The following is a 115,343-nucleotide window of genomic DNA, read 5'->3' as shown; positions in this document are numbered from 1 at the left end:
ATTCAGGCCAAAAAAAACGCGCTCACTTTTCAGTCAGCGCGTTTTTTGTGCCCGAATCTGACGCCCGCGGTATCAGTACAGGAAGGTCGCAGTGCCGGTGGAGATCAGCTCCTGCTTCTCGTTGTACAGCGCCATGCGGGTTACCACCAACTTGTTGCCCACCCGCAGTATCGAACCCTCGCAGACAAACTCCTCCCCACGGCCGGGCTTGAGGTAGTCCACACGCATATCGACGGTACCCAGGCGAGTGAGCCGCTGAACTTTTTCTTCCCAGTCAATGGCACCACCCATGCGCTGGTACGCTGCCACCATCGCAGTAAAACCTCCAACCGTATCCAGCGCCGTCGCGATCACACCGCCGTGCAGGATATTGTGGAAGTGATTTCCGATCAGCTTGGGCGTGCGCTCGAACTTCGCAGACAAGGTCTGCTCGGCAAAATTGAAATCGTGCAACTTGAGTCCAATTTCACGAACAAAGGGCACCTGCTCGAAGATGCCCTCCATCAGTTTGCGAAATTCGTCCGCTGAGGGCTCGGTCACAGGCGCATTACCCGATTGAGACCGTCCAGTGCGGCACTGCGATACGCTTCCGCCATGGTTGGATAGTTAAAGGTGGTGTTGACGAAGAAGTCGATGCTGTTGTTCGGCGCCGGCTGCTTCATGATGGCCTGGCCGATGTGCACGATTTCTGCCGCCTCTGCACCGAAGCAGTGGATGCCGAGAATTTCGTGAGTTTCGATATGGAACAGGATCTTCAGCATGCCCACACGCTCGCCGGAAATCTGTGCACGTGCGGTGTGTTTGAACAGAGCGCGCCCTACTTCGTATGGCACCTTGGCACTGGTCAGTTCCGATTCAGTTTTACCGACGGAAGAAATTTCCGGCAGCGTATAAATACCGGTGGGCGCGTCTTCAATGACACGGTGGCCACGGCCAACAATCGCGGCAGCTACCGCGCGGCCCTGATCGTAGGATGCCGATGCCAGGCTCGGCCAGCCAATCACGTCGCCCACCGCAAAAATATTTTCCACCGAGGTGCAGTAATGCTCGTCTACCGCGAGCTGGCCGCGGTGGTTGGCTTCCAGACCCACGCTCTCCAGCCCAAGGCTCGAGGTGTTGCCGGAACGGCCGTTGCACCACAGCAGAGCATCCGCTGAAATCCGCTTACCGGATTGCATTTCCATCACCACGCCGCGATCACTGCCGGTTACCTTGGCGTACTCTTCCCGGTGGCGAACGGTGACGCCCATATCACGCAGGTGGTAACTGAGCGCGTCGGAGATTTCGTCGTCGAGGAATTCCAGCAGGTGCTCACGGCTGTTGATCAGGTCAACCTTGATACCGAGCGCGGCAAAAATGGAGGCGTACTCGCACCCGATAACACCGGCACCGTAAATGATAATGGCCTGCGGGGTATGCTCCATATCCAGGATGGTGTCACTGTCGTAGACCCTCGGGTGGTCAAAGTCTACGTCCGCCGGCCGATAGGGGCGAGAGCCGGTGGCCACGACAAATTTTTCCGCGGTAATAATTTCCTTGGCACCATCTGCCAACTGCACTTCCACCCGGTTGGCATCGAGAAACTTGGCATCACCGATGATCAGATCTACGCGATTGCGTGCGTAAAAACTGGTATGCATCTCCACCTGGTGATTAATGACCTTGTTCACCGTGCGCATAACCTGCGGAAAGGTCAGGCGACGGGGTTCACCCAGTGCCCGGAATACGCTTTGCGTGTTGTAGCGCATCAGCTGCTTGACCGAATGACGCAGCGCTTTGGAAGGAATGGTGCCCTTGTGGGTACAGTTGCCGCCGACGGCAACGCTGCGCTCAATTACTGCCGAGCGCAAACCTTTTTTGGCGGCGCTCATGGCCGCAGCTTCTCCAGCGGGGCCGGAGCCAATCACTACCAGATCGTATTTGGAATCTGCCATTGAAGTACTGTCTTGGTTTTAATTTACGTTTGCTATCGGGAGCACTGCCGGCCGGCAGTACTCTTCTCCATCCGAATATGTGTGCGCGTATTGATTTTGCCGCTCCCGCTGACCGGCTGCTTACTTGTCCTGCTCGCCCTTCACGGTTGCATCGTAGGCGAGGTCCGCTGCCACAGTCTTAGCCAGCTCGGCCTGGCGTTGACGCTCCTGCTCTTTTTCGCACTCGTCGTCATCACCACCGCAAATATCGCAGTCTTTCTTCATGCCGATCTTGTTCAGTCCACCACAAGAACCTTTGAGCGGCTTGTTCTGGACGATGGCACCCAGTGCCATGCCAGTAATGACCAACAGTACAACAATGAACGCAAGAATATAAATAGTCACGGTTACCTCCCCTGACTTTCAGCCTGATTTGCTAGATAGGGCGCAAAAGCGCTGCTCGCGCGCTCTTCAAACCCGGAATCGGTTTTTACCAGCAGAAAAACCGCCAATTGCTGCTCTTCTGCCAATTTTAACGCAGCCTCCGCACCCATCACATTGAGCGCGGTGGCGTAGCCGTCTGCCATGGCACAGGTGTCCGCGATCACGGTCACCGAAGCAAGCCGGTGCTCTACCGGTCTGCCGGTGCGCGGATCAATGGTGTGCGCGTAGCGTTTGCCATCCCGCTCGTAGTAGTTGCGGTAATCACCGGAGGTCGCAATGCCCTTGCCCGCCACCTGGATCGGCTTCTGAACCACCTGCCCTGCAGATGGCCGCTCGATACCGATCCGCCAGGTCTGCCCGGCGGGATTGACCCCCGCAGTGCGCAGCTCGCCACCGACTTCCACCAGGAAGTTATCAATTCCCTGCTGGAGCAGCAGATCCGCCACGCGATCTACTCCATGGCCCTTAGCAATGGCCGACAGATCGATCTGAACCGGGCGACTACGACTGAGCTGCTGGCCCTTGAGAGTCAGCGCATCGGAGCCGATCTCCGCGCGCAGCGCATCAATTTCTTGTGCTGCCGGTATCGTTTCAGGTTCGGGCTGTGGTCCAAAGCCCCACAGGTTAACCAGTGGGCCAACCGTGACATCAAAAGCGCCACCGCTGTTGCGATAGATCTCCAGCGCCTGCCCGACCACCAATGCCAGATTGGGCGACAGTGCCACCGGCTGTGATACCGGGCCGCCGTTAAAGCGCATCAGTTCAGAATCAGGAATGTAGGTGGACATCTCCTGATTCACTGCTGCCAGCTCGGCATCGATCATGGACTGCAATTCTGCCCGAGCCAGCCCGGTGGGTGCATCCACCACAGTGACGTGGTAGGCGGTGCCCATGGTGGGGCCGGTGAGCTTCCAGACAGACTTTTCCTGGCTACAGCCGGACAGCGCAAAAAGGAAGACGATCAGTAACGCAGCCGAGGCACGGAGCGGAAAGCCGGAATGCACAAACAAAAACAGGGCCGAATACATCGGCCCTGCTTTCGTGGATGTGTTGTCACTTCCAATCATGGGTGATCAGCCACCGAAGTCGTCGAGCAGGATGTTTTCATCCTCAACGCCCAGGTTCTTCAGCATGTTAATCACTGCCGCGTTCATCATAGGCGGCCCACACATGTAGTACTCACAGTCTTCCGGCGCCGGGTGGTCCTTCAGATAGTTTTCGTACACCACGTTGTGGATGAAGCCTGTGTAGCCTTCCCAATTGTCTTCCGGCTGCGGATCCGACAGGGCAATGTGCCACTTGAAGTTGTCGAATTCGTCCTGCAGGCCGTTGTAGTCATCTTCGTAGAACATCTCGCGCAGGGAGCGCGCGCCGTACCAGAAGCTGATCTTACGGGTAGAGTGCAGACGCTTCAGCTGGTCGAAGATGTGGGAACGCATCGGCGCCATACCGGCACCACCACCGATAAAGACCATTTCGTTGTCGGTTTCCTTGGCGAAGAACTCACCGAAAGGACCGTACACACGCATTTTGTCGCCCGGCTTCAGATTGAAGACGTAAGAAGACATCTGGCCCGGCGGAATACCTTCGGTGCGCGGCGGCGGAGTCGCGATACGGATGTTGAACTTAACAACGCCCTTCTCTTCCGGGTAATTCGCCATGGAGTAGGCGCGAACCACTGGCTCGGTGACCTTGGACTCCAGGTTAAAGAAGCCGAAGTGCTCCCAGTCGCCACGGTACTCTTCTTCGATATCGAAATCGGAGAACTTAACGTGGTGGGCCGGCGCTTCCAGCTGAACGTAACCGCCTGCGCGGAAATCTACGTTCTCGCCTTCCGGCAGCTTCAGGGTCAGCTCTTTAATGAAGGTAGCCACGTTCGGGTTGGATTCCACAGTGCACTCCCACTGCTTCACACCAAACACTTCTTCCGGCACTTCAATTTTCATGTCCTGCTTAACAGCAACCTGACAGGAAAGGCGCTTGCCTTCTTTGGCTTCACGGGGGGTGAAGTGCTGCGCTTCGGTGGGCAGCATATCGCCACCACCCTCTTCCACCACACAGATACACTGTGCGCAGGAACCACCACCACCACAGGCAGAAGCCAGGAACAGGTTGTTGGCAGCCAGAGTCTGCAGCAGTTTGCCACCAGCAGGCACGGTAAGGGTCTTCTCACCGTTTACCACAATGTTGACGTCACCAGTGTTCACCAGTCGCGAGCGGGCAGCCAGAATGATGGCAACCAGCGCGATCACGATCACGGTGAACATGCCGACGCCGAAATAAATATCCGTTAATTCCATGTTATTCAACCTCCCCGCTTAAATGTCGATGCCGCCGAAGGACATGAAGCCCAGCGACATAAGACCAACGGTAATGAAGGTGATACCCAGGCCTTTCAGGCCGTTCGGTACGTCGCTGTACTTCATGCGCTCGCGGATACCCGCCAGAGCAGCAATCGCCAGCGCCCAGCCGAGACCGGCACCGAAGCCGTAGGCAACACTTTCACCAAAATTGTATTCGCGCTCCACCATGAACAGAGACGCACCCATGATGGCGCAGTTCACGGTAATCAGCGGCAGGAATACACCCAGAGCGTTGTAGAGCGCCGGTACGTATTTATCCAGGAACATTTCCAGGATCTGTACCAGTGCCGCAATTACGCCGATGTAAGACAGCAGACCGAGGAAGCTCAGGTCCACTTCCGGATAACCGGCCCAGGCCAGTGCACCGTCTTTCAGCAGGTAGGTGTAAATCAAGTTGTTAACGGGAACGGTGATGGTCAGTACTACGATTACCGCAACACCGAGACCAATCGCCGCTTCGACCTTCTTGGATACCGCGAGGAAGGTACACATCCCCAGGAAGAAGGCCAGCGCCATGTTTTCTACGAAAACGGCGCGGATGATGAGAGATATAAAATGTTCCATCGATCAGGCCTCCTGTTGCGCCAACGGCATTTTTGAGTTGGGCGCAATCTTGAACTCGTCCTCTTCCACCTGATCCGGTTTCCAGGCGCGAATTGCCCAGATGAACAGACCAATCAGGAAGAAGGCACTCGGCGGCAGCAGCAGCATGCCGTTCGGTACGTACCAGCCACCGTTGTTCACGGTTTGCAGGATTTCCACACCGAACAGTTTGCCCGCACCAAAGAGTTCACGGATAAATGCGAGGCCGATCAGGATCACACTGTAGCCCAGGCCATTACCGATACCATCGAAGAAGCTGTCCTTGGGACCATGCTTCATGGCAAAGGCTTCCGCGCGACCCATCACGATACAGTTGGTGATAATCAGACCAACGAATACGGACAGTTGCTTGGAGATATCGTAGGCGTAGGCCTTCAACACCTGGTCTACCAGAATTACCAGAGAGGCAATCACGGTCATCTGCACGATGATCCGGATGCTGTTTGGAATCTGCTTGCGGATCAGGGAGACCGCGGTGTTGGAGAAAGCCACCACCGTGGTCAGTGCGATACACATTACCAGCGTCACTTGCAGCGAGCTGGTTACCGCCAGTGCGGAACAGATACCGAGGATCTGCAGTGCAATGGGGTTATTGTTGAATACCGGCTCCAGCAGAGTATCTTTTAATTTCATGCTCATGCTTATGCCTCCCCTGCTTTAAGGTTTTTCAGGAAGGGACCGTAACCGTCAGCGCCAAGCCAGAACTTGACCAGGTTATCGACACCTTTACTGGTCAGGGTCGCACCGGACAGACCGTCGACTTTGTGTTCGGCGTTCGGGCTATTGGGATCTACACTGCCTTTCACAACCGTCAGGTCAACACTGCCGTCAGCGTCGTAGACTTCTTTCCCTTCCCACTGGGATTTCCAGCGCGGGTTGTCCACTTCACCACCCAGCCCCGGTGTTTCCTTGTGCTCGTAGAAACCCAGACCGGCAACGGTGTTCAGGTCTTTTTCCAGAGCGAGGAAGCCGTACAGCTGACCCCACAGGCCGTAACCGCGAACCGGCAGAATGATGCGCTGCATTTCACCGTTCTCTTCCACCAGGTACACCTCTTTGATGTTCTCACGGCGGATGATTTTTGCGGTGTCCTGATCCGCCGGCAGCTTTTCACTGGCGCTGGCGATTTTGGAGGCAGCGCGACCGCTGCCACCTGCCGGCGCTTCGTCAGTGAACTTGCCAGTGCGCAGATCCACGTACTTGATGGTAACGTTGTCGAAGGCTTCTTCGATCGCCTTGCGACTGGTCTGATCCGGCTCGATCAGGCCACCGGCCAGCAGTACGTTCTTCTTCATGTCCAACGCGGCGTTGGCTTCCTGCGTGGGCTTGAGCATCACCGCCGCGGTGGAGACCACCACGGAACAGACGATACACAGTACCAGCGCAACAATCAGAGTACCTTTAACTGAATCTTTATTAGCCACGTGCCAACCTCCGTTTGATATGGGACTGCACAACGAAGTGGTCAAACAGCGGCGCGAACAGGTTGGCGAACAGGATCGCCAGCATCATGCCTTCCGGGAATGCCGGGTTCACCACGCGGATCAATACACACATCACGCCGATGAGAATGCCGTACCACCAGCGACCAGCATCGGTCATGGCGGCGGATACCGGATCGGTGGTCATGAAGATCAGACCGAAGGCGAAGCCGCCCACCACCAGGTGCCAGTACCAGGGCACACCGAACATCGGGTTGGTTTCAGAACCGATGAAGTTGAACATGGTGGCGGTGGCCATCATGCCCAGCAGGGTACCGGCAACGATACGCCAGCTGGCGATCTTCATACCGATCAGGATCGCGCCTGCAATTAGCATTGCCAGGGTGGAGGTCTCACCGATAGAGCCGTGCATGTTGCCCAGGAACGCGTCCAGCCAGGTCAGTTGACCGGTAGGTACGCCCACGGCACCGTTCTGGATGCCTTCGCTCGCCAGGACAGACAGCGCAGTGGCGCCGGTGTAGCCGTCAACGGCAGTCCACACGGTGTCACCAGACATGGCCGCCGGATAGGCGAAGAACAGGAAAGCACGACCGGTCAGTGCTGGGTTGAGGAAGTTTTTGCCGGTACCACCGAACACTTCCTTACCGATCACTACACCGAAGCTGATACCCATCGCCACCATCCACAGGGGCAAGTCCGGCGGACAGGTCAGTGCGAACAGGATGGAGGTAACGAAGAAGCCTTCGTTCACTTCGTGACCGCGAACCGCTGCGAACAGCACCTCCCAGATACCACCGACGACGAAGGTCACCGCGTAGATGGGCAGGAAGTACATGGCGCCGTGGATCAGGTTATCCCAGGCACTGTTGGCATCGTAACCGGACAGAGCGCCGATGATGGCGTGGCGCCATCCGCTCAGATCCACATTTTCCATGCCCGCAATGATGGTGTTGGCCTGGAAGCCCACATTCCACATACCGTAGAACATCGGGATCATGGCGCAGGCCCACACGGTAATCATGATGCGCTTCAGGTCGATACCGTCGCGCACATGTGCGGTGGCCTTGGTGCGGTCCGCAGGCTGAAAGAGACCGGTGTCGATCGCTTCGTACAGCGCGTAGAACTTTTCGTATTTGCCGCCCTTATGGAAATGCGGCTCCATGGAGTCGAGTAGTTTACGCAACATCCTTAACCCTCCTTCTCAATACGGGTGAGGTTGTCCCGCAAAATGGAGCCGAAGTCGTACTTGCCCGGGCACACAAAGGTGCACAGCGCCAGATCTTCTTCGTCCAGTTCGAGAGCACCCAGCTGCTGGGCAACCTGGGTATCACCAACCGCCAGTGCGCGCAGCAGCTGAGTCGGCAGGATATCCAGTGGCATAACACGCTCGTAGGTGCCGATTGGCATCATCGCGCGTTCAGAGCCATTGGTGCTGGTAGTGAAGTTGAACAGCTTGCTCTTCATCAGGCGGCTGATATAGATCGGCAGCACGGAGAAGCGATTCGCACCAGGGGTGAAGTAATGCAGCATCGGGCGCTCGCGGCCCTCTTCCAGCACGCTCACCTGGTTGTGGTAACGACCTAGGTAGCTCAGTGCACCGTTGGCGGTACGACCGCCGAATACGGAGCCGGAGATTACACGGTTGTCACTGCCTTCGGTCTCACCCGCGACCAGCGCTGTCAGATCCGCGCCCAGACGAGTGCGCAGCAGACGCGGCTTGGTCACCCGCGGGCCACCCAGGGCAACCACCCGGTCGGTGTACAGCTTGCCGGTTTCGAACAGCTTGCCCACGGCAATCACGTCCTGGTAACCGATGGACCATACCTGGCGACCGGGCTTGACCGGGTGCAGGTAGTGAATATGGGTACCGGACAGGCCAGCAGGGTGCGGGCCAGCAAAGGCTTCGCGCTGAATGCTGGCGGCACTCGGAACCGGGATATCCGCATCCGGCGCGGTGCAGACAAAGGTCTTGTCGGCCAGCTTGGACAGGATCTCAACACCCTGGGCAAACGCATCGCGCTGCTCGGCGATGACCACAACCGGGTCAGCCGCCAGCGGGTTGGTGTCCATGGCATTGATGAAGAGCGCAGAAGGCTGGGCGTCGAGGGCCGGCACCTTGCTGAATGGGCGGGTACGCAGGGCAGTCCAGAGGCCGGACTCCACCAGGTTTACGCGTACCTGCTCTGCGGTCAGGGTGGCGAGCTGGTCAGCGCTGTAGCTGGCAAACTGCTCGGCTTCGTCCCCTTCCACTTCGATCACGACGGACTGCAGTACACGGCGTACGCCGCGGTTGACTGCAACCACACGGCCGGCGGCCGGGGCGGTGTAGCGAACACCGTCTGTCTTCTTATCAGTGAACAGCAATTGTCCGAGTTTGACGCTATCCCCTTCCGCAACTGCCATGGTGGGCTTCATCCCGTTGTAATCGGGACCGATCACCGCAACAGTCTTGGCTGCAGGGCCATCATAGATGACCTGCTCGGGCGCGCCGGATATGGGTAAATCCAATCCCCGACGGATCTTTCTCATACGCCTGTGCCTAGTTCTAAGTTGGTAGATTTAGTAGGTTTTAAAAATTTCTGGGCCTTTTGGGCCCGGAAGAAAAGGAAACCCGGAGCGGGGGCTTAAGCCTTGGAGAGCCTGACACAAGCCTCGAGGTGTACCGCAAAAAGAGCAGCCACACATCGACGGCCACTGGTCCCGGCGCGTCTGGCCGGTCGGCACCTATCAGGTATGTAAGAAAAAGTCACTCACAGCCGGGATGCAAAGATCCGCTATTGCCTTCGCAACCCGCAATCTTTGCGCAAGAATTCCCGGCGCACAGCAGCCCCGCAAAATCGCGCGCATTATAAGGATGGGACCGGGGGTTTACCAGAGCAGATAGGGCCAAATAGCCCCAAGATGAGGAATTTTTTGCTGAAAAAACAACGACTTTAGTTGGAGGCGCCACCACTGGCCGGACCACCAGCGGTGGCGCGGGAATAATCTGCCTGGCCAGCGGCCCTGCCGATTACCCCCACTGATGCGGATTGCCCGCTCAGTCCTTCTTCGGGAACAACTCGTAGCGGACCCCTGCCATATCCTCAAGACAGCGTACGACCTGACAGCTGTAGCCGAACTCGTTGTCGTACCAGCAGTAGAGTACCGCGCTGTCACCATCTACGATGGTGGCAATGGAGTCGAATACACAGGCGCGACGGGAGCCCACGAAATCGCTGGACACCACTTCCGGGGAGTTGGTGAAGTCAATCTGCTGGCGCAGCGGCGAGTGCAGCGCCACATCGCGCATGTAGTCGTTCAGCTCTTCCTTGGTGGTTTCCTTGCCCAGGCGCAGATTCAGGATCGCCATGGACACGTTCGGGGTCGGCACGCGGATGGCGTTGCCCGTGAGCTTTCCTTTCAGCTCCGGCAGCGCCTTGGATACTGCCTTGGCGGCCCCGGTCTCAGTCAGCACCATGTTCAGCGCCGCAGAACGGCCACGGCGCTCGCCTTTGTGGTAGTTGTCGATCAGGTTCTGGTCGTTGGTGTAGGCGTGCACGGTTTCCACGTGACCATGCTCAACACCGTACTTGTCCATCATCGCCTTCAGCACCGGCACGATGGCGTTGGTGGTACAGGACGCAGCGGACAGAATCTTGTCGTCCGCGGTGATATCGCCGTTGTTGATACCGTATACGATGTTCTTCAGGTCGCCCTTGCCCGGCGCGGTCAGCAGCACCTTGCCGGCACCCTTGCTCTCCAGGTGCTGGGAGAGACCTTCTTCATCGCGCCACACGCCGGTACTGTCAACGATCAGGGCATTGTTGATGCCGTGCTGGGTGTAATCCACTTCCTGGGGGGAGTTGGCGTAGATCACCTTCACTTCGTTGCCGTTGCAGATCAGAGTGCTGGTCTCTTCGTCGACGCGAATGGTGCCATTGAAGGCGCCGTGTACCGAGTCGCGACGCAGCAAGGACGCGCGCTTGACCAGATCGTTGTCGGCCTTACCTTTGCGCAACACGATGGCGCGCAAACGCAGCACATCGCCACTACCGGCCTTCTCAATCAGCAGACGCGCTACCAGGCGGCCGATGCGGCCGAAACCATAGATCACGACGTCCTGAGACTGCGGCAGCGGCTTGCCAGCGCCGGAGGCGTCAGACAGCTCGTCGCGCACAAAGTCTTCGATGGACAGCCCGCGCTGATCGCGCATGTATTTGTTGGTGAGGGTTCCCAGGTCGATATGTACCGGGCCCAGCTCCAGCTTGCAGATGGCCTCCAGAACCGGATAGGTCTCAAACTCAGACAGCTCGTTCTCTTCCACCTGGCGCACAAAGCGATGCGCCTTCATGATGCTGAGCACGGAGCGGTTCACCAGGTTTTGGCCGTACATATAAATGCCGACGTTGCTTTCCCGGTTGAGCTTGCCAATCATCGGAATCATGGATTCCGCCAGCGCTTCACGCGCTTTCCAGTCCTTGAAAAAGTCAGCGGGCTTCGGTCGCTTCTGAGTCACAGTCAGACACCTCTGCAAAGTAAAAATTGGGGCTTGCCAGGGTCGGAGAATTTCACCGAACGTATCACCAAGGATGGCTCAAAATTCTGCCTCCAACCGGAAGGCGGGCGAATTATGTGTATTCACCAGAGGCCGCGCAACAGGGCAAAAAACAGCCTAAAAACTGTAGTTAAACTACATTTCCCGCCAGGGAAAACGCTGCTTTCAATCGCGCTGGATGAACACCCGACCAGGCACCCGTTCCAAGCTGCCGAACCCGAAACCTGCAACGGTCACGGTTCACCGCTACAATACGCCCCCTCCCCGGCCAGCAGTGGTCAGAAAGCACGGAATTATAAGGAAAGATGAGTCAGCTCCCCCCTTTGTCCCCACCCGCATTTCGCAACCAGAATGACCGACAATTCTGGGGTCAACTGCACGGCGCCAGCGCCGCACTGGCCATCCTGAACGCCGCACGTGCCAGCACTGCGCCTACCCTGCTGATTGCTCGCAACAGCCAGGAAGCGCACCAACTTGAGGTGCAGCTGAAATTTTTTAACAAGCCGCGGCGAGATGGGGATGCCGACGGCACCGGCGAAGGGCTGAACATTTTCCAGTTCCCGGACTGGGAAATTCTGCCCTACGACACCTTCTCACCACACCAGGACATCATCTCGGACCGGTTGGCCACGCTCTACCAATTGCCGCAGATGGGCAGCGGCATAGTCATCGTGCCGATCAGCACCCTGCTCCACCGGCTAGCCCCCAAAGACTATGTCGCAGGGAATGCACTGATCCTCAGGGAGGGACAGAAATTCGATCTGGACGCCCAGCGCAAACTGCTGGAACAGGCGGGTTACCACTGCGTGGATACGGTGTACGAACACGGCGAATTCGCAGTGCGCGGCTCGCTGATGGATATCTTCCCCATGGGCAGCAACCTGCCCTACCGCATCGATCTGTTCGATGACGAAATCGAATCCTTGCGCACCTTCGATCCGGAAGATCAGCGCACCGTGGACAAGGTTGAACAGATTCACCTGCTGCCCGCGCGGGAATTCCCCATGCACAAGCCGGCGCTGGCGAAATTCCTCGAGCGCTGGCACGGACAGTTCGATTGCGACCCGGGCCCGGTTTCCATTTACCAGGACATCAGCGCCGGAATCGCCCCGGCGGGTATCGAATATTATCTTCCGCTATTTTTTGACAAGTGCGCGAGCCTGTTCGATTACCTCCCGGACAACAGTCAGGTATTCATTCAGGGCGACCTGCAACAGCCGGTGGAGTCCTTCTGGCGGGAAGCGGAAAACCGCTACCAGAGTCGCCGTGGCGATCTGACCCGACCAATTCTGGAGCCGCGTCAGGTACTGCTGAATATCGATGAATTCTACGGTGCACTGAAAAGCCTGCCGCGCGCCTTTTTCTCCAACGAGTCGCTGCCGGAGGCGGAAGGCAACTACAACTTTGCCACCACAAAGCCACCGAGCCTGCCGGTGGACGGAAAATCCGAGCAACCGCTGAAAGCGCTCGAAGCGTATTTAATGGAATACAAAGGCCGCGTGCTGTTCTGTGCGGAAAGCGGCGGTCGCCGCGAGGCCTTGCTGGAGCTGTTACACGGTATTCGACTGAAGCCAAAAACCATTCGCTGCTGGCAGGACTTCCTCGACAGCGACGATCGATTTGCGATTACCGTTTCCCCCATCGACCAGGGCATGCTGCTGGCCGGTCCGGACCTGAACCTGATCGCAGAGCCGCAACTTTTCGGCGACCGGGTGCTGCAGCAACGCCGCCGGCGCAAGGCGAAAGAAGACGCGGACAACGCGGTCAAAAACCTGGCAGAACTGCGTATCGGCGCACCGGTGGTGCATATCGATCACGGCGTGGGCCGCTATAAAGGACTGCAAAGCCTGGATATTGACGGCCAGCAGGCAGAATTCCTGACACTCGAGTACGGCGACGGCGCCAAGCTGTATGTGCCAGTCGCCAGCCTGCACCTGATCAGCCGCTACTCCGGCGCCGACGAAGAGCTGGCCCCACTGCACAAACTGGGCAGCGAAACCTGGCAGAAAGCCAAACGCAAGGCCGCGGAAAAAGTCCGCGATGCCGCCGCCGAGCTGCTGGATATTTACGCGCGCCGCGAAGCCCGTGTCGGGCACGCCTTTGGCGACCCGGGCTTGGCGTACCGGGAATTCGCCTCCGGCTTCCCATTTGAGGAAACCCCGGACCAGCAGCTGGCCATCGAAGCGGTGGTCGGCGATATGCTGTCCGACAAGCCCATGGACAGACTGGTGTGTGGCGACGTGGGCTTCGGTAAAACCGAAGTCGCCATGCGCGCCGCTTTTGTCGCCGCCCACGGTGGCAAACAGGTCGCGATGCTGGTGCCCACCACCCTGCTCGCGCAGCAACACTTCCAGTCCCTGCAGGATCGCTTTGCGGATTGGCCGCTCGGTATTGAGGTGATCTCCCGCTTCCGCAGCAATAAGGAAGTGGAAGCGATCAAGGAGCGCATTGCGGAAGGCAAGGTCGACATCCTGGTCGGCACCCATAAGTTGCTGCAGAGCGACCTCAAATTTAAAAACCTGGGCCTGCTGATTATCGACGAGGAACACCGCTTCGGTGTGCGCCAGAAAGAAAAGCTGAAGAGCCTGCGCTCCGAGGTGGATATCCTCAACCTTACCGCCACCCCGATTCCGCGCACCCTGAATATGGCCATGGCCGGCATCCGCGACCTGTCCGTGATCGCCACACCGCCAGCGCGGCGCCTGTCGGTGAAGACCTTTGTGCGCGAGCGCGACGACGCACTGATCAAAGAGGCGATCCTGCGGGAAATCCTGCGCGGCGGTCAGGTGTACTTCCTGCACAACGAGGTGAAAAGCATCGAGCGCATCGCGCGGGAGCTCCAGGAACTGGTGCCGGAAGCCCGTATCGGTATCGGCCACGGCCAGATGCGCGAGCGCGAGCTGGAACAGGTGATGAGCGACTTCTACCACAAGCGCTTCAACGTGCTGGTGTGCACCACCATCATCGAGACCGGTATCGACATCCCCACCGCCAATACGATTCTGATCGAACGCGCGGACAAGTTCGGCCTGGCCCAGCTGCACCAGCTGCGCGGCCGGGTGGGCCGCTCCCATCACCAGGCTTATGCCTACCTGCTGACCCCCAACAAGCGCGCCATGACCGGCGATGCGGTCAAGCGCCTGGAGGCCATCAGCGAGGCCCAGGATCTGGGGGCGGGCTTCACCCTGGCCACCCACGACCTCGAAATTCGCGGCGCCGGCGAGCTGCTGGGCGAAGAACAGAGCGGCCAGATCCAGAGCGTCGGCTTCAACCTGTATATGGAAATGCTCGACCACGCGGTGAAAGCGATCCGCGAGGGCCGCACGCCGAATATCGACGAGCCGCTGGAATCCCCCGCCGTGGATGTGAACCTGCGCGTGCCGGCACTGATACCGGACGACTACCTGCCGGATGTACACAGCCGTCTGATCATGTACAAGCGCATCGCCAACGCCGAAGACAAAGACGCGCTCAAGGAGCTGCAGGTGGAAATGATCGACCGCTTTGGCCTGCTGCCGGAACCAGTCAAACATCTGTTCCGCATCACCGAGATCAAGCTGAACGCCAACAAGATGGGGATCCGCAAGCTGGAGGCCTCCGCCACCGGTGGACGCATCGAGTTTGCCGACAACGCCAATGTGGACCCGCTGACCCTGGTGAAGCTGGTGCAGACCCGCCCCACCACCTACCGGTTACAAGGGGCCAACCAGCTCAACTTTGTCCTCGACGAGAGCGGCCCGGAGCAGCGTCTGCAGCAGGTCAACGACGTGTTGCAACAGCTGTCTCAATAGCGGCACCGGCGGCAGATCCCGCCGCCAAAGGGTGCTAACATGGTTGAATTATTCGCCAGCGCCAGCCTCTGGCAACACCATAAAAGCGGTTTAGAACAAACGCGGTATCGATAATGACCACTTTCAAGACCACGGTCGCCCAGCGACTGACCCGTTCCATTAAAGTGAAGGCGGCAACTGCGGTCACCTGCCTTGCGGCCAGCCTCCCCCTGATCGTTGGCGCTAGCGGCACCCAGGCTGCCGGCTACGCTGGCACCCAGTTTGAGATCGAGCTGGTGGTGTTTTCGCGCACCGACGGTATGAACACCTCCCGGGAGACCTGGCCGACAAACCCAGCGCTCTCTTATGACCGAAAGTGGGTAGACTTCAACACTCCGTCCACCGGAGACCCCATGGCGCCGGTATTGCAGCCAGCAGCCAATCAGCTGGGCAATAAGGTGGCAGCCCTGAGCCGGGATCGCGCCTACAACGTCCTGTTTCACAAGACCTGGCGCCAGATTCTTCAAACCGAACGCAATGCGCCGGCGGTAGTCATCAGCGGCGGCGAAGTCAGCGGCGATCATCACCAGCTGGAGGGCAGTGTCACACTCAGCGTATCGCGCTACCTACATCTGAGCACTGATCTGTGGCTGAGCGAGTGGGCGGATCAAGCGGGGAATGGCGGCCAGTGGAATCCAGCAACGGGGAGCAGCTTTCCATCCGGTGTCGAAAGCGCCCCCGCTGGCATCGCGGTACCCGCGCGCCCACGCGCCCCGGTTGCGCAACAGGCGGACACAATGAACGAAGAGCCCATGGGACTGACGTCAGCTGCCAACCAGGGCAACGCACCGAACAGCTACAGCGACACCGCCAGCGGCGGCTTCAGCATCAGCGCAGATCGTGCGGTGTTTCACAGCGAGAGTGGAGAAATCGACGGTATTGGCGCTCCCGCCTTGCCGATGGAGAAAATCGCGAAACGCGTAGCGGTACTGCAGGAAGAGCGCCGCCTGCGCAGCGGTGAACTGCACTATATTGACCACCCCATGCTCGGGGTGTTGATCGAGGTGCGGACGGTGACGCCTTCCCCGGAAGAAGACATCGAACCAACCGGACTCGTCGACTAACCTGGAATTACCGCTCCAGCCGGGGCCGGATTCGCGCACAAAAAAGCCCACGGAATAGCAGTACATCCTGCTACCCTGTGGGCTTTTTTATTGAGGTTGGCGCCAGCGTCGAAGATTCAGCGCACTGCCGACGGCCAACCTAAACGAGGTCGCGAATTACTCGCAGGGAACCACGTCTTCTGCCAGCAGGCCCTTGTCGCCCTGCTGCATCTCAAATTCTACCGACTGCCCTTCGTTCAGGGTCTTGTAGCCGTCGCCGCGGATGCTGCGGTAGTGAACAAAAATATCTTCCGCACCTTCTGAACAGGTGATAAATCCATAACCCCGGGCATTGTTAAACCACTTCACGGTACCCGTAACGCGATCACTCATTAAGCCAACCTCATTTATTGTTATTGCGTTCGCCCCGGTTGCGGGCGACTCGCCTACCCCAATTGCGGTGGCCGTGCCGATAAAACCAAACCTTTAGAGAGAAAGATCTGGAGGCCGGCCACTGTCTCGAAGCACCCATCCGACATGTCGAACAAGTCGTTACCGATTCTTAGATAAAACTGCGCCACTGTCTAGGTTTGCACGTGAAATTAATGTTACTTCCCACCTACAATGCGCAACATATCACCAATTCAGTAACGAAAGTGCCACACTTTTTGACTTTTCATGCTCTAAAGCCCCAAATCTCGAACAAGCCCAGACGCACAAACCTGACATTCGTTGCGCCCCTCTCCGCTCGAAACTCGGGGCATCGAGCATCGATCAAATGACGGCACTCAAGCACTCAGCGGACTGGAGGGTTCGGCACGCCGATCGCCCAACGCCAACTCTGGTATATCCGCGATATGCAAGGTCGACGTTGGGAAGGCACAGGAGGCCCCCTGATCTTCGACAATCTTCAGGATCTTCAGCAACACATCCTGTTTGATTTCGTGATAACGCACCCAATCCGTGGTCTTGGTAAAGGTGTAAATAAAGAAATCCAGTGACGAGGGCGCAAATGAATTGAAGTTTACGATCAGCGTCTGATTGGTATCGATCTCCGGGTGCTGCTCCAGCATCGCCCGCACTTCTTTCACGATGGGCGCCATCCGTTGCGCATCGTCGTAGCGAATACCGATGGTTTCGTAAATCCGGCGGTTCAGCATACGCGACGGATTCTCCACCGAGATCTGGGTAAACACACCGTTGGGGATATACAAGGGGCGCTTGTCGAAAGTACGAATTCGGGTCAGGCGCCAGCCAATATCTTCAACCGTCCCTTCGATTTCCTTATCCGGCGACCTTACCCAATCCCCCACTTTGAACGGGCGATCCAGATAGATCATCAGCCCGCCAAAGAAATTCGCAAGCAAGTCTTTGGCGGCAAAACCGATTGCCAGGCCACCGATGCCGCCCATGGCCAGTATCCCGCTGAGGTTGTACCCGAGCCGTTCCATGACGACCATGCCCGCAGTAATCATGATGGAGGCCCGCACCAGCTTGCCTATGGCACGCACAGTGGTTGTGTCGACGGGCTTACGCGCGTAGCGCGGATCTGCGAGATTCTGCTCAACCTCTTTCGCAAAACGCAGCGCAAACCAGGTAACCACCACGACAAAGCCTATCGCTCTGGGTTTGCCATCCAGCCAGAGCAGGAGTTCTGCCCCGGTCGCGTCACCGGCACGGGCAGCGGCAAACGATAGCCCCAGCAACCAGACCAGGATTGACGCGGGCGGGTTGATCGAATTGACCAGCGCATCATCCCAGGGGTTGACGGTTCGCTCCGCGCGCTCGCGCAGCCGGTTAACAAACAGTCCCAGAACCCAGGACGCAGTAGCCGTGATTAATACGACGACAAATATTTCGGCAATCCAGAAACGATCATCCCCCACCAGAGAGCGCAAAAACGCTGTAACTGACTCCACAAACAACTCCATTAGTTACTGAAATTTATTGCTGTACAAACAAACGTGCGCACCATTTTTAACAAATAAGGCACGGTATTTACATCCAGGAGGCCAGCCACTGCCGGGTTTTCTGCCAGCGCTCACTCTTTTCCAGTGCCCCCCAGGATTGAATTTCCCCGCGGCCGCGCATCCGCTCCAGGCGCTTGCTGGACGCAGGATCCGGTGTAAACCCTTCCAAAGCCTCCAGCACCTCAATGGCACCTGCACGATTATTACAGACCACGCCCATATCGCACCCTGCCGCCATGGCAGCGTGAATACGTTCCCGGTAGCCGCCTGCAGCGCCCGCGCCCTCCATGGTCAAATCGTCACTGAAAATAACGCCATCAAATTTGAGGCGCTTGCGCAGAATCTCCTGCAGCCAGAACCGGGAAAAACCCACCGGATTTTCATCCACCTGAGCAAAACGAATATGCGCCGGCATCACGGCCTCCAGCTCACCGGCCGCAATACTCTCGCTAAATGGTATGCAATCGGAAGACAGCACCTCCTCCAGGGGGCGCTGATCCACGGGCAACTCTTCATGACTGTCTTCGAGCACCTGCCCATGCCCCGGGAAGTGCTTGCCGGTCGTGGCCATGCCCGCGTCGTGCATACCCGCCATAAACGGGCGCGCCTTCTCGGCAAGCTTCAGTGGATCCCGGGCAAAGCTGCGATCGCCGACAATACGGCAGAAGTCGTCGTCCGCATCCAGCACTGGCGCGAAACTGAAGTCGATGCCAACCGCCAGCAACTCCGCGGCCAGCAACCAGCCCACATCTTCCAGTTGCTGTTTATCGGCCCGGGCACTAAGCGCCTGCATTGAGGGAATTCGGGTGAAAGAATCGCGAAAGCGCTGCACCCGGCCCCCTTCCTGATCTACCGCCAGCAGGATTTCAGGACGAAGGGCGCGAATCTCTGCAATCAGTGCCTCCAGCTGTGGCCGGCTTTCGAAATTCCGCGCAAAGAAAATCAGTCCGCCCACTTGGGGATGACGCAGCAGCGTGCGCTCTTCCTCGGTGAGGGTGTGCCCTTCGACATCAATCATTACCGGGCCAATCGGGGTAGACATCCGCATGAACTCCACATTGAATTTAATCGACGTCGCCGGCGTTGTTTCCCGGCATGGGCGCAGTGAGCATGGCTACGGCCGCGGGCGCCAGGCGCGCCAGGGTCTCCTCGAGACTGCTCTGGGCGCCAAAATCTTCCCGAAGGATAGCTTCAATGGCGTCAAAGCTCGAAAGAGAAAAGACCGTAGCGCCAAGCATGAAGTAGAGACGCCAGTAGAAGGTCACCGGGTCAACGTGCGGCAGAGCCGCCGCCAACTGCCCCGCAAAGCGCCGGTAGCTGTCACCGTAGCGGGATACGATAAAACGCCGCAAGTGCCCCTGGGACTGGGTATACGCCAGACCGAGCAATCGCATAAAGCGTTTCGGGTCGCGCCCCTGACTGGCCAGACCGGCCAGCGCCACCCGGTACAGGCTTTGCAGCAGATCATCCAGTTGCAGTGGCTCACCAGCCCCCGCCCTGCGCGCAAGCTCCTGATCGAGAATGGCCGTAAAAGGTGTAAGGAACCGCTCGAAAACAGCCTGAATCAGTTCTTTTTTAGAACCGAAATGGTAGTTCACCGCTGCCAGGTTCACCCCGGCGGTACTGGTGATGGTACGCAGGGAGGTCTCGGTAAAGCCCCGCTCCGCGAACAGGACTTCAGCGGCGTCCAGAATACGATGGACTGTGTCTGACTGACTCATGCCGATTTCACACCAATTCAAACCAACAATTTAAACGCTTGTTTTACCGCGAGACTAGCACAGTCCGCCGACGATGAAACCTGCGCAAGCCATTCTCCACCCCGCGGGAGTACCAAGCTTGCGTCCACCACATTAGAACGAGTGTACAAGTTCTGAAAGCGCCGGGATGGAACTGAAGGCGAAGACAACAAAGCAGTAAAAGAGGAGGAGCACGCCATGGCACGAATCGCTCCGGAAATTGGCAGTTGGTTTGAAAATTTTGATACTGGCGACCTGTTTGAAGTGGTTGCGGTTGACCATCCCGCCCGCACGATCGAAATTCAGTATGTGGACGGCAGCCTGGACGAAATCGAGTTCCAGAACTGGCCGTCGCTACCAGTGATTGGCGCCGCCGCTCCGGAAGACGCCAATGCAGGTTATGGCACCTTTGCCGACGAAATGCAGGATGAGGAAGACGCAGGCTACCGCAGCCCGATCTTTTCTCCCGCGCAAAGCGCCATTGACCGGCTTGAAGGAGATTCGTTTCCGGGTACTGACGAGGGCTACTGACGGATCGCTCCGGCCAGTGCCCGCCGTCATCGTGCTGCGAGTCAACCGCAACCCCGCAATCGGGCAATGATTGCGCGCCCCTGAAATCTGTATATAATCACAGCAACTGTATATAAATACAGACAACAGGAAGGCGCCCATGACAAACCTCACTGCACGCCAGGCTCAGGTACTGGAACTGATCAAATCCTATCTGGATGATACGGGCTACCCGCCCACCCGAGCCGAAATTGCCCAGGAGCTGGGCTTCCGCTCACCCAATGCCGCGGAAGAACATCTGAAAGCCTTGGCCCGCAAAGGCGCGATTGAAATGGTCGCTGGCGCTTCCCGCGGTATTCGAATTCCCGACTACAACAGTGGTTTACCCATTGTTGGCCGCGTTGCCGCCGGCAACCCGATTCTGGCGGAAGAAAATATCGAAGAGTACTGCGAAATTCCCGCGGAATTTTTTCACCCACCCGCGGACTACCTGTTGCGCGTACACGGCATGAGCATGAAAGATGCGGGTATTCTCGACGGCGATTTACTGGCCGTGCAGCGCACTGACAATATTCGCAATGGGCAGATCGTTGTTGCGCGCATCGAGGACGAAGTCACCGTGAAGCGCTTCAAACGTCGCGGCAATCAGGCCACCGTGCAGCTGCTGCCGGAGAATCAGGACTTTGATGTGATCGAAGTGGACATGCGGGACCGCAGCTTTGCCATTGAAGGTTTGGCGGTGGGCGTGATTCGGCAGAACCCGATTTGACAATGGCGGTTCGGAGCGACAAGCCCGCAGGTTTTCTGGATCCCGGCCTTCGCCGGGATGACAAGTCGCCAAACATCCCGTGTCTCGCACTTCGAACATAAAAAAACAGGGCTTTTGCCCTGTTTTTTTATGTCTGCGAATTAACCACAGAATGTTCAGTGAATCGTGTGCTCGGCCAGATCCACCTCTTCTTCCTCAAACGGCTCCGGCTCCATCTCGTTGATGTCCTGTACCGCTTCGATCCCCGCCTCCAGCATGGCACGGGCCACCGCCACCTTGTGCTCGCGCAGGAAATGCTGGCTCTCGTCCGAGAAATGAATACGCACCAGCGGTTCTCCCTTGTGACCAGCGCGTCGCAACGCTACATCACCATTGGACAACTCGATGATTTCGTAAGTCTCGGTAGACATTCACTTCTCCACAAACCGCGTAATTTGGAGCCAGTGTACCACACCCTACCACTCCTGACTGTGGGCCCTCTGGCGCTGGATCAGCTCGAAAAGGGACTGGTACCACTGCTGCACCCGCTCACGGGTGAGAGGCTGGTCAGGGGCCTCGGCCGCGCTATCCAGTTGGCGTACCGGGATGATGGACTGGACGGTGGCAGCAGGTTTGGAGGGCGCCGCCTGCGCAGCAGAACCGGTAGAGCCAGAGCTTACTGAACCAGAGGCGCTCAGTACCCACAATTTACGCCAGGCTGCGAAGAGCCCCGCAAACCAGCTATCGGGGTTTTCTGCGAGACTGACCAGCTCATTGGCTTCACCACTGAATTTGCCACGCTGGGACACCAGGGACGCCAGCGCCTGCGCTGTTTCCGGCTCAGCACCGGCCGCAAAACCCAACTGCATCTGATGCCCCTGCTCCGCCAGAAACGCACGGTAACCACGCCACAACTGCAGCACCGCCGCTTCCAGCAGGGAGGACTCCAGCAACGGCGTATTGCCCGCTTCCGCGCTGGATTGCAGCAGCAGCTGGGCCTTACGCAGCGCCGAAGCGACGGTACCGGTATAGGGATTACTCAAACTGCATACCTCTGGGATTCTGGATCCCGGCCTTCGCCGGGATGACGGATAGGTCTGGATCCCGTTACCGGATCAAGTCCGGCACAGGCTCTTCGCCGGGATGACGGGTCGGCAGGTCTCCGACCAATTACTTGGCCGGGGATTTTTTTGGAGCAGCCTTTTTCTTGGCTGGCGCCTTCTTGGCAGCCGCTTTTTTGGCCGGGGCCTTTTTCGCGGCAGCTTTTTTCTTCGCCGGAGCCTTTTTAGCCGGCGCTTCTACCTGCCACTTGCCATCGCGATAGAACGCCTTCCAACCGGTCGCCTTGCCCTCTTCCTCACTCTGGACATACTGCTCCTGAGTTTTACGGCTGAAGCGCACAACCGTATCACGGCCCTCGTTGTCCTCGGTGGGAGCAGAGAACAGGAAGCTGTACTTGGGATCGATTTCGTCCTTGTGCGGCAGCAGCTCCTTGATCAGGGGTGCGCGGGTTTCGCGATTTTTCGGGAACTGACTGGCAGCCAAAAACAGACCGGAGGCGCCGTCGCGGAGAATATAGGTATCATCCACTTTCTCGCAGGCCAGCTCCGGCATGGGTACCGGATCCATTTTGGGCGGTGCCGGCTGGCCACTCTTCAGCAGCTTGCGGGTGTTCTTGCAGGTTTCGCTGGTACAACCAAAGTACTTGCCGAAACGGCCGGACTTTAACTGCATATCCGCGCCACACTTGTCGCACTCGATGACCGGGCCATCGTAGCCCTTGATCTTGAAGGTGCCCTTCTCTACCTCGAAGCCACTACAGTCCGGGTTATTACCGCAGATATGCAACTTGCGCTGCTCATCCACCAGGTAGTTATCCATGGCGGTGCCGCATTTCGGGCAGCGGCGCTTGTCTCGCAGCTGGCGAGTTTCCGCATCTTCGTCTTTTTCCGCATCTACCGCTTCTTCACCGGACACCAGATTCATGGTGTTGGTGCAGCGCTCCTTGGGCGGCAGTGCATAACCGGAACAGCCGAGGAACACACCGGTGGAGCCGGTGCGGATCTGCATATGCCTGCCGCAGGTACCGCACTCGATATCCGTATCCGTCGGCGCATTGCGACGCATACCGCCTTCTTTATCCTGTGCCACCTCGAGACGCTTGCTGAAGTCGGAATAGAATTCGTTCAACAGGTCTTTCCAGCCCTTTTTACCTTCCGCCACGGTATCCAGAGATTCCTCGAGGCTCGCGGTAAAACCGTAATCCATCAGGTCGGTGAAGCTTTCGCTCAGGCGGTCGGTAACGATATCGCCCATTTTTTCCGCGTAAAAACGGCGGTTCTCCAGGCGCACGTAGCCGCGATCCTGAATGGTGGAGATGATCGATGCATAGGTGGAAGGACGGCCGATACCGCGTTTTTCCAGCTCTTTTACCAGTGCCGCTTCACTGAAGCGCGCCGGTGGCTTGGTGAAATGCTGTTTCGGATCCAGCTGTTTCAGGTTCAGTTTTTCACCGACCTTGATGTCCGGCAACACCAGATCTTCGTCTTTCTTGCTCTGCACCGGCGCGACTTTCAGGAAGCCGTCAAAGCGGATTACGCGGCCGCGGGTACGCAGTTCGAAGTCACCGGCGGTAACCACAACAGACGTAGAAGTGAACTGGGCCGGCGTCATCTGACAGGCCACAAACTGCTGCCAGATCAGGGTGTACAGACGCTCGGCATCGCGCTCCATACCGGACAGCATATTCGGTTTTACCCGCACATCGGAAGGTCGAATCGCTTCGTGCGCTTCCTGAGCGCCCTCTTTGCTGCTGTAGCGGTTGGGGTTTTCCGGCAGGTATTTATCGCCGTAATTCTCACCAATAAATTCGCGCACAGAAGATACGGCTTCGGCGCTCAGATTGGTGGAATCGGTACGCATATAGGTGATGTAACCCGCTTCATACAAGCGCTGGGCCATCATCATGGTTTTTTTCACGCTGAAGCTGAGGCGATTGCTCGCGGCCTGCTGCAACGTGGAGGTAATATAAGGTGCGCTGGGCTTGGAGCTGGTGGGCTTGTCGTCCCGGGCGCTCACGGTGAAGTCGCTGGACTGCAGCGCCTTCAGCGCCGCCATGGCCTGTTCTTCGTTGGTGGGCTTGAAGGCCTCACCGGCCTGCTTTTTCACTTCCAGGCGCAGGGCGTCTGACTTGGCCGTTTGCGTATCGGCAAACAGGGTCCAGTATTCTTCCGGAATAAACGCGCGGATTTCCCGCTCGCGCTCTACTACCAGCTTTACCGCAACAGATTGCACGCGGCCGGCGGAAAGACCGCGGGCAACTTTCTCCCACAACAACGGGGAAACCATGTAGCCCACGATGCGGTCGAGGAAACGGCGCGCCTGCTGCGCGTTGACCCGGTCGATATCCAGGGGGCCCGGATCCTGGAACGCCTCCTGAATGGCGGATTTGGTAATTTCGTTAAACACCACGCGGCGGTAGCGCTGCTCGTCGCCACCAATGGCTTCCCGCAAGTGCCAGGCAATCGCCTCTCCCTCGCGGTCCAAGTCCGTCGCGAGGTAAACGTGGTCGGCGTTGGCGGCCAACTTGCGCAGCTCGTCCACCACCTTTTCTTTACCTGGCAGAATCTCGTAGTGCGCTTCCCAGTTGTGATCCGGGTCGATACCCATGCGCTTGATTAGCTGCTCACGGCTTTTCTTGCGCTTGTAGACCTCTTTGTCTTCGGGCGACAGCTTGCGGGTTTCTGCGGCCCGGCGCGCACGCTCTTTGGGATCCACGGCCTGTTTCGCCGATGCACCGGTAGGAAGATCTCGGATATGACCAATACTGGACTTCACCACGAAGTCCTTTCCGAGATACTTGTTGATCGTTTTCGCCTTCGCCGGTGACTCGACGATGACCAGTGATTTACCCATAAGCTTTTGATTTTTAATAGAAAATTTACTACTCACACACACCGCACCCGATTCGGTTTCGGCAATGCGCTGCGCGAATATATATGCTCCGCCCCCAGTGTGGTCAAGCAAATCGGCGAAATCAGAGTCAAATTGGTTACCAATTCCTGCCTGTTACCAGCGCCTGTGACCGGAGATTCCAGGGATCGTTCAATCGGTTAAAACAGTAGCCCAGATCTGCCACGGGGCCAGTTTTACCACGTGTGACACACGCCCTTTCAGGCCTTTCCGGCCTCACCGCGGGAAGGCTCGCGTATTGCTTCTTCTATTACTGGCCGCTGTGCCGCCAGTGCTTCCTGAATCTTTGCAAACCCGCTCTCACCACTGCGCTCGCGCCACTGCACGCCGAGGCCACTGTCATTCGCAAATATGGCGGTGGCATCGCTTGGCAATGCGGCGATCAGTTCTTTCAGCGCTGATTGTGCCGCCTCAACAGCCGCGCGCCCCTTGCGCCAGTCCCACTGGCCGCTGAAATGCATCTCGTGTGACATACGCTGTAATTCCACCCCCCACCCGGTATGTAACCGGCGCGGGTTACGCCACTGCGAGAAGTAAGTCGCTGCAGTGCCCTGCCCCAGCGCCTCGGGCAGGGGTTGCATCTGCACTTTCAGGCCCGCACTGGCAGCCTTCTGACGCAAATCCGCAAGCATGCGATCGCGACTGCTGGGCTTCAGCCACATTACCGGGCCGATCACCAGGACAACGGCAAATATGACGACAACAATAGGCACCCAACTGGCCATGATGGTTTTCCTGTCAGAATCGAGAGCGAACAATTTACGCGATATCGCATCCCCCCAAACGGGCGCGACACCAATTTTAGGCGCGCATTTTTCTCCGCAACGGGGCGGTTGTGTCAAGCCTGTTTTTTTAAAGTAGACTGAATGAAGCCATCGACGGCCGGATATTTTTCATCCGATTGCCGCTGGTTCATGCATGACTTATACGAAATTCCAACTAAGCGAAATACCAACGGAGATTGAGGAGAGCCCATGTCAGGCTATAAGAACATTCTGGTTGGACTGGATCTATCGGTAGAATCTTCCCAGGTACTAGCGCGCGCAAGTGAAATCGCGGCCTGCTCGGGTGCGCAGATGAGTCTTGCGCATATCATCGAACCGCTGACCTTTGCTTACGGCGGGGATATTCCAATGGACTTGTCCGAAGTGCAGGAGCAGCTTCAAAACCAGGCCAAGGAACAACTGCGCAAAGCGTCGCAGGGCCTGAATATTCCGGCAGATCGTCAATACGTAGTGCTTGGGCAACCGGCAACGGAAATCCACCGCCTTGCGGAAGAAAGTGGCTGCGACCTGATTGTGATTGGCAGCCACGGACGTCACGGCCTGGCCCTCCTGCTCGGGTCTACCGCCAACGGCGTGTTGCACGGTGCCGGCTGCGATGTATTGGCAGTCCGGGTTCACCCACCGAGTGAATAATCGAGCGGACAGGCTCCAGGGCGGGTACTGACGTACCCACCCCAGAAAGGTGGACCATTAAAGGGTTACATGCTATCCAGCTCTGCCCATCGCTCAAATGCCTCTTCCAGCGCCGTCTGCAAGTCCGTCATTACTTGTAGTCGCGCCTGCACCATTCCACTGTCTTGCTGGTAGAAATCCGGAGCGCCGATCTCCGCCTCCATCGCGGCAATCTCGTTTTCCAGTTTTTCGATTTGCGCCGGTAACGCATCCAGCTCTCGCTGTAGCTTGTAACTGAGCTTTTTCGCCTTTGCGGCCGGTTTACTGTCTGCCGCGGGGGGCGCATCCTTGGGTACCCGATCTTGCTCCGCGGATTGCTTGCGCGCCTTCAACTGCTCTTCTGCACTGAGAAATTTGCCACCCTGGCGGACAAAATCTTCGTAGCCACCGACATATTCCCGAACCATGCCCTCGCCCTCAAAAGCAAGGCAGCTCTCTACCACGTTGTCGAGAAATGCCCGGTCGTGGCTCACCAGCAACACAGTACCGGGGAAGTCCAGCAGCAGCTGCTCCAAAAGCTCCAGGGTTTCCACATCCAGGTCATTGGTCGGCTCATCGAGCACCAGAATATTTGCGGGCTGACTGAACAGCTTGGCCAATAACGCACGATTGCGCTCTCCACCACTCAGTGCGCCCACCTTGGTGCGCGCCTTGACACCGGTAAACAGAAAATCGGCGAGGTAGCCCATAACATGCTTGCTGCTACCACCAACCTGAATGTTCTCGCGGCCCTCGGCGATATTGTCGACGACGCTGAGATCCGGATTCAGCACATCACGGCGCTGATCAAAATAGGCGACCTGCTGTTTGGTACCGAGACGAATACTGCCCTGTTGAGGCTCCAGATCCCCCAGCAGCAATTTGATCAGGGTACTTTTACCGACACCATTGGGGCCAATCAGACCCACCTTGTCACCACGCATCAGGGTGAAATTCAGGTCGCGAATCAGTGGTGCCTCTCCGCCCTGTTCCGCGGCACTCTCGCCTCCACTCTCGCCTCCAAAAGCGAAGGTGACGTTTTTCATTTCCGCCACCAGCTTGCCGGACTTTTCCCCGGAATCGAGCGACATCTTCGCTACACCCTGGCGATCCCGGCGCGCCTTGCGCTCGTTACGCAGGGCTTTCAGTGCCCGTACGCGACCTTCATTGCGGGTGCGCCGGGCCTTGATTCCCTGGCGGATCCAGGTCTCTTCCTGGGCCAGCTTTTTGTCGAACAAAGCGTCGTTGCGGGCCTCTTCTTCCAGCTGCTTTTCTTTTTCCTGCTGGTAGCGGTCAAACGGACAGTTGAATACCCGCAAAATACCCCGGTCCAGATCCCACACGGTATTGGCCAGGCGCTGAGCCAGCGCGCGGTCGTGGCTCACAAACAGCAGCGCTCCGCGGTAACTGGACAGAAAGTCTTCGAGCCACTCAACCGCGGCGATATCCAGGTGGTTGGTGGGCTCGTCAAGGATCAGCAGGTCCGGCTCTGTCACCAGTGCCCGCGCCAGTGCGGCACGGCGCTGCCAGCCACCGGAAAGGTCCTTCACCTGCGCACTCTCATCCAGATCCAGGCGGTCCAGCACGCTGTCAATTTTCGCCAACAGCTCCCAGCCGTGGGCGTTTTCGATTTTCGCCTGCAGATCGGGATTCAGATTGTCCCGGTACTCGGCAAGCCAGGCGCCGACATCACCCAGGCCTTCCGCCACGTATCGGTATACGGACTGATCGCAGTCCTCCGGCAGCGCCTGCTCCAGGGTGGCAAGCACCAAGCCGGCCTGGCGGACGATTTCCCCCTCGTCGGGGTCACCCTTGCCGCCAATCAGGCTGAGCAGGCTGGATTTGCCCTCACCATTGCGTCCAACCAGACATATCCGGTCTCCACGATCCACCTTGGCGCTCACACCATCCGCCAGAACCTGCACGCCATAGCGCAATCCGACGCCATCCAACTGAAGCAACATAATTAACCACTACAATGTGTTTGAGACGTTCACACAAATCCGAAGCGGGAAAGTCAGGATGACCCGTCCTCGTTCAAGTTTGTGTCAGCGTCCGTGTAAAAAGGCCATTTTACGCATTATTCTTCATCCCATCGAATAAGCGATTTCGCAATCGGGTTTTCAGTATGTCGATTGGCAGCAAGGGATTCGCCACTCTCTTTACCAGCCTCATGTTCACGGCCGCCGCGCTATTGGCCGGCACGGCCACAGCTCTGGCAGCAGATGCCGCCGAGGCCAAGGCCGCAGTTGCCCAGCGGGAAAAACTGCAGCAGGCGCGCCTTGCCATTGCCAACAACGACCAGCGCCGGTTGAGTGCACTTAAAAAAGAGCTGAAAGACTATCCACTGCTGCCCTATATCGAGTACTGGGAGCTCAGCAAGCGCCTTTCCCGTCTGCCTTACGATGACATAGACGCCTTTCTGGATAAGTATGAGGGCAGTGCCATCGGTGACTGGATGCGTATTCGCGTGCTCCGCGAGCTGGGTGGACGCGACCGCTTCAAGGCCTACCTGAAATACTATGATCCGGAGAAAATCCGCCGCACCCAGCTGCGCTGTTATTACGTCGACGCCCTTTCCCGTTATGGCGACAAGCAGCAAGCTCACGATCTGATCGCAGAATTGTGGACCGTGGGCGCATCCCAGCCCAAAGAGTGCGACCCGGCCTTCGCACGCTGGATGAAGGATGGCGGGCTGACCCAGGAGCGCGCCTGGAAGCGCCACGCGCTGGCCGTACGGGCGGGCAACCTGGATCTTGCCGCCTTTATCGCCCGCCAGCTGGACAAAACCCGGGCCGCCCGCGCCGAGTTGATGCGCGCGGTATACCGCAAGCCAGAGCAGATTCTCAATTACGACAAGTACATCCGTGAAGAACCGGAGTACCGCGATATCGTTGACATCGGGTTGCGCCGCCTGGCGATCAAGGATGCCCCCAAGGCCAGCCAGGCGTGGGAGCGCTTTAGTGCCAGCTACCTATACAGCGATGAAGAGCGCGATGACTATCTGCAGTACCTGGCGCTGCGTTTCGCGCGTCAGGACGACAGACAGGGCCTGCAGGACCTGATTAAAAATAACCCCGGCTTTTACGACTTGCGCACCTCGGAGTGGCTGATCCGCCAGTCCCTGCGCGAGATGGACTGGGCGCAGATTGAGTTCTGGATCGATCAGCTGCCTGCGGAAGATCAAAAGCTGGATCGCTGGCTCTACTGGAAAGCCCGGGCCATCGATGCTCAACTCACCGCGACTGGCAAAAAGGACCCTGCCCGCCAGGCGCTGGCGAAAAAGCTCTACCAACAGGCCGCTGCCGAGCGCAGTTACTACGGCTTCCTCGCCTCGGACACCATTGGCGCCGACTACAGCTTTGTGGACCGCCCCGCCCCCATTACACCGAAGCTCGTCAATGAAGTCGCGGCGAGACCCGGTATGCAACGCGCCCGTGAATTGCAGGCCATCGGCGAGTTCTACCACGCGCGCCGGGAGTGGGATTACGCCACCGATCCAATGACCACCGAAGAGCTGATGACCGCCGGCAAGATCGCCAGTGCCTGGGGCTGGTATCACAAGTCCATCCAGTCGATTCTTGCCGCGGACTATCTGGACGACCTGGAGTTGCGCTTCCCGTTGGCCTTTTCCGATATCGTCAGCGATGTGGCCAAACGCATGGGCAAAACAACAGCACTCAACGACTATCTGGTGCTCGCGGTTGCGCGCCAGGAGAGCCATTTCAGCCACGATGCGAAGTCCCACGCTGGCGCGATGGGGCTGATGCAATTGCTGCCATCGACGGCGCAGGCAACGGCTCGCAAGGCAGGCGTTCCCTACCGGCGCAGCTGGGACCTCCTGAATCCCAGCACCAACATCAACCTCGGCGCTTATTACCTGAATTCACTCCTGAATCGCTTTGACAACAATCGCTTCCTCGCGGCCGCCGCCTACAACGCCGGGCCAACTCGCGTATCGCGCTGGCTGAAAGACACGAATAAGCAACTGCCATTTGATGTGTGGATCGAGACAATCCCCTACAGCGAAACACGGAAATATGTACAGAACGTGCTTTCCTACTCGGTGATTTACGCGTATCGCAGTGGCAACAAGGCGCCACTGCTCAATAAAAACGAGGCGGAAACCAAGTGGTGAAGTGACGGAAGCGGCTTAAAAAAGAAGTGAGAATCAAGTGAGAAGCGAATAAATCAGGCTGGCCTCGCGGCCAGCCAGGTGTCCAGTTCTTCGGCCGTGAACGGCCAGCAAAGCACGTCGTCGGTCGCCCCCAGCCCAACCACCGGGATACTCCAGCCAAACAGTCGGCTCAGTGTTTCATCGTCCGCAATATCCACTGGGCTCAACCGCAGCTGGTATTTGTCGAGCATTGGCCAGATTTCCACCTTGGCTTTTTCGCACAGGCTGCAACCCAGGGTGGTGTAGAGAATCAGGTCCCGTTTCGCCACCGTTTACACCAACCCCTGCGCCTGCGCCCAGAGAAAACCGGCAATGCCAGCGCAGGACACCAAAACGCCCAGCCAAATCCATCCACTGTTACTGCCGGCGGCAGCAGAGTCACCACTGTACCGCGCCGCGTCGGAAGTCAAGCCCTCCCCCTCTCTGACGACGCCACGCTGGTCACCCTGGCGCCCACGATGTATCGCCTGATCCAGTGCCGCGCTCTGGCGGGCTACTTCCGGCATGGCGACCGCCTGGCGCACAGTGGTTTTATCCAGGTCATCCGCCGGACCCACGACACTGAAACTGAGGCTGTCGAAACGGAGCTCATCGCCACGACGCACGCGGGACTCGGTGATTCGCTGATTGTTCAGAAAGGTGCCATTTGCGGACCCAAGATCCACCACAAACAACAACCCTTCACGCACTTCAAGACGCGCATGGCGCCGGGAGAGATGCGACATGGCAAAGGTGAGATCGCATTCGTCCGAGCGCCCAACCACGCTGGTTTCCCGCACCGGGAACACGCGCCCCACAATGGCGGGATGGTTTGCGCGCAGCGCCCAAGACACATTGGCTGCATTGCCGGCAGTTTTCATGCGGGTAATTTTCGGGTCGACCACCGCAAGATTGCTGCTGCCCAGCTGAATCCGGTCGTTACGGCGCAGTGCGCAGCTGCCCTCGACCTGTTTGCCATTGACTGCAATCTGGCCACCGCCAGACAGGTTGCGCAGCGCCAGCTCCTCGCCATCCACCAGAATCTCGGCATGCAGCTTTGCCACAGACGGGTCGGCCAGTGTCAGGTCGCACTGACTACCCCGCCCGATGGTGACCTTGGGTGCCACCAGCCACACGCTTTGGCTGGCATCTTTCACGTCACACAATTTCAACATGGTTTGGGCTTCCTTGAAGGCGCCAAAAGGCGTACAATTTTTAACCAATCATATTGATCGACATGGGCGCCTCTCGTCGTACCGGAGGCCGGTACATCGGTAGAGCCAAGTGTCGATGCACCGAATCTCCGCCAGCCGTCGGCCCTTGGCGGAGAATTTTCACGTTCAGAGTGTCTGAAAACATCGCTGGCAGTTTATCACGGCCAATTTCATTGGCCTGTGATTCCGTTTGCAGCTTACAATGCCCTCAGGCTCTAGTATGGAAGCGCCATTTACCTCGAGAAAAGTCCCAAGCCCACGGAATTCGGGCGTGGGGATAGAGGCAAACAGTATGTTTGGCGCTTTCGACAATAACGACAGGTAACAGGTAGTTGCATACCAGTGAGTGAAGCCAACCTACGGGAACACCCAAGTGGTGTGAGCCAACCCGCCGTCCGCGCAACGACGCGCAGTGCGGGAGCCACCCACACCGGATACCGCCGTGAACAGAACGAGGATGCGTTCTGGGGTGACGAGACCCGCGGAGTCTGGGTCGTGGCCGATGGCCTCGGTGGCCACCAGGCCGGAGAGATTGCCAGCCAGACCGTTGTCGAAGAAATTCAACGCTCCTCCGCCACCGACCGCCATTACGAACAAGCCCTTCGCCGCGCTCACGCCCTGCTCGCCGGCGATGAAAGCAGCAGTACCGCCATGGGCACCACGGCGGTCGTAGTGGCAGAAGATGGCCCCTATTTTCATATTTACTGGGTTGGTGACAGCCGCGCCTATCTGTGGACACCCCCGGAAAAGACTGCCGCCGATTCCGAATCCCCCGACACTGCATTCCCGCACGGTACGCTGAAACAGCTCACCGTGGACCACTCCTACGTTCAAATGCTGGTGGACTCCGGGGCCATTAATCAGGAAGAAGCGGCAAACCACCCGAACCGACATGTCATCACTCGCTGCATTGGCGGCTCGGCCAATCCCAGCCTGGAAATCGACCGCGCGTCATTTTCCTGGGGTAACGGCCAGAAATTGCTGCTGTGCAGCGATGGTTTGAGCAATGACGTTAGCACCTCAGAGATCTGCCAGGTACTGACGGAAAATGCGAACAACCAGCGCGCCAGTGAATTGCTGATCGCTGCTGCACTGGACGCTGGCGGCCGCGATAACATTACCGTGCAGGTAATCAGCGCCCCCCCAAATGAAGCCTCGGGCAAGCCCGGTGAAAATGCGTACAGCGTTGACAAAAATGGTCAGCCCGCGTCAAAAAACCGGAACTCCCGCACATCCGAGCAGCCACCTGTGTCCCGCAAATTTCGTTCCGCACGGGGCAAACTGATCCGAAGAATCGCTACACTTGCGATAATTTTTTCGGCAAGTGTTTACGCGGCCTGGCAGCTGCTGAACGGATAAAAAGGAACGGGCTCGAATGGAAGTAGTCAGCAGCGGCGTCGCTTCGCTGGAAATTCCCGGCTACCAGATCCTGAAGAAAATCAATCAGGGTGGCATGTCTACCGTGTACCTGGCCACCCAGCGCAGTATGGGGCGTCAAGTGGCCCTCAAGGTGATGTCGCCGGTACTCAATGCGGATCCGATTTTCAGCGAGCGGTTTCAGCGCGAAGCCAATATCGTCGGCCAGCTCTCCCACCCCAACATCGTCGCCATTCACGATATCGGCCGTTACCGCAGCCTCAACTACATCGCCATGGACTACCTTCCCGGTGGATCTGTGGCAGATGCACTCACCAAAGGCGCTATCGAGCCTCTGGAAGCGCTGCATATTACCCGCCAGATTGCCATGGCGCTGGATCACGCCAGTAACAAAGGCTATGTCCACCGGGATCTGAAACCGGAAAATATCCTGTTCCGCGAAGACGGCTCGGCGGTGCTCACCGATTTTGGTGTAGCGCGAGCAGTGGCGCGCACCACGCGCATGACCAACACCGGTATGGTTGTGGGCACACCGCACTATATGAGCCCTGAGCAAGCGCGCGGTGCTGCAGTGGATGGGCGCGCGGATCTCTACAGCCTCGGCGTGGTGTTTTACGAGATGTTGACCAGCGCGGTGCCCTACCAGGCAGAAGAGGCGGTGGCCATCGCAATCAAGCATCTGACCGACCCCATCCCGCGCCTGCCGGCACGTCACTCACTGTATCAGGGACTCATCGACCGGTTCCTGGCCAAAGACCCTGAACAACGTTTTCAGCGTGGCCTGGATGTTGTCGACACGATCGATCAGCTGCTGGCCGCCCTGGATGGTAAAACACCGGCGCCAAACACCAAGCTGAATAACACCTCCGTCCGAGTGTCCAGCCTGCTGCGCGCATTGGTCATGACGCTGTACGGCACCCTGTCCGATCGTATTTCCGCGGCCTGGGCGCGCTTGCGCGACAAGCCCTTGCACCAGCAGAATCCGCGCTCGGAACAGCAAACCATCATGCGCCTTCAGCAGGTTATGCAACAAACGGCGCCGGTGAAAAAACGCTCCTGGCTGTACGCTGGGATGCTGGGAGTGAGCTTTACCCTTGCGTGGGTGCTGTTCAGCCTGTTCAGCAATAAGTTCCAGTGGCAGACAGAGTCCGGACTGGTAAACAACGCGATGGACATGACATCGCAAATCCTGCTGCCAACAACCAGCGACACTCCGGCCGTCCCGGATAGCACTGCGAATACCCTACCCGGCCCGGTCCAGGTTGAAAGTGCACCTGGGCCAGTATCGATGGCCAATCAGGTACGCCCTATTCTCAGAGAGGCCAGCACCTCCGAGGCTGAAGCAAAACCAGTAGATGACGTTGCACAAACGGATAGTGACAGCGCAACGGATAAAGTTGCGAGCGACGCTGGCGCGAGTAAGGAGAGCGCCACCGTACCGGCAGTCACAGGCGGAGAAAATCCGGCAGCGCCAGAAGAAACCGTACCCAGCTTCGCACTGATGGTTTCCGCCAAACCGGAAGACGCACGTATCCGCATTATGAATATTGTGCCGCGATATTCCCCGGGCATCGCCCTGGAACCGGGCCGCTACGATATAGAAGTCAGCAAGCCCGGCTACAGCACGGTGCGACGCTGGATTGAAATCAGCGCCGCCGACGTTAACCTGGCGGTGCAACTTGAACGCAAGTTTTTCCCCGGCAGGTCATTCCAGTCTCCCTTGAAAGATGGCGGCACAGGGCCGGAAATGGTGGTCGTGTCCCCGGGCACATTCACCATGGGAAACAACGCGCGCCCGTTCACCAGCCCGGAGCATAAAATTACCATCCGCCGCCCCTATGCGATTGGCGCCCACGAGATCACATTCAACGATTACGATCGCTACGCCAAAGCGAGCGGCCAGGGCCTGCCAGGGGATCAGGGCTGGGGGCGCGGCACACGACCGGTTATCAATGTCAGCTGGCAGGAAGCGAAAGACTACGCGAAATGGTTGAGTGCTCAGAGCGGCCAGAAATATCGCCTGGCGAGTGAAGCGGAATGGGAGTATGCGGCGCGAGCCAGCAGCCAAACCCCTTTCTGGTGGGGTGATGGTAGTGCCCGAGGCAAAGCAAACTGCCGCCGAGGTTGTGCCAGTGAATTCAACTCACTGTTTTCCATTTCCAGCGCGCCGGTGGGCAACTACAAAGCGAACAGTTTCGGGCTCTACGATACCGCGGGTAATGCGGGGGAATGGGTGCAGGACTGCTTCCTCGGTGATTTCACCAACCACCGCAGCGATGCCCGCCCGGTACAGCTGAAAAATTGCGACCTGCGCGTAGTACGCGGCGGCTCCATGCGTGAACCGCTGCGCAATATCAGCTCCGATTACCGTACCGGCCTCAACGAGCAGGCCCGCTCCAAAGAAGTTGGTTTCCGGCTGGTAATGGAGCTATAGCCTGACTGGATGATCTCAGCGCGCACGAACTTCCCAAACATTGTGAATCTTCGGGTTGCGCTGAAAATCTTTATCCAGCAGCGTTGCCGACAAGTTTTCCACGGCAAACTCACTTTGTAATTCCCCGTCGAATTTGAAGCTGCGCAGGTTGTTCGAAAACAGCAGCACTCCGCCCTTACTCAAGAGCGCCATACACTGCCGAATCAACGCCGGGTGGTCCCGCTGGATATCCAAAACCCCCTGCATTTTCGCCGAATTTGAGAAGGTTGGCGGGTCGAGGAAAATGACATCGTAGTGCCCTCGCCGATTATCCTGTGCCGCCTTCAACCACTGCAGGCAGTCTGCCTCGACCAATTGGTGGCGATAAGGATCCATGCCATTCTCACGGAAATTGCGCTGCCCCCACGCCTGATAGGTTTTTGACAGATCCACACTGGTGCTTTCGCTGCAGCCGCCCATTGCCGCCTGCACCGTGGCTGTCGCCGTGTAGCAAAACAGATTCAGTAGCCGCCTGCCTTTTGCAAGTTTGCGCAGGTATTGCCGTACCGGGCGGTGATCCAGAAACAGACCGGTATCAAGATAATCCCACAGATTGATTTCCAGCTTCGCCCCGTACTCTTCAGCCCAGAAAGTACGCGGCAAGTCTCCGGACGTCTGATCGCTGCGTTTCTGGCTGCCGAACTTATGGCCAGACTGTTTTTGATACTGGCTACCACTGTCTTTATGACTGTGGCGGCGGCGCTCTTTGATTGAGATATTGCGCGGTGCCAGCTCCAGCACGTGCCGGGTAGCGCGCACCAGATCCATCAGGCGACCACGCGCTTTCTGCTCGGGAATATTTGCCGGGGCGCGGTACTCCTGAACATGCGCGAAGCGCTCGCCCTCGAGGGAGTGATAAATATCGATGGCTGCGGAATACTCGGGCAAATCTGCATCGTACAGGCGATAACAGGAAATACCGCTACGCTGGGCCCACTTGCCGGTCGTGCGCAGGTTTTTCTGTAAGCGGTTGGCCACCATCTGGGCCTCTTCCGACAGGCGTGGCGCGCTGCTGTCACCACCCTTTTCTGCGGACTGGCTGTGGACTTCAAACAGAAGAAGCTGGCTGGGAATCGCGCCGTTAAACAACTTGTACTGTTTGTGTGAACGCAGCCCGGTGGAATGGCACAGCTCCGGATTGCCGGTAAAGATGCCTGCCTTCCAGCCGGAAAATTCCTGTTTCAATTGCTGGCCCAGCTCCGCGTAAGTTTCACGCAGGGCTTCCTGTTCACCCAGGCGCTCACCATAGGGCGGATTGACGATCACCAGGCCGGGCTGCACTTCGCGATGGCTGGGTACCTTGAAGGCGGCAACAGGACGGCAGCTCACTCGTACATGTTTATCCAAACCTGCGCGGGCAATATTGGATTCAGCCGCGAACAACACCTTGGCATCCGCATCGTAACCGCGAATTTCCGGCAGGGGGTTTGCCAGCCCTTCGGCGCGGCGCTGCAGTGCCTCTTCTCGCAGAGTCAGCCAGATATCACTCTGGTGATTGAGCCAGCGCTCGAAACCAAACTCTTCCCGTAAAAGACCCGGCGCCACATCCGCAGCCATCAGGGCCGCTTCCACCAGGAAAGTACCGGAACCACACATGGGGTCCAGCAGTGCCCCGCCCTCCTCGGCAATCTTCGGCCAGCCCGCACGCACCAGCAGTGCAGCGGCGAGGTTTTCTTTCAGCGGTGCCGCACCGATATGGGTGCGGTAACCGCGGCGATGCAAGCTGTCGCCACTGAGATCGATCGCGATCTCCAGCACATCGCGATGCAAGCGCAGCATGACTGAAAGATCCGGGTCCCGTTTGTCCACGTCCGGGCGCGCACCGGTGACCTTGCGCAGGCGGTCGACGATCGCATCTTTGGCTTTTTGCCCGCCAAACTGACTGTTGCGAATCTCACGGTTGGTACCGGAAAACTGCACCCAGAGCACACCTGTCGGGCTGATATGTTCTTCCCAGGGCACATCTGCCACTGCACGGTACAACGCCTCGGCATCCTCGATACGGGACTGCCCCAGGTTCAGTAGTACCCGGTTGGCAATGCGGCTCCACAAATTGACCCGGTAGGCCATCATCAGGTCACCGGTAAATCGGACCGCCGCAGGCTGCTCCCGCTCGACCTCTGCGCCCAGCTGGCGCAACTCCTCGGCGAGCACATTTTCCAGGCCTTTCGGGCAGGTGGCGGTAAATTGGAGCTTCTCAGTCAAGGGTTCAACCTCACAGGGCGGCAACGATCACGGGATCGTCGCGGCGTGGCATTTTGGCAAATACTTTCCGGCCATTTTGGCCAATCGATACTCTGGTGGCGCAAGCATACCGCAAACCGGGATTCTGTTCTGCCCGGTCCGCGCCGGGCTGCGACAACTTTTCAGCGCCTAGACGGATTACGCCTAAACACCCGGTTTTTCAGAAAAAACCGTTCATTCCCGGTGGCGCGTGAATTTGGTTAACTGCAACTCTTCTCACCGGCCGAGCTCCACAATAAGCTGGAAAACGCGCAGGGGGAAAATTGGGTGAAGCCGGTGCAGCAGTTTTGTCGCCCGGCACAAAAACCAGAAAGAGGTATCACATCTATGAAACGTCAAAAACGTAATCCCAACGATAGAGCTTTCCACAAAGGTTACGTTGCTGCCGTACAGGGCAGAAATCACGACAGCTGCCCCCACGAGAACGGATCTTTGCACCAGGAGTGGGTGAACGGCTGGCGACAGGGGCGAGAGGATATCTGGAGTGGCTTCGGGCGAGCGGCCCAGGCACAGCGCATGGAGAGTATGTAACAGCCGAAACATGAAGACAGGACTGTTTCGCAGCCATCTTCTACACTGAAAATTGAACGGTTTTACTCAATGTAACGCATACGTTTGTCACGTGCTTGTTTCGTTATTGAGTAAGAAAATCCCGAGCCGATCCCATACGTATTGGCCCGGGATTTTTTTTGGTTTCCAGTCGACCCTGAAGCCAGGTGTGGGCTACTCGCCCCGCTCCATCACCCGCGCTTTGTGCAACTCGGCAATGCCTGCCGCTGCTTCGCGAATGACCTCCGGCCCGCGGTAGATAAACCCGGAGTAAATCTGCACCGCCGTAGCACCGGCGCGGATTTTTTCCGCCGCGGACTCACCGTCAAAAATTCCCCCCACGCCAATAATCGGAATACTGCCGTCGAGTGCCGCCGACAATTTACGAATGACCTCTGTCGATCGCTCGGTCAGCGGCCGACCACTCAAACCGCCCTGCTCACTGCCATATTCCAGACTCTCAACCGAGGATTTGTCGATGGTGGTATTGGTGGCGATGACACCATCGATCTCGTGATCCCGGAGCGTTTTCGCCACCTGGGCAATGGCGTCATCGTCCATATCCGGCGCAATTTTGACTGCCAGTGGCACGTAACGATCGTGTTCAGTGGCCAACTGTGCCTGCTTCTCTTTGAGCGCATTCAACAGCTGATTGAGACTATCGCCAAACTGCAGATCTCTCAGTCCCTTGGTGTTCGGGGAAGAAACATTCGCTGTAATGTAGTCCGCGTGGGCGTACACTTTTTCCATACAGATACAGTAATCATCCGCGGCCTTTTCCACCGGGGTATCAAAATTCTTGCCTACATTGATGCCCAGAACGCCGGAATAGCGACGGCGCTTTACCCGCTCCAGCAGATAATCAACACCTTCATTGTTAAAGCCCATGCGATTGATGATCGCCTCCGCTTCCGGCAGGCGGAAAAGGCGCGGATGCGGGTTGCCGGGCTGCGGGCGCGGGGTGACGGTGCCCACCTCAACAAACCCGAACCCCAGGGCACCGAGCCCATTGAATGCCTGGGCATTTTTGTCCAGTCCTGCCGCAAGCCCAACCGGGTTGGGTAGGGTCAAGCCCATCAACTCTACCGGATCGTCGGGGACCGGCTTGCTGAACAGCGACATCAGCCCCAGACGCTCTGCCGCACCGATGGCATCCATCGACAGGTGGTGCGAGCGCTCGGGATCAAGAGCAAACAGGGCTTTGCGTAAATGCTGGTACATGGGCTTCCTGGCAAATGTTTACAGAATTTTGAACGGCGTAGATACGATAAAGCCCCACCCGGATGGTATCCGGGTGGGGCGCGGGTATTGTACGAAAAAGCGGGCCGAACGAAAAACCGGGCCCGCCAGACCGCTTGGGCTGATACCTAGTCCGCCAGCAGGGATTCCTGGTCGGCGGTGGCATTGGCGAGATACATCAATTCCCGCAGGGCAACAGTAAACATGGCAAAGTCTCCCTGAATAGAGGACTTCAGCTCCTTCATCAGGCTTTCCCAGCGCTGTATCGGCTGCGCCATAACGGAGACCCAGTGATCCACTGCGCTGTCTACGTCGAGACCGTCGTCCCCTGCCAGTCGCAAAATATGCGTGGCGAGGCGAGCGAGCTGGCTGTCCAGGTCGTCCATGCTGGTTTCGCGGGCCTGGGACTGCCAGAACGTTTCCGACGGCAAGTCGATGATCTGATTTCCAAACCAGTACAGCCCCAGCCTGTCGGCCAGTGCGAAGTAAGTCTTGGCGACCTCTTCTACCGGACGATCGCTACGTGCCGCGGTGTGGGATATGCCGAGTGCCGAGAACAGGTAGGTCGGCGATGCCGCCAACAGCGCGAGATCTTCCGGCACATTCGCAGCCATCAACTGCTCGTGGCGCGACTGCCACTCACGCAGGGGCTCACCGCTCAGTACTTCGGGCAACGCCCGGATCACGCGCCGCACCGGTTCCTGATACAGCGCATTCTCCTTCGCCGGATCCAGTTCGCCACGACGATTGCGCACGAACCAGCGCGTGGCCCGGCGTACTCGACCAATCATGGAGCTCATCAGCTGCAACTGCATTTCGGCGGGCACCTGATAATCCAGCAGGGCCACACCGTCCTGGAATTGCGGCATCAGATACACATCCCGCGCGCTGATATAGGCAGCGGCAATGGTGTCGATATCCGCACCGGTAGCGCCACTGATGCGATGAAAGAAAGTGATCCCCATGCTGTTGACCATTTCATTGGCCACCTGGGTGGACACAATTTCCCGTCGCAGCTGGTGGTCGTAGACCAGGCCTTTATATCGTGCCACCAAGGCGGGCGGGAACGCGGACTCCACGGCCGCCTGCACATAGTCGTCGTCGATGATGTGCGCACCCAGCAGCTCTTCTTTCAGTTTCACCTTGACGTATGAAATCAGGACCGAGAGCTCTGGTCGTGTCAGGTACTGGCCTTTGCTCTGGCGCTCGTTCAGAGTCTCATTGTCCGGGATGAATTCCAGCTGGCGACGCAGGCGCCCTTCGCTTTCCAGAGCGTTGATCACGCGGCGGAACTCGTCAAAGCGATCGCCCACCTGGTAGGCGGCCACACTGAGCGCGCTGGTCTGGTCGTAGTTGTTGGTGAGAACCAGCTCGGCAACGGATTCGGTCATTTCCTCCAGCAGCTGATTGCGCTGCTTCTCGGTCAAATCCCCATTGGCAACCACCTTGTCCAGCAGGATCTTGATGTTCACCTCGTGGTCAGAGCAGTCCACGCCGCCGGCGTTGTCGATGAAGTCGGTATTGCAGCGCCCGCCTTTCAACGAGAACTCGATACGACCGCGCTGGGTCATACCGAGATTGCCACCCTCACCGAATACCTTGCAGCGCAGATCACTGCCGTTAACCCGGAGGTTATCGTTGGACTTGTCACCCACCTGAGCATGGCTTTCCGCGCTGCCTTTCACATAGGTACCGATGCCGCCATTCCAGATCAGATCCACCGGCGATTTCAGCATCGCACTGATCAGTTCGTTTGGCGTCAGCTGGTCTGCTTCAATGCCAAACGCCTGCTTCATTTCCGGGCTGATTTTCACCGACTTGGCACGGCGCTCGAATATCCCGCCACCTTTGGAGATCAGGCTCAGGTTGTAATCCGCCCAGCTGGAGCGCGGCAGCTCAAACAGTCGCTTGCGCTCGTGGTAGCTGCTGGAGGCGTCCGGGTTTGGGTCGACAAAAATATGCAAATGGTTGAAGGCACCTTGCAGGCAGATGTGCTCAGACAACAGCATACCGTTACCGAACACATCGCCGCCCATATCGCCAATGCCGATCACCGAGAAGTTCTCGGTCTGCACATTGATACCCATCTCGCGGAAATGACGCTGCACTGAGACCCAGGCACCGCGCGCGGTAATACCCATTTTCTTGTGGTCATAGCCATTACTGCCGCCGGACGCAAACGCATCTCCCAGCCAGAAATCGTATTCCGCGGCGATACCATTGGCGATATCCGAGAAGGTCGCTGTGCCCTTGTCCGCGGCTACAACCAGATAGGGATCGTCTTCGTCGCGACGGATCACCCGTTCCGGTGGAATCACTTCGCCATCTTTCAGGTTGTCGGTGACATCAAGCAAGGCGCGGATAAAGGTCTTGTAGCACTGAATTCCGGATTCGATAAAGGCTTCCCGGCTGTTGTCCGCCGGCGGCTTGCGCACGACAAAACCACCCTTGGCGCCACTGGGAACGATCACCGCATTTTTCACGTTCTGCGCTTTTACCAGACCCAGTACTTCGGTACGGAAGTCTTCCAGACGGTCGGACCAGCGCAGGCCACCGCGCGCCACCTTGCCACCACGCAGGTGCACGCCTTCCACCTGGGGCGAATAGACGAAAATCTCGAACAGAGGACGCGGCTCGGGGATATTCGGGATATCCCGCGGGCTGAATTTGATGGAGATGTAGTCCTTTGGCTGATCGTTCTCATCCAGCTGGAAAAAGTTGGTGCGCAAGGTTGCACGAATCAGGTCCAGATAGCGACGGATCACCTGGTCCTCATTCAGGTTGTCGACGGCGTCGAGACCGTCGTGAATCTTGCTGATCAGGCGCTCTACCCGCGCCTTGTCCTGGCGGTCGGCAGAGTTGATGCGCGGGTCAAACATAGCACGGAACAAAGCCACCAGATTGCGGGTAATCTCCACATGGTTCGCCAGGGTCGCCGCAATATAAGACTGGCTGGCGCTGAACTTGGTCTGCTTCAGGTAGCGGGCATAGGCGCGCAGCATGGTGACTTCACGCCAGTTCAGGCGCGCAGCCAGTACCAGGCGATTAAAGGAATCGCTTTCCGCAACCCCGTCCCAGATCGCCGCGAAAGCATCCTGAAACAGGGAGCGGGACGCCTGGGCGTCAATCCGGGTGGGCAGACCGAACTCCAGGTGGAATTCGTGCATCCACACGTCCTGCTTGCCGCGCGGGCGAATGGTGTACGGGTATTCCCCCATCACGCGCAGCCCCAGGTTTTCCAATACCGGAATCACATCGGACAGAGTCAGACCAGCGCCAACATTAAACACTTTGAAGCGAAGGCTGCCGGGCTCAGCCCCTACCGGCTGGTAGAAGCTCATGGCCACGCGGTTGTCGTCACTCAGCTCCTGAATCGAGGTAACGTCCTGCACCGCGATACGCGGCTCAAAATCTTCGCGGTAACCGGCGGGAAATGCCTGGCCGTAACTGCCAATCAGGCGACTGCCCTCTTCTTCCCCGTGGGTTTCAATCAGGGATCTATGGAATACGTCTTCCCAGCTGCGGGTAATATCCACGATTTGCGCCTCCAGTCGCGCTACATCAAATTCCACGGGTTCATTGGGGTCAACCCGAAATACCAGGTGTACCCGGGCGAGGATCGATTCTGAAAAATAGGTAGTGAAGTCGGAATCCAGAGCGTGTATCGCGCGGGCGATACGGTCGCTAATTTTCTCCCGCACCTCACTGTTGAACTGGTCCCGCGGTACGTACACCATGGCCGAAACAAACTTGCCAAATGGATCCTTGCGCATAAACAGCCGCAAGCGTGCGCGCTCGTTCATGGCCAGTACGCCATGGGTGGTGTCGAAAAGTTCGCGGGTGCTGCTCTGGAAGAGCTCGTCCCGGGGGAAGGTATCCAGAATACGCTTCAGTGCCTTGCCATCATGACTGGTGGGCGAAAGGCCGCTCTGCTCGATGACCGAAGCCAATTTGCGGCGAATGATCGGGATTTTGGACGGGCTTTCGGTATACACCGGCGAGGTGTAGAGGCCCATAAACGCCGACTCACCAATTACCTCGCCCTTGTCGTCGTAGCGCTTGATGCTGACGTAATCCGAATAGGCCGCCCGGTGCACCCGGGACTTCACCGAAGATTTGGCGAACGTGAGGAAATTGGGGCCCTGGTAGAAACGCTGCTTGCCCTCATTAAACGCATACTCGGGGGTCGGCTGTGCACTCTCCTCCAGCTTTTTGAAGATCCCCAGGCGGCGATTTTCCACCTCGTGCAGGACTTTCTTGTCGCCCTGCTGGGAGAATTCGTATTCGCGATAACCGAGGAATGTGAAGTTGCCGTCACGCATCCACTGCAGGAAGGCGCTGGCCTCTTCCAGGTTGGTATCGTTATCGGCAATACCCGCCTGCAGCTGATCCTCCATGGCTGCGCAGGTGTCGAGCATGGGAACGTAGTCGTCCACCACCAGTTCGACATCTCCGAGCACGTCTTTCAGTGCCCGCGCCATATCCGAGGCGTGAGAAGCGGAAGTGTCTAAATTGATTTCCAGGTAGATCAGCGCTTCGCTGGTAATGCGCGGGTCGTCCTGGCGGCTGTCACTCTGTCGATGTGTGGCAGATATCAAGTGCTGAAGACGCCCGCTGTCGTCACGCTGCAGCTGCATCACAGTACTTTTAATGGAATGGATTACCGTATTGCGACGGTTGATCTCCATACGCACGGAATCAACCAGGAAAGGCATATCCCGTTGCAGTACACAAACCACGGTATGGGAGCACTCCCAGCCGTGCTCTTCCAGGCGAGGGTTGTACACCCGCACTTTGGGCTCAGCGGCGCTGCGCTGCTGAATGAAGTCCCAACAGGTGTAAATACACCCGTAGACATCCACCAATCGCCTGCCCGCCAAATCCTCCAGCGGGTATTGGTTCAAAAATTGCTCAGCAAAGGCCACCACCGGCCCCGCCTTGTCCCCCAGCTTATCGCGAATGACACTGCTGACCTGCTCCAGCAGCTCTTCCCGGCTATCGGTAATGACCGTCGCCATATTCACGTACATCCTCCCATTCCGGTGCGATCGCCATCACACCCGGCTGATTTGTCTGAGCGGCACCTCCGGGTGCCTGGCTCTGCCCGCCTGATCACACCTGTCGCGCACTTCACCCTTACAAGCGCCAATTCACTGCCACGCGCTTACAAGGTAGAACAAAACGACAGAATAATTGTCTACTCTTCCGCCTTTGATTGCGGGTAATCCCTGCGGCATTTGCCTCTCAGCCAACTGCCGCTAAAATCGACCTGCCCGCAGACTTCGGACAAGTGGCTATATATAAGAGGGCACCTCAAAAAGCATAGATAGCCACCGCTCCGCGGCAGCGTATTGAAACAGGAAATCGGCAAAAGAAGTGACGATATGGACACACGCCAGCAGATAAAAATTCTGGGTGATTGGCTGGAGCAGCAGATTATTGGCCAGGAGACTTTGGTCAATCGGATTCTCATAGGATTGTTGGCCGATGGGCACCTTCTGGTTGAGGGTGCGCCGGGCTTGGCCAAGACAAAAGCGATCAAAACCCTGGCAGATGCCATCGAGGGCGACTTTCATCGGGTGCAGTTCACCCCGGACCTGTTGCCGTCGGATATCACCGGCACGGACATCTACCGCCCGGAAACCGGTGAATTCCATTTCCAGCCAGGACCCGTGTTTCATAACCTGATCCTTGCGGACGAAATCAACCGGGCGCCGGCCAAGGTACAGTCGGCGCTGCTGGAAGCCATGGCAGAACGGCAGATCAGTGTGGGACGCAAAACCTATTCCCTGCCGGAGCTGTTCCTGGTGATGGCCACCCAGAACCCCATCGAGCAGGAGGGAACCTACCCCCTGCCGGAGGCGCAGCTCGACCGCTTCCTGATGCAGGTCAATCTCAGCTACCCGAATGCGGAAGCAGAAACCAAGATTCTGAAACTGGCCCGCGCGGAAGCCAGCCACGGTGAAGGCAAGCCGGAAAATATCATCAGCCAAGAAACCCTGTTCGCCGCACGCCGGGAGATACTCGACCTGACCATGGTCGAGGCCGTGGAAACCTATATCGTGCAGCTGGTCATCGCCACGCGCGAGCCCCAGCGCTACGACAGTGAACTCGCCAGTTGGCTCGATTTCGGCGCCAGCCCCCGGGCCACCATCGCACTGGACCGCTGCGCCCGCGCTTATGCCTGGCTTTCCGGGCGCGATTACGTCACCCCGGACGATGTCATGGCAATTGCCCCGGATGTACTGCGCCACCGCCTACTACTGAGCTTCGAAGCCGAGGCTGCCGGCGCCAACGCCGACCGTGTCATCCGTCGCCTGCTGCAACTGGTCCCGGCGATCTAGGTCATTGAACGTGGTTGAAACACTGAATCACAGTGAGCTGGAGCTAAAAGGCGCCTATCCCGAGGTGACGCCATTGGTGCGTCTGCGCCACATTGCCCGCCAGTTGCGCCTGTTCAAACCCCGGGTCAACCGCAGCGACCAGGCGGGCAACCTGCTTACCCGCTACCGCGGGCGCGGCATGAACTTCGAAGAAGTTCGCTACTACCAGCCGGGTGACGACGTCCGCTCCATCGACTGGCGGGTAACCGCACGCACGGGGAAAACGCATACCAAACTGTTTCAGGAGGAACGCGAGCGCCCGGTGGTAATTTTGCTGGACCTGCGCTCGCCCATGTTCTTTGGCAGTCAGAATGCATTCAAATCTGTGGCGGCCTGCAGCATCGCTGCCGCCCTTAGCTGGGCGGGTCTACAGCACGGCGACCGCATCGGCGCACTGATATTCGACGACAACGACGTCAACACCGTGCGCCCGCGGCGCAGCCACCACGCAGTGCTCGCAGCCATTCACGGAATGGTCGAATCGGCGACCGCACTGAGCAGCCCAATCCCCGCCAATGGTTCCCAGGCATTATCCACGCTGTTAGAAGAAGCTCGCCGAGTTGCCCGTCCGGGCAGCGCCGTATTCCTGATCAGCGACTGCCACGATCTCGACCAAAATTGTGAGCAGGCCCTGTACTCACTCACCCGACATGCGGACCTCCAGGTACTGCGGGTAACCGATCCGTTGGAACAGGAGCTTCCGCAACAGGCCGTCACCATCAGCGATGGTCAGCAGCGCACCTTTTTAGGAAAGGGAAACCAGGGGTTACGCCAGTTTTTCGCCCGTCACCAGCAAGAGGTTCGGGAAAACGCCGCGCAACTGTGTCGCCGGCTGCGCCTGCCACTGCTGGACTTTGATAATACCCGGCCGGTCGTACCGCGCTTGCTCGCCACCTATGGCGACCGACAACCCTCCCCGGGCCGGAGGCACGCGTGAGATCGGCGGGATCCTTGGTCAAACAGGCCGCACCACCCCAGCAGCCGCAACTGACACCAGAGATGCAGCAGTTGCTGGAACAGCTCAAGGATATTCACGAGCCAGCCCCTATTGGCTGGTGGCCACTGGCCCCGGGCTGGTGGATACTCGCGGGCACATTAACCGCCCTGGTATTTGCCGCTGTCTGGCTGTTTTTTTATTGGCGCCGCCAGCGTCAGAAAAAGCAGTACCGAATTGAAGGTGTTCGCCTGTTAAAAGAACTCGATTTGCAGCAGCCTCGCGCTGTCGAGGCGATCAACGTTTTGCTCAAGCGTGTGGCGGTGGTCACCTTTGGTCGCGCCCGATGCAGTCCACTTACCGGCGAGCAATGGATTCGCTTTTTGCAGTCCACCGCCGACACTTCGATGCCGGAAGCCGCGCGTCGAGCCATTCTGGAGAGCCTGTACAGCGCGAAAGACCCCGATGCTCACAGCCTGAATACACTGCGTACATACGCCGAGGAGTGGATGCACAATCACCAGCGGCAAGAGAACCTGGGAAAACCGAACGATTCGCATAAGAACCCCGAGGTCAAGCATGTTTGAATTCGGACTGCCCTGGGCATTTCTGCTACTGCCGCTGCCTCTCCTTGCCCGCAAGCTGCTGCCCAAAAGTGAACCACTGAGCAGCGCCCTTAAAGTGCCTTATTACCAGCAGTTGCCCGAAAAAAATGGCGGCGCCGCGGGTAACCGCTGGAACCTGTTGATGCTCTGGCTACTCTGGGTATTGCTGCTTTGTGCCGCCGCCCGCCCCCAGTGGTATGGAGAGCCCATTACCCAGACCACCAGCGCCCGCGATTTGCTGATCGCCGTGGACATATCCGGAAGCATGGAAACCCCGGACATGATTCTGAACAGTAATCCTGCCATGCGTATTACCGCGGTAAAAAATGTGGTGGGGGATTTTGTACTGCGCCGCAAGGGCGATCGACTCGGCCTGGTGCTTTTCGGGACCCGCGCCTATTTGCAGGCACCACTGACTTTCGATCGGCAAACCGTCGATACCCTGCTCAATGAAGCGCAGATCGGCTTTGCCGGTCAGGGAACCGCGATTGGCGACGCTATCGGTCTCTCTGTAAAGCGCCTTACCCAACGGCCAGCAGATCAGCGCGTACTGATTTTGCTGACCGACGGCGCCAACACCGCCGGTGAAGTCGCCCCACTGAAAGCCGCCGAGCTGGCCAAACAGGCCGGCGTGCGCGTGTATACCATCGGCGTCGGTGCCGACGAAATGGTGCAGCCGGGGCTGCTCGGTTCCCGCTTTGGCGCGCGCCGGGTTAATCCGTCCCGGGATCTCGACAGCGACACCCTGCAGGCCATTGCCGACGAGACCGGCGGTAAGTATTTCCGCGCACACAACCCCCAGGAACTGGTGCAGATTTACCAGGAACTCGATCGACTGGAACCCGTGGAACAGGAAGCGGAAACCTACCGCCCACTGAAGTCCCTGTATGTCTGGCCACTGGGTATCGCGCTATTGCTTTCCCTCCTCTGGGCCGCCCTGCCCCTGATTGCATCTGGAGTGTCAGAGCTGCAACTGCGCAATAGCAGAAACGGCGACAAGCAGAACGGGGGCCAGCCCGCGTGAACTTCCTCGCCGACCTCCATCAGTTCCATTTCCTGCGGCCGGGCACCCTTCTGCTGATCCTGCCCGCGGCACTGCTTTGCTGGGCGCTGGCTCGCACGGTGTTTGCCAGTGGCCGGCTGCAAAAAATCATCGACCCCGACCTCCTCCCGCATCTGCTGCTGAAAGGTGGTGAAAAACGTCCCTGGTTATTTACACTGATCTTCGCACTGCTGACCTGCGCTATTGTGGCCCTCGCCGGGCCGGCCTGGCGCAAGTTGCCGACACCGGTGTACAGCAATCAGGACGCAGTAGTTATTCTGCTGGACCTGTCACCGTCCATGATGGCCACGGACCTGTCACCCAACCGGTTGACCCGAGCACGCCTGAAAATCCTCGATATTCTCAATCAGCGTAAAGACGGGCTGACGGCACTGGTAGCCTATGCGGGAGAAGCCCATATCGTCACGCCGCTTACCGATGACACGGCCACGATCGCCAACCTGGTACCTTCCCTGTCACCAAGGATCATGCCAGTTCCGGGCAGCAATATTGAAATGGCCGTACAGGAAGGTTTGCGACTATTGAAAGACGGTGCCGGTGGTCAGGGGCGCTTGCTCGCCGTTACCGACGGTATTGCGAAAGCTGCCGTGGGAACTATCAAAAGAGAAATGGACAACAGTAACGCGACCCTTTCCATCCTTGCGGTAGGCAGCGGGGAAGGCAGTCCAATCCCGAAAAATACGGGAAGTGGTTTTATTACCGATGACAGCGGCTCGATCATCATTGCCAACTTCGATCGCCGAGAACTACAGCGCCTGGCCAATAGCACCGGCGGCAAGTTTGCCCAGATCACCGTGGATGACAGCGATATTGCCCGAGTACTGCCGGACAACGCTTCGCCGCAACAGGCGGAGCTCACCGAGCGGGAATTCGACCAGTGGAATGAAGAAGGGCCGTGGCTGGTACTGCTGATACTACCCTTTGCCCTATTCCTGTTCCGCCGAGGCACCCTCGCCTGCACCCTGCCACTTAGCCTCCCATTAATGGCACTGCTGGCAACCCCGGATGCCGGCGCACAGGAAGCGAGTAACCTTTGGCAAACGCCAAACCAGCAGGCGGAGGAACTTCTGCAGCAAGGCGATCCTCAAGCTGCAGCCGAAATTTTTGAAAACTCCCAATGGCGCGGCACCGCGCAATACCGCGCGGGTGAATTCGAAGGAGCCGCGAAAAGCTTCGCCGAAAGCGCTGACCCACAGGGTCTCTACAATCTCGGCAACAGCCTCACCCAGCAAGGCCAGTTTGATCAGGCGATCGAAGCCTTTGACCGGGCTATCCAGCAAAACCCCGAGTTCGCCGACGCGCACCACAACAAAAAAATCGCCGAAAAGCTGAAAAAACTGCAACAGCAGCAGCAACAAGACCAGCGATCCCAACAGGGCGATCAGCAACCGGATCAGGATCAGCAGCAAAACCGGCAGCAGGATCAGCAATCGTCGAATCAATCGCAGCAGGATCAGCAGCAGAGCGATTCCGATCAGTCCTCACAAGAGCAACAATCCCAAAACCAGCAGCAGGCAGGTGAAGAGGACCAGCAACAAGACGCTAACCAGGGCGAGCAAGACCAATCCGATCAAGAACAACAGGAACAGCAGGCGGATAGCCAGCAGCAAAACCAGGACGGCAAAGAGTCCGAACAACAGGCCAACGCCCAGCCACAAGAGTCCCAAAGCGAACTGGACCCGGAAACCCAGCAGGCACTGGACCAATGGTTACGGCAGATCCCTGATGATCCCGCCGGTCTGATGCGAGAAAAATTCAAATATGAAAGCCTGCAACGCCGTCGCGCCTATCGCGCCGGCGAATGGCAGCCCCCGGAAAACGGAGCCACCCAAAGATGGTAAGCCAAGTGGATAACTACTCCTTTCCCACCCGCAGGAGTCTGCCTGCAGGCGAACCGCGCGCACGCGCGAAAACCCCACGATCCGCCCGGCTCGCCTATCTGGTCCTGCTGCCACTCCTCCTGTTGGTCACGCTGTCAACCAGCGCCCAGGACCTGACCGCGTCCGTAGACCGTAACGAACTCGCTATCAACGAGACCTTGAACCTGACATTGCGTTATAGCGGTAGCCAAAGCGGCGGCCAGCCAGACTTCAACCTGCTGGAACAGGACTTCGAAGTCCTCTCCCGCCAGCAGTCCAACCAGTATCGCGTCATCAATGGCCGTGCAGAGAGCTTCGTCGAGTGGACCCTGATCCTCGCCCCACTGAAGGAAGGGAAACTCTTCGTCCCTTCCCTGCACCTGCACGGCCAGGTCTCCGATGCCATCCCCATCACCGTCAACAAAGCCGGCCAGACACCCAGCAGCGACAATCGCAAAGCATTTCTGGAAGTCGAACTGGACAAGGACAAACTGTACGTACAAGAACAGCTCCTGGTAAAAGTCCGCCTCTACACCACGGTTGGCCTGCACGACATCGCCACCGACCCGCTGCAGATACCCGGTGCCCACGTGGAAAAGGTGGATGAGCAACGCTTCGAGCGCAGAATCAAAGGCGTGGGCCATGCCGTCTATGAACTGACCTATGCGGTATTCCCGGAAAGCTCTGGCGAACTGCAAATCCCCGCGCTCAACTACGTCGCCGTCACCGGCCGAAGAGACCCCTTCTCCCTGTTTAACCGCAACGCACAACGGGTTCGCCTGCGCTCGGAAGCGAAAACCGTACAGGTAGAGCCGAAACCGGACAGTTACAGTGGTAGTCACTGGCTGCCGGCGGCCAGCCTCGGGCTGGTCCAAAGCTGGTCCAAGGACCCGGAAGAGTTCAAGGTCGGGGAGCCGATTACACGGATTATTACCTTGCGTGCGGAGGGGCTGAGAGCCGCCCAATTACCCCCTCTGCAAAAGCTTAATATCGAGGGCCTGAAAACCTACCCGGATCAGCCGCAGCAGGAGGATCAACCGAGTGTTACGGGTATTACTGGTAGTCGCATAGAAACGACAGCCATCGTCGCAACCAAGCCGGGGAGCTATCAGCTACCGGCTGTCACAATCACCTGGTGGGATACAAAAACCGGGCGTCAGCGGGCTACACAGTTGCCGGCATTTCGATTTAATGTTTCTGGGACTCCGATAGCAAATACTGCCGCGCCCGGTAACCTCACGCCCCCCACTAATCAAAGCGCCAGCGTAAAAGAAGTGGAACCAGGGTTTTGGCAGAAAGTAGCTATTGCGGCAATTGCATCCCACTTGTTCTGGATCTTATACCTGTATATATCAAGACGACCACACCAAAATAAATTTACTGACGAGCCAAAAGCACCTGCTATTCACTCAGGTCACGATTTATATAGCGCAGCCCAATCAGGCTCAGCAAAAGAACTGCAAGCTGCGCTGGCTAGCTGGAAGAAGGAAGTAGCTACAGATAATCGGAAATACACCAACCACCCACCAAAGTACTTTGCAGAGTTGAAAAAACTAGAAAAGGAAATTAATGATGCGCTTTATCAAAACCCAGCAAAGCCCATTAATCGACAGCTAGTTCAAATACTCGTTCAGAGATTAATTGAAGAAAGCTCCGCCCAGCACCCAGAGCCCCATGATAATGCCCTGCCCAAGCTTTTTGCGGGAAACTAGGGAATAGACCGATACAAACCAATTTGATGAAAACAGACAATCATTCTAATCTTACAACGGCAGCGACCACGACAGAAACTCCCCGGACTTTTGTGGCTATTGTATCTCACCGACACGCGCTCAATGTCGCAGAAGACCTTCGCCCACATAGGTGGAGGAAATCTTCGGAAAAGATTTTCCCAATCATTCTTAGCAACGTCCCTGACACTGCATTATTGAAGTACTGCGATAAATATAACCTCCCGCTAATTGAAAATACTACACAGCAAGGGTTCGGAGCGAACAACAATAAAATCTATCGTCACGCGAAAGAAAATTTAGGCCTCAAGGAAGATGATTATTTTTTCTGCATTAACCCAGACATTATTACTTCGGCAGCTGACATTATCCAACTGTCAGAGATTATGAATGCAAACCAATATACTGTCGCAGCTCCCAACTTACTAAAACCTGATGGAACACCAGACGATAACATCCGCTCATTTCCCACTCTGAAAGATATTGCTTATAGATACTTTTTTAACAGCAAGAAAAGTAACGTAGAAAAGCGAATTAAACATGGAAACGAGGTAACCGACTGGGCCTCTGGTGCATACCTGTGCTTTCGGGCTAGTACATACGAGGAAATCCAAGGTTTTGATGAAAAATACTTCATGTACTATGAGGATGCCGACATCTGCCGTAGAGCAGGATTAGCAAAGCAACCCACATATTACATACCATGTGTACAAGCCACTCATATTGGCAACCGGAAAAGCAGAGGCTTACCAACGAAACAACTGGTATACCATGTAACCAGTGCGATTCGCTTTACACTCGCGAATTCAAAGTAACCCGGCTAGATAGCAATCCGGATGAGACTGGATACAGAATACACAGAATAATGCAAAAACTGATACTCCATATTGGGCGCCACAAAACTGGTAGCAGCGCAATACAAAATTGGCTTATAGAAAATACAAACGTGCTCAAAGAGTTTGGTTACTACTACCCCAAGGAAGCACGGAAAGGTCGCGGGCATCATAAAATCGCCGAGCCAAATGCAGGTCGATTTACGGGATTTATCAGCCCACTAACAGGGGCAAGCCTCCCAGCGGCCTTGAACGAGGAACTATTTGATAACGATCAGTTCACACCTATCTTGAGCTCGGAAGCATTTCAGAACTGTCACCCACAGCTCATAAGAAATCTTTTTCGAAAGCATGATACAAAAGTCGTCGTTTACCTCCGTAATCATGTCGATTATTTAGCATCCGCATACACACAGTGGATTCACGCGAGCAATTATAAGGGCTCAATAAGACGCTACTTTCTTACCAGTTACTCGGTAAATTATCGTCGATTCCTACAGCGCTGGGAGAAACAGTTTCCAGGTAGGTTAATTGTTCGACGATTTCAGCGCGAGCTCCTTACAAACAATGACATTCGCGCCGACTTCCTAACCCATGGACTCAGTATTGATATAGAGAAAATACCAAGACTTGCAAAGTCCACCACCAACCCCTCACTAAATCAAAAAGTATTGCAGTTTAAATTGCATTTAAACAGAACAGGCGAAGCCCTAAAATATTGCCAGCACCGCCTATATATGACTCTGCCGCTGTTAAACAAGGAGTTTCCTTCCGAGCGCGTGCAAACTCCGCACTTAATCTCTAAATGGTTGATAACGCGAAATAGAAGACGCGATTCAGAGGTTGCACAGCGATACTTTTCTGAAAAAGAGCTTTTCCACTATGAAGCCGAAACGCCAGCGCGTAGCTACAAATTAAGCAAATCCGAGCTGCACCAAATGAAGGTTGTACTTTCCGAGCTAATAGATAACAAGTGACTTATAACGAAAAATACAGACAGACACATCAAATTCTTGTTTTACGTTACACATTAAGCATTCGCTCTAAAGTGGATTCGGGCATTAAATCCCATAGGTCGGTGCACAACAAAAGGAATTGTAGAAACATACGAATTTAGGCGCAGATCAGTAGACGAGATCTGACGAGTACTTCTAATTATCTTGCTAACATGACGATCATCATCAGGCGAGATACTACCAATTCCGTATGAGTATATCTGCCAATCGTAGTGCTTTGCCGCGCCGTTCCGAGCCAAATCTTCCAAAATTTTCTCAGCACCAGCACGTGACACCAGATACCCATCAGCACCGATAGCTCTCACACTTTCCGCCACGTCGCTGTACACTTCATTAACGTTGAGTAGGTCTAGCTTTCGATTAGAGTCTAGCCACCATCCAGGAATGGAGCGATCATTCAGAAAGCAAATGTCAAAATCTTTTGGCGCAACCTCCAGCAATCTCGAAAAGCTGAATTGAAACCCTGGCAATCCGTCATCCTCGATAATAAGGCCGTAGTCTTCGCCGGACTCCACTACACGCTCTAGTGCGCGAATTTGGGATGTCCAGCAGCCGATGGAGTTTGGCGGAAGCTGTGTTCGGAATACGGATTTTCGCATCAACATTGGGACTGAACTTCCGAGTACTCCCGGGAGTCTCTGTGTTTTACACAGGGTTTTCCCGTATAGCTTCTCCAGTCCAATAAAGCGATGCTCATCGCGATCAAGGTTGATACAGAAAATAGGGACAGATGCGTTAAACCCATCAACGACATTGTGCCGTGTGAAAATTTGAAACTTGTTCAAAATTTCACGAAAAACGTCCGGACGCGCATGCTTCTCTATTTTTCCAAGGGTTTCCCCTAAATAGGCCCAGTCGTGATACGTCAGCAACAGGTTGGCGGCTACAGATGCAGACCAATTACACTTAATATTAATCTTTCTGGCAAATTCAATAGCGGAATCAATGTTCCCTCTGCGAAACATGATTTGTGACTGGTTAATCGGGATAACAGCTAAATTAGAGTCTTGATATCTGAAAATAATCGAGTGTGCGGAATCGATATCGCCTCTGCCCACCAAGAATGTGCAAAACAAGTTGAGCAACATACCAAACTGCTGCTGTCCCTTTCGGAGCGCCATATCGGAAGCTTCGACAAAATAGTACAACCGTTCTTCACTCGATGTAAATGAGGCTCCAATTTCGTCGACGAGCTGCCGAGGTGTGTCGGAGTTAGCCAATTTCGCCAAAAATTCTTCAGTGGAGCAATTCATCAGGAAATGAACCTCGGTATAATGCCTAGTCAATCAATCGATTGGCGGGGGACTGAATATCCCCTCCCCCCGATGCATCAAGCCGGTTGCAGCACAGTCTCGGCAGTAACTGCATTATTCTTTTGCGCATTCGTCCAATAAGAAACACATGGAATCTTAGAACGATCACAGCGGTGCTCGTACTTCTTGGCGACATCGTTTACTTCCGCCAACAACCCTTCAGACAAAAGTATCGGCTTTAGCCCCATAGCCAGAAAGCAGTCATTCGATACGTGAAGGTCATTTTCTGGCGCTTCGTTTCTAGGGTTGCTCATATAATTGATTTCAACACCGGATAAATCAGAAACCAAATTGGCCAAGTCCCTGACTTTATGTGTTTCCGTCATCTGATTAAAGATTCGGACGCGCTCATTAGTCTCAGGCTCGTTCTCTACAGCAAGCCGAATACAGCGCACAGTATCCTGGATATGAATAAATGCCCGAGTTTGCCCACCTGTACCATGCACAGTAAGGGGGAAACCGACAGCTGCCTGTACAACGAAACGGTTCAATACCGTTCCGTAATCCCCATCATAGTCAAAGCGGTTAACAAGTCGCTCATCACGATTGGTTTCCGCAGTGTTAGTTCCCCAAACAATACCCTGATGAAGATCGGTAATTCGGAGATTATCGTTTTTGTTATAGTATGCGAAAAAGAGTTGATCCTGCGTTTTGGTCATGTGATAGATACTTCCGGGGTTTACCGGATACAGGATCTCCTGATCTATGACATCGCCAGAATCTTTCGGGATTTTGACATTCAAGTAGCCCTCAGGGATTTTCATGCCCGCGCTACCATATCCATAGACACCCATAGTTCCCAGATGAACAAGGTGGATATCTAAAGCACTCTCCACAATCGCTGCCAACACATTGTGGGTGGCATTTAAATTATTGCTTACAGTGTATATCTTGTGCTTGGCCGACTTCATTGAATATGGCGCAGCACGCTGCTCTGCAAAATGGACAATCGTGCTCGGCTCAAACGCCAGAATTAGATCCAGCAGTTCCCGATATTCTGTAGCGATGTCGATGTTCACAAATCGAATATTTCTCCCGCTAACCTCCTTCCAGGCAGAAAGACGCTGCTCCATAGAAGAAATAGGTGTCAAAGATGTGACACCCAGCTCGTTGTCGATATTTCTGCGAGATAAATTATCAACGATAAGCACTTCATGCCCATGCTCGGACAGGTGAAGTGCAGTAGGCCAGCCACAGAATCCGTCGCCACCGAGAACCAATACCTTTTTCATACAGACCACCTAGTTAGCACCACTAGCGCTTCGTTAAAACGTTACGGTGAAGAGTCAAACCCTTGAAATTTAGGCAATCATATTTTGATAAGGTTACGGAAATATGATTAAAAGGTTACAGGCGCATGAAAGGAGTGGTAAATGACAGGATAACCTCAAGCGCAAGAGGACTCACACTTACGTTGAGAGTAAAATGATGCAGCTTATTTCCTTATATCCGCGTCACGAAAAATCGGGTTCGATTTTTGAAAAACCGACCAATGTTCGCTCGTTCCACGAGTATTCTCGACGTCTAGATGAGCACCATAATGCCTAAAAAATGCTCGCTTGGTAAATACGGACACTAAATCCACTAAGCCAGGCTTTACCGTGTACGGACCATTGACCCCCTCGGGCAAGTCACACAGTAATCGTCGCCAAACTGCCGGACCAGTAGCGCTAAATACACAATTTGATCTATTTTGACCAGTTATATTTGAGTATATATCGGCCATCAGATCAGCGAGCAAAGCGTGTATCTTTGGCGCATAAAAAATACCATTCAAAATTCCACCATCATGCCACTCGCAAATGTGCAGCTTCTGTGGCTCCTCTTTTACAAATTTAGGAACGCACTTAACGGAAAACTTCGAATCGATATAAAGGCCACCCAAACTATAAGTGGCCAGAACACGGAAAATATCAGACTTCATTGCCCACGGAATACAGTTTTCATAGACGTGAAGCCAAGCATTACCGTATTCTCTAACTATTAATTTTTTTGCTCTCTTCTCGTCAAATGCAAGTAAATTTAAGTCAGCGTTACCCGCATATAAATCTCTATAGTAATCGACTCGTTTCCGAAATAACCCGATACGGCGATACATGTCATGTTGAAACACTATTACGTTCATTTAGCCTTTGAAACCAGATTATAAAACTCACCTAGCTTCCTCGTACAAAAGCTAGCAAGAGTTCGAGTTAACCTTTCTTATATTCGTTCGCCCGAAAAAGAGGGTCGGGCGAAACCCAGCCAGCACCATATCTTGACTCAAGAAAGCCCTCAATATCTCCAGGTGCGTCCATAGTGTACTGTTCGTAATGCCACTTCTGGACAGGAAGTAGCAGCTTCGCGGGAATATCAGCGTAGCGAACTTTCGCCATCGGAAGTTTAATTCGATCCCTGGCTAAAAAGCCAAAAAATAAATCGACATTGACTGGGTGAGATTTAGAATAAATTTGAAGTAGCGGTGTCCGAGAACTATCGTTTGTACTGGTTTCTCGAACGGTCAAGCCTCGCCTGCGCAGCTCTACTTTGATTCTGTTACACAGCGGCTCGATCCCCCCCCAGTGACAGCTATCTACAACTGCCAGTAAATCAATATCATCATCATGCGCAATGAAGTCGCCATCCCGATAGAGCCCCAATAGTGTTCCGTAACAAATCATTGACGCAAAGACGTCCTCATTCAGGCGGCACACATCCAGCACATCGATTACCGTTTCAAACAAGATGTCCTTGGGGTAACTTCTTAGCGAACGACTAAAATCGTGGGCACCAATAATCAGTGGTGTGCCGTCTAACTTTTCGCCCACGCGGGCAACCATAGACTCAAGAGCACTCACCTCTTCATCACCCCAATCTCGGATCGTATGCTTGAAATAGCGAAAGGCGTGTCGCCCTTTTCCAGATAAAATAAGAGCCGAAATAAGCACCTTGCGAAGTGCGAGATTGGGCCTATCAACCAATTGCATACAGATCCAGCAAAGTTTCCAGATCTCCTCCGAGCCTTGCTGATACGTTTCGAAATTACGTTCCAGGCACGCCTCTAAGAGAGAAGCTACTCGTCCGATGAGCCGCGGGAGGTATCGATAAAAACACCAGAACCCAAATCGCGACCGTAGAGCGAGGTCAAGAATTCTGTAGGTAATTCCGGCATGTTCACCCAGTGATCGGTTTAGTAGTTCTCTATCGAGCTGCTGGAGCTTTGAATGTAAAAAGGATAATACCGAGACAGATGACGAGCCATCAAAGATACATTGTCTGTCTGAGGCTTCAGCCCCTATGTCAATCCGTATTTTTCGTGACCTATCCCACAAGCCATCGCGTCGATTGAGTAGACGAATCGCCTCTATTGTGTATGTCTTCTCAAGAGAAAAGTTCACCCATGGTTGGCACTCTTTTTTTGTACAAAAAAATGCGGACTTTCGACTCAACCAACTTTCCAATGAAAAGCGCTGATCGTTGCGCATGATGGAGCTCTGCGAACAGTCTCTCACGATTCCTTCACGTAACGAGACCCACTCCCCCTCGATTTTCAAGTCAATTTCTGACAAGTGCAGGTTGTTTACATCTTCAAGAGATATAATGAGATGATCTAGTTGCGCATTTACCGGCAACACAAAGGCAAACACATCAAGGCCGGGGACTTCAATTTCGACTTTAGGAGCGACCAGGAAGGAACGGGCACCCCCCAATTTCCCCTGCTGCAATATTAACTCGCCCAAAATATAGCCCCTACCAAATCATTAATTCTAAAATACACAAGACACAAACTTTCAGTTGTGTTTCGCTACAATCGCGATGCCAGCGAAATCAAGTGATCGCAGACATTGAGTAACTCCTGCTTTTTGTCTTGTTTCACTGACGCCACAAGTTCTTTAATTTCCGTGGTGGAAATATCCTGGGTTCGAGGCAAATAAATTACATTTACGATGTCAGAAAGGTCGTCAAACTTCCCAGCCCAGTCATCCCCCATCGCGAAAATATCCGCCTTTTCTCTAATGACGTCCGTTCGCTTTTGCTCCCAATTCGATTCCGGAAACACGCCATCCACATAACGACACGAATCAAGAACTTCTTTCCGCTGCTCATAGCTCATAATAGTCTGCTTACCCTTCAGTTCATTGAACTGATCCGTCGAGCATCCTACCACTAACCGGTCACCCAAATTGGCCAACCGCTTCAACAATCTCACATGTCCAACATGAAATAAATCAAATGTGCCATAGGTAATAACTGTTTTACTCATATCAACTCTCACAAAACTGGATCTAGCGCTTTCCATGCTCATTCGCGCGGAAGTGCTTATCTGGTACATTCCAGTTCACCCCATAGCGCGCAACCAAAAATCCCTCAATGTCCGCAGGTACCTGGTATTCCCGACCAAAGAACTCTTTGGTTGCAACAGGCTGCAATATGGACGCGGGAACACTGGAATAGTTAACGTTCCGCATCGGAAGCAATAGCTCTCCGCCGGACTCGAACGCCAAGAAAATATCCAGATGCACTTTATGCAACTTGGAAAACACTTGAATAAACGGTAAGCCTTCACGGCGATTATTAAAGTTTATTTGCGCCCGAAATCCAGCTTCGCTTAAATTTTCTACAATTTCTTTTGCAACTTCGTGTAATCCTTCCCGCCCTACGTTCGTGATACACAGCAAGTCAATGTCATCATCGTGGGCAATAAAGTCATTGTCTCGATAGAAACCCAATAGCGTTCCATAACAAAGCAACAAAGCCTTATCAGAATCATGCAGACACTTCACAACTGCATCAATAGTATCAAGTAAGGTTTCGCGGGGATAACTGGACAAAGGACGGGCAAAGGTATGAGCCGCAGGGATTAAGGGGTGTTGATACTTCTTGTGCCCAATAACTTCGACATCTTCCTCAATGCATTTTAATTCGGCTTCAGATAAAGAACGAGCGGCAATAGAGTACAGTCTAAATGCATCTCTTCGATAACCATGGCATACCAGCATGTTGATGGAAAAACGTGCCGCAAAAAAGCTTAGCCCCGACTCGAAGAAGCTAAATACACTGGATAGGGAGCGGGCCAAACTAGAACTAAAGAAGTCTACCGATTCGATACTACTAGATGGAAACTGATACTCTGCCCCGAACCTCTCGACTATCCCACAACAGGATTCAATGGTTAACGGACTAGTGCAGATGCAATTCTGAAGCTCAGAAAGCAAATTACAAACATCAACCGGAGGTGAATCAGAAACAGGAAGGTTTTCAACGGCTCGTTTCAACCACGTTAGGCGAGACTGGAGGTCAGAGCCATCGTAAATAGGATACCATCGTCCATCAGCGCAAACAGAAACCCGAAGGTTTCGGGCCCGGTGCCAAAGACCATCTCGTCGGTTAACAATCCTTAGTGCCTCTAATTCAATGTCATGTGGAAAACGCACAATGACATGCGGGTTTTCTTCCATCCGGGTAGAAAAAAAGGCACTCGTCCCATTCGCTAACGAAGCGATATCGAAAACTCTGTCATTTTTAACGGCAGAACTTTGCTCAAAAGACAGATTGTCATAATCCTTTAATGAAACCCACGTACTATGGGTATTGAAGAGGACATCTGCCAGGTGAAGATGGTTTGTATCTGCAAGATCGATTTTTACTTCTGAGACTCTTTTTCCAACATAAACCTCGAAAGGCATAGTGTCTATGCCATATATAGTAGGTCCCAAATAATTTTCGTCCCAGCGTGACCTCGCCGAATCTTCCTGTCGCTGACCAAATATTGAACGAACAAATCTTGCAATCATAAATAGTCTCAACCCACCCGGTAGCAGATCTCCGCGACAGAGACCTGACCTTCAGCAAGTAGTCCGAATAAATTTTATAAGAGCATCCAGCCTACTGCACCCAGCTCATAGACGAACCAGATACGCGGTAGCCGTTGTACTCGGGCAAATTGACTAAGCGCGCTTTTTACCGAGGCTCAGCTGCTCACATCTACTGCGATAATTTTCAAAGCGTACTGCAAAGTCTTCAATTTTGGCGATTCTCTGGGCAAGAGACTCTTTCGCCATACGATATAGAGCCAGGTCAAAACTATTGTTTTCAACCAATAGGTCAAAAACCTCATCCCCAATTTCCCCGGCCAGATAATTAATGCTGCGTTGCTCTGCCTGCAGGGAACGCGTCGTATTCTGACGCACATAACTTAAGTCAAAATTTGGAAAATACTTCCCGAGCTCTAACTCAATCAGCGCCATAGAACGATCAAAATCCTCTACGAGGCCTACCAGTGATCCGTCATTGAGCCTGTTAGCCGCAGCGGCAAGGTGCTTGATTCCGATAATTTGAGAATTCCGAATTTTGCACTCTGACGCAAGATATGCCACTTGGTAGTCCCGAATCGTCCGTCCAACATCTGGCTCCATACGCCACTTGATGTAGTCCTTCAAATCATATTTTTTTGCAGCTTCGGCACCCGGCGTATCAGATTTCTGCTTGCGCTCGAAACTGTATACGGAGAGCACTCGTAGTAACGGATGACGCAGAAAAAATACAGGTACCGACTTTATGCCCTGTAAGCGTGATGTGTTGCACATATGATGTGAAGAAATGGCCTTGACTTCCGGGTTTCCGATCAAAAACTCCTGAAGGTAATCAACTCCGCGCTGCCGCATTGGCTGGTCGTCGCGATGATCGCAGAATGCACTGCCAAAATATCGCCGCAGAGCCCAATCGAAGGTTGTTCCGGCATTTTTGAAAATATGCCCATGAGTAATAACTAAACGCATAAAACCACAGTCCATCAATTCTTCTGTACCCGGCTTTGTATCGGGTGTAAATAGAACGCTACAATTTGCAAACGGCGAGCCACCGGCACCATAAGAGTCGCATTGGCCGATCCGGGCTCAAGCTGAGGTAAACAATTCCTCGCTACCCACACTCTGAGCCTCCAGTAGCGCTAGGATCTGGTTCACAACCTTGATTCCTTCACGTAAACGTCCGCCTCTACAGTGACGCTCCAACATTGCGAGCAAACCGCAAAACTGAATATCCAAGGCAGCCTCAGCTATATCACCCTCTTCATAATCCGCGTGTGCTGAGATAATGTTTTCAGCAATTTTCTCGGGTGAGTCTGAAGGCCATAGATGGAATCCGAGCGGCTCTAATTTCCAGTCTCCCAGGCCCAACAAGCAATCGCGGCCATCTTCATGAAGAGTCAACTGTTTAACAACCGGGTCTTGAACCACCAGACTGAGAGGTAAAGCCTTGATCCTTTCGGATATGGCTGGAAGCTGCTCAACAAGAGAGTCAAGCCTGATTTTTTCGTCAGAATCGGCTAAAAGCGAAAGTCGTGACAGTAGGACAGGGTTAATCCGATCTGTCAGCGTGGGATGGACCGAGCAGTACTCTTCAACTAACGCCGAGTCAAAAGTAAGTAGTTGAAGCCTAGAATGTACACTGATGATCGTGTCCCGATCTCGAGTAAAGTTCCAGCCCGCGGCCAGCTCAAATGCGTGGACCTGATAGCCACCCACCTCGGTTACCCCAATGAACTTCGGGATAACCCCCAAGGTCTCGAGATCGGGGTAGAGTTCCAGCTCGTTTTTTGCTGTTCTCGCCTTATTGCTTTCATAAACCTTAAGCAACAAATTTGCATCGCCAGAACAACATTGAACAAGACTCATCCAGGGAAAAGGTGATTCGACCCATTCACAGGTGGAGTCTAACCCCACCTGTACCCCGAGCGCGCTCAAGGCTTCAGAAGTAAACTCTTCCAGTGACCCTTGTGACATTTTGTCAATAAAGGCACCACTGTTACCCGCTCCCGGTAACTTTGCATGCCCACGATAGAACAGCTTCTGAACTGCAGCTTTCTTCTTACTAAACCAGACAAGATTACTCGCTTTCTGAGTCACTGCTCCCAACAGCCTTCTGCCCAGGATTATAGATACGACCCCTTGAAGAAACTCCGGTGGCCGCTCAGAGAGAACGAAGGCATAGACCAGAAAACAAAAACAAGCGATAAAAATCAGATTGGAGGCTCTACCCAGTATTGTGGGCGGACTATCAAGAAAAGCATCACGAAATTTACTGGATGCCGAAGCCAGCACTGCAGCGGCCACGACCACAAAGCCTAGCGCAGCCACCAAAAATGCCAGGAAGTCCAGATATACAAACCCGATTACCAGGCTCAATGCCAACAGCAGAAATGTACTTCCTCTTGCACTTACAATGCCGTTGTATGCCGAAATCAGAAAATCATTGCCCGTAAAGCGCCCCTTTTTATGCAAAAAAGAAAATTTTCTCGCATATTTATCCGCCGATTGATTTAAATACCAGTCCTGTATCAACACTACAATATGGAGCACCACAATCAGGGCCGTGAGTATCCCAGCCCATTCGGCCCGGGAGATTCCGGGCACAAACCTGTCAAACATTACAGGCATCTGCGGCGCAGCCAAAATCAGAACGATTTTAATCGGCAAAATAAAAACGAACAGTTCAAGAAAGCTTTTTATAAAACTCACTAGAACGTCGGAGAAAAATCGAGCAGGTGCTACGACGATAAACTGCCGGCAAATCTTTCTACGGCTAACAAAAAGTGCCGCTGTGCTGTTAATAAGACTCTTCATAGAAAATACAACTCATTCTATTAGTGCCGGACACGCTAAAAACAACGTTAAGACTCCAAACGCAACCAAGTAGCTTGACTATTCCTTTATGCGCATCAGGGGGCACGGCTATCCCGTCACTCGTCAATACCGCACAAAATATGCCTATCAATAGCGCCTCTGACCACTTCCTTACTGAAGAATTGCTCAATAAAACCCGGGCGCTCAGCCAACTGCTTCTCGCAAAGGGATTCTTTGGTATATAGCGCTATCAATTCGTGTGCGAAATCATCGGCACTCTCAGCAACGGCCATAACTGTTTCGGATGCTGGAATTCCCTCTGCACCGATTGGTGTCGTAACCAATGGTACACCGGCTTGCAATGCTTCCAGAACTTTCCCCTTCACACCGGCACCGTAACGAAGAGGAACCACGCAAACGCGAACAGCACGGTAAAGCTGCTCTAACTCGGCATCACTCACAAAGCCGTGCACTATTACATTTGCTGAAGCAAGAGCACTGATTTCATCTGGAACATTGGAACCAACGACATGAAGGCGCACCTCAGGGTCAACGGCACGGATCTTCTCCATCACCTCACTTATAAACCACAGGACCGCATCAACATTCGGAGTGTGGGTAAACCCACCGACAAACAGTAAGTCTTTTCGAGCAGAAAACTCGTACGGCTCGATACTTGTAGAGTCGAGCACATATAGAGGTAATTGCGCGACATCCGTTGCAGGTGCAATTTCCCGAACAGCATCCACTTCCACATCCGATGGATAGAGTACGGTATCCACTTGCTGAAAAATCCGGATTTCGCGCGCCTTCCAGCTTTCCGCATCTTTCTTTAGTTTTTCGTCACCAGCGACCACGGCTTCACGCTCTGTACGCAGGTAATGAAGATCATGCCCAAAGTAAACCAAGCGCGGACAATTCTTAAGCGCCTTAATTTCCGCTATAAAATCTTCGGTAATATGTGGCCGGTGCAGATAAATGACATCAAGGTATTTTGCGTTCTCCTCAAGCCAGAGTTTCCAGTTCCGAGCTATTGTTTCACCATAAAGCACTTCAACACCAAGTTGCTGAAGGGTCTCGGTATATGGCTGGTGAGGAAAGAAGTTTGCCCCGAGAAATTTAACCCGAATCCCCATTTCAACCATGGTTTTCACATAGAGGAAGGTCGACCTGGATCCGGCATCCTTATCGTAAAAAGGCACGTAATGGTCGATAAACAACACTGTCGGCTGGTCGCCCGCTCTTTCCCGCGCATCGAATACATCAACACCTACATCGCAGCTATTCGCTTCGAGCTCGGCCTTCCACTTCTTGCGCAATACCACTTGATTAATACGCTGCTGCTTCTTGATACCAGAATTGATATCGCTACCGTGGCTTACACCTTCAAAATGCACCACCTTCGATGCAGGCTGGTAAACCGTCCGCAAGCCGCGAGCTCGGATCTCGAACGCAAGGTCCGTATCTTCATAATAAGCGGGACAAAAACGCTCATCGAAGCCCCCTAGCTCATCCCACAACCCCTTTTCAAGCAGTACACAGGCACCGGAGATATAATCTACGTCCCGAACATAATTGAACTCGGGTAAGTCCGGATTTTGACCTCGACCATAGTTCCAGCCACTCGCATCGCGCCAGATAATGCCACCCGCTTCCTGCAATACTCCATCTTCAAATAGCAGCTTGGGACCAACTAGTCCGACGTTTTTCTGCGTTGAGACCACATCCAATAGTGATTGCAACCAACCTGGCTGCGGATTGGTGTCATTATTCAAAAGGACAAGATAACGCCCCTCAGCAAATCTCGCGGCGTTGTTGCAGTTTTTCAAAAAGCCCAGGTTGACATCGTTGCGCACAACACGAATATTTTTTATGCGATCTCCGATGGACTCCGTAATATCACTCGAGCGGTCATCGGCAATGATCACTTCATATGGAATATCACTGGTGTGTGCCAGAACAGATTGCAGACAGGACAACGTGGTGGGGTACTGGTTGTACACCGGAATAATAATGCTGACCAGTGGGTTCTCGTACGCCGGAAAGGTGAGCTCTACAGACTTAGATGACACCTCGTCAACCGGGAAAATCACCGGTTTCTCTGCCACATTTGCATCTAGCGGGAAGCGCTGCTCAATCCAAGCGGCGCCATTCAATTTTTCTATTCCGAGGAGTACGCGCACCAAGCGTTTAAAGCGATGCCAGGTAAAAATGTGTAGGCATGCGTAAGGGTTAGCCAGCGCGTACCGTAAAACCTGAATGAGATACTTTAATCGATTAAATCCACGGCTTTCTGCTGCCGCAAGATCTTCCCCATGGTCGCACTTAAAGCTTTTATAGTCGGACCAAAGGCTCCAAAGATAACCGGCCTTCCCGCTTCGGCGCGTCAGCTTTGCAGCCGCCCAATCTGCCAACCGATTGAATGCCCCCCGCATGCCACGTAACGCGCTTCCGATAGCGGCCTGCTGATGTACCACCTTTTGATATAGCTGAGAATTTACATCTTCCAGAGCTTGAAGATGCTCTTCGTCAAGTAGCTCTGGGTCAGCCGGGATACCACTCTCAATGAATTGGGCATACGCAGACGATAGATACTCTGAGCGATGCGAACCAATCGCTGCTGGCGAAACCATGTGGGCGAAGCTGGTTCTCTCGTCTGCCGGCAAGCGCGCGATATCCAGAGCCTCGTCCAAATAACGCCGCCCCCCCACCAGCGGAATCCGGCGGCCAAAAGCCTCAAGCGCCAGTGCTACCTTACCGATTTTACTCTGCGCAACCTGACTCATACCCGAAGAAAAGCGCTCAAGCTCTCCGGCCAGATACGCATTTTTCTCACTTTCTGCTTCAATATCATTGCTGATTTGAGGCTCTAGCACTTCGGGTCGCTCACTACACGTTTCATTCATTGGGCTTAAATACATCCATAATTGCCGATTCAGGCACTTTTTGCGTGTTCTTTCAATACGGTGTGAAAATCGACTCCACGCTCTTCCTGAAACTGTAATGCAGCCTCGTATAGTTGCGTCAATTCGCTTTTTGATGATGCACGAAAGGTCGCATAGCGGACAACACGCTCAACATGGCCGATCAAGCGCCCTAAAATCGACCGCCGAAACATATAAACCTTGGCATAGGAAACGCACAAACGGTGAAACAGATATTCACCTTTCTCTTTTTCTGACTTGTATTTATCCAGCAACAGCTGCTCTACAGAATCACTCATAAAACCCCCGAATATTAAAAATCAACTTTCTCTAGGAACGACCGAATCGAAGCGGGCGCACGCAAATTTATACAGCTCCAGATCGTACTTGTTTCGATCACAAAGCTCCCCGTATAGCGCTTCACCAAGTTCCCGTCGAACAGTCATCAATTTATCTTCCAACTGCTGTGCAGCAACCTGGGTAGTATTTATCTGTCTATTTATGACTTTTAGCTCGGGGAAATGGTACTGTAGGCAAAAGTGCATACGCAGCAATGACTCGTGGAACCGCTCAACCAGACCGAAGAAAGCCAGCTCTTCAAGAAACGTTTTTGCTCGCTCCAAACGCTCTTCGCCAGTGGTTGCATGCCGTGGTTTGTCACCTTCAACTGATTCGTTCGACAGTTGCAATACTTGAAAATCAGCAATAGGACCATGGTTTTTCGGGTCCAGTTTCTCCCGAACGTATTCCGCAAAAGTACCCTTCGGTTCAGCTAACCCCAATTGCTTTTTCCACTCGAAAAGGTACGCAGAACGCGCTCTATCGAGCGGGTGGCGAAGGAACACCAACGGGAAGACTTCATACTCCCCCTGGGGCAGAGGTGGCATCGCCTGGTGGGAGGAAATCGCCCGTGCCGTCGGATGTCGATCGATAAACCCCTGCATATCCGCGGGCAGAATCTTTGCCGAAGAAGTCTCTTTATCAAACTTTAACCAGGTTTCGCCAAAACTTTGACGAAGGATCTCATCAATCGATGAACCTGCATTTTTGAACAGGTGGTAATGTAAAATCAGTTTTCTCACGGGAAGCTACCAACTGCCAGTCAGCTGGACTGACCTTCTCCATCGCAAACCCGGTACCCAGTGACCGCAAGTCCGAGCTTTCGCTGATCTTCACCATTACCTAATTCCGCTGGGCTTAATGTACGGACCAGTTTTACTTCAATCCGCGTAGCCCGAGCACCCTCGCTCGCCGGCACACGACAGGTCAGGCCGCGCGTCTGGCCGTCAAAATCGAGATCCACCTGTTGTGCCTGCCCATCTACGAGGATTTTGGCCTCTTTAAGCAACTCGTCATCATCCATCGCGGAGATAAAGCCCAGACGAAACACCTTGTCGACATTTCGCAGTACCGGCACGTCAAACACGATCTCCGGTGCTGGCCCGGTCCAACTATAGGCAAGGCCTTCGGGTGTATATTCAACACCGTACATATTCTGGTTTTCACCAAACACCGCCGCGGATACCTCTACTCGCGCCTGGGGCGCGTAGTTGTGTTCCGCCACCGGTTGCGCCATCGCAGGTGTCCGCGTGTCTACAGTGGCCTTGCTGAGCAACACTTGCTCTAATATCTTAATTCGAGCAGACATTTGCGCCTGGTTCTCAACCAGCACGTCCGCCACAGCCTTCAAATGATCATAGGGGTTCGCACTGGCTTCTACAGCGGCCAACACTCTTGCCTGCAGCGCCTGGGTGTTATCTTTCACCAGCGCCTCAAAATAGCGTAAATCGTCGGCCATCGCTTCAACTTCACCGCGCTCAATACTGCTCATTTTTTGTACTCCAACTGTATTCCTGACCGCATCACGCCAACGCGTACCTGGTCAAATGGCCTTCATTATAAAAAACGTAGAATTATACCCACGAACCCGAGGGGAATCAGCCGTGTACGGCCAAATTTGAGAGCGAATTACAGGGGAAATGAGACCGGGCGGTTACGCCCGGCAGATAGAGGTGCTATCGGCGGAAATCCGCCTGATTTTCGAGAAACCATGAATAGGCCTGTTGCAGCCCATCTCTAAGGGTGATAGAGGCCCGCCAGCCAAGCTTCGACAAGCGATCCACATCCATGAGCTTGCGCATGGTGCCATCGGGCTTACTGGTATCCCACCGTATAGATCCCGGGAACCCCGTTACTTCTGCGACCGTTTCGACCAGCTCACGGATTGTACAATCCACGCCGGTGCCGACGTTGATATGACTCAGCATGGACTCGGTATTCGCGCTGTAGCGCGCCCGATCCAACTCCATCACAAACACAGAGGCCGCGGCCATATCGTCTACGTGCAGGAATTCCCGCATCGGTGTACCGCTGCCCCAGGCTACGACTTCCGCATCTCCATGCTCTTTCGCCTCATGAAAGCGCCGCAGTAACGCGGGGATTACATGGGAGTTTTCCGGGTGAAAATTGTCATTGGGCCCATACAGGTTGGTGGGCATGACCGAACGATAGTCGCGTCCGTACTGGCGATTGTAGGATTCGCAGAGTTTAATACCGGCTATCTTGGCAATCGCATAGGGCTCGTTGGTGGACTCAAGCGGCCCCGTCAGAAGCGCAGACTCTGCCATCGGCTGCTCCGCTTCTTTGGGATAGATACAAGAAGAGCCCAGGAACAGCAGCTTCTCCACACCGGCAAGATGCGCGGCGTGGATGATATTGCATTCCATCATCAGGTTCTCGTAGATGAACTCTGCGGGATACGTATTGTTGGCATGGATACCACCCACCTTGGCGGCAGCCAGATACACTTCGTCGATCCGCTCGCTGGAGAAGAACGCCAATACTGCGTTTTGACTGATCAGATCCAGCTCATTACGAGAGCGCACAACCAACTCAACATCATCGCGAAGCTCAAGCTGACGAATAATCGCAGAACCGACCATCCCACGATGACCGGCAACAAAAACCCGTTTCTTGCTCATATCAACCCCGCCCTACTCTTTAGCCACGGACACATCAAAGCCGTGCTCCTTGAGCAACGCATGCTGCTTAGCCTTGGCGAGGTCGGCCTCCACCATTTCCGCACACATATCTTCAACGGTGATTTCTGGTACCCACCCCAATTTTTCCTTGGCTTTGGAAGGGTCACCCAGGAGTGTCTCAACCTCTGCAGGGCGGAAATAGCGGGGATCTACTCGCACGACTACGTCACCAACAGAAACGCCTGGCGCATTATCTCCCGTGATCGCGCTGACCGTCGCGATCTCGTCCACACCCTTACCGGAAAACTCCAGTTCAATGCCAGCATACCGAGCAGACATACAGATAAACTCACGCACCGAAATCTGCTTGCCGGTAGCGATCACGAAGTCATCGGCCACTTCCTGCTGCAGCATCATCCACTGCATGCGCACGTAATCCTTCGCATGCCCCCAGTCACGCAGAGCATCCATATTGCCCATATACATACAGGCCTCAAGACCTTGCGCGATATTGGAAATACCTCGGGTAATCTTGCGGGTTACAAAGGTTTCACCACGGCGAGGGGATTCATGATTGAACAAGATCCCGTTACAGGCATACATACCGTAGGACTCGCGATAATTGACCGTAATCCAATAGGCGTACATCTTGGCCACTGCATATGGTGAGCGGGGATGGAAAGGTGTAGTCTCCTTCTGTGGAATCTCCTGTACCAAACCATACAGTTCGGAAGTTGAGGCCTGGTAGAAGCGGGTTTTTTTCTCCAGCCCCAAGAAGCGAATCGCTTCCAGCAGTCGCAAGGTGCCCATGGCGTCCACGTCTGCAGTGTACTCAGGCGCCTCGAAGGAAACCGCTACGTGGGACTGAGCACCCAAGTTATAGACCTCGTCCGGTTGCACATCCTTCAAAATACGGGTCAGGTTCGAAGAATCCGTCAAATCGCCGTAGTGGAGGAAAAAGCACGGGTTACTCTCATGGCGATCCTGGTAAATGTGATCGACTCGCTCGGTATTAAATAGTGATGCACGGCGCTTGATTCCATGGACCTCATAACCCTTGCTTAGCAGAAACTCCGCCAGATAAGACCCGTCTTGCCCTGTTATTCCAGTTATTAGTGCCTTTTTCACAACTTTGACCTTAAAAAATATACCTAAAACTAGCGACTAAGAGTCGCTGCAAAAAATATCAAGGGAATAAACTTTATCGATAACATCAACAAGGTCTTCCGATAATCGATTGACCAAAATAAGGTCCGATCGGCTCTTGAATACGCTTAATTTTCTTTCTGCGCGCGAACTAAAAAATCTATAACTCTCTAATGCAGGCTCAAATATAATTATTTCTACACCTCTATCCCTAATTCGTTTCATTACCCCTTGTATTGAAGTAAAACGAAAATTATCTGAACCGGTCCTCATAACTAAACGGTAAACACCCACCGTAACCAACAACAGTAATATTCGCAAATAATCACCGCGCCTCAAAAAATGACATACCTATTAAAAAGCTCAAGTTGCTGATATCTCTATTACAAATCAAATATAGCCAAATTTTTTCATAAACCCTGCATAGCGAGACTCAATAAACTCTACACTCTCTTGGGAGAGTCGAGTTTTATAATTTCCAGGATGAACCTGCCGGATATGCTTACTTTCATCCTCCGCCTCTGGAAACACATCATGCTTTTCAACAATTTTTATTAACTCTTCAGCGTCAACATCAAATCCTAAGATTTTACTAAGATCTTGAGCCCACGCCATTTTTTCATAAATCACATCTTCATACTTGAACAAATGTGTATTCTCATCAATCAAATCTACAAAGGCTTGCATATTTCGAACTGCAATCCCCCCCTTATCTGCCAAGATAAATTCATCGAGCGTCATCTCAGAAACCTCGGCGCGATTTTTAAGAGAACTTTCACGTGTAGCCCCAGATTTGGGAACACCGTGACTTTTTGCAATAGAAAAGTAATAAGAAACAAGCAAGTCTCTTGGGTCTCGAATTAGAAAAATCTTCTTGCCTCGTTTAAAAGAACCCAAAGAGGGAATTCTATGCAGCGAACGAAACCCGGTGAAAATAAATCCGTCTTGATCAAGAAACTCATACAGACTTTCAGGCCAGCTAGCAGTCGGGACACCTTGACGCCAGGCCAGTAATTCAACAGGAATATCCACTTCACCGGCGGATTTAGCAAGATCTTTGATAAGATTATTTAGCAAAGTAGAGCCAGTTTTGTGTGCACCCACGACAAATACTGATGGTTCAGATCTAGGATGCTCAGGAGCAGGCAAGTTAAAAGTTAATTTTTCCCCTCTAACTTCCACCTCAAATTCTATTTTATTGACTTTCATAAAATACCCTTAAAATTGAACAAACTCTGAGTGTAATTACAATGCCGCCACATACTGTCAATCGAATTTCTGAACCCAGTTTTCATACCGCAAATCCCAAACATCAGTGCGGAAACCGGTTAATTGAGAAAACCTCGAAACTTCAGCGATAATATTTTCATATATTTCGTCAAGTACTACTTTGTCAAATTTCAAAGTGGTAGTCTTTTGCCCAACGGAGGGACTTACATTCAATTTGATAACATCATCACTAGTGACATTTGGCAGCCCTAGAAATTCATATATTTTTTGAGCTGTTGAACTTTGATCTCTCACAACATCTTCAAAGTTACAGAAATAGAATTTCTTTAATTCAAAGTATTCTAGATACGGCTTTATCTGACTCGCATAGCAACTGGTATTGAATGCAGGGGCAAAGGCGGAACTTCTTTGAAAATCAACGAAACTAAGCCCTTGCCAATTCTTCCGCTTTAATAAATGCCGATAAAATGACTGAATTCTTTCCAAAGGATTTCGGACGATATAAATAAAGCGGAAATCGCTCCCCACCTCTCGCATCCTTTCCGCAATTCGATACTTGCTGGCTATATCGTGATAGGTATATCCCGTTGTTGATTCGCCGAAATACCGCTCGTTTGAATAACCTTTAGCCATATAATTTTTTAGAAGGTCTTCATGAGATTGAACATTGCGTGTTATTCGATACTTCGAGAGAAAAGACTTTGCTTCCTCAAACGGATAAAAGAACATTGGCTCTTTCACAGGGTTCGACATGAAAATATCTGGGTGCTCATTGAGAACAGCATGAAGCGTAGTCGTAGCGCACTTTTGTGAACCAAGCAGTATAAGGTTAGGTGTTGGAGTCGACATATGCTACCTTTAATTAACTTTGGTTATTAAGTATTTTTTGAATTGTCAAGGATGTTCATGTAAATAAGATCACCAAGCAACCAATGAACCGTTTATTAATATAATTCTTCGAGTTAATTTTTTGCCCGCTTTCGTCGCTCATGACGTAGTCGAGATATAGCCATTTCTGACTTCATTCTACCCCGCAGTACTTCTATTGAGCTACCCTCAACGCTCATATAGTTAATTTCGCTTTTAGAGGCCAAACTAGCACTCTCTTCACTGCTTATCTTGTTGTATAAATCCATATAACCCTTCAAAGTCTTGGTTTTGGAGAACCTCTGTAAAGCAAATGAAGAACAATACGCTCTATCGACAGGCCTTGTGACGAGCCGATAAATTCCATGCGCCAACTCCTCGTAGTCACCCACCGGGGCCAAAGCTCCTAAACTAGAATCTTTCAACACCTCCGCCATGATCCCGGTCTGAAAGCCCAAAACAGGAGACCCGCAAGCAAGTGCCTCAATAGCCGTATTAGAAAATGTCTCTTCAAGTGAAGGTACCGCAACCAAATCCACGGCATTATAAAACTTCCGCAAAAGTGCCACTTCATCAGTTTGAGGCATTTGAATTACCTCATACGGCATATCCAAATCAAGCTCACTTTCGTTGGACAATAGCGCTAAAGCAACTTCTAACTCAGGATAAAATTCATTTAAACACTTTAGAGCCTTCATTAATTCATCATGCCCTTTGATGTAGCTTGAAAAAGAGGGCAAATAACCTATAACGAATTTATTTTCCGGAAAAGAGAAATAATCACGTACTTCACGCCGGTCCTCTAAAGGAAAAAAATCGTCCTCATTTACAAAATTATTTATTACAGCTTTTCTAGCATTTACTGTTAGTGGTGACCTATCTAAGATACTCCTCACATAATCACTAATAGCGACGTATGTAATGTTATCTGTATTCCATGAAGAAATCTTTTTCTGTAAAACTTGTTCTGCATAAAGATCTGCGGAGCTTCGCAATTGCGGACAAGGACCACAATTACTCTGCCACTGTGAGCAGCCATGAAAATAGTGGCAGCCGCCCGATATTGGGTTCATATCTCTGACAGTAACGGTCATTGGGATTCCGAGAATGGACATCGCAGAAATATTTTTAACGGACAAAAATTTAGCAAACCATGCCAGATTAATAACATCAGCGTCTCTCACCAAGTCAATAATAGTTTTATTCGAAATGGCGTGATCATCGATTGAAAATGTAGTAAATCCTCTTTCAGGAGCAGTTTCCAGGTGCTGAAAATCTATCGATAACTCCGGATCGAGGTATATTACGTTTGGTATATACTGACCAATCTTTTTCTGCTCTTGTCTCCTGGTTACAAACCATGAGCTCCACCCGTTTAGCAGCAATTGCTTATGGATATTCATTGTGGCACCTGAAGCACCACCTCTTCCGAGTGAACAGAAGTGATATATTTTCTTCCGCTCTTGCCCTAAATAGGATTCTGCAGCTTTAATCGCTTCATATCTATTTTTCTTAGAAAACAACTCCAGTCTTAGATTCGCATAATCGCTATTAGACCTAAATGAAGCACTAGAAGAGTCCACCATTTCTTGGATGGCGCTGCGCATCGACTCACTATCACCATTCAGAACAATCTTTGCGGTAGGGTTTTCCTCTCCTACAACTTCAGGAATACCGCCAGCATCAGTTCCGATAACCGACAAGCCAGACGATATTGCTTCCAAAATCGACACACCAAAGGTTTCCGTTCTTGGTGGGATTGAGTCATCATAAGTAGATGGCAGAGCAAACAAGTCAAAATTCGCGAGGTAACCAGGCGATTCATCAAAATTTACAAAAGGTACAAAATCAATGTTTTTTTCTACTCCAAGTTGCCTGGTCAATTCGCGTAAACTTTCCAATTCTGTAGCAACATTTCCATAAATAATGGTTAATTGGAAATTATGCTTACCTGGGAAACTTACTTGCGATAATGCTTCTATTAGGAAACGATGGCCTTTCCAGCCAATGAGCCTCCCGATGCTCAATACTCGAAGCTCTCGCTCCCCACGATAGAAATCAGTTTCCTTACGATTCAGAGAAAATTTCTCAGAGATACTATTATGTGCCAGGAACACTTTTTCTCGGGGAACACCAGCTGAAACAAGAAGATCCAAAAGGTAATTAGATACAGCTGTAAAACAAACGTTTTCCGCAAACTTGCAAAATGACTTTATATATTTCTCATAGCTTTTATTATTCTCTATTGTATATACATCAATCCCATGACACATATTTATTGTTGGAACTTTTCTTTGCTCAACTGTGAGCCTTTCGTATAGCCAAAAACCATTGAGCGCGAAGTGAGCTATAACCAATTTCGGAGCTAGACGGTCCCACATTATTTGATATAGCTTTTCTCTTACCCTGCTATTTAATTCCCCCCACGGGAGAGGCAAAACAAAATCATATGGTCTTATATCTTCCAGATGCCTATTGTCACACAAAACCACATGTAATCGGTCACCATCAAACCTTTGCATATCCATCAGCAAGTCGTATACAAAAGTTTCAGATGGGGAAGAAAACTCCCTTAGAAAATGAAGGACAATTGGCTTATGGCTTACTCTTTGATCTGCTAACACTCGTTCCAGACCAGTGAGAAATCTTGCCGTCTTCCCGGTTCCGTTCCTGTACCTTATCTGAGAAAAAGAAATATCATATTCGGCGCATATATTTAACACTCGAAGCAATTGATCTTGATTCAAGTCGTCAACCAGATACCCATCTCGATGCGCTAAGTTAAATTCAAGGAATCTCTTCATCGCTTTACCAAAGATGGAACAGTAACCGCTGAACCTTAGATAAAGATCGATCAAACTAGAGGCAGAGTGAGTATTAAAATTCGACAAATAAATTAATCGTGCTTCTGACTCGCTCAAAAATGGAAATACAATTCTTATTAGAGATACTGATTCTTGAATGATGTTTTCTTTAGCGCTATCCGTCAAGGCCGCTGAAAGCCCTGTTGTTGAGTAAAACACAAGCGGCTCACTAATTTTTTCAAATGACATCCCCATTAAGTAAGCTCGCCTAATCCAACGAGCGTCTGAATTTACCTTTCTTGTTTCATCAAAATAACCTATTGTCCTAAAGCATTCTTTACTGCATAAAAATGTATTGTGTTTTATCGAAAGCTGAGTGAATAGGACGCCTTCATTAATATCGGGGCATGTGACCGTGGCATCTTCAGTTTCATAATCGCAGTAAACAATATCTGCAGTCCCAACCGTAAGTCGCCGCAAACTTTTCTCGATAAACTCTTCTTTAAACAGGTCATCACTATTTAGAATAGCGATATATTCGCCTGAAGCGTACCTAAGCGCTTTATTCATTGCTGAATAAATACCCCTATCAGGCTCAGACACAAAAAGAGCGATTCTATCCGAATAAGAACGTATGACATCAACAGTATTATCAGTAGAAGCACCATCAATGATTATATGTTCCACATTTTTATAGGTCTGATTTAAAACCGACTCAATAGCGTTGGAGATTCCAGATTCATTATTTCGACAAACTGTAACGACACTCACCAATGGAATGGCATCAGTACTGGAACGAACCCCTTCTGTCAGCCTACAACCTCCCACCTGCAAGTTTTCCCTAAGCCTCGGCTTGTTAGAATAGCCAGATTCATAGCGATCTAAAGCTAGAGCACTTGCCGCTTCTTTTCGAAAAGTTTCTTCACAGCAGTATGTATAACCCAAAGCATTAACCGATGTAACTTTCCGGGGATTCATGTCTACATTACAGCCAACGACATCTTTCACTGTTGGCATTCCGAAAATAGTAACATCGGATAGATCGTAAAAAGCACATTTACGCTTTATGACTTTATGGTATCTATCAAACGCCTCCATAGACCTAATACATTCAGCACGGACGATCAATTCCCTAATTGAACGCAGCTCATTTTTCACCGTGCACTGATCAACAATAGGACCGGAGTTCGACACATCTTTATACAACGTAAAAAGACGTTTATTGACACCAAGAAAGCATTGCTCTTGCAAATCTAGGAGATTTCCACTTTCCAAATATTTCATTATAAATTACAACCAATCCAACAACATGTCCGACCAATGTGACACACCTAAACAAAAATCGCCAAACCGCGTAAACTTTTAGCCATCAATTTAATATCAATTATTGAGGCGCCTATACAGGTTCGTAAATAACTCTTCAGACTCAGAAAAATTCATATTTAGCCATTCAAAAAATGGGTAAAATAGCTGCCTCCGGTAACCTACGTCAGCGGTATCAATCACTGAACTCCGCAATTCCGACCTGACGCAGATCGCCGACGACCTATCCGCTTTCAAACGGCTCAACACACCAGGCAATTCATGCATCGTGCATACACGAGCATTCAACTGTAAGCGCTTTGCCTCTCGTGACAGCCAGGACTCCCCCAAGAAAATCAATTGGCAGCTTTTGTCTGCGAGTAGCCATAAAAAACCCGAGGACTTGTTTTGATAGTGATGCACATCATATGTGAATACAAACACATCCAGAGATGACAATGTCGCTTGAATTTCTTCCGCAGGTAAATATCTTGAAATCACTTTTAGCCGCGGCTCGTCTTGAGCAAACTTACGTATTTTTTCTTCTGCTGCCAGTACCCGCGGGCAATTTCCCTGGGAGGTATACTGGATCACTACCTGGTCATCTGCGCCAATAGTGGGAATCACTCGCTCGAGAAGCTCTGGTAACCGATTAAAACCCTTGTCACTTTTGGCATCGCCAAAATAGATTCCAATTTTTTTTCCGGGCTTTTGCACTGCTGGCGGTGCCGCCAAGTCGCCCATTTGAGCCAGGTACTGCGGGTGGAGTGGCAATGGGGAATCCAACTCTAGCAACCGGCCAAAGTGTTCCGCCAATTCATAGTCAGATGCGTACAATTTAACGCTAGCGTATGCCGCGATGGACTTACAGGCCATCTTGTAACTTAACCATTCGGCGACATTCACCACCTCGCCAGTGTGATTCCTACCCGGGTTGTACATCAAACACACCCGATGCTCTACCTGATGACCAGATACTGCACTACCAATTAGCCGTAACGCGAATTGAACAGCCATAAGGTGCACCCACTGCATGGCGGGGTAGAAAATTATTAACTTCCCATTCCGATGTGCTCTTTGCGGAGCGGTAGGGTCGGCCTCGTCGATGAGCACGCTTTCGGTAAATACGCGCTTAAGCGCCGCAAGGTACTCCTTTCCCAGTGCTGCAATAAAACCGTTGGCTTCGGCAATATTTGGCCGGGTAGCGGAATAGCGATAAAAATTCGTATCAAAAAACGGGGTAATCCGTATCTGATCGGTCGCGAATCGCTCTAGGCTTTTCCGTATTTTTCGACTGGAATAGAACTCTACCGGACTGGAACACTCTCCAGATTTCAGCGCACTGTGGACTCGCTCCAGAAGCGCCACATGATGCCCCCCCTTCGGGCCCAAAGCCGGATCAAGTACAATCACTCGGTTTTCCGATATCGCATTCATTGCGCGAACTAGCCCAAAGCGGGGCTATTTTGCATTTTGCGGGCGATGCGCAATACCCTCAGGCTCTCACTACCACCAGCACTGCCGTACTGTTCCAGCACTACTGCGGGTTTGCTTTTGTCGCTCTCATCGAGATACTTCTGATAATACAGCTCCAGCTCTTCTTGCAACTGATGAACTTGCAACAGTGCGAATTCAAGCTCCGCTTTCAAGTCTTGTTCAGCCGCATTCTTTTGGCCAGATAGCTCTCCAAATTTCATTTCTGCCTTGCAACTTGATTCTAGATGCAATGTCTCGAGCTCTTCCTGAAGTTGGTGAATCTGAAGATGTGCTAATTCGAGGTCTGATGGAAGCTCTTTCGGAGTAATTGCAAACTGTCCGATTTTATTTTCGCGATTGACCGTTTTATGTAAATAAGTGGTCAATACGCTCAAGTCAGGCTTAATTTCGGCATCTAACTCGTCGTCTTGGCGAGGGAGGGAGGACGCAACCAATATTTCCTTATATAAATTTCCGCTGTGTACGTGTCGCTCAGCCAAGAGATTAGCAAGAGAAACAATTATCGGGTCGGCAGCAGCTTCTGGAAATTCCGGCAACCTTTCCATATCTAACCCACAGCTATTCAATACCGCCAGGCAATCTGCAGGCCTTTTCCGCAGGTCGTCCTGAGTAAAAAGAACAGCTGACGCAGTACGATTCCGCTGAAAAAGGTCGAGGAGTTTCTGCGACTCCCGTAGCCATTCATCTAACTTTTCGTCGATGCCTGCATTTCCCTGCTGCAGTGTTCGAATGGCATACTCGGACGGCGACTCAACCAATAGCAGCACCATTGCCTCTTCAAGCAGCTTCGCATCGATAAGACTCGGATCTCGCACAAAATCTATTCGGGGTGCTACGGTTTTTCCCGGGTCAACTGGCTCCGCTTGCCCGTGAACACATCCAGTTTCTACGAACTCTCTATTGAGCGCCTCGGCAAGCAGACTACTCCATTGACATGCCATGGGCGACCCCAATGAGCAAATTATAAGATTCGCCGGCTGACGCGTTAGAGATTGGCTATTCACAGAAACTCCCAAATTCTTCTCAGTTTCGCCCATATACATCATCAAAACGCACTATGTCATCTTCTCCAAGATAACTTCCGCTTTGCACCTCAATTAGCTCAATAGGCAAGATACCGGGGTTGCTTAATCGGTGCTTTGCGCCAATCGGGATATACACGCTTTCATTCTCAGAAAGCATTATTTGCTCACCATCCCTTTCAACAACAGCAGTACCAGATACCACAACCCAATGTTCCGCGCGGTGGTGGTGCATTTGCAGTGAAAGGCTGGCACCTGGATTGACGGTAATTCGCTTTACCTGGAAACGCGGGCCGCTGCCGATGGAATCGTATTTGCCCCAGGGTCGCGCCACTTCCCGGTGGATTTCGTGTTCGTCCCGGCCAGCGGTTTTGATTTTACTGACGATCGCCTTCACTTCCTGGGCGCGATCTATCGGCGCAACCAGGGTCGCATTCTTTGTATCCACGATCACCAGGTCTTCAATGCCTACCGCGGCAACCAGGTGGTCTTCACCAAACACCAGAGAGTTTTTGCAGTCTTCGAGAATGACATCCCCAAGTGCAACATTTCCTGCGTTGTCCTTATCCAATGCCTCCCAGAGAGACGACCAGGAGCCTACGTCTGACCAGCCGCACGCCAGTGGAACAACAAATCCACGATTTGTTTTTTCCATTACCGCGTAGTCGATACTGTCTTCTGGGATTGCGTTGATATCATCCAGGCGGAGCTTTACAAAATCGCTTTCTACTTTTGCATTTTCTATCGCCGCAACCGAAGTCCGGTGTATCGCTGGTGCATGGCTCGCGAGCTCCGCCAGAAGGCTCTTTGCGGAAAACAGAAACATACCGGCATTCCAGTAATAATTTCCGCTCTCGATATATTGCTCTGCGGTTGCTTTATCCGGTTTCTCAACAAATTGGGCAATAGGAAGAACCTGTCCATCTTCCCCTTCTGCTTTCTGGATATAGCCATAGCCAGTTTCCGGTGCGGTCGGTATTATTCCGAACGTCACCAGGCCACCACTTGCGGATTTCTGCAGACCAACATCAATAGCTCGGTGGAAGCTCTCAACGTCTTCCAATAGGTGGTCTGCAGGAAGTACCAGCAGGTTTGTTGACTCGTCCTGCTGTGTGGCAGAAATAGCGGCAAAGGCGATCGCAGGGGCGGTGTTACGACCCGCCGGTTCAGTGATCATGGTGAAATCTTCGAAGCCGATATCCTGGGCCTGCTGCGCCACCATAAAGCGGTGATCTTCATTGCAGACAATAATCGGCCGATTGAATCCCCGTACACGCTCGAGAGTTTGCTGCAGCATGGTTTGCTCCCCAGTGAGACTGAGAAGCTGCTTCGGTAGCATTTTTCGGGATTTGGGCCAGAGCCGTGTTCCGGAGCCACCGCATAAAATTACGGGGGTAATACTCGTCATTGGAAGTTTAAACCTCAAACGTACTTTTAATTATTTTGCCAGTTCAATTTCGAACGGCACGTCTCGTAAAAATTGTGGCCAATCGGATGGATCAGTGTCAGCCGGTGCGGCTTTTTGTGAATTCTAATCACGTCGCCCGGCTCCGTGATTACCTGATCATGCCCATCGCAAGTTACATACGAGTGCGTTGTATTGTGCCCGCTAACAACAAGCTTGAATTCGCTACTGCCCTCAACGACGATCGGCCTACTGCTTAACGTATGCGGATTAAGGGGCACGACCACAATAGCATCCAGCTTTGGATGCATTATTGGGCCCCCACCCGATAGTGCATATGCGGTAGAACCTGTCGGCGTCGAGACAATCAGGCCATCGGAGCGCTGGGTATATACGAACTGACCATCGATAAACAGGTCAAATTCGATCATGCGGATATATTCACCAGGGTGAATTACCACATCATTGAGTGAGGAGCCTTTACCGACGGGTTTGCCGTCGCGGGTAACGGACATATCGAGCAGAAAGCGACTCTCGGCCATATACTTGCCGGCAAGCACTTCACCTACTTTTTGCTCAATTTCATCGGGAGTGATATCGGTCAGAAAGCCTAGGCGGCCACGGTTGATACCAAGGAGTGGGACGCTAAATTTAGCCAGTGCGCGTGCCGCAGCCAGCAGACTGCCGTCACCGCCTACAACGATGACCAAATCGCAAAGCTCGCCAAGCTTGTCTTTGCTGGATACGCGAGCGTTGTGGCCTGCAACATCATTCGCCGTATTCTTTTCAAGAACGACGGAGTAGCCCTCCCGCTCAAGAAACGCCATTAGGCGTTTGAGCGAGAGAACCGCACTTTCGCTTTCCGTTCGGCCAATAAGGCCGATATTCTGGAATTCCGACACCACTCCCCCAACCCAACTGGTGCCCGAATTTAGGGCCCTTGCAACGTTAACTTTATTATCAATACCGGCATTTTAATTCGAAACCGCGCGGAGCCAGCAGCACTTCCACAAGTATCCGGCAGAACAGCCGATTATGCCTTATGCAATATCTGGAGTCGAACGAGACTGAACGTCCGTACCAACTTGGTATTCACCACACCGCTGTCAGCTCACCAATCACTTATCGAGGTGCCAGCATCAACCCAGATCGGTCAAATTTTGCACAAATCAGCCGCTCAGTAGCTCACGCCACCAGCCCTCATTCTCCAGATACCATGCTACCGTTTTGCGAATACCGGTTTCAAAGCTCTCTACCGGCTCGTAACCAAGCTCACGACGGCTTTTCTCGGCATCAATGGCGTAGCGCCGATCGTGGCCCGGGCGATCCTTGACGTACGCAATTAATGCAGTGCTATTCGCGTTAATTGCAGATATTGCCTCTGGGTATTTTTTCGCCAGATCAGGCTGTTTAGCAAAAGCTTCATCCAGCAAATTACAGACCAGCTGAACAATCTCAATGTTTTGCCATTCATTGTGGCCACCAATATTGTAATTTTCGCCAGGCTGTCCCTGCGTCAGTACAAGGTCAATACCCCGGGCGTGATCCTCCACATAGAGCCAGTCGCGAACCTGCTTACCATCTCCATACACAGGCAGAGGCTTGTTGCGCAGGATATTGGTGATGATCAGGGGGATCAGTTTTTCCGGGTAGTGGTAGGGGCCATAATTGTTCGAACAGTTTGAGGTAGTGACCTCCAGACCGTAAGTGTGGTGGTAAGAACGCACCAGATGGTCTGAGGCAGCCTTACTCGCCGAATACGGCGAATTGGGGGCATAGGCGGTTAGCTCCGAAAACGGTGGGTCGTTTGGATCCAGCGTTCCATACACTTCATCGGTACTAACGTGATGGAATCGGTGCTTGATGGGGTCCAGGCCATCCGCTGCAGGCAGGTCCAACCAGACTTTTTTTGCGGCTTTCAACAGGCTATATGTACCGATGATATTGGTTTCTATAAACGCATCCGGCCCGGTGATGGAGCGGTCAACATGGGACTCCGCCGCGAAGTGCACAATGGTGTCGAGCTTGTGCTGGGTCAGCAACTGCTCGACCAGTTCCGTATCGCAGATATCGCCCTGTACAAACGTGAAGCCAGGATGCTCCTCTACAAGCGAAAGACTGGCACGGTTTCCCGCGTAGGTGAGTGCATCCAGTACAACAACGGTGTCTTGTGGGTATGCAGCCAGCCAGTAGTGTACGAAGTTGGCCCCAATAAAGCCTGCGCCGCCAGTGACCAATAATTTTGCTGGCGCTTTGCCTGAACTCATGAATTATTCCAAACCGCTTGTTAATTTTCTTGTTGAGCCAACTCGAGAAGCATGGACTCGAGCTGGCTGCGCCAATGCTCGGGTGTCACACCAAAAGCGTGCTCGAACGGCGCCTTATCGAGCACACTATATGCCGGTCGCGCACCGGGAGTTGGGTAGTCCGTATGGGGGATGGGCTTGATTGGGATTTTGCGCTCAAGCAGGCCTCTTGCCAGTGCCAATTCCTGGATCGCAACCGCGAAGTCGTACCAGGAAGCAACACCTGCATCTGTCCAGTGAAAGACCTGCCCGGGATTGACCGCTTCAGACTCCACTAACTGCTCCCCGGCCCGCCAAATGGCTTGCGCCAGCGAGTATGCCCAGGTAGGCGTGCCGACCTGGTCATACACCACATTAAGCTGTTCCCGAGCGGGATCACTCATTAGCCGGAGCATGGTTTTTACAAAATTGCTTCCGTGGCTGGAATATACCCAGGAGGTCCGCAAGACAATACTGCGCGGCAGGTGCCGCTTGAGTACTTCGAGCTCGCCGGCGAGCTTGCTCTCCCCATAAACACTCAAAGGGTTGGTGTCGTCGGAGCAGGTATAGGGCGTGGAAGACTTTCCGTTGAAAACGAAATCCGTTGACACATGTACCAGCGCGGTGCATTCCTGGAGTGCGACAGCGTCGGCGATATTGGCAACCGCGTGCTGATTCAAGGCAAAGGCGGCATCACGGTCTGACTCGGCTTTATCGACCGATGTGTACGCAGCGGCGTTAATCACCAAGTCCGGTTTATATCCGCCAATGGCATCGGCGACTTGTGCGGGGTCTAGCAAATTGATTTCGGCGCTTCCCAGCCGTTCAACCTTCCAATTTACCGGGCAAGTACGATGAAGCTCCCAGGCTAGCTGCCCGCTTTTGCCAAATACCAGCGCCCTTTTTACGTCAGCGCACATAGGGAAGCCTCGGCGCCTTGCTCAGGGGCAGCCCCTGCTCATCTTTTTCCGAGAGTTGCGGTTTTGCGCCATTGATCAGAGGCCAGGCAATGCCAACTTCCGGATCATCCCAGCGCAGACTGTATTCGCTCTGCGGGTGGTAGTAATCCGTGCATTTGTATACAAATTCTGCGGAGTCAGAGGTGACATAAAACCCGTGGGCAAATCCCGCAGGCACCCAGAACTGGCGATTGTTTTCCGCTGACAGCAAAGTGCCGGTCCACTGGCCAAATGTAGGAGACCCCTCACGCATGTCCACAGCCACATCAAACACTTCCCCATGGACCACACGCACCAGCTTTCCCTGTGTCTGCTGCGCCTGGTAATGCAAACCGCGTAAAATGCCATGTGCCGACTTGGAATGGTTATCTTGTACAAAAGTGACATCGGCAATATGCTCACGGAACCAGCTGTCCCGGAAAGTTTCCATAAAGAAGCCGCGCTCGTCACCGAAAATTCTGGGTTGCAGAATTTTAACGTCCGGCAATTTGGTATTGATTATTTCCACGCTTAAAATACCCGGTCTTCAATCACTTGCAGCAAATATTCTCCGTAACCGCTTTTCAGCAGCGGCTGGGCGAGGATCTGTAACTGCTCGGCAGTGATATACCCCATTCGGAAAGCCACCTCTTCCGGGCATGCAATCTTGAGCCCCTGGCGCACTTCGATAGTTTGTACGAAGTGGTTGGCTGCCAGCAGGTTGTCGTGGGTGCCCGTATCCAGCCACGCGGCTCCACGCCCCATCACTTCAACGTTTAATGTGCCGGCTTCCAGGTATGCCCGGTTTACATCTGTAATTTCAAGCTCTCCACGCGGAGATGGAAGAATAGACTTTGCGATATCAATGACCTGATTGTCATAGAAATACAATCCAGTTACTGCGTATTTCGACTTGGGGTGCGCAGGCTTCTCCTCGATCGACAACGCTCTACCGTCTTCATCAAATTCAACAACTCCGTAGGCCCGAGGGTCGTTGACATGGTAGCCAAATACTGTTGCCCCTTTTACCTGACCTGAAGCCCGCTGCAACAGATTCATAAAGTCATGGGAGTGGAAGATGTTGTCACCGAGCACCAATGCGCAGTCGTCGCCACCTATAAATGACTCACCAATAATGAATGCCTGGGCGAGGCCGTCTGGAGAAGGTTGTTCAGCGTATGACAGGTTAATCCCCCACGACTCACCCGAGCCGAGGAGATTTTGGAAAGCCGGCAAGTCCTGAGGGGTTGAAATAATCAGGATATCTTTGATACCCGCCAACATCAGCGTCGTCAGGGGGTAGTAAATCATCGGCTTGTCGTAGATTGGGATCAGCTGCTTACTGACAGCCTTCGTCAGCGGGTAGAGCCGACTTCCGGTCCCCCCGGCTAAAATGATTCCCTTACGCACAAAACCCCCTCGTAGCGTATCATTGCTATAAAATTCGCGAGTGATTATGCCGAACCTGAACGCACACGTCGAACCACAATATTTTAGATCAAAAAATAGACAGCCCTTACGCTAACGCCTAGGAAAAACCCCTGCTTCCCTGTAACCCCCCGGTGTGCAATAGGAGAATTTTTTTCCGCTCAAAGGGAGCCTGAGAAACAAAGTTGCACTGGCTGGCATACTCACTTAAACCCAAACCGGCCTTCGCTGTATAAACACGCTCCAGGGGTATTTCGCTCGCCCTCGCAAATACTTCACTAAACCGCTTTAACCGATCATCGGTCCTGGCGTAACCACCACAATGACAACCAGCCACGACTTTGATTGCATGACGGCACACCGTGGCACAACCCCCGCTCCAATCACTTGCCACCTGCTGTATAGCCGAGGCAGCTTTTAATACAGCAACGCCATTGACCATCACCTCTCCGACTTGCGCGCCACCACCTGCTAAAGCCCCAAGTGTCAAACCGGTACCAGCTGCTAACCAGTACTCCTCAAAGTTTACAGGACGGGTTTCGCCAATCACCTCGCTCAACATTTGGACACCCCGAGCACCCTGCACATTCGCCCCGCCCTCCGGCACAAACCAGTACCGGTCACCAACCAATCCCAACCGCGACCAAAACCCGCTCTCATCCCGCTCCCGATAGACAGCCCGGGAAACAAATCGCAATTCCATCCCAAACCGTTCGGCGTCCTGCAACATCGCACTCAGCGTCGGCGGCCTCTCGCCGCGAATGACCCCGATGGTTTTGAACCCAAACCGCTGCCCCGCAGCGGCTGTCGCGTGGATGTGATTCGACCAGGCACCACCGCAGGTGACAATGGCATCTTTACCCTGATTCCGCGCCTCCACCAGGTTGAAGATCAGCTTGTAGGCTTTGTTGCCTGAAATAACGGGGTCAATAAGGTCATCGCGGCGGATCCAGAGGTCGATTCCGGGAAACAGGTCAGACTCAATCTGCTGATAAGGTACATTCCTGGCGGCCTCTACAAAGGCCTCCAGGCTCAGCTCTGTTAGATAGCGGATCATGCGGGCTGAGGAATCTGGCCGGATGCCTGAAACAGTTCTCGCGGGAAATATCTGGTCTGAACCCCACTCCCAGACTTGACGAGAAAGGTCACACCATCGATTGAAGACTCGGCAGTAACTTCAGCTTCCATGGTAGGCGGGCGGCGCAAAAGCGCCTGAGGTGTAAACAAGGCTATATTGATGCCCTCCGCACCAGTCATCGGCAGTTCCACCAACCCGGCGGACAGCGCGCGCGCAGACGGGACCTCAAGTCCCTGAACACCCACCTCTCGCGCCTGTGCACCCAACTGCTGGCAAAAGCGATACTCCGAGCAGTGGGTGATTTGCGGCCAGTGCGCCTGCCAATCCGCCGACTGCAGGCGAACACCCGGATCTGCGCAGTACTTAGCGGAGAAAACCTGATGGAAGCTGGTGACGGGGGCGACTGGGGACTGCTCCATATCACTGATAAACAGCAGCCGATAGTAAGCAGTCTCGGCAAGTACAGTGTCGATGGTTTTACTACCGTAAAAAATACCACTTTCGGCGACGCCACCAAAACGCGAGCCCCACGGGAGCGGCGGGTAGCGAAATGGCGTTGCAAGTAGGTAGTGCAGGTCCTCACTTCCCTGTAGCCTCGCGGGCTTGCTCTGCTCAAGGAGATTTTCCAGCACTTCCTGTTTTTGCAGACTGTCGACAAGGCCGCGGGTGGCGACTTCTTCCTGAGATTCAATAATGCGGTAAAGGCGCCCGAACAAGCGGATAGTGGACTGGCGGATTTTATCGCGCAGGTCAATCACACCTTGCCCCGCATGGCATCAAGATAGGTAACAATACGCACCAGGCCGTCAATGCGACGGGCAACCTCTTTGGGAACGCCGTTCAGTGCGCGATTGGCGGTGGCAAACCAGGTTCTGGCTCCCTCCTCTCCGCCCATCAGGACAAAGGCGGATCGGTAGGCTCGAACCAGTAACAGAGCCAGCTGGCCTTCGGCACTGTGCGGGGCGAGACCACTGCGGCGGCGCAGGGTGCGGTCATCCAGATGAATGATTTCGCTGAGCTCTTTCTTTTTCAGGCCCAGATGATTGGCGGTGTTGAGGGTTGCCTCGAGGAGGACCTGTTCTTCACAGACTTGCGGGGTATGGGCTGGACTGGCCATTTTGCCTCCGAGCTTAAATTAGAGGACACATGACCTAAATATATTCCCATTTTGGACAAATGGCAAATACCTCCATGGCGCCGCCCCGGCCGGTTTGACAGATACAAAAAAGGCCCTGTTCGCAAGCTAGCCAACATTTTGCCAAGTTCAGGACGGGACTGATTCGCGGCTGCGCCACTCACCCTTCGGGCGCCTTTGGCGTCCTAAATCGCTTTGCGATTTGGTCAAACGGGGGCTTTCGCACGCCGATCCAACAGATACAAAAAAGCCCCTGATCTTTCGATCAGGGGCTTTTTTGTATCTGGCGGACCGGACGGGACTCGAACCCGCGACCTCCGGCGTGACAGGCCGGCATTCTAACCAACTGAACTACCGGTCCGCGGTAGTGCTTCCTTTGAGGAAGTGGTGGGTGGTACAGGGGTCGAACCTGTGACCTACGCCTTGTAAGGGCGCCGCTCTACCAACTGAGCTAACCACCCTTTCGGGCAACTGTTATTCAAGCTAAAAGCTATCAAGTTTTCCGTTTTGCTCTGGGCTTGTCCCCCGAGAGCGAGGCGCATCTTACCGGACTGTGGTTTAGAGTCAACAAAAAAGACGCCAAAAAATTCAAAAACTTTCCGGCGCCTATTTATTGACCTAAGTCGTTGATTTTTCGAGCTAATCTTCCTCCGGGACTGCATCTACTGACACGGGGGTCGGCACGACTTCATCCTTCAATTCCGGCTCAGCGGCAATCTGCTCTGGCTGCAAGCGATAGTCAGCATTTATCGGCTGGCCAGCGATGATGACGGGTCCACCCTGCTGGAATAGCGGGCCTTTTGGACGCCCAATGTCGGGCTCGTTATAGTTGCAAACCCCATCCGGGAAGATCCGCCGCATATCATCGATACGCGAAACAATCGCTCCAGTAGCCGCGCCATAGGTATCTTTGGCGATAGCCCGCTCCAGTGGCTGCAACGCACACTTGAACACATCACCGGTTATCGGTGCGCCGGCCATTTGCCGGGGAGTGCTGTAAATGGGGTAACGCTGCATACAGGCACCGTCGGATTTATGGTTCCAGGCGCCGTCCCAAACCTCCGGACCCGCCGCCAGTACATTTCCGCTCTCGTCGAAACAACGATCTGTCGCCTCTACCGGCTTGTTGCCAGCAACGCCCCGCTCAGGATTTTCAGCAATTTTCTGGATCCAGTGGTCAATAATGTCGAGAGCTTCGTCAACTGGGTCATACTTCTTGTGACTCATCCAGATCAGCTGATTTTCTGCATGCCCCCGCGCCCGCCGGATACGCTCGCGGCTCGAGAAGGAAGCGAGGCTATGATGCATATCCAACTCTCCATCGAGGTAATGCCGCAAGTCGACGATGGGGATCTCTACATCTCCTAGAAATACATGCCCTGACCGGTAAATCCCCTCTATAGCTTCAACGTCCGCAACACTTCTGGGGGCCGGATTATCCAGGCCACCCAGGTTCATATTGTGCTCACTCCACACCGATAGCTCGACAGGGAATACATCCCCATTCATAAACCAGAGCTTCTCACCGCCCTGCTCCGTCGGATCTTTCCAACCACCGATAGTTGCATTCAGACGCAGGAACTCATCGATATCGATCTTGCCCTGCTTTAGTGCGCTCAAGCCATACTGAACACCCTGATTATCCCAGGCACTGTTGGCGTAGCCGTCTTGCCCCGCGCCATAGAAATTCCGCAGATCTTCCCAATGTGTCCAATGGGTCTTTTCTGCCACCGAATCCGCAAAACTGGCGCTGAAATGAATAAAATTCGGATTGTTCACCAACGGTACCAAACCTCTCCAGCCCTGCACACACTCGGAGGCTCCATTGGCGGTACCCTTATAGCGGCCATCAAATAACCCTACCGCGTCTTCCAGGATTTTGAATCGATGCTCGAAGCCAGCCTTGGTCGCAAGGCCGATGATTGCTTCGCGCTCGGAAACTTCCTTCCACCGCTCATTACCCGCGGCTACCACATCAAAGTAATATTCAAGTGGCTCGCAATCGAAAACATAAATAGTCTGACTCACCATATCCGGATATGAATAGAGTGGTAACGCCGCATCCAGAACACCGGGGGCATTTTGTGCGATCAGGTATTGCTGAATAGCGCCGCCGGAGCCACCGATACCGACGGTATACAAAGGCTCTTCATATATTGCGGCGAATTGTTTTTTCAAGCGCCGGGCAGTATCTTCAGCCAACCAGATATTGTAATGATTACTGGTCTGGTTCGCGGTGGAGTACACAACGGCGTAGCCGCGCGCAAGCTGGTCTTCGCGACGCTCAACGATGTGATGACGCCCGATATCTCCCTGGCTGCGCCCGATACCTACACCACCGCGAAATTGATAGATCAGCCGCTTATTCCAATTACTGGTATTCGGATTTTCTGCCGTTTCACCGTCGCCTCTCAAAACGGCAATAGCGTAAAAGAAGCGGTTAATAGTGCCTGTTTCCAGGCGCACCACAAAGTCGGTAGTGCGGCCGTTGACAGTGACCTGATCAACATCCCCATTCGCATCCTCCAGTGGATGGAATTGGCCATCTATCGAGCTTCGATAAAAATAGGACACGGAGGTTGCGTGGCTACAGTCGCGGCTATAGCCAACCACTTCATCCGTCTGTTCCCCTTTTTCATTAAGGTCAAAAATCGGAATACCCTCACCGCTGTGATTGTCGACCAGCGGCTGCTTATTGGTTACCTTATTTTGACCACATAAAAATGGATACGTAGACGGCCCGGAAAAAAGTGTTTCAACAGGGCCGCTTTCACCAATGGCAATTGGGAAAGGAAAATAATCTGTGGGGCGACCGCTCTTCCGTGGGTGATCCCCGAGGTAAGCCGACTGCGGGGAGTGATCCAGCGCCCCTTCGGGAACTCCCACCACCGGTGCTTTGGGCACACCGGGTAACCTTGGCAAATTCTCGTAAACAAACCAGGTGCCCAGCCCAAGCAGAACAAAAAGTGCGACAGCAAAACTTGTCACCACACGCCGAACCCCAAATCGCGCAGTCAAATTCCTTGCGCTCCAAGCCATATGCGCCTCCGTACGCTATGTATCCCTGTGCACCGAAGAGACGAACCTTTCGTCATCAAAAACTGCGGGCACAGCAACAGTATATGTGGCGCCGGGAAAAGCGTGGGCCGGTTGGCGGGCGAGATTACTCGAAGAATATTTGGCAGGGGTTGTCGTTTAAAACTTAGACAGCAAGGAGGGAGAAATCAAAGAACTTAAGTATCGGAACTTGGGTGGCAGGAGAACATTTGGCTAATGTTGCTTCGGTGGCTGGGCCAACGAGGATTTCGATGACTCCCAAACCCGTCGGAGCTAGGAGCCTGCTTGCAGGCGAACCTGTTGGGAGGTTTTTAGAACCCCGGGTTCGCCGCAAGCAGGCTTCTACAAGAAGCGTCGAAATTAGACGATGATACCGCGGTCCTGAAGGGACTTGATCACCGCTTCAACTTCTTCTTCCAATGTCATTTTGTCCGTGCGCAAATGAAGCTCTGGTGCCTCTGGCGCTTCGTAGGGATCATCGATACCGGTGAATCCACGGATTTCGCCGGCGCGGGCCTTCTTGTAGAGGCCCTTGGGGTCGCGTTCTTCGGCCGCTTCCAGGGAGCAGTCTACAAACACCTCCATAAACGGCAGGTCGCCCTCTTTGTGGACCTTGCGCACCATGGCGCGGTCGTCCGCATACGGGCTGATGAAGCTGCTCAGAACGACTACGCCGGTATCCGCAAACAGCTTGGAAATCTCGCCCACGCGACGGATGTTTTCCTGGCGGTCTTCCGCGGAGAAACCCAGGTTGGAGTTGATACCGAGGCGGATATTGTCGCCATCGAGACGGTAAGTCAGAACGCCACGGGCCGTCAGCGCTTTCTCTACAGCAACCGCAACGGTGCTTTTACCGGAACCGGACAGACCGGTGAACCACAGAGTCACACCTTTATGACCCAGCATTGCCGCACGGTCACCACGGGTAACTTCACCATCGTGCCAATGAACATTGGTTGCCTTACGCTCGACTACTTCCGTCACGCTCTTCCCCTAAGTACTTTTTTGAACTTGCTAATAGAAAATCCCGACTGATTCCCCAGCCGAAAAAGATAGAACTGGCGCGCATTATCCTAGATCGCCCCAGTGTGGGTAAAGGCAACCGATAGAACAATACCGTCCCAAAACCAAAAAACCCGGCATATAGCCGGGTTTGCGGGACCAAAAGGTCAAATATGGGGTGGCCGACGGGGATCGAACCCGCGACCTCAGGAGCCACAACCAGATCTAAAATCATTATAAATCAATGACTTATGTGGATCGCAGTGGTAAGCCACCCCGTTGATGACACCCTTGTAACCCGCATGGCGCCGTGATGTTGCAAATGTTACCACACCACCGAGCTGTATATATGCACACCACTTTACTACCGCAGTAAAATGGTCACGTCGCACCGCAATGGCCCAGGTTTCGGACGTACAACGGGCCAAGACTCAGTCTTCATGTCAACTGGATTCCGGTCAAACTAACACTCCTGCCGATCAAAATAAGCACTCATCACCAATAGCCCACAATCCCAGCGCGGAGTAGGTGCTTCCGGAATAGTGCTTAAAGGCGAGGCCAAAGTATTCAAGTGCCCGGCCATAGGGCTTTGCTAAATAGTCCCCACAAATTAAGTGGACAAGGCTCCCTTTTTCCAGTGATCTCGCCATGGCAGCCACTTCACTTCCTATCAGCAGCCCTGATAGGTACACCGCGCTGGCAGCTATCGGTTGCAGGCCCAAAACCCCACGACTTCTAGCATTGAAAAGCTGATGAATCAGCCCGGTCTCATCAGCACTGGCTGCTAAGCCCGCATGAAATGCTTCGGCACAGTATTCCTGTTCCCCTTGAACCAACACGCTGTAGTCATTGAGTAGAGCGTAGAGCTCACCAGTGAAAGCTGTGCTGAAGCTACAGATCTCGCCACCTTCAATTTGGACCCACTTGCTGTGGGTTCCCGGCAGGCAGAGGGTGCTCCTCGCCTGCTCCTCTGGGCTTGCCTGGGTCAGCCAGCCTACCACCTGGGTCTCTTCTCCCCGCATCACGTCAGCAGCGCCCGTATTGCTTATGCGCTTTACACCGGGTACACACCAGGCGTTCAGGTCGGTATCCGGAATCTTTACCAGATCCCGGGCAAGCGAAGTCTTTGAAGCCGGACAGTCGACATAGGGCGCTTCATACCAACCAATGCCGGACCCCACCATGCCACACAGGATCACAGGGCAATCAGACCCACCTATCGCCGACAGCTGCACCTTCAAGTAGGCTTCCATATCCGCCTGTTTGAGGTTTTTTACCCCACAATCGGTACTGATCTGTGAAACTATTTCTCCGTGCTCACCAACCCTCATCAGCCGAAAACTACTGGTTCCCCAGTCACACACCAAAACTTCACTCATTGGGGCACCCCGACGACCTATTTGAATTATCTATTGGTTGATTGTTGACCATTAACGGACAATCCATATTGATCCGCTCTCGAAACCACTGATTAGTTGCTCGAAGGTCCCGTAAACACTAGATTTAACCAGCTTAATTGTTGATTGTTAACAGTTTAATGGCGATTTTTTTGTTCGTCTGGGGTACTATCCCTTAATCAGGTACCTGTTGTAGATTTGTTACAAGTCGCTGCAGCTTTTCTAGGGCCAGTCACGTCGGTAGATAGAGCGAGCATGGGCGTACAGGGCAAGAAGCTTGAGCTAAAGAACGTCAGACACGGTGGGACAGACTCCCCACCCTAGGATAATTGGTAGCAGAATCCATTATGCGTGAAGCCACAAAGATCATTCCGGTGCGCGAGCAGATCGCGGACCAATTGCGCTCCGACATTATTTCCGGAGAGCTAGCCCCCAGCACAAAACTCAACGAGCAGCAGCTCGCCAATCGTTTCGGAGTCTCCCGTGGACCGGTGCGAGACGTACTTTTGCAGCTCACCAAAGAGGGGCTGCTAGTCGCCAAAAACAACTGTGGCGTATCGGTAAACAGTGTGCTGGATCCGTCCATGCAGGAACTGATGGTGGATATCCGCCGGCGTATCGAAGTGTTCGCCATCTCCCAGCTGAAAGGCAAGCTGTCAGAAATGGATTTTGCCGAGCTTGAGGATATTCTGGTACGCCTGCAAGACGCGTTTGACGCGCAGGAATTCAACGAGGTCACCAAAGCGGATATCGATTTTCACCGCTACCTGGTGCAGGCCGCTGGCGGCGATGAGCTGACCAACCTCTGGTACCCCATCGTGCTGCGTATGCGCATGAACTACAAGCGTATTTCCAAGCCGAAAGACTGCGTGGACGAGCACCGCGCGATCCTGCAAGCGCTCAAGGCCAATAAAATCAATGTGGCGACCACTGCACTTCGCGCCAACATCAAATAATACCGAATCCGCACACGGAGCCCGGCCAAGTGCCGGGCTTTTTTATGCCCGGAACTTATGGCGAAAATAGCCACAAAGCAAAAATAAAAGATAAAAAAAGCGGGGACTTAGAGTCCCCGCAAAGGTGTTCATCCTGATGAGATGAAAGGAAGAGTCCAGAGGCTGCTCAAGCCTCCGAAAGATAAACCGTTTTCTTGTCCACATACTGCTCAAGGCCGTAGCGGCCGTCTTCACCGCCGATACCGGACAGCTTCCAGCCATTGTGGAAACCCTGGTGCTGCTCGCCGATACCGCGGTTCACATACACCTCGCCCACTTCCATTTCCGCGATGGACTGATGGATGTAGCGCAGGTTTTCGGTAAATAGATAGGCGGACAGGCCGTATTCGCTGTCGTTGGTGTATTCGATCACCTGATCGATGCTGGAGATTTTTACGATGGGCAGAATCGGCCCGAAGGTCTCTTCGTGTACCAGGACATTGTCCTGTGTCACATTGCCCAGCACCGTGGGCTCATACCAGTTGCCGCCTTCAAAACCTGCAACCTGTGCCGGCTTGCCACCGGTGAGTAGCTCGGCGCCCTGGGCAATACTTTTCTGCACCAGTTCGTGAATATGCTCGATCTCCCGGGCATTCACTTTGGGGCCCATCTGGGTGTTTTCGTCCAGCGGGTCGCCGACCTTCAGTGCCTGCACCTTGGGCAGGAATTTGGCCATAAAGGCGTCGTACACACTCTCGTGCACATACAGCCGCTCGGCACAGGTGCACACCTGACCGCAGTTGGCGTACCGGGTCCAAAGCGCGGCCTCCGCGGCTTTATCCAGGTCCGCATCTTCCATCACAATAAACGGCGCCTTACCGCCCAGTTCCAGCATCACCGGAATCATGTGCTTGCCACTGGCCTGGTGAATGATCTGGCCAGCGCGGGTGCTGCCGGTCATGGTGATCATTGCGGTCAGCGGGCTCTCGCACAGGGCCTGACCGACAATGGAGCCTTCGCCGTTGACGATATTCAGCACCCCTGCCGGAATACCCACTTCGTTGGCGATGCGGCCGAGCTCCATGGTGGTGAGCGGGGTTTCCTGGGTGGGCTTGATCACAATGCTGTTGCCGGTGATCAGGGCCGGGCCAATTTTGCGGCCGGCCAGTGCCAGCGGGAAGTTCCACGCAGTAATCGCGACCACCACACCGCGGGGCACCTTGTGGATGTAGATTTTTTCATCTTCGTTGTCGGACGGAAGAATATCCCCTTCCAGGGTCAGCGCGTTGTCGCAGGCGTATTCAATGAAAGTGGCGGTTGCGCCAACTTCTCCGCGTGCAACACTGATCAGCTTGCCCTGCTCTTTCACCAGCAGTTCCGCCAGGGCTTCGGTTTCCTCACGAATCGCCGCGGCGAATTTACGCAGCAGTGCAGCGCGATCCCGCGCGGTGCGCTTGGCCCAGGCTTTTTGCGCGGCCTTGGCAACCTGCAGTGCCTTGTCTGCATCTTCTGCGCAGCCCTTGGGAATACTGCCGAGCACTTCGCCGGTGCTGGGGTTCAGCACTTCGATAATGCCGTCCGCTTTGGAGGCGATGTACTCGCCATTCACAAAGTTGACGTTGTTTTTCAAGGCATTATTTTTCAGTTCGAGAGCCATGAGTTATCTCCCCATCCAGCCGCCGTCTACCAGGACGACGCTGCCATTCATATAGTTGGAGGCTTCACTGGCCAGGAATACGATCGGGCCCTTGAAGTCTTCCGGCTCACCCCAGCGCCCCTGGGGAATACGCGCGAGAATACTGCTGGCGCGCTCACTATCTTCGCGTAGTGCCTGAGTATTGTCCGTAGCGATATAGCCCGGCGCTATCGCATTCACGTTGACGCCCTTGGACGCCCACTCATTGGACAGTGCCATTGTAATCTGGCCGATGGCGCCTTTACTGGCCGCGTAACCCGGCACCGTAATGCCACCCTGGAAGGTCAGTAGCGATGCGGTAAAAATGATCTTGCCCGCACCGCGCGCCGCCATTTCCTTGCCGATCTCCCGACTCAGGATGAACTGGGCATTCAGGTTTACTTCAATCACTTTGTCCCACAGGTCATCGCCGTGCTCGGCCGCCGGTGCGCGCAAAATAGTGCCCGCGTTGTTCACCAGAATATCGATCTCTTTATGCTCACTCTTTACCTTATCAATAAAGGCATACAGAGAACTGCGGTCGGAAAAATCGCACTGGTAGGGGAAAAACTGTTTGCCCGCGGCGGCCACTTCGCGGCCTACCTCAGAATCATTCAGATCCAGATTGGCGGAGACACCGATCACGTCCGCGCCGGCTTCCGCCAGCGCCACGGCCATGGCCTTGCCGATACCGCGGTTGCAGCCGGTGACCAGGGCTTTTTTGCCGGCGAGGCTGAATTTATCCAACATAGTATTTCTCACTTCAATTCGTTCTCGGATGTGCGGCTCAGTCTTCAGCGCCGCAGGAAACCAGCGCTTTCATGCCGGACGGATTGCCATCCATGGAGGCGAATGCGCTGCCGATATCATTCAGTTGTGCGACCTTGCTGATAAATGGCACCAGGTCGATCTTGCCATTGGCGACCATCTCAATGGCCTGCTCGAAATCCGCCGCTTCGTATACGCGGGCACCCACCAGTTCCAGCTCGCGCCAGAAGAACTTGAACAGATCCAGCTGTGGCTTCTGGGAGTGGATGGCCACCATACAGATGCGTCCGCGCACGGCAGCAATGTCGGTCATGGCATCCACCGCGGGCTGCACACCGGACACTTCAAAGACCACGTCTGCGCCCTTGCCGCGAGTCCAGTCTTCCACCGCCGCTTTCAGATCCTGCTCGATGGGGTTTACCGCCAGCGCACCGGTTTTCTCGGCAAACGCGCGACGCTCCGGGCTCGGTTCTGAGATCATTACCTCGGCACCAATACCCAAGGCAACCTGGGCCACCAGTTGGCCGATAGGACCACCACCAAGAATCACCGCTTTTTCACCGGCCTTCAGGCGCGCACGGGAGATATCGTGGCAGGCTACCGCCAGCGGCTCGATCAGTGCGCCCTGCTTCAGGGAAACGTTTTCCGGCAACTTGTGCAAAGTGCGGGCTTTGACATTCCAGTAGCTCTGGAAAGCACCGACAGAGTCGATACCCATAAACTTCAGGTTGTGGCAGATATGGCTGTGACCTTCATCGCAGGCCGGGCAGTCACCGCAGTAATCCAGCGGACGCACGACAACGCGCTCGCCCACGGCGTAATCCTTTACGTTTTCACCCACCGCATCCACAACTCCGGACATTTCGTGGCCGACAACCTTGGGCGGCTGAACACGCTGGTCCATCACACCGTGGTAGATGTGCATATCAGTTCCGCAGATTCCCACGTAACCGACCTTGAGACGAACCTCATCCGCCGCTGGTGCTTCGCAGCGACCTTCCACAACTTCAAACGATTTGTTGCCGACATACTGTGCAGCTTGAGCTTGCATGAACTTCACCTGTTAAGAATGCTTGACCAGATGTGGTCGCAGCAGAGTTTCATCAAAAGTCACCCCGGTACCCGGCTCGTTAGAGGCAACAGCGCGGCCGTTTTCGAGCACAATCGGGCGGGTGGTGTATTCGTCGATGGGGAATGAATGCACTTCCAGGTAGCCGGCGTGGGGCTGGCTCGCCATCAGCGATACATGCAGTTCGTGCATGCCATGGCTGCACACCGGCAGGTTGTGCGCGTAGGCCAGTTCCGCCACTTTCAGCCAGCCGGTGATACCGCCGATATTGGAGGCATCTGGCTGCAGGAAACCGAGCTTGGCCTGGGCGATGGCATAGGTGAACTCGTGCACCGTGTGCAGGTTCTCCCCCATCGCCAAGGGAATATTGATGGCGTCGGCAATACGGCCGTACCCCAGGTAATCATCGGGAATAGTGGGCTCTTCAAACCAGGTGATATCGCAGTGGTCGATCGCGCGGCCAAAGCGCACCGCCTGCTCCACGGTCATGGAATAGTTGGCATCCACCATAAAGGTGACGTCATCACCGATCAGCTTGCGCACTGCTTCCACGCGGGCCACGTCTTCCCGGTAGTCTTCCTTGCCCACCTTGATCTTGACCGCGTTAAAGCCGCGCGCCAGATAGTTGCAAATGTTGTCCAGCAGTTTGGGCTCAGGGAAATTCAGATCGATGCCACCGGCATAGCATTTGGTGGTATTCCCAACGCCGCCGGCCACCTTCCACAGGGGCAGATTCAGACGTTTGCAGCGCAGATCCCACAGGGCGATATCCACCGCCGACAGCGCAAAGCTCAGCAGGCCACCGCGGCCAACGTAATGCAGGTGAGACTGGATCCCCTCCCAGATGGCGAAGATATCCGAGGCATCGCGGCCTTCCAGCAGCGGCTGGATATCGTCCTGCAACAGCGAGTAAATGGCGCGACCGCCGCGACCACCGGTGTAGGTATACCCCACGCCCTCCAGGCCGTCCTGGCAGCGCACACGAAACACCAGAACCTCAAAGTGAGTATGGTCACCGTGGCGCGCATCGGAGAGTACTTCTGCCAGGGGAATCTGGTAATACTCAACCTTGGTGGCGGCGATGGTGCTCGAAGACAGCAGTTCTTTCGCCTGCTCTTGTACTTCCATCAGCATGGAGGAACCCCAAAATCCGTGATTTCTTATTAGCACTTCAATACATCCATTGATTAGACCTCAATCAATGAAACCATTGTATATTGTTAACAATTAACATCAATCATTTTTTTTGCCCATATCGCCGCGGATACAGTTCCCGGTTCAGCGCCTGGGCTGCGGCCACCAGCGGGCCGTAGGGCTCATCCGCCACGGTGACAAAGCCGACGTTGTAGTTCTCGCCATCCCAAGCGCGCCCGGAGGCCGGCGAATCGATGTACTGGAACCACTGGGCACCCACAAACCAAGGGTTATCAATGATGGTGCGCATATAGTCGCGGAACATGGCGCCCCGCTCCTGCTGGCTCTCGGCGGAAACCAGACCGGCATGGAAGCTGCCAGAATCCGTGGCGCCCATATGGAACTCCCCGATAATCGAGGGTTTGTCGATCTCGGCGAGAAAATCCCAGTTGTCTGCCGCGAGGCCCTCGGTATAGAGGTTGTAACTGACCACATCCACATGGGCAGCGGCACCGCGCACCACTTCCGGGGTCATACCCCAGTCGGCAAAGCGCGCACCAAGGAACAGATGATTGGGCATTACCGCCGCCAGCTCGCGCTGCACCACTGAGAAAAATTGTTTGGAAAGCGCTTCCAGTAAAAGGGAGAAATCTTCGCGCAGCGGCCCCGCAATGGGCTGCTTGCCGCCGGCAGACTCGGCAAGGTCAAACCCGCGGGAGAATGCGGCCCAGGAATCCACCGGGTGGGACCAGGCGCGGGACAGGCTCTCCACGCTGGTGTATTTGCTTTTCAGGATATCGACAAATGCCGCTTTAGCCGGGCTATCCACCGCATCCCGGGTCAGGGTATGAATGATCAGACCGAAGTGGCCGGCATCGGTTTTTGTGTTGCCCCAGCTCAGCTCATTTTCGATGTACACGCCCATACACCAGGGGTCGTCCTCGACTTCCGAGGCAACCTGAGCGACGGTGCGCTGAACGGATGCGGTAAATTCAGGATCAAACGGATCGTGCAGCGGCCCCCAGTAGTCATCGCCGCTACTGACTCTTTTATGATTGCCGCGAATCCAGCCGTTGGCCACATACGCCACCTTGCCGTTGTCATACAGGGAGGGATCGGCCCAGTTCCCGAGAGTGGTAAATCCCCAGGCCAACTGGCGATCAATAGTCACCTCGCGCCAGCGCTGCATAAATTCCGGGCCGTACTTGCGCTGCAGATTGGCCCGATAAAAACTGAAGCCCTGCCCTTTTTCCACCGGCCCCGTGTGTACTACCGGGCGGTAAAAATAATGCGCCGCGAGCGGATCATCGCTATCCGGCAACCACTGGAACAGGTTGCGTCGCAGCTCGGATGCAATGGTCTTCCCGTCTTCGGTTTCTGGATTCGCAAAATCCTCACCGGTCATGGTGACCGTGTTATCCATGCGCATATTGTCGACACCGGTGGCAAAAAACAGGTACCCCTCGGGATCGATCAGCGCCCACTGGCCATCGACTTTTTGCGTTCGAAAATATCCCGTTGCCTTATACCGCGGCCCCTCGGCCCAGCCACCAAACCGGGAGCGATCTGTAAATCCAGCTGGGCCGGAAAACTGTTCCGCCTCGCGCTCGGCACTTTCGCGTAGCCCGTCGTCACTGTGGATTTTTTCCGGGTAATCCTCGGGCACATACTGGCCGTACTGATCGAAAATTCCCTGCAACTTCTGCGGCTGGAAATCGCCATTGCCCGCCAGGGATATATCCTCAATCACCAGAGTCCGGTCACTGAGGATACTTTTCATATTGAGTTCGAGACGGCGGATATTCGCCAGATCCAGTGACTTGCTGCCCCACATCCAGGTCATCGCCGTTGCGGCGTTGTCATAGAGTGCGGGCGCATCCCGCATACCCGTATCCAGGGCAAGTGCCGGACCATTCAGATCGAAATAATAAGTACCGGTCCCGCCCGCGGGCACATTGAACGAGCGGGTACCGTAAGTCTCATCATCGTAGACTGACACAAACAACTGCGCCGAGTGGTCCCCGGGATTGGTTACTTTCAGGGACAGACCGATATTCTCCCCGGTACCACTCCAGTCCCAGCCGGAATCCGGGGCAAGATCCAGTCGCGGCTCGTAGGTGTTTTTGGAGAAAATCGCCTGCAACGGGGAGATTCCGGTGTCCACCGACAGTCGGGAAAGCGACACTCCCTGCCCTTCCACACCTGCGGGGATCCCGCGACCACCAATCAATAAAACCGGCGGGTATTCGTGCTCATTGCCCGGACCCGCAACTACTGCGCCTTTATCGCCTGGCTGACCGCAGGCAGACAGCAGCACAAGAGGCACAGAAAGCCACAGGATTCCGAAGCAAATTTGCTTCAACAGACATTGAACTGAGGAAGAAGAGATCGACATTGAGCTACCCGGAACCAAAAGATCGTCATTCTGTTTTATCAACAATATTTTGTTAACAATCTACAGTCATCCAGACTCAATGTAAACGTTTCAATGTCCCTTGAGGGGCTTAAACCTTTGTTTTACCAATAAAAAAAGCGCGATGCCCTCTCGGGCACCGCGCTTGTCTCCATCGCCCGGCTTTTGGCGCAGGCACGTTTGAACCACCTATCTGTTCGAGCAGGCGTCGATGCCGGGTAGGGCTTTCCAGGACCTTCCGCGAGAGGGACCTCGTGGAAGAGCCCCCATGGACGGGTTCACGGCGTGTCCTGGGAAGCCCTACCCGGCAGCGTCGCCGCCACCGAACTATCTACAGCGCTCGAAAAATCACTCGACAGGCTTCACATCGCCAAAGCGGCGCTCATACAGCCCCTCGTGGACTTCCTTGGCCGCTTTGACCATTTCCACGTAAGGCACGTCCGCCACGGAAACAAATCCGTTGGCATAGTTCTCGCCATCGTAAGCGCGGCCCGTAATCGGCGAATCCATGTACTGGAACATATGCACACCCACAAACCAGGGGTTGTCGATAAACGAGTGCATATAGTTCTTGAACATACGGCCGCGGTCTTTCTGGTCCGCAGAAATCACAATCCCCGGATGGAAGTGGCCCTGATCGTCGGAACCGAAACTGAACTCACCGATCAGACTCGGCTTGTCGATCTCCGCCAGAAAATCCCATTTGGACGGCACCAGCCCCTCCTCGTAGAGGTTGTAGCTGATAATGTCCACATTCTTGCCGGCGGCCTTGACGATTTCCGGAGGCATGCCCCAGCTCGGCAGACGAGAGCCAAGGTACAGGTGGTTCGGCATGATGGACTTCATCGCCTTGCGAATGGTGCCGAAATACTGATTGCCGTACTCGAACAACAGGGTCGCATAGTCTTCGCGCTGGGCTTCGGTAGTGAGACTGGAATCCATCCCCTTCTCGAACGCTTCCCAGCTCGCCACTTCTTTATTCCACGCGTTATTCAACGCCTCGATGGTGCCGTATTTTTCTTTCAGCACTTTGGTAAACGCGGCCTTGGCCGGGGTGTCCGCGCCATCCCGCGACAGCGCATTGATCACAATACCGTAATGCAACTCATCACTTTCCAGTCGACCGAAGCTCTGCTCATTGTCGAAGAAAATGCCCATGCACCAGGGGCTGTTGTCAATCTGCTGGCTGACCGATTGTGCAGCCACCACGGTGCGCTGGTAAAAGCGCGGATCAAACGGATCCGGCACCGGATGCCAGAAATCAAAGCCACTGGAAAGCGTGCTGAACTCACCGATGATGTCCGCAAAGGCCACAAACGGAATGCGCTCCTCGCTGTAATAGGAATCCGCCGCCCAGTTACCCAGGGAAGTGAAGCCCCAGTCCAGCATGCGGTCGATGGTGACTTTCTGCCAGGTATCCAGGTAGGACTCGGGATAGGTTTCCCCGTAACGGCGCTCTAAATTGGCGCTGTAAAAACTGAACGTTTCACCGCGTTTGAGCGGGCCGGACTGGGTCTCGCGGCGGTAGCCGTAGTGATTCCCCAGGTCATCGTCGTAACCGGGCAGCCAGTTGAACATATCGGCGCGGGTTTTGGAGATCAGTTCTCGGGTCGCCCAGGCTTTTTCGTCCACCCGGTTCAGGGGCTGATCGTCTTCGGCAATGACTTCATCGGCGCTGCGTTTGGGAATCAGGTCCTGATCGTAGTCGTATCCGGTAATGGTGGATGAGTTGGACAAGCGGATAATGTCGATACCGGTGGAGAAATACAGGTAACCCTCCGGATCCACGATGGCCCACTTGCCATTGACTTTTTCCGTGCGGAAATAGCCGGTGGCTTCCAGTTGCGGGCCATTTTTCCAGCCGCTGAATTTGGAGCGGTCGCTGTTGGGCTTGCCGGAAAGACTCGCCAGCTCTTCTGCCACTACCTTTTCCAGTTCTTCATCGGAGTGGATCTTGCCTTCGTAGTCCACCTTGGCGTTCTGACCGTACTTGTCCAACAGTCCGGTGAGGAAATTTTCATCCATGGCCGGGTTTGCCCGCAGGCGCAGATTGTCGATGGTGTACTGGCGATCGCTCAGGCTGCCGTCGGAGCCAAAAGAAATCTGGGTAATGCCACTCAGATCCAGCAGCTTCTTGCCCCAGAAGGAATGCAGCATAATATCGTCGGACTGCCAGGTTGGCGGGTTGGAGCGCAGACCAGAGGCAAAATTGAATTCGTTCTGTGCGGCCGCTTTCGGATCTTCCTGGTCGTGCCCGTGCAGCTTGGCGTAATAGGTACGGTACACACCATCGGCAGGTACCACCAGGCCGCGGGTGTAGAAATCCCCATTCTTATCGCCCATGGTGACATCGATCTGAACGGACTCGTCACCATTGTTGGCCACATCAAACGCCAGGTTGAAGTCGGAAAACTCACTCCAGTCCCAGGCTTCCGCCGGCTGAATCACCAGGCCCGCGCCGTTGTTTTCCTGCAGTTTCAACTTCACCTGCAGCGCCTTGCCACCGGCACCATCGTCTACCAGATTCGCGGTGCCATTATTGACCTGCACCGATGCGGGAATCCCACCCTCGTTAAAGTTTTCGAGGAAAAAATCTTCGGCCAACAGGTTGGAGTCCGCAGAGACTTTCGCAACCGCACTGGATTCACCCCCCTTGTCACCGGAAGAACACGCAGCCAGGCCACCCAGGGTGGCGGCAGCAACGGCCAGGCTCAGCACGGAGCGCAACAGCAGCTGGCGGGAATACTTGGAAGTGGTCTTGGTTTCCATCGTCTTACTCATTCTAATTATCAATTTTCATCAATGCTGGAAATCGTATCGAACGCCGCCAGGCGCACGCGCAGTAGATTTCTTACCAATTGGTGTAGCTGCCGTCGGGCTTGTAGAGTCTTGGTGCCTCCCAGAATTTGAAAGACTGCTCTGCGAGCATTTCCTCATTCACATCGATGCCGATGCCCGGCGCATCGCCCACCGGATACACCCGATTCACTTCTTTCGGGCGGTTGATGAAATACTTGTCGTGATCGGATTTGTTGCTGTCGTAAGGCGCAATCTCACACCAGGAAAGATTTGGCACCGCCGCGCACATCTGAATGGTGGCAGCGGTACACACCGGGCCCAGTGGGTCGTGGGGCATAATGTCGATGTAGTGGCTTTCCGCCATCGCCGCCACTTTCATCGCCTCGGTCAAACCACCCACGTTGCACACGTCGATACGGGCAAAGTTTGTGAGATCGTTTTCGATATAAGGTATAAAGTCCCACTTGCTGGCGAACTCTTCACCGATGGCAAAGGGCACATTCACCAGTTTGCGCAGCCCCTGGTACGCGGTAACCGACTGATCGCGGATTGGCTCTTCGAGAAAATCGAGCACGCCCTCGCCCAGTTTCTGGCAGAAACTCGCGGTTTCGGCAACGGAGAGGCGGTGGTGATAGTCGATACCCAGCACCAACTCCTCCCCCAGCTCCTGACGGATTTCCTTCAGGCTCCCGGCTGCGGCGGCAATGGATTTGCGCACATCAAACGTGGTGGGCTCGGTGGGCGAACCGTGTTCGCCTGTGGTTGCACGAATCACTTCCCAGCCCTGCTCGCGCAGTGCACGGAAGTCATCCAGCAGCGCCTGTCCCATGGGTTTGGTGGAGGTAACGAACAGTGGAATTTCGTTGCGCTGCTTGCCGCCAAGCAATTGATAGGTCGGCACGTTCAGCGCCTTGCCGGCAATATCCCACAGGGCGATGTCGATAGCAGAAATAGCTGCGGTAAGCACCCGGCCACCTTCGAAATACTGGCTGCGGTACATCTCTTGCCACAGGGCGCCAATGTTGCGTGCATCACAGCCAATCAGAAACTCGCGGAAATGTTTTACCGCACCGGCCACCGCCAGCTCGCGACTGGATAAACCGGACTCGCCCCAGCCATAGATTCCCTCATCGGTTTCCACCTTCACCAAACACAGATTGCGGTGTCCAACCCAGGCGGGGTAAACCTTGATATCGCTAATCTTCATGCTCGCACTCCGCTCATTTCAGATCGTCGGTGGGACAGAGGCTGGCACTGAGGCCATGGTCTGCGGTGATATTGGAGCCGGTCATGGCACCGGAACAGGGCGACAGGAGGAAGGCAGCAATGTGGCCGACCTCCTCCACCGTGTTGTATTTTTTGTCCGCGTGCATATTATCGAAAGACGCTGCCAGTGTAGGGTTTTTATCGGCGACTTTTGCCACCGTTTCGGTCTTGGTCAGGCCTGGGCACAGGCTATTCACGCGAATTCCTTTTTTGCCCAGGCTCCAGGCCATGGCGCGGGTCATGGCGACAATCGCGCCCTTGGTGGCGGCATACATCTCGTAGCCCGCTACGCTGGCACCGGCGTGATTGGAGGCGATATTTACAATGGCGGCCCCTGCCGGCATACGGCGCGCCGCCGCCTGGCACAACAGAAATACCGAGCGCTGGTTCACTTCCCAAAGGCAATTCAGCTTGTCCAGATCGAACTCGAGAAAGTCCCCCTCGATGGTGACGCCGGCGTTATTCACCAGGCCATCGATGCGCCCGAACTTTTCGAAGACCTCGTCGATGAAAGGTGCGATGGCGGCAGCGTCCCCCACATTCAACGGAAAATAGGCGCTCTCAAAACCGCGATCGCGCAGGGTTTCCACCCGGTTACTCGCGTCGTTGATATCCGCCAGTACCACCTTGGCACCCGCCTCGGCACACACCTGTGCGATACCCCAACCGATGCCTGCAGCGGCACCGGTTACGATTACAACCTTCTGATCCAGCAAGGCTTTAGACATGAAGACTTCTCACTTTCTTGAACGGTCCACCAGTGCGCGCGCTCAGGCCCGCACCATGGTCGCTTCGATTTCTTCGATGGATTTGTTTTTGGTTTCCGGCAGCAGGCGGAACAGCAGCGCAAGGCTCACGCTGATACAGGCGGCATAGAACAGGAAGATTTCCGTCGCGCCCATATTGTTCAATTGCCAGGGGAAAAACTGCTGCACGAAGTAGCTGACGGTACTCACAATCAGCGCAAAGAATGGAATCGCTACACCGCGAACATGCGTGGGGAAAATTTCCGAGAAGAGCACCCACATCACCGGCCCGATGGACAGGTTAAACGCGGCGATGAAACACATGATGCCCATCAACACCAATTTAGCGTTGATCTGGATTGCATTCTGGATCAGCACACCCTCGTTGGCCCGCGCGGTTGCGTCGCCGAGCGCCTCATACGTGGCCTGCTTGAAGGCCACATCGCTCTCAAAGGCAGTGCCGACCAAAGCCTGCAAGCCAGACACATCAATATTCGCATTCGCCAGCGCCTGTAGCGAAGCCGCGGTCAACTCATAGCTGGCCTGACTGAACGCCCAGCTGCACAGAAACAGGCTGACACCACCCCAGGCGAGGCCGAACAGCACCAGTGGGCGGCGCCCAAGACGATCAATCAGCAGCAGCGCCAGAATCGTGAACATCACGCTCACTACGCCGACGATCACTGCCTGCATAAAGGCGGCATTGGTGCCGATACCCACCTGTTCAAATACCGTGGGCGCGTAGAACATGATGGCGTTGATACCGGTAATCGGCTGCGCGATGGCGATTACCAGGCCCACCCAGAAAGCGGTGCGCAGGCGCGGCTTGAAAATCTCCGCCACTTGCTGGCGGAAGCTGCCTGCGGGTGCGGCCGCGGCGCTCTCCTGGATTTCCTGGATCTGCGGTTCGATATGGCCAGCGGGGATTAACTTGCCCATCACGTCGCGGGCCTCATCCAGGCGCCCTTTCAGTACCAGCCAGCGCGGGCTCTCGGGAATGGCCAGCAACATCAACAGCCAGATCAGCGCCGGAATCACTTCCACTCCGAGCATCCAACGCCAGGTGTACTGATCGATCCCAAGCGCGCCCACCCAGACTGCGTCCGCATTGGACGCCTGCAGAATCAGGTAGTTAGCAAAGTACGCCGCCGACAGCCCCACTACGGTAGTGATCTGGTTCATGGAGACCAGCTTGCCGCGCATATTGGCCGGGGCGATCTCGCCGATATACATGGAGGCGAGAGACAGGGAGGTAAACGCAAGGCCACCGAGGAAGCGCGCCGCCACCAACATTTCAAAATTGGGGGCGAGCACCGAGCCAACGGCAGAAAGAAGATAAAGAGCGGCGATAATCAGCAGCGCCGATTTACGGCCCCAAGCGTCACAAATCCGCCCGGTGACCATCAACGCAAAAATCACCCCGAAACCGGGCGCACTGACCACGGTCCCCACCTGCAAGTCGGACAGGGTAAATTCGGCAGTAATAAAACGCACGGTGCCGGAGATCAGCGCCGCATCCAGTCCAAAGATGAAACCGCCAAATGCCACGATCGCGGCAAATTTGAAGGCGGTCAATTGGAATCCTCTCATCGGATAACCCTCTTTATTGTTATGGGTACTCCGACCGCTGATACCTGCCACCCTCTTCAGGGGTACCTTCAGGTATCTTCTGGTTGCACGGTCGGCCACCACTTGATGTTGGCCCATCATACAACCCCAATCCATTTTTGTTAACAATTAACTATATACAAATATTCCTGAGTCCCTTTATACTGCATCCATCCTGTCCCGTCACCGGGAATAAACAGAAAACAGCACAGGAAGACCCGATGTTGAGCCAACAGTTTCATCAGGCCCTGGAGGCCTGCCCGCTGATCGCCATTATTCGTGGCGTGACACCGGACGAGATCGACATGGTCGCCAACACCCTGCTGGATGCCGGCGTGCGCGCTATCGAGATCCCACTGAACTCACCGGTTGAGCCCCTCAAAAGCATCGAGCGGCTGGCCAGAATCATGGATGAATTCGGTGAAACCACCATCTGCGGTGCCGGCACCGTACTCACCCCGGAACAGGTGCAGAGTGTACAAAATGCGGGCGGAAAGATCATTGTTTCGCCAAACTGCGACCCAGAGGTGATCCAGGCCACCCTAGAGCGGGATTTGATTTCGGTTCCCGGCTGTCTCACCCCGACCGAGGCGTTCAACGCTCTGAAAGCCGGCGCCCGGGTGCTGAAGATGTTCCCGGTGGCGGACTTCCCGGCCCAATATCTGGCTTCTCTGGGCGCCGTGGTACCGAAAGACATCCTCACCCTGGCGGTGGGCGGCATCACCGATACCAATATGGAAGAGTACTGGAAAGCCGGTGCCCGCGGATTCGGCCTCGGCTCCAATATTTACGCCGCCGGCGACAATGCCAGCCAGATCGCGGACAAGGCGCGCATCATGGTGGACGCGGCCAACCGCGCCAAAGCACTGGGCGCCTGAACAATTTCTCTCTTACACCGGAGACTCTCCCAGTGATGGAATCCGGTGCACCTTGTCAGTTGCGATTGACTCTTCGTGACCTTTGCTTGTACCGCAATGCAAGCATTTCTCTCGCTTCAACGCCCCTTTTCAGGGGCGTTTTTTTAACTCTTGAATATATTTATTCACTGCCCCGGTCCGAGGCCAAGCGACGCACTGATTCGCGCGGCAGATTCCCGCACCGCCCGCACCAGCTCTTCCCGCTCCAGCTTCTTACCCACTACCGACGTCAGGCTGGAAACCGCCAGTGCAGCAATGGTCGCCCCGTCCGGCTGTCCTACCAGGGCTGCGCAATCGGTCACGCCATCGGTCAATTCACTGGTCCGCAGTTCAAACCCCTGATCGCGCACCGACAGCAACGAGTGTTCGAGCTCGGCCTCACCTTCCTGGACAGCGGTTTTCGCCAGAAGGCCGGCGCGGCGCCCGGCCTCACAGTTCGCCAGCAACACCCGCCCGGATACGGTCTGCAGCAACGGGAAAAGCGTACCCTCGTTGAACGACAGGGAAACCGGCCCGGGACTCTGCACCTGCAGCACCACCATCAGCTGCCCCTGGTGGATCACACTCAGGTGGCAGGATTGGCCGAGACGTGCCGCCAGCGCCTCCATCTCCGGCTGCGCCGCAAAGCGCAATTGCGATACTGGCGACAGGGTACGGGTCAGCTCCAGCAGCTTGAGAGACACCCGGTATTTGCCAGACACCTCATCCCGCAGCAGATAACCCCGGGACTCCAGGCCAACCAGCACCCGGAAGATCTCACTATTGGTACGCCCGATACCCTGGGCAATATCCGACTGGGACAGCGGAAGCGATTCCGCGGCGAGAAACTCCAGTATCTCCAACGCCTTATCCAGCGCGGGCACCGCGTATTTATTCGCGCCATTGCCATTCTTCTGGCTGCCGGCCTTTGCGCTCACTTTCTCGGGCACTGCTTCCCCCTGACCCATCCAATTTATCGATTTGTTAAGCCTGCGCATTTAAGCACAGGTTGACACCACCAAAAAACGATTTTTATACTTGAACAACACTTTCAAATATAAAAATATAATCCTGATGAGCCGCCAACCTGCGGGTGCCCCTAATCCCGGACCAGCACCCGCGCCTCGCACAGCGAGACACTCTAGAGAGAATCGAGAGAAAACTATGAGCAGCTCCGACATCGACCAACTGAAGCAAGGCGCCCCACAGCAGGCGGCGGAACCCATCGTCCTGCGTGGCATGACCTGGAACCATACCCGTGGCTTTACCCCCATGGTGGCGGCCGCCCAGCGCTTTGAAGAACTGAACCCCAATGTCACCATCCAGTGGGACAAGCGCTCACTGCAGGCCTTTGCCGACCACCCCATCGACGACCTCGCCAGCCGCTACGACCTGCTGGTGATCGATCACCCCTGGACCGGTTTTGCCGCACGGGAAAAAGTCATCCTGCCCCTGGACGAGCACCTGCCCGCCGCCTTCCTCAAGGACCAGGCAGACAATGCCGTGGGGCACTCTCACACCTCCTATCACTACGATGGCCAGCAGTGGGCCCTCGCCCTGGACGCCGCCACCCCGGTCGCGTCACTGCGCCCGGACCTGCTGCAAGAAAAAGGACTGGAAGAACCCAAAATGTGGGAAGACCTTATGGCACTGGCGGAAAAAGGTCTGGTGGCGGTACCCAGTATTCCCCAGGACACCCTGATGAACTTCTACATGTTGTGCTCCGCCATGGGTGAAGATCCCTGTGTGGGCGAAGAAGTCGTGAGCAAAGCAGTGGGTATCGAAGCCCTGGGCATGCTGAAGGCGCTGTCCGACAATCTGGATCGCCGCTGCTTCGACTGGAATCCCATCAAGGTGTACGAGGCCATGACCCGCAGTGACGACTTCGCCTACTGCCCCTTCGCCTACGGCTACGCCAATTACGCGCAACCCGGCTATGCGCGCAAGCTGCTGGAATTCCGCGATACCGTGACCGCAGGCCCCAAAGGTGACCACCTGAAAACCACCCTGGGCGGCACCGGCCTCGCCATCTCCGCGCACACCAAGCACGCGGAAGTGGCCGCACAATTCGTGGAGTTTGCCGGCAACCCGGAACTGCAGGCCTCCTTTTACATCCAGTACGGTGGACAACCGGGGCACCGCAAAGCCTGGACCAGCGAGTCTGCCAATCATTTGACCAACAACTACTTCACCAACACCCTGCCCACCCTGGACCGCGCCTTCCTGCGTCCACGCTACCATGGGCATATGTTTTTCCAGGACAACGCCGGCGCGCCCATTCGCAACTACCTGATGTACGGTGGCGACGCAAATACCCTACTTGATCAGCTTAATGCGCTGTACGTGAAATCACGTCAAAGCTAACAACCACTGAAATTTATGATGCAACCGTTAAAAGGTATAACCGTTCTCGAATTTAGCCAGTACCTGGCAGGCCCCTACGCGGGCCTACGCCTGGCGGATCTCGGCGCGCGTGTGATAAAGGTAGAGCGTCCCGGCAGCGGAGACGCCTGTCGCAGTCTCGCCACCAAAGACCTGTGGGTGGATGGCGACAGCCTGCTTTTCCACACCATTAACCGCAACAAAGAGTCCTTTTGTGCGGACCTGAAAAACCCGAGCGACCTGAATGCAGTACGCGAATTGATCGCGCGGGCGGATGTGATGACCCACAACTTCCGCCCTGGCGTGATGGAAAAAATTGGCCTCGACTACACCAGTGTCAAAGCCCTTAACACGCAGATTATTTACGGAGAAGTCTCCGGTTACGGCAACGAAGGACCCTGGGTGCACAAACCCGGGCAGGACTTGCTCGCGCAGGCGGTTTCCGGCGTGGGCTGGCTCTCCGGTAATCACAGTGACGGCCCGGTACCCCTGGGCCTCGCCATTGCCGATATGCTGTGCGGAACGCACCTGGCACAGGGCATTCTCGCCGCCCTGGTGCGCCGGAAAAAACACGGTATCGGCGCCAAAGTGCAGGCGAGCCTGCTGGAGTCCATGGTGGATTTTCAGTTCGAAGGTCTCACCACCTACCTCAACAACGGCCGCCAACTGGCCAGCCGCAGCGAGATTGCCAATGCCCACGCATTCCTCGGCGCGCCCTACGGTATCTATCAAACGAGCGACCACTGGATTGCCATTTCCATGGGACCGCTCGGGCCACTGGCCGAAGCACTGCAGTGCCCGGCACTGAATAAAAGTGATAGCGAAGCCTTCAGCCAGCGGGATGCGATCAAAGCCGTACTGGCAAAACACCTGCGCACCCAAACCACCGGCCATTGGATGACACGCCTGAATGCCGCCGGCATCTGGGCATCGGAAGTGGTGGATTACGACCAGCTGCTCCACCACCCCGCCTTCAAGGCCGTGGCCATGGAGCTGCAGGTTTCCCGCCCCACCTCATCGGCTGACCACCACAGCTCACCGGGGAAAAGTGCGGTCACCGTAAACACCACCCGCTGCCCACTGCGGATCAACGGCCAGCGCTTTACCAGTGCTACAGCCGCCCCACGCCTGGGTGAAGATACCAATCACATTCGCGACACTTTGCTCGCGGGTTTATGCCAACGGGAGGCCGCACAATGAGCCAGTTCCAAAAACCGCTCGCCGGTATGCTGGTACTCGACTTCTCTCAATTTCTGTCTGGTCCTTCTGCGGCTTTGCGCCTGGCCGACCTGGGCGCACGGGTTATCAAAATCGAGCGCCCCGAGCGCGGCGAAGACGGGCGCAACCTGTACCTTTCCGACTGTATGCTGGAAGGGGAATCCACCCTGTTCCACGCCATCAACCGCGACAAGGAAAGCTACTGCCTCGACCTGAAAGATCCGGCCCAGCGCGACGCGCTAAACGCGCTGATCCGCAAAGCGGATATCCTGATCGTCAATTTCCGTCCCGGTGTCACGCAGCGACTGGAACTCGACTACGACCATGTAAAAGCCATAAACCCACGCATTATTTACGGTGAAATTACCGGCTACGGCGACACCGGCCCCTGGGCCGAACGTCCCGGACAGGATTTGCTGCTGCAGGCGCTCTCCGGCCTCACCTGGCTGTCCGGCAGCCGCGACGATGGCCCGGTAGCCATGGGTGTACCGGTTGCGGATATTTTTACCGGCGCGCAGCTGGTGCAGGGCATTCTCGCCGCCGCTTTCTCCCGGGAATTTACCGGTGAAGGCAGCCTGGTACAGATCAGCATGCTCGAAGCCATGCTGGATTTTCAGTTCGAGCCACTCACCATCGCCTTACAGGATTCTCAGCAGACCATCGAGCGGGCCGCCGTCAATGGCGCCCACGCACTGGTGGCCGGTGCCTACGGCTTTTACCAGACCAACGACGGCTATATCGCGCTCTCCATGGGCCGCGTAGAAGACCTTGCGCGACTGCTCGACTGCCCCGCACTACTGCCCTATTGCGAGCCGACCCTCGCCTTTGCCGAGCGGGACGCCATCAAACAGATTCTCGCCGATCACCTGCGGTCGCAGACCACCGCGCACTGGCTATCCCTGCTCGAGCCGGCGGATATTTGGTGTGCCGAGGTCCTCGACTGGAATCAACTGCTGGCACACGACGGTTTCAAATCCCTCGACATGCTGCAGTCCCTGCCCATGTCCGGCGAAAGCCAGTTGACCACCAGCCGCTGCCCCATTCGCATTGACGAACAGTGCCTGTGGGGAAGAACACCCGCGCCGAAACTGGGGCAACACCAGGGCGTCATTAATAACGAAATCAAAGATGAGAGATGAGAAGTGAAAAATGAGAGGAATCGGTCATGAATGAGCGCCATTCGCAATCGAATGTTTCGCTATCAAAGTCTACCCCCGGGGTGGCCCACATTACCTTGCAGCTAGCGCCAGCGAATGCCTATCACGAGTCATTCCTACGGGAAATCGGCATTGTCATTCGCACCCTGGAACAGGACGACAGCGTACGCGTGGTGGTGATCAACAGCGCGCTACCGAAATTTTTCTGTGCCGGTGCCGATATCAAAGTGTTTGAAAACAACAGCGTGCAGCAAAACCTCGCCCTGGTCGCCGCTGCCCGGGAGAACGCCAACGCCATCGAGAACAGCGGCAAGATTTATATTGCCGAAGTCGCCGGCCACTGCCTCGGTGGCGGTTTGGAAATTGCCATGGCCTGCGATTTTATTTTCGCGGCAGAAGGCAACTACCGCTTCGGCCTACCGGAAATCAAACTGGGACTAATCCCCGGCAACGGCGGCACCCAGCGCCTGGTGCGCCGGATCGGCCGCCGCGCCGCCATGGAGATCCTGCTTACCGGCGATACCTTCGGGCTCGCCCAGGCCCAGGAGCTGGGTTTACTGGACGGCGTCTACAGTGCGGAATCCCTGGCTGCCGGCACCTCCGAGTTTGCCGAAGAAATCGCCCGCGGTCCCGGACACGCCATCGCGGCCACCAAGCGTGCACTGCGTGAAGGCAGTTCCCTGCCGCTGGATCGCGGCCTCGCGCTAGAGGCGAAGCTGGCAGACTCTCTCTATGAAACCGCAGATGCGGTGGAGGGACTGAAAGCCTTCGTTGAAAAGCGAGCACCGGTATTCAATCAGTAGCTCCCGACCAGTAGCACCCAACCCACAGATTCGACCGAACAACAAACAAAATATGCGACGGAGAAGATGATGAGTACACAGATAGCGGAAACCGCTCAACAACATTACCAGTGTTATATCGACGGTGAATGGGTCGACAGTGATAGTAAGCTCCCAGTGGAAAATCCCGCGAACGGCAAAATATTTGCCAGTGTCCCGGACTGCACGCTGGCACAGGCTGACACCGCCCTCGCTTCCTCGCAGGCGGCGCTGCAGAGCTGGAAATTGCTCCCCGCCATCGCGCGCGGCCGCCACCTGTTCAACCTGATAGAAGCCCTCAAACCCAAGCGCGACCTGTTTGCCAAACTGCTGGTACTGGAGCAGGGTAAAACCCTGAACGAAGCCTACGGCGAGTTCGACGATACGCTCAATTACCTCACCTATTCTGCCGAAGCCGCCCGCCGCATCGAAGGCAATATCTTCCCGTCGGACAATGCCGGTGAGCAGCTGTGGATTCAAAAAGTCCCCTACGGCGTGACCGTCGGCCTGTGCGCGTTTAACTACCCACTGGCCCTGATCGGCCGCAAGGTAGGTCCGGCACTGGTGACCGGCAACACCATGATCGTAAAACCCCACGAGGCCACCCCGGTAACCGCCATGGAATTTGCAAAGGCGGTGGAAGAAGCGGGTATCCCCAAGGGCGTGATCAATATCATCAGCGGCAGCGGCATCGCTGTGGGTGAGCACCTGGTACAAAGCCCCATTACTCAACTGGTCACCCTCACAGGCAGTATCCGCGCCGGCCAGGCCATCTGCCGCGCGGTAGCGGAAAACGTCACCGCAGTCTCTCTGGAACTGG

At 54.4% G+C, this 115,343-nt stretch carries 90 protein-coding genes and 2 tRNA genes (1 of these 92 running past the window's edge); 24 read left to right on the top strand and 68 right to left on the bottom strand.

The window, feature by feature from the left end; genetic code table 11:
• Positions 1 to 72: 72 nt before the first annotated feature.
• From ACXAG1_RS01840 to ACXAG1_RS01790, 11 genes are all read right to left on the bottom strand, one after another.
• Positions 73 to 540, bottom strand: coding sequence for a thioesterase family protein (locus tag ACXAG1_RS01840; protein ID WP_475118764.1), 468 nt, complete (start codon positions 538 to 540; stop codon positions 73 to 75).
• A complete protein-coding gene (sthA, locus tag ACXAG1_RS01835; RefSeq protein ID WP_475093130.1) occupies positions 537 to 1,934 on the bottom strand; it encodes a Si-specific NAD(P)(+) transhydrogenase in 1,398 nt (465 codons plus the stop codon). Before sthA ends, ACXAG1_RS01840 begins: the two co-directional genes overlap by 4 nt.
• Before the next feature lie 120 nt (positions 1,935 to 2,054).
• Positions 2,055 to 2,318 (bottom strand): (Na+)-NQR maturation NqrM, encoded by a 264-nt coding sequence (nqrM, locus tag ACXAG1_RS01830; RefSeq protein ID WP_475118763.1) that lies wholly within the window; start codon positions 2,316 to 2,318, stop codon positions 2,055 to 2,057.
• 2 nt (positions 2,319 to 2,320) lie between these two features.
• Positions 2,321 to 3,385, bottom strand: a complete 1,065-nt coding sequence (locus ACXAG1_RS01825) for an FAD:protein FMN transferase (RefSeq protein ID WP_475093132.1) — start codon at positions 3,383 to 3,385, stop codon at positions 2,321 to 2,323.
• 45 nt (positions 3,386 to 3,430) lie between these two features.
• Positions 3,431 to 4,657, bottom strand: a complete 1,227-nt coding sequence (nqrF, locus tag ACXAG1_RS01820) for an NADH:ubiquinone reductase (Na(+)-transporting) subunit F (protein ID WP_475093133.1) — start codon at positions 4,655 to 4,657, stop codon at positions 3,431 to 3,433.
• 18 nt (positions 4,658 to 4,675) lie between these two features.
• Positions 4,676 to 5,284 (bottom strand): NADH:ubiquinone reductase (Na(+)-transporting) subunit E, encoded by a 609-nt coding sequence (nqrE, locus tag ACXAG1_RS01815; protein WP_043316477.1) that lies wholly within the window; start codon positions 5,282 to 5,284, stop codon positions 4,676 to 4,678.
• 3 nt (positions 5,285 to 5,287) lie between these two features.
• Positions 5,288 to 5,956: an NADH:ubiquinone reductase (Na(+)-transporting) subunit D gene (locus ACXAG1_RS01810; protein ID WP_475093950.1), complete on the bottom strand. Its 669-nt coding sequence runs from the start codon at positions 5,954 to 5,956 to the stop codon at positions 5,288 to 5,290.
• Between the two features lie 8 nt (positions 5,957 to 5,964).
• On the bottom strand, positions 5,965 to 6,747 hold the full coding sequence (locus tag ACXAG1_RS01805) for a Na(+)-translocating NADH-quinone reductase subunit C (protein ID WP_475118762.1): 783 nt from the start codon (positions 6,745 to 6,747) through the stop codon (positions 5,965 to 5,967).
• On the bottom strand, positions 6,740 to 7,951 hold the full coding sequence (locus tag ACXAG1_RS01800; RefSeq protein WP_475093135.1) for an NADH:ubiquinone reductase (Na(+)-transporting) subunit B: 1,212 nt from the start codon (positions 7,949 to 7,951) through the stop codon (positions 6,740 to 6,742). The genes ACXAG1_RS01805 and ACXAG1_RS01800 overlap by 8 nt, the downstream gene beginning before the upstream one ends.
• A gap of 2 nt (positions 7,952 to 7,953) precedes the next feature.
• Positions 7,954 to 9,294 (bottom strand): Na(+)-translocating NADH-quinone reductase subunit A, encoded by a 1,341-nt coding sequence (locus tag ACXAG1_RS01795; RefSeq protein ID WP_475093136.1) that lies wholly within the window; start codon positions 9,292 to 9,294, stop codon positions 7,954 to 7,956.
• 508 nt (positions 9,295 to 9,802) lie between these two features.
• Positions 9,803 to 11,266 (bottom strand): glyceraldehyde-3-phosphate dehydrogenase, encoded by a 1,464-nt coding sequence (locus tag ACXAG1_RS01790; protein WP_475093951.1) that lies wholly within the window; start codon positions 11,264 to 11,266, stop codon positions 9,803 to 9,805.
• A 338-nt stretch (positions 11,267 to 11,604) separates the two neighbouring features.
• Between ACXAG1_RS01790 and mfd the strand changes: the two genes are divergently transcribed.
• Together mfd and ACXAG1_RS01780 are read left to right on the top strand one after the other, a co-directional pair.
• Positions 11,605 to 15,090: a transcription-repair coupling factor gene (mfd, locus tag ACXAG1_RS01785; protein WP_475118761.1), complete on the top strand. Its 3,486-nt coding sequence runs from the start codon at positions 11,605 to 11,607 to the stop codon at positions 15,088 to 15,090.
• 113 nt (positions 15,091 to 15,203) lie between these two features.
• Positions 15,204 to 16,193, top strand: a complete 990-nt coding sequence (locus ACXAG1_RS01780) for a CsiV family protein (RefSeq protein WP_475118760.1) — start codon at positions 15,204 to 15,206, stop codon at positions 16,191 to 16,193.
• A 156-nt stretch (positions 16,194 to 16,349) separates the two neighbouring features.
• Here ACXAG1_RS01780 and ACXAG1_RS01775 read toward each other — a convergent pair whose 3' ends face one another.
• The 4 genes from ACXAG1_RS01775 to ACXAG1_RS01760 form a co-directional block, all read right to left on the bottom strand.
• Complete coding sequence (locus ACXAG1_RS01775; RefSeq protein WP_160153794.1) at positions 16,350 to 16,565, bottom strand: cold-shock protein; 216 nt, start codon at positions 16,563 to 16,565, stop codon at positions 16,350 to 16,352.
• A gap of 395 nt (positions 16,566 to 16,960) precedes the next feature.
• The gene (locus ACXAG1_RS01770; RefSeq protein ID WP_475093139.1) at positions 16,961 to 18,103 is read right to left on the bottom strand and encodes a mechanosensitive ion channel family protein; all 1,143 of its coding nucleotides are present in this window, start codon (positions 18,101 to 18,103) and stop codon (positions 16,961 to 16,963) included.
• A 67-nt stretch (positions 18,104 to 18,170) separates the two neighbouring features.
• Positions 18,171 to 19,184 carry a beta-N-acetylhexosaminidase gene (gene nagZ / locus ACXAG1_RS01765; protein ID WP_475118759.1) on the bottom strand — a complete coding sequence of 338 codons (1,014 nt, stop codon included), beginning with the start codon at positions 19,182 to 19,184 and terminating at the stop codon, positions 18,171 to 18,173.
• Between the two features lie 22 nt (positions 19,185 to 19,206).
• On the bottom strand, positions 19,207 to 19,863 hold the full coding sequence (locus ACXAG1_RS01760) for a TetR/AcrR family transcriptional regulator (protein ID WP_475118758.1): 657 nt from the start codon (positions 19,861 to 19,863) through the stop codon (positions 19,207 to 19,209).
• 216 nt (positions 19,864 to 20,079) lie between these two features.
• On the opposite strand from ACXAG1_RS01760, the gene ACXAG1_RS01755 reads away from it, so the two are divergent.
• Together ACXAG1_RS01755 and lexA are read left to right on the top strand one after the other, a co-directional pair.
• Positions 20,080 to 20,412: a DUF6763 family protein gene (locus ACXAG1_RS01755; RefSeq protein ID WP_475118757.1), complete on the top strand. Its 333-nt coding sequence runs from the start codon at positions 20,080 to 20,082 to the stop codon at positions 20,410 to 20,412.
• Positions 20,413 to 20,551: 139 nt separating this feature from the next.
• Positions 20,552 to 21,160, top strand: coding sequence for a transcriptional repressor LexA (gene lexA, locus ACXAG1_RS01750; protein WP_406827658.1), 609 nt, complete (start codon positions 20,552 to 20,554; stop codon positions 21,158 to 21,160).
• A 155-nt stretch (positions 21,161 to 21,315) separates the two neighbouring features.
• Here lexA and ACXAG1_RS01745 read toward each other — a convergent pair whose 3' ends face one another.
• The 4 genes from ACXAG1_RS01745 to ACXAG1_RS01730 form a co-directional block, all read right to left on the bottom strand.
• Positions 21,316 to 21,570 (bottom strand): hypothetical protein, encoded by a 255-nt coding sequence (locus tag ACXAG1_RS01745; protein WP_475093143.1) that lies wholly within the window; start codon positions 21,568 to 21,570, stop codon positions 21,316 to 21,318.
• A gap of 45 nt (positions 21,571 to 21,615) precedes the next feature.
• The gene (locus tag ACXAG1_RS01740) at positions 21,616 to 22,182 is read right to left on the bottom strand and encodes a hypothetical protein (protein WP_475093144.1); all 567 of its coding nucleotides are present in this window, start codon (positions 22,180 to 22,182) and stop codon (positions 21,616 to 21,618) included.
• A gap of 127 nt (positions 22,183 to 22,309) precedes the next feature.
• Complete coding sequence (topA, locus tag ACXAG1_RS01735) at positions 22,310 to 25,054, bottom strand: type I DNA topoisomerase (protein WP_475093145.1); 2,745 nt, start codon at positions 25,052 to 25,054, stop codon at positions 22,310 to 22,312.
• A 257-nt stretch (positions 25,055 to 25,311) separates the two neighbouring features.
• On the bottom strand, positions 25,312 to 25,836 hold the full coding sequence (locus ACXAG1_RS01730) for a hypothetical protein (RefSeq protein WP_475118756.1): 525 nt from the start codon (positions 25,834 to 25,836) through the stop codon (positions 25,312 to 25,314).
• A gap of 249 nt (positions 25,837 to 26,085) precedes the next feature.
• On the opposite strand from ACXAG1_RS01730, the gene ACXAG1_RS01725 reads away from it, so the two are divergent.
• On the top strand, positions 26,086 to 26,529 hold the full coding sequence (locus tag ACXAG1_RS01725) for a universal stress protein (RefSeq protein WP_475093147.1): 444 nt from the start codon (positions 26,086 to 26,088) through the stop codon (positions 26,527 to 26,529).
• A 65-nt stretch (positions 26,530 to 26,594) separates the two neighbouring features.
• On the opposite strand, the gene abc-f is transcribed toward ACXAG1_RS01725, so the two are convergent.
• Positions 26,595 to 28,511 carry a ribosomal protection-like ABC-F family protein gene (abc-f, locus tag ACXAG1_RS01720; protein ID WP_475118755.1) on the bottom strand — a complete coding sequence of 639 codons (1,917 nt, stop codon included), beginning with the start codon at positions 28,509 to 28,511 and terminating at the stop codon, positions 26,595 to 26,597.
• Positions 28,512 to 28,675: 164 nt separating this feature from the next.
• On the opposite strand from abc-f, the gene ACXAG1_RS01715 reads away from it, so the two are divergent.
• Positions 28,676 to 30,685 carry a transglycosylase SLT domain-containing protein gene (locus tag ACXAG1_RS01715; protein ID WP_475118754.1) on the top strand — a complete coding sequence of 670 codons (2,010 nt, stop codon included), beginning with the start codon at positions 28,676 to 28,678 and terminating at the stop codon, positions 30,683 to 30,685.
• Positions 30,686 to 30,738: 53 nt separating this feature from the next.
• On the opposite strand, the gene ACXAG1_RS01710 is transcribed toward ACXAG1_RS01715, so the two are convergent.
• Together ACXAG1_RS01710 and ACXAG1_RS01705 are read right to left on the bottom strand one after the other, a co-directional pair.
• A complete protein-coding gene (locus tag ACXAG1_RS01710; protein WP_475093150.1) occupies positions 30,739 to 30,993 on the bottom strand; it encodes a glutaredoxin family protein in 255 nt (84 codons plus the stop codon).
• A 3-nt stretch (positions 30,994 to 30,996) separates the two neighbouring features.
• Positions 30,997 to 31,878, bottom strand: coding sequence for an FHA domain-containing protein (locus tag ACXAG1_RS01705; RefSeq protein ID WP_475118753.1), 882 nt, complete (start codon positions 31,876 to 31,878; stop codon positions 30,997 to 30,999).
• A 417-nt stretch (positions 31,879 to 32,295) separates the two neighbouring features.
• Here ACXAG1_RS01705 and ACXAG1_RS01700 point away from each other — a divergent pair, with 417 nt between their 5' ends.
• Both ACXAG1_RS01700 and ACXAG1_RS01695 read left to right on the top strand, forming a co-directional pair.
• Positions 32,296 to 33,276 carry a PP2C family protein-serine/threonine phosphatase gene (locus ACXAG1_RS01700; RefSeq protein ID WP_475118752.1) on the top strand — a complete coding sequence of 327 codons (981 nt, stop codon included), beginning with the start codon at positions 32,296 to 32,298 and terminating at the stop codon, positions 33,274 to 33,276.
• A 16-nt stretch (positions 33,277 to 33,292) separates the two neighbouring features.
• A complete protein-coding gene (locus ACXAG1_RS01695) occupies positions 33,293 to 35,728 on the top strand; it encodes a bifunctional serine/threonine-protein kinase/formylglycine-generating enzyme family protein (protein ID WP_475118751.1) in 2,436 nt (811 codons plus the stop codon).
• 15 nt (positions 35,729 to 35,743) lie between these two features.
• Here ACXAG1_RS01695 and rlmKL read toward each other — a convergent pair whose 3' ends face one another.
• A complete protein-coding gene (gene rlmKL, locus ACXAG1_RS01690; RefSeq protein ID WP_475118750.1) occupies positions 35,744 to 37,972 on the bottom strand; it encodes a bifunctional 23S rRNA (guanine(2069)-N(7))-methyltransferase RlmK/23S rRNA (guanine(2445)-N(2))-methyltransferase RlmL in 2,229 nt (742 codons plus the stop codon).
• Positions 37,973 to 38,338: 366 nt separating this feature from the next.
• Here rlmKL and rmf point away from each other — a divergent pair, with 366 nt between their 5' ends.
• Complete coding sequence (rmf, locus tag ACXAG1_RS01685) at positions 38,339 to 38,542, top strand: ribosome modulation factor (protein WP_081847914.1); 204 nt, start codon at positions 38,339 to 38,341, stop codon at positions 38,540 to 38,542.
• Positions 38,543 to 38,734: 192 nt separating this feature from the next.
• On the opposite strand, the gene ACXAG1_RS01680 is transcribed toward rmf, so the two are convergent.
• Both ACXAG1_RS01680 and ACXAG1_RS01675 read right to left on the bottom strand, forming a co-directional pair.
• Positions 38,735 to 39,781: a quinone-dependent dihydroorotate dehydrogenase gene (locus tag ACXAG1_RS01680; RefSeq protein ID WP_475118749.1), complete on the bottom strand. Its 1,047-nt coding sequence runs from the start codon at positions 39,779 to 39,781 to the stop codon at positions 38,735 to 38,737.
• Between the two features lie 146 nt (positions 39,782 to 39,927).
• Entirely contained in the window at positions 39,928 to 44,829 is a 4,902-nt protein-coding gene (locus tag ACXAG1_RS01675; RefSeq protein WP_475093156.1) for an NAD-glutamate dehydrogenase, read from the bottom strand.
• A 354-nt stretch (positions 44,830 to 45,183) separates the two neighbouring features.
• Here ACXAG1_RS01675 and ACXAG1_RS01670 point away from each other — a divergent pair, with 354 nt between their 5' ends.
• From ACXAG1_RS01670 to ACXAG1_RS01635, 8 genes are read left to right on the top strand one after another with little or no spacing between them, the layout of a single operon-like run.
• The gene (locus ACXAG1_RS01670; RefSeq protein ID WP_475093157.1) at positions 45,184 to 46,143 is read left to right on the top strand and encodes an AAA family ATPase; all 960 of its coding nucleotides are present in this window, start codon (positions 45,184 to 45,186) and stop codon (positions 46,141 to 46,143) included.
• Positions 46,144 to 46,153: 10 nt separating this feature from the next.
• Positions 46,154 to 47,119 carry a DUF58 domain-containing protein gene (locus tag ACXAG1_RS01665; RefSeq protein WP_475118748.1) on the top strand — a complete coding sequence of 322 codons (966 nt, stop codon included), beginning with the start codon at positions 46,154 to 46,156 and terminating at the stop codon, positions 47,117 to 47,119.
• Between the two features lie 14 nt (positions 47,120 to 47,133).
• Complete coding sequence (locus ACXAG1_RS01660) at positions 47,134 to 47,703, top strand: DUF4381 domain-containing protein (protein WP_475118747.1); 570 nt, start codon at positions 47,134 to 47,136, stop codon at positions 47,701 to 47,703.
• The gene (locus ACXAG1_RS01655; protein WP_475093160.1) at positions 47,696 to 48,745 is read left to right on the top strand and encodes a vWA domain-containing protein; all 1,050 of its coding nucleotides are present in this window, start codon (positions 47,696 to 47,698) and stop codon (positions 48,743 to 48,745) included. Before ACXAG1_RS01660 ends, ACXAG1_RS01655 begins: the two co-directional genes overlap by 8 nt.
• Positions 48,742 to 50,625, top strand: a complete 1,884-nt coding sequence (locus ACXAG1_RS01650) for a vWA domain-containing protein (protein ID WP_475118746.1) — start codon at positions 48,742 to 48,744, stop codon at positions 50,623 to 50,625. Before ACXAG1_RS01655 ends, ACXAG1_RS01650 begins: the two co-directional genes overlap by 4 nt.
• A 5-nt stretch (positions 50,626 to 50,630) precedes the next feature.
• Complete coding sequence (locus ACXAG1_RS01645; RefSeq protein WP_475093162.1) at positions 50,631 to 52,355, top strand: BatD family protein; 1,725 nt, start codon at positions 50,631 to 50,633, stop codon at positions 52,353 to 52,355.
• A 26-nt stretch (positions 52,356 to 52,381) separates the two neighbouring features.
• Positions 52,382 to 53,188 (top strand): glycosyltransferase family 2 protein, encoded by an 807-nt coding sequence (locus tag ACXAG1_RS01640; protein ID WP_475093163.1) that lies wholly within the window; start codon positions 52,382 to 52,384, stop codon positions 53,186 to 53,188.
• Positions 53,189 to 53,238: 50 nt separating this feature from the next.
• Complete coding sequence (locus ACXAG1_RS01635; RefSeq protein WP_475093164.1) at positions 53,239 to 54,183, top strand: hypothetical protein; 945 nt, start codon at positions 53,239 to 53,241, stop codon at positions 54,181 to 54,183.
• Positions 54,184 to 54,236: 53 nt separating this feature from the next.
• On the opposite strand, the gene ACXAG1_RS01630 is transcribed toward ACXAG1_RS01635, so the two are convergent.
• From ACXAG1_RS01630 to ACXAG1_RS01470, 33 genes are all read right to left on the bottom strand, one after another.
• On the bottom strand, positions 54,237 to 55,475 hold the full coding sequence (locus ACXAG1_RS01630) for a hypothetical protein (protein WP_475093165.1): 1,239 nt from the start codon (positions 55,473 to 55,475) through the stop codon (positions 54,237 to 54,239).
• Positions 55,476 to 55,552: 77 nt separating this feature from the next.
• Entirely contained in the window at positions 55,553 to 56,767 is a 1,215-nt protein-coding gene (locus ACXAG1_RS01625; RefSeq protein WP_475093166.1) for an NAD-dependent epimerase/dehydratase family protein, read from the bottom strand.
• A 203-nt stretch (positions 56,768 to 56,970) separates the two neighbouring features.
• Complete coding sequence (locus ACXAG1_RS01620; RefSeq protein ID WP_475118745.1) at positions 56,971 to 57,648, bottom strand: glycosyltransferase family 32 protein; 678 nt, start codon at positions 57,646 to 57,648, stop codon at positions 56,971 to 56,973.
• 79 nt (positions 57,649 to 57,727) lie between these two features.
• Positions 57,728 to 59,254, bottom strand: a complete 1,527-nt coding sequence (locus ACXAG1_RS01615; RefSeq protein WP_475118744.1) for a LicD family protein — start codon at positions 59,252 to 59,254, stop codon at positions 57,728 to 57,730.
• Positions 59,255 to 59,319: 65 nt separating this feature from the next.
• Complete coding sequence (locus ACXAG1_RS01610) at positions 59,320 to 59,778, bottom strand: FAD synthase family protein (protein ID WP_406827640.1); 459 nt, start codon at positions 59,776 to 59,778, stop codon at positions 59,320 to 59,322.
• Positions 59,779 to 59,800: 22 nt separating this feature from the next.
• The gene (locus ACXAG1_RS01605) at positions 59,801 to 61,309 is read right to left on the bottom strand and encodes a LicD family protein (RefSeq protein WP_475118743.1); all 1,509 of its coding nucleotides are present in this window, start codon (positions 61,307 to 61,309) and stop codon (positions 59,801 to 59,803) included.
• A 153-nt stretch (positions 61,310 to 61,462) separates the two neighbouring features.
• A complete protein-coding gene (locus ACXAG1_RS01600; RefSeq protein WP_475118742.1) occupies positions 61,463 to 62,293 on the bottom strand; it encodes a hypothetical protein in 831 nt (276 codons plus the stop codon).
• 117 nt (positions 62,294 to 62,410) lie between these two features.
• Positions 62,411 to 64,138 (bottom strand): hypothetical protein, encoded by a 1,728-nt coding sequence (locus ACXAG1_RS01595; protein ID WP_475118741.1) that lies wholly within the window; start codon positions 64,136 to 64,138, stop codon positions 62,411 to 62,413.
• A gap of 116 nt (positions 64,139 to 64,254) precedes the next feature.
• Positions 64,255 to 67,044, bottom strand: coding sequence for a glycosyltransferase (locus ACXAG1_RS01590; protein ID WP_475118740.1), 2,790 nt, complete (start codon positions 67,042 to 67,044; stop codon positions 64,255 to 64,257).
• A gap of 29 nt (positions 67,045 to 67,073) precedes the next feature.
• Complete coding sequence (locus ACXAG1_RS01585) at positions 67,074 to 67,361, bottom strand: hypothetical protein (protein ID WP_406827634.1); 288 nt, start codon at positions 67,359 to 67,361, stop codon at positions 67,074 to 67,076.
• Between the two features lie 21 nt (positions 67,362 to 67,382).
• Positions 67,383 to 68,144 carry a hypothetical protein gene (locus ACXAG1_RS01580; protein WP_475118739.1) on the bottom strand — a complete coding sequence of 254 codons (762 nt, stop codon included), beginning with the start codon at positions 68,142 to 68,144 and terminating at the stop codon, positions 67,383 to 67,385.
• Positions 68,145 to 68,164: 20 nt separating this feature from the next.
• Positions 68,165 to 68,893 (bottom strand): hypothetical protein, encoded by a 729-nt coding sequence (locus ACXAG1_RS01575; protein ID WP_475118738.1) that lies wholly within the window; start codon positions 68,891 to 68,893, stop codon positions 68,165 to 68,167.
• Positions 68,894 to 69,077: 184 nt separating this feature from the next.
• On the bottom strand, positions 69,078 to 70,043 hold the full coding sequence (gene fcl, locus ACXAG1_RS01570) for a GDP-L-fucose synthase (RefSeq protein ID WP_475118737.1): 966 nt from the start codon (positions 70,041 to 70,043) through the stop codon (positions 69,078 to 69,080).
• 12 nt (positions 70,044 to 70,055) lie between these two features.
• On the bottom strand, positions 70,056 to 71,171 hold the full coding sequence (gmd, locus tag ACXAG1_RS01565) for a GDP-mannose 4,6-dehydratase (protein ID WP_475118736.1): 1,116 nt from the start codon (positions 71,169 to 71,171) through the stop codon (positions 70,056 to 70,058).
• Between the two features lie 408 nt (positions 71,172 to 71,579).
• Positions 71,580 to 72,398, bottom strand: a complete 819-nt coding sequence (locus ACXAG1_RS01560) for a sulfotransferase domain-containing protein (protein ID WP_475118735.1) — start codon at positions 72,396 to 72,398, stop codon at positions 71,580 to 71,582.
• A gap of 57 nt (positions 72,399 to 72,455) precedes the next feature.
• Complete coding sequence (locus tag ACXAG1_RS01555; protein WP_475118734.1) at positions 72,456 to 73,268, bottom strand: sulfotransferase family protein; 813 nt, start codon at positions 73,266 to 73,268, stop codon at positions 72,456 to 72,458.
• A 113-nt stretch (positions 73,269 to 73,381) separates the two neighbouring features.
• Positions 73,382 to 77,374, bottom strand: coding sequence for a glycosyltransferase (locus tag ACXAG1_RS01550; protein WP_475118733.1), 3,993 nt, complete (start codon positions 77,372 to 77,374; stop codon positions 73,382 to 73,384).
• A 96-nt stretch (positions 77,375 to 77,470) separates the two neighbouring features.
• Entirely contained in the window at positions 77,471 to 78,805 is a 1,335-nt protein-coding gene (locus ACXAG1_RS01545; RefSeq protein WP_475118732.1) for a hypothetical protein, read from the bottom strand.
• 32 nt (positions 78,806 to 78,837) lie between these two features.
• The gene (locus ACXAG1_RS01540) at positions 78,838 to 79,830 is read right to left on the bottom strand and encodes a hypothetical protein (protein WP_475118731.1); all 993 of its coding nucleotides are present in this window, start codon (positions 79,828 to 79,830) and stop codon (positions 78,838 to 78,840) included.
• A gap of 82 nt (positions 79,831 to 79,912) precedes the next feature.
• Positions 79,913 to 81,319: a mannose-1-phosphate guanylyltransferase/mannose-6-phosphate isomerase gene (locus ACXAG1_RS01535; RefSeq protein ID WP_475118730.1), complete on the bottom strand. Its 1,407-nt coding sequence runs from the start codon at positions 81,317 to 81,319 to the stop codon at positions 79,913 to 79,915.
• A gap of 26 nt (positions 81,320 to 81,345) precedes the next feature.
• The gene (locus tag ACXAG1_RS01530) at positions 81,346 to 82,218 is read right to left on the bottom strand and encodes an NAD(+) kinase (RefSeq protein WP_406827617.1); all 873 of its coding nucleotides are present in this window, start codon (positions 82,216 to 82,218) and stop codon (positions 81,346 to 81,348) included.
• A 267-nt stretch (positions 82,219 to 82,485) separates the two neighbouring features.
• Positions 82,486 to 83,583, bottom strand: coding sequence for a dTDP-glucose 4,6-dehydratase (gene rfbB / locus ACXAG1_RS01525; RefSeq protein ID WP_475093183.1), 1,098 nt, complete (start codon positions 83,581 to 83,583; stop codon positions 82,486 to 82,488).
• 20 nt (positions 83,584 to 83,603) lie between these two features.
• Positions 83,604 to 84,521 (bottom strand): dTDP-4-dehydrorhamnose reductase, encoded by a 918-nt coding sequence (rfbD, locus tag ACXAG1_RS01520; protein ID WP_475093184.1) that lies wholly within the window; start codon positions 84,519 to 84,521, stop codon positions 83,604 to 83,606.
• Positions 84,511 to 85,068, bottom strand: coding sequence for a dTDP-4-dehydrorhamnose 3,5-epimerase (gene rfbC / locus ACXAG1_RS01515; protein WP_475118729.1), 558 nt, complete (start codon positions 85,066 to 85,068; stop codon positions 84,511 to 84,513). Before rfbC ends, rfbD begins: the two co-directional genes overlap by 11 nt.
• Before the next feature lie 2 nt (positions 85,069 to 85,070).
• Positions 85,071 to 85,949: a glucose-1-phosphate thymidylyltransferase RfbA gene (gene rfbA / locus ACXAG1_RS01510; protein ID WP_475093186.1), complete on the bottom strand. Its 879-nt coding sequence runs from the start codon at positions 85,947 to 85,949 to the stop codon at positions 85,071 to 85,073.
• Positions 85,950 to 86,067: 118 nt separating this feature from the next.
• Positions 86,068 to 87,024, bottom strand: a complete 957-nt coding sequence (locus tag ACXAG1_RS01505; protein WP_475118728.1) for a 1-aminocyclopropane-1-carboxylate deaminase/D-cysteine desulfhydrase — start codon at positions 87,022 to 87,024, stop codon at positions 86,068 to 86,070.
• A complete protein-coding gene (locus tag ACXAG1_RS01500) occupies positions 87,021 to 87,803 on the bottom strand; it encodes an RES family NAD+ phosphorylase (RefSeq protein WP_475118727.1) in 783 nt (260 codons plus the stop codon). Before ACXAG1_RS01500 ends, ACXAG1_RS01505 begins: the two co-directional genes overlap by 4 nt.
• Positions 87,800 to 88,162, bottom strand: coding sequence for an MbcA/ParS/Xre antitoxin family protein (locus tag ACXAG1_RS01495; RefSeq protein WP_475118726.1), 363 nt, complete (start codon positions 88,160 to 88,162; stop codon positions 87,800 to 87,802). The genes ACXAG1_RS01500 and ACXAG1_RS01495 overlap by 4 nt, the downstream gene beginning before the upstream one ends.
• Before the next feature lie 302 nt (positions 88,163 to 88,464).
• Positions 88,465 to 88,541, bottom strand: a tRNA-Asp gene (locus ACXAG1_RS01490).
• A 24-nt stretch (positions 88,542 to 88,565) separates the two neighbouring features.
• Positions 88,566 to 88,641 (bottom strand) — tRNA-Val (locus ACXAG1_RS01485).
• Positions 88,642 to 88,819: 178 nt separating this feature from the next.
• Positions 88,820 to 91,219: a DUF6351 family protein gene (locus ACXAG1_RS01480; protein ID WP_475118725.1), complete on the bottom strand. Its 2,400-nt coding sequence runs from the start codon at positions 91,217 to 91,219 to the stop codon at positions 88,820 to 88,822.
• A gap of 378 nt (positions 91,220 to 91,597) precedes the next feature.
• Positions 91,598 to 92,221 (bottom strand): adenylyl-sulfate kinase, encoded by a 624-nt coding sequence (gene cysC / locus ACXAG1_RS01475; protein WP_475093191.1) that lies wholly within the window; start codon positions 92,219 to 92,221, stop codon positions 91,598 to 91,600.
• Between the two features lie 497 nt (positions 92,222 to 92,718).
• Positions 92,719 to 93,618, bottom strand: a complete 900-nt coding sequence (locus tag ACXAG1_RS01470; protein WP_475093192.1) for a 2-dehydro-3-deoxygalactonokinase — start codon at positions 93,616 to 93,618, stop codon at positions 92,719 to 92,721.
• A 365-nt stretch (positions 93,619 to 93,983) separates the two neighbouring features.
• Between ACXAG1_RS01470 and ACXAG1_RS01465 the strand changes: the two genes are divergently transcribed.
• Complete coding sequence (locus ACXAG1_RS01465) at positions 93,984 to 94,592, top strand: GntR family transcriptional regulator (RefSeq protein ID WP_475093193.1); 609 nt, start codon at positions 93,984 to 93,986, stop codon at positions 94,590 to 94,592.
• Positions 94,593 to 94,758: 166 nt separating this feature from the next.
• Here the strand turns inward: ACXAG1_RS01465 and aldA are convergent, their stop codons facing one another.
• From aldA to ACXAG1_RS01420, 9 genes are all read right to left on the bottom strand, one after another.
• Entirely contained in the window at positions 94,759 to 96,228 is a 1,470-nt protein-coding gene (aldA, locus tag ACXAG1_RS01460) for an aldehyde dehydrogenase (protein WP_475093194.1), read from the bottom strand.
• 3 nt (positions 96,229 to 96,231) lie between these two features.
• A complete protein-coding gene (locus tag ACXAG1_RS01455; protein ID WP_475093195.1) occupies positions 96,232 to 96,996 on the bottom strand; it encodes an SDR family NAD(P)-dependent oxidoreductase in 765 nt (254 codons plus the stop codon).
• 37 nt (positions 96,997 to 97,033) lie between these two features.
• On the bottom strand, positions 97,034 to 98,065 hold the full coding sequence (locus ACXAG1_RS01450; RefSeq protein ID WP_475118724.1) for a zinc-dependent alcohol dehydrogenase: 1,032 nt from the start codon (positions 98,063 to 98,065) through the stop codon (positions 97,034 to 97,036).
• Positions 98,066 to 98,077: 12 nt separating this feature from the next.
• A complete protein-coding gene (locus ACXAG1_RS01445; protein WP_475093197.1) occupies positions 98,078 to 99,217 on the bottom strand; it encodes a mandelate racemase/muconate lactonizing enzyme family protein in 1,140 nt (379 codons plus the stop codon).
• 103 nt (positions 99,218 to 99,320) lie between these two features.
• Positions 99,321 to 101,543, bottom strand: a complete 2,223-nt coding sequence (locus ACXAG1_RS01440; RefSeq protein WP_475118723.1) for an agarase — start codon at positions 101,541 to 101,543, stop codon at positions 99,321 to 99,323.
• A 435-nt stretch (positions 101,544 to 101,978) separates the two neighbouring features.
• Complete coding sequence (locus ACXAG1_RS01435) at positions 101,979 to 104,411, bottom strand: beta-galactosidase (protein ID WP_475118722.1); 2,433 nt, start codon at positions 104,409 to 104,411, stop codon at positions 101,979 to 101,981.
• A 70-nt stretch (positions 104,412 to 104,481) separates the two neighbouring features.
• Positions 104,482 to 105,636, bottom strand: coding sequence for a mandelate racemase/muconate lactonizing enzyme family protein (locus tag ACXAG1_RS01430; protein ID WP_475118721.1), 1,155 nt, complete (start codon positions 105,634 to 105,636; stop codon positions 104,482 to 104,484).
• 13 nt (positions 105,637 to 105,649) lie between these two features.
• Entirely contained in the window at positions 105,650 to 106,423 is a 774-nt protein-coding gene (locus tag ACXAG1_RS01425; RefSeq protein ID WP_475118720.1) for an SDR family NAD(P)-dependent oxidoreductase, read from the bottom strand.
• A 42-nt stretch (positions 106,424 to 106,465) separates the two neighbouring features.
• Positions 106,466 to 108,016, bottom strand: a complete 1,551-nt coding sequence (locus tag ACXAG1_RS01420) for an MFS transporter (protein ID WP_475118719.1) — start codon at positions 108,014 to 108,016, stop codon at positions 106,466 to 106,468.
• 254 nt (positions 108,017 to 108,270) lie between these two features.
• On the opposite strand from ACXAG1_RS01420, the gene ACXAG1_RS01415 reads away from it, so the two are divergent.
• Complete coding sequence (locus ACXAG1_RS01415) at positions 108,271 to 108,927, top strand: 2-dehydro-3-deoxy-6-phosphogalactonate aldolase (protein ID WP_475093203.1); 657 nt, start codon at positions 108,271 to 108,273, stop codon at positions 108,925 to 108,927.
• A 164-nt stretch (positions 108,928 to 109,091) separates the two neighbouring features.
• On the opposite strand, the gene ACXAG1_RS01410 is transcribed toward ACXAG1_RS01415, so the two are convergent.
• Positions 109,092 to 109,895: an IclR family transcriptional regulator gene (locus ACXAG1_RS01410; protein WP_475093204.1), complete on the bottom strand. Its 804-nt coding sequence runs from the start codon at positions 109,893 to 109,895 to the stop codon at positions 109,092 to 109,094.
• Between the two features lie 214 nt (positions 109,896 to 110,109).
• Between ACXAG1_RS01410 and ACXAG1_RS01405 the strand changes: the two genes are divergently transcribed.
• The 5 genes from ACXAG1_RS01405 to ACXAG1_RS01385 all read left to right on the top strand — a co-directional run.
• Positions 110,110 to 111,309 (top strand): ABC transporter substrate-binding protein, encoded by a 1,200-nt coding sequence (locus ACXAG1_RS01405; RefSeq protein ID WP_475093205.1) that lies wholly within the window; start codon positions 110,110 to 110,112, stop codon positions 111,307 to 111,309.
• An 18-nt stretch (positions 111,310 to 111,327) separates the two neighbouring features.
• Entirely contained in the window at positions 111,328 to 112,527 is a 1,200-nt protein-coding gene (locus ACXAG1_RS01400; protein ID WP_475093206.1) for a CaiB/BaiF CoA transferase family protein, read from the top strand.
• Positions 112,524 to 113,684 carry a CaiB/BaiF CoA transferase family protein gene (locus ACXAG1_RS01395; protein WP_475093207.1) on the top strand — a complete coding sequence of 387 codons (1,161 nt, stop codon included), beginning with the start codon at positions 112,524 to 112,526 and terminating at the stop codon, positions 113,682 to 113,684. Before ACXAG1_RS01400 ends, ACXAG1_RS01395 begins: the two co-directional genes overlap by 4 nt.
• A 26-nt stretch (positions 113,685 to 113,710) precedes the next feature.
• Positions 113,711 to 114,505 (top strand): enoyl-CoA hydratase/isomerase family protein, encoded by a 795-nt coding sequence (locus ACXAG1_RS01390; protein WP_475118718.1) that lies wholly within the window; start codon positions 113,711 to 113,713, stop codon positions 114,503 to 114,505.
• 69 nt (positions 114,506 to 114,574) lie between these two features.
• Positions 114,575 to 115,343, top strand: partial view of an aldehyde dehydrogenase family protein gene (locus tag ACXAG1_RS01385; RefSeq protein ID WP_475118717.1) — the 5' portion only. The gene runs 692 nt beyond the window's last position; 769 of the gene's 1,461 nt are visible here — the first part of the coding sequence; its start codon is at positions 114,575 to 114,577; its stop codon lies beyond the right edge, outside the window.

This window comes from Microbulbifer sp. ABE4_465 (assembly GCF_056160765.1).
The sequence above is the reverse complement of the archived record's forward strand: the minus strand, read 5'-3'. Positions and strand labels throughout refer to the sequence as shown.

What these genes read in the sequence shown, in the direction of transcription:
- sthA (WP_475093130.1), bottom strand. Translation starts at nt 1,934, where the DNA reads ATGGCAGATTCCAAATACGATCTGGTAGTGATTGGCTCCGGCCCCGCT.
- ACXAG1_RS01825 (WP_475093132.1), bottom strand. Translation starts at nt 3,385, where the DNA reads ATGTATTCGGCCCTGTTTTTGTTTGTGCATTCCGGCTTTCCGCTCCGT.
- nqrF (WP_475093133.1), bottom strand. Translation starts at nt 4,657, where the DNA reads ATGGAATTAACGGATATTTATTTCGGCGTCGGCATGTTCACCGTGATC.
- nqrE (WP_043316477.1), bottom strand. Translation starts at nt 5,284, where the DNA reads ATGGAACATTTTATATCTCTCATCATCCGCGCCGTTTTCGTAGAAAAC.
- ACXAG1_RS01810 (WP_475093950.1), bottom strand. Translation starts at nt 5,956, where the DNA reads ATGAAATTAAAAGATACTCTGCTGGAGCCGGTATTCAACAATAACCCC.
- ACXAG1_RS01800 (WP_475093135.1), bottom strand. Translation starts at nt 7,951, where the DNA reads ATGTTGCGTAAACTACTCGACTCCATGGAGCCGCATTTCCATAAGGGC.
- ACXAG1_RS01795 (WP_475093136.1), bottom strand. Translation starts at nt 9,294, where the DNA reads ATGAGAAAGATCCGTCGGGGATTGGATTTACCCATATCCGGCGCGCCC.
- mfd (WP_475118761.1), top strand. Translation starts at nt 11,605, where the DNA reads ATGAGTCAGCTCCCCCCTTTGTCCCCACCCGCATTTCGCAACCAGAAT.
- ACXAG1_RS01780 (WP_475118760.1), top strand. Translation starts at nt 15,204, where the DNA reads ATGACCACTTTCAAGACCACGGTCGCCCAGCGACTGACCCGTTCCATT.
- ACXAG1_RS01775 (WP_160153794.1), bottom strand. Translation starts at nt 16,565, where the DNA reads ATGAGTGATCGCGTTACGGGTACCGTGAAGTGGTTTAACAATGCCCGG.
- ACXAG1_RS01770 (WP_475093139.1), bottom strand. Translation starts at nt 18,103, where the DNA reads ATGGAGTTGTTTGTGGAGTCAGTTACAGCGTTTTTGCGCTCTCTGGTG.
- nagZ (WP_475118759.1), bottom strand. Translation starts at nt 19,184, where the DNA reads ATGTCTACCCCGATTGGCCCGGTAATGATTGATGTCGAAGGGCACACC.
- ACXAG1_RS01760 (WP_475118758.1), bottom strand. Translation starts at nt 19,863, where the DNA reads ATGAGTCAGTCAGACACAGTCCATCGTATTCTGGACGCCGCTGAAGTC.
- ACXAG1_RS01755 (WP_475118757.1), top strand. Translation starts at nt 20,080, where the DNA reads ATGGCACGAATCGCTCCGGAAATTGGCAGTTGGTTTGAAAATTTTGAT.
- lexA (WP_406827658.1), top strand. Translation starts at nt 20,552, where the DNA reads ATGACAAACCTCACTGCACGCCAGGCTCAGGTACTGGAACTGATCAAA.
- ACXAG1_RS01745 (WP_475093143.1), bottom strand. Translation starts at nt 21,570, where the DNA reads ATGTCTACCGAGACTTACGAAATCATCGAGTTGTCCAATGGTGATGTA.
- topA (WP_475093145.1), bottom strand. Translation starts at nt 25,054, where the DNA reads ATGGGTAAATCACTGGTCATCGTCGAGTCACCGGCGAAGGCGAAAACG.
- ACXAG1_RS01730 (WP_475118756.1), bottom strand. Translation starts at nt 25,836, where the DNA reads ATGGCCAGTTGGGTGCCTATTGTTGTCGTCATATTTGCCGTTGTCCTG.
- ACXAG1_RS01725 (WP_475093147.1), top strand. Translation starts at nt 26,086, where the DNA reads ATGTCAGGCTATAAGAACATTCTGGTTGGACTGGATCTATCGGTAGAA.
- abc-f (WP_475118755.1), bottom strand. Translation starts at nt 28,511, where the DNA reads ATGTTGCTTCAGTTGGATGGCGTCGGATTGCGCTATGGCGTGCAGGTT.
- ACXAG1_RS01715 (WP_475118754.1), top strand. Translation starts at nt 28,676, where the DNA reads ATGTCGATTGGCAGCAAGGGATTCGCCACTCTCTTTACCAGCCTCATG.
- ACXAG1_RS01705 (WP_475118753.1), bottom strand. Translation starts at nt 31,878, where the DNA reads ATGTTGAAATTGTGTGACGTGAAAGATGCCAGCCAAAGCGTGTGGCTG.
- ACXAG1_RS01695 (WP_475118751.1), top strand. Translation starts at nt 33,293, where the DNA reads ATGGAAGTAGTCAGCAGCGGCGTCGCTTCGCTGGAAATTCCCGGCTAC.
- rmf (WP_081847914.1), top strand. Translation starts at nt 38,339, where the DNA reads ATGAAACGTCAAAAACGTAATCCCAACGATAGAGCTTTCCACAAAGGT.
- ACXAG1_RS01680 (WP_475118749.1), bottom strand. Translation starts at nt 39,781, where the DNA reads ATGTACCAGCATTTACGCAAAGCCCTGTTTGCTCTTGATCCCGAGCGC.
- ACXAG1_RS01675 (WP_475093156.1), bottom strand. Translation starts at nt 44,829, where the DNA reads ATGTACGTGAATATGGCGACGGTCATTACCGATAGCCGGGAAGAGCTG.
- ACXAG1_RS01670 (WP_475093157.1), top strand. Translation starts at nt 45,184, where the DNA reads ATGGACACACGCCAGCAGATAAAAATTCTGGGTGATTGGCTGGAGCAG.
- ACXAG1_RS01655 (WP_475093160.1), top strand. Translation starts at nt 47,696, where the DNA reads ATGTTTGAATTCGGACTGCCCTGGGCATTTCTGCTACTGCCGCTGCCT.
- ACXAG1_RS01640 (WP_475093163.1), top strand. Translation starts at nt 52,382, where the DNA reads ATGAAAACAGACAATCATTCTAATCTTACAACGGCAGCGACCACGACA.
- ACXAG1_RS01635 (WP_475093164.1), top strand. Translation starts at nt 53,239, where the DNA reads ATGCAAAAACTGATACTCCATATTGGGCGCCACAAAACTGGTAGCAGC.
- ACXAG1_RS01630 (WP_475093165.1), bottom strand. Translation starts at nt 55,475, where the DNA reads ATGAATTGCTCCACTGAAGAATTTTTGGCGAAATTGGCTAACTCCGAC.
- ACXAG1_RS01625 (WP_475093166.1), bottom strand. Translation starts at nt 56,767, where the DNA reads ATGAAAAAGGTATTGGTTCTCGGTGGCGACGGATTCTGTGGCTGGCCT.
- ACXAG1_RS01610 (WP_406827640.1), bottom strand. Translation starts at nt 59,778, where the DNA reads ATGAGTAAAACAGTTATTACCTATGGCACATTTGATTTATTTCATGTT.
- ACXAG1_RS01605 (WP_475118743.1), bottom strand. Translation starts at nt 61,309, where the DNA reads ATGATTGCAAGATTTGTTCGTTCAATATTTGGTCAGCGACAGGAAGAT.
- ACXAG1_RS01600 (WP_475118742.1), bottom strand. Translation starts at nt 62,293, where the DNA reads ATGCGTTTAGTTATTACTCATGGGCATATTTTCAAAAATGCCGGAACA.
- ACXAG1_RS01595 (WP_475118741.1), bottom strand. Translation starts at nt 64,138, where the DNA reads ATGAAGAGTCTTATTAACAGCACAGCGGCACTTTTTGTTAGCCGTAGA.
- ACXAG1_RS01590 (WP_475118740.1), bottom strand. Translation starts at nt 67,044, where the DNA reads ATGAATGAAACGTGTAGTGAGCGACCCGAAGTGCTAGAGCCTCAAATC.
- ACXAG1_RS01585 (WP_406827634.1), bottom strand. Translation starts at nt 67,361, where the DNA reads ATGAGTGATTCTGTAGAGCAGCTGTTGCTGGATAAATACAAGTCAGAA.
- ACXAG1_RS01575 (WP_475118738.1), bottom strand. Translation starts at nt 68,893, where the DNA reads ATGAGCAGTATTGAGCGCGGTGAAGTTGAAGCGATGGCCGACGATTTA.
- fcl (WP_475118737.1), bottom strand. Translation starts at nt 70,043, where the DNA reads ATGAGCAAGAAACGGGTTTTTGTTGCCGGTCATCGTGGGATGGTCGGT.
- ACXAG1_RS01560 (WP_475118735.1), bottom strand. Translation starts at nt 72,398, where the DNA reads ATGAAAGTCAATAAAATAGAATTTGAGGTGGAAGTTAGAGGGGAAAAA.
- ACXAG1_RS01555 (WP_475118734.1), bottom strand. Translation starts at nt 73,268, where the DNA reads ATGTCGACTCCAACACCTAACCTTATACTGCTTGGTTCACAAAAGTGC.
- ACXAG1_RS01550 (WP_475118733.1), bottom strand. Translation starts at nt 77,374, where the DNA reads ATGAAATATTTGGAAAGTGGAAATCTCCTAGATTTGCAAGAGCAATGC.
- ACXAG1_RS01540 (WP_475118731.1), bottom strand. Translation starts at nt 79,830, where the DNA reads ATGGCATGTCAATGGAGTAGTCTGCTTGCCGAGGCGCTCAATAGAGAG.
- ACXAG1_RS01535 (WP_475118730.1), bottom strand. Translation starts at nt 81,319, where the DNA reads ATGACGAGTATTACCCCCGTAATTTTATGCGGTGGCTCCGGAACACGG.
- rfbB (WP_475093183.1), bottom strand. Translation starts at nt 83,583, where the DNA reads ATGAGTTCAGGCAAAGCGCCAGCAAAATTATTGGTCACTGGCGGCGCA.
- rfbD (WP_475093184.1), bottom strand. Translation starts at nt 84,521, where the DNA reads ATGTGCGCTGACGTAAAAAGGGCGCTGGTATTTGGCAAAAGCGGGCAG.
- ACXAG1_RS01505 (WP_475118728.1), bottom strand. Translation starts at nt 87,024, where the DNA reads ATGATCCGCTATCTAACAGAGCTGAGCCTGGAGGCCTTTGTAGAGGCC.
- ACXAG1_RS01495 (WP_475118726.1), bottom strand. Translation starts at nt 88,162, where the DNA reads ATGGCCAGTCCAGCCCATACCCCGCAAGTCTGTGAAGAACAGGTCCTC.
- ACXAG1_RS01480 (WP_475118725.1), bottom strand. Translation starts at nt 91,219, where the DNA reads ATGGCTTGGAGCGCAAGGAATTTGACTGCGCGATTTGGGGTTCGGCGT.
- ACXAG1_RS01470 (WP_475093192.1), bottom strand. Translation starts at nt 93,618, where the DNA reads ATGAGTGAAGTTTTGGTGTGTGACTGGGGAACCAGTAGTTTTCGGCTG.
- ACXAG1_RS01465 (WP_475093193.1), top strand. Translation starts at nt 93,984, where the DNA reads ATGCGTGAAGCCACAAAGATCATTCCGGTGCGCGAGCAGATCGCGGAC.
- aldA (WP_475093194.1), bottom strand. Translation starts at nt 96,228, where the DNA reads ATGGCTCTCGAACTGAAAAATAATGCCTTGAAAAACAACGTCAACTTT.
- ACXAG1_RS01455 (WP_475093195.1), bottom strand. Translation starts at nt 96,996, where the DNA reads ATGTTGGATAAATTCAGCCTCGCCGGCAAAAAAGCCCTGGTCACCGGC.
- ACXAG1_RS01450 (WP_475118724.1), bottom strand. Translation starts at nt 98,065, where the DNA reads ATGCAAGCTCAAGCTGCACAGTATGTCGGCAACAAATCGTTTGAAGTT.
- ACXAG1_RS01445 (WP_475093197.1), bottom strand. Translation starts at nt 99,217, where the DNA reads ATGCTGATGGAAGTACAAGAGCAGGCGAAAGAACTGCTGTCTTCGAGC.
- ACXAG1_RS01435 (WP_475118722.1), bottom strand. Translation starts at nt 104,411, where the DNA reads ATGAGTAAGACGATGGAAACCAAGACCACTTCCAAGTATTCCCGCCAG.
- ACXAG1_RS01430 (WP_475118721.1), bottom strand. Translation starts at nt 105,636, where the DNA reads ATGAAGATTAGCGATATCAAGGTTTACCCCGCCTGGGTTGGACACCGC.
- ACXAG1_RS01425 (WP_475118720.1), bottom strand. Translation starts at nt 106,423, where the DNA reads ATGTCTAAAGCCTTGCTGGATCAGAAGGTTGTAATCGTAACCGGTGCC.
- ACXAG1_RS01415 (WP_475093203.1), top strand. Translation starts at nt 108,271, where the DNA reads ATGTTGAGCCAACAGTTTCATCAGGCCCTGGAGGCCTGCCCGCTGATC.
- ACXAG1_RS01405 (WP_475093205.1), top strand. Translation starts at nt 110,110, where the DNA reads ATGAGCAGCTCCGACATCGACCAACTGAAGCAAGGCGCCCCACAGCAG.
- ACXAG1_RS01400 (WP_475093206.1), top strand. Translation starts at nt 111,328, where the DNA reads ATGCAACCGTTAAAAGGTATAACCGTTCTCGAATTTAGCCAGTACCTG.
- ACXAG1_RS01395 (WP_475093207.1), top strand. Translation starts at nt 112,524, where the DNA reads ATGAGCCAGTTCCAAAAACCGCTCGCCGGTATGCTGGTACTCGACTTC.
- ACXAG1_RS01390 (WP_475118718.1), top strand. Translation starts at nt 113,711, where the DNA reads ATGAATGAGCGCCATTCGCAATCGAATGTTTCGCTATCAAAGTCTACC.